The sequence below is a fragment of the Hydrogenophaga sp. PBL-H3 genome (assembly GCF_010104355.1).
Classification (GTDB): domain Bacteria; phylum Pseudomonadota; class Gammaproteobacteria; order Burkholderiales; family Burkholderiaceae_C; genus Hydrogenophaga.
This window is the reverse complement of record NZ_CP044972.1, coordinates 444,787-555,060: the sequence shown is the minus strand read 5'-3', so window position 1 is coordinate 555,060 and position 110,274 is coordinate 444,787. Positions and strand designations below refer to the sequence as shown.

The following is a 110,274-nucleotide window of genomic DNA, read 5'->3' as shown; positions in this document are numbered from 1 at the left end:
GTCGCGCCGCCGGCAGGCCTCGATCTCGTGGATCACCGGTTCGTCGCGCAGCAGGGTCCACGGCGAGCTGTGGCGCGCCAGTCGCTCGTACAACCCGGCTGGCGCGATGCACACGTCCGACGGGTCTTCGCCGTAGGCGTTGTAGTTGATGGCCAGGCCAAGGCGGCGCAGCAGCGCGCGGTGCAACGGGTCGAGCCCCGACGCCTCACCCAGGCGGTCGGCCACGGCGGTGAGTTCGTCGCCGTAGGCACCCACCAGGGCCCAGGCGCGGAAGCGCCCGCCCAGGTACCGGTCCACCAGCAGGCTGGTGCACACCTCATGGCTGAAATCGAGGTGGGCATCAAGGCGATGGTGGGCCGGCACCGGACCGCTCCAGTGGTGATCGAACCAGCGCACCTGCGCGCCGCCCTCCAACAGCCGGTCCAGCGCTGCCCGGTTGCGCTGCATCGACAGGTCGCACACCAGCACCTCACTGTCCGCCACGCACGGCACCTGTTGCAACAGGGCAATGTCGCGCTTGAGCCCGGTGATCAGGCGCGCAGCCGACGGGTCGTGCAGGCGCCACTGCCGCACCGCGCACAGCCCATCGGCATCACCATTGCACACATCGAAGCGCGCCACCGCATGACCCCGGGGCGGTGTCGTGTCGGGTGCTGTCATGGCGGGGATTCAGTCCAACTCGACGGGAATGAAAAGACGATCACCGTCTCGCTCGATCAGCAGCGCCACGGCAGGGGGCTTGCGCGCAATCATGGCGCGCACCTGCTCCACTGACGACACCGGTGTGCCATTGACCGCCAGCAGCACGTCGCCCGCCACCACCCCCGCGCGCGCCGCCAGGCCCGAGCTGTCCACGACCATCAAGCCGCCACTGTCCAGCGACGCCGCTTCGCGCTCCTCGCGAGTGAGCGGTCGCAGGTTCAGACCGAGTTGGCCCGGTGCCGCAGCGGACCTTTGGGTGCTCGGAGCCGTGTCGTCGGAGGCCCGCCCCAGTGTCACGCTCAATGTGCGCTGGGCACGGTTGCGCCACACCGTGAGTTGGACCGTGTCGCCGGGTGACAGCAGCGCCAGCCGGGCGCCGAGTTCGCCTGCGTTGTCGACGCGCTGGCCATTGACGGACGTGATCACGTCACCCGCCATCAGGCCGGCGGAGCGTGCGGCGCTGTCGCGCGCCACACTCACCACCAGGGCGCCATTGGGCACATCAAGGCCGAAGGAGCGGGCCAGCGACTGGTTCAGGTTCTGGATCGACACACCCAGCCGCGCATGCTGGGCCCGCCCGTGCGCGACGATCTGGTCCTTGACGCGCAAGGCCACCTCGATCGGAATGGCGAACGACAGGCCCTGGTAGCCGCCCGACTGTGAATAGATCTGGGCGTTGATGCCCACCACCGAAGCGCTGGCATCGAGCAAGGGCCCACCCGAGTTGCCCGGGTTCACCGCCGCGTCGGTCTGGATGAACGTGACAACGGATTCGCCGGGCAAGGCACGGCCTTTGGCGCTCACGATGCCTTGCGTGGCGGTCTGCTCCAGGCCGTAGGGTGCGCCGATCGCGAGCACCGGGTCACCCACTTGCAGGTCGTCCACGCGCCCCAGCCGCACCACCGGCAACTGGCTGGCTGCCACGCGCAGCACCGCCACATCGGTCAGCGGATCGGTCCCCAGCACCTGGGCCTTGAACTCGCGCCGGTCGCTCAGCCGTACCAGGATCTGCTCGGCGCCCTGGATGACGTGCGCGCTGGTGAGCACCAGGCCGTCGGCCGTGATGATGAAGCCCGAGCCCTGGCCACGAAAAGCCCGCTCACCCGGCGGTGTGCCGCGCGGCAGGTTCTTGAAGAGGGAGGAGAAGGGCTCTTCGTCGGGCCAGGGCAGCCAGTCCTGGGGCGAGACCTTGCGCGAGCCGGTGACCGTGATGCCGACCACGGCCGGCGCAGCCAGCTGAACGATGGCGCGGTAGTTGGGCATGATCGCCCCCGGGATCACGGCGGCCCGCGGGGCCACCGGTGGCGGGGTCTGTGCCGGCGCGACCATGCCCTGCAAGGCGCTCACCACCAGGGCCACCCACCGGGCACGCCACAACGCCTGCGTGTGTGCTCGCCGGTGCATGTCCATCCTGCTCACTCCTCCTGGGCCAGGGCCCGCAGCATCTGCTTGAAGTCGGGCCACGGCATGGCGGGCCAGATTTCGGTGTGGGCCTTGCCGTAGCTGCGCACCAGCAGGGAAGCCCGCGTCATGGTCTCCATGTCGGGCGCCTCGATGATGTCCAGGTAGTCCCAGGGGCCCAGCAGCGCGTGGCTGCTGACCCACTTCAGCGTCGGGCAGTGGTTCAGCACCTGCTGCGACACGTGCCGCTCCAGCGTCTCGAACGACTTGGGCTGGTGCAATGCCTGCGGCGCCAGGCGGGTCAGGAGGATGAAGGTGGGCATGGCGACTTCCCGTTGCGTGACAGCAAGGAGGTCACTCTAGGGGCCCACCGCGAAAGCCGCTTGAGCCTGCTCAATGCGCCATCAACACCGGCAGCGTCATCGAGGCCAGCACCGTGCGCGTGGCACCTCCCAGCACCCACTCGCGGGTCCGCCCGTGTCCATAGCAGCCCATCACGAGCAGGTCCGCGTCCACGTCCGCCGCCATCGACAGCAGGCGTTCACCGACCTCGCTGTCTTCAGGGCCGCCCGCGTGGGTCTTGGTGTGAACACAGTGGGTCTGCAGGTAGTCTTGCAGCGGTTGCAGCGTCGCATCCACGTCTTCGCCGAACCCCACTGCGTGCACCTGCCCTGCCCGCTGCAGCCAGGGCAAGGACGCAGACACTGCGCGGGCCGACGTGCGGGTCTCCTTCCAGGCCACCAGCACCGTGCGACCGACGACACCGATCTCGCCGCTGAAGGGCAGGATCAGGCCGGGCCGACCGCTGTCGAGCAGCACGCTGGAGACAAAGTCGGACGGCAGTTCCGCCGCCGCAGGGTCCTTCGCATCGCGCTGTCCCAGGATCACCAGATCGGCATACAGGGCCTGGCGCGCAAAGCCCCACGGCCCATCGGCCAGCGGGTCGGTCCAATGAAGCCGGCCATGGCCAGCCGCGAGCTGATGGAACAGCTTGTGGATCTTGTCGATCGCCTCCTTGTCCTGCTCCTGCGTGGCGGCCACGGCGGCGCCTGCGCCTTCCATGGCAAACGGGTAGCGCACCAGGGCCGTCAGCAGGCAGGGCTGGCCCGTCACCTGCGCCGAAAAATCCTCGGCCAGTTGGCGCGCGAGCTGGATGCGCTGGGCCGTGCGGGCTGAACTGTCGAGATGCAGCAGGATGGAGCCGGGGGCTTGCATGGTCTGACCTTTGAAAGTAATCGTGCGCGAACGGGACGCTACGCCCACTCGATCCGGACTTCGTTGCGCAGGCTCAATCCCGGGCTGTTCAAGCCGGGTCAAGGTCCCGCCATGTCCCGGATCTCTCCGTCCACGATGCGCGCCATGGTCCTGCACGCGCCCGCCCAGGCCCTGCGGCTGGAAACCCGCCTACTGCCCGAGCCCGGGCCGGGTGAGCTGCGGCTTCGTGTCGAGGCCTGTGCCGTGTGCCGAACCGACCTGCATGTGGTCGACGGCGAGTTGCCCTTGCCGCGGCTGCCGCTGGTGCCGGGACACGAGATCGTCGGTGTGGTGGAAGCGGTGGGGCCGGGCGTGGACGCGAGCCGGCTGGGTGAGCGCATGGGCGTGCCTTGGTTGGCCCACACCTGCGGCCACTGCGCGTTCTGCCGGGTCGGGCGCGAGAACCTGTGCGACCACGCGCTGTTCACCGGACAGGGGCGCGACGGCGGTTTTGCCAGCCATGTGATCGCCGAAGCCGCGTTCTGCCTGCCGCTGGACCTGCCCATGGACGCGCAGCACCTGGCGCCCCTGCTGTGTGCCGGACTGATCGGCTGGCGGGCCTTGTGCATGGCCGGCGATGATGCCCGGGTGCTTGGTCTCTACGGCTTCGGGGCGGCGGCCCACCTGATGGCCCAGGTCGCGCGGCACCAAGGCCGGCAGGTGTACGCCTTCACCCGCCCCGGCGATGCGCAGGCCCAGGGCTTTGCGCGTGAGCTGGGCGTTGCATGGGCGGGCGGTTCCGACGAGGCTCCACCCACACCGCTGGACGCCGCGATCATCTTTGCGCCGGTGGGTGCACTGGTGCCGCTGGCCTTGCGCGCCGTGCGCAAGGGCGGACGTGTGGTGTGCGGGGGCATTCACATGAGCGATATCCCGGCCTTTCCCTACGCATGGCTGTGGGAGGAGCGTCAGCTGGTCTCGGTGGCCAACCTCACTCGTGCCGATGCCTCGGCGTTCCTCGCGTTCGTGGACACCGCGCCCCTGCGGGTGGACACCACCGCCTACGCGCTGGAACAGGCCAACAAAGCGCTGGACGACCTGCGTGCCGGCCGCCTGCAGGGCGCGGCTGTGCTGATGATGTGAGGTAAAGGCTCACCGGGAAGCGAGGCTGGACAGCGGGGAAGACACGGTGTTGCTCGGCAATTCACTGCCCTCGCAGCGGCGCAGGCCGAACAGCGATCCGAAGATGGTGACCAGGGCAACGATCAAAGCTATGAGCAGCCTCATGGCCGCCCCGCGCTGGAGACGGCGCGCGACCACGCGCCGAGGCCAAAGCCGGGAAACCGCGGGGATTCGCTGCTTTTGGCGAAGGAAGGCGCCTGCGTCGTACCGGCCTTCCATTGAGGGCCGCTGCGAAACACGCCCGCCAGACCTGCCAAGTGGACTGCAAAGGAGTCCAACAGGTCATCAATTGAAAGGACGCCACACAGGTGACCCGTGGCATCTTTCACCAACAGGCGCCTCACACCGCGCGCCTGCATTGCCGCCACCGCGTTCTCCAGACTGTCGTCCTCCACCAGGAAGACGAGATCTTTCCGGGCCCAGGTCTCGATCGGCGCTTGAAGGGATGTTGCGGGCTGGGTCAGTACGTCCATCACCAGATCCCGATCCGTCACGATGCCGATCACCTGTGCGCCGTCGGCGGTGGATTGGGTCACCACCAGCGAGCCAACATGGTGGTCACGCATGCGACACGCCGCTTCTGCAACCGAGCTGCCGGCATCAATGGTGACGACCTGTCGGGTACAGACGGTGCCGACTTGCATGTGGAACTCCTGTGACGTGGCCAGGAAAGGCCACTGCCTCTCCGAGGCGTTTCAGTGTGCGCTCCGGGCAAGTGTCCGGATTGAGTGTGCTCAACGTGGTTAACGCGCAAGTCACTAGTCTGCACATGCACCCTCGGCTTCATTCACGCAGCTGCAGTTCAGGTGCAACCCACAAATACTTGTATTAACAGGAGCACAGACATGAAGCAGACTTCAGCCAGCGCGGTTGGCACGAAGGCATTGATCAAGCGGCCTCCGATGGCGGTGATGTCCCTGGGAGATGGACATGCTCGTCCGGACGGCTCTGGCAGTGCGCAGGCCGGCTATTCGCGCGAGGCACGCATTCACGAAGCGGCCTACGCGCTGTACGAGGCCCGCGGCTGCGTGGACGGTCACGACCTGGAAGACTGGCTCGCGGCAGAGGCCTCCGTTGCTCGCGAGGACCAAGGCGTCCGACCCGGCGAACCGCTCTCGGAACACTGAAGCACGTTACGCGTTTCGCTCAGTCGGATTAGTCGAGCCGAAAGACTGCTTGCTTCCGTCTAGCGACGTACACCGCGAAGCACCGAGGGTCGGAAGACGCTGCACAACCGACGTTGCGCAAGAAGCAACTTGAAGAAGTGTTGACTAGCGAGTCGACAAGTTGCCCAACGGTCACAACGTCGCTCAACGATTTCTGTGACGACACAGACCTCGTCACAGACCTCGTCACAAACAAAAAAGCCCTCGTTTCCGAGGGCTTCAGTGACAAGCAAGCGCTTGATTTGGTTGGTTGCGCGGGCAAGATTTGAACTTGCGACCTTTGGGTTATGAGCCCAACGAGCTACCAGGCTGCTCCACCGCGCGTCAAGCCTTAGATTCTATCACGCTTTGTCGGCGTCGGCCGCGGGTGCCGCATCTTCTGCACGGTCCACGAGTTCGACGAGTGCCATCGGAGCGTTGTCGCCCACGCGGTAACCCATCTTCAGGATGCGGGTGTAACCACCGGGTCGTGCGGCGAAGCGCGGGCCCAGTTCGTTGAACAGCTTGACGACCACATCGCGGTCGCGCAAACGGTCAAATGCCAGGCGGCGGTTGGCCACGGTGGCCACCTTGGCCAGGGTGATCATGGGTTCGACCACGCGGCGCAGTTCTTTGGCCTTGGGCACCGTGGTCTTGATGGCTTCGTGCGTGAGCAACGAGTTCATCATGTTGCGAAGCATTGCAAGGCGGTGTTCGCTGGTGCGATTGAGTTTTCTAAGTCCGTGTCCGTGACGCATATTTCATCCTTTCAGTTGTTTTGCCCGCAGCCGTGTCAGGTACTGCGAGTTCGTCCGTGGCCGGCTTCGTGCCGGCTAGCGGAATTTCAGTGCTTGTCCAAACCGGCCGGTGGCCAGTTCTCAAGCTTCATGCCCAAGGTCAAGCCGCGCGAAGCGAGCACTTCCTTGATTTCGTTGAGCGACTTGCGACCCAGGTTGGGGGTCTTGAGCAACTCGTTCTCGGTGCGCTGGATCAGATCACCGATGTAATAGATGTTCTCGGCCTTGAGGCAGTTGGCCGAACGCACGGTGAGCTCGAGCTCATCGACAGGGCGCAACAGGATCGGGTCGAACTGCTGCGAGCTGCGCTGTGCAGGAGCTTCGAAGTTGAGTTCAGCGCCTTCGAGTTGCGCGAACACAGCCAGCTGCTCGACCAGGATCTTGGCCGAGGCGCGAACGGCTTCTTCAGGACCGATGGAACCGTTGGTCTCGATCTCCAGCACCAGCTTGTCCAGATCGGTGCGCTGCTCGACGCGAGCGCTCTCGACCGTGTAGCTCACGCGCTTGACGGGCGAGAACGACGCGTCCAACACGATGCGACCGATGGAGCGGGCCTGATCGTCATTGCGACGCAGGCTGCCCGGCACATAACCACGACCTTTTTCGACCTTGATCTGCATGTCGAGCTTGGCGCCGGCAGACAGCGTGGCGATCACGTGGCCGGGGTTCACGATTTCAACATCGTGCGGGGTCTGGATGTCGGCAGCGGTCACGAGACCTTCACCGTCTTTGCGCAAGCTCAGCGTGACTTCATCGCGGTTGTGGAGCTTGAACACCACGCCCTTGAGGTTCAGGAGCATGTTGACCACGTCTTCCTGAACGCCGTCGATCGACGAATACTCGTGCACCACACCCGCAATGGTGACTTCAGTCGGCGCATGGCCGGTCATGGAAGACAGCAAAACGCGGCGCAGGGCGTTGCCCAACGTATGGCCATAACCACGCTCGAAGGGCTCAAGCGTGACTTTGGCGCGGTTTGCCGAGAGTTGCTCGACGTTGATGGTTTTGGGCTTCAGCAGATTGTTCAGCATTCAAACTTCCTTCAGTACCCTCGGCTCGTTACACCGATAAGGCAGATGGAGCATGGCCCGGCCGCACCCGTGAAGGTGCAAACCGGGAACGAAATTAACGGGAATACAGTTCGACGATCAACGATTCGTTGACATCAGAGGCGAATTCGTCGCGGTCAGGCGATTTCTTGAACACGCCTTCGACCTTCTCGACCGAAACATCCACCCAAGCGGGGAAGCCGATTTGCTTGGCCAACTCCATGGCTTCCAGCACGCGACCCTGCTTCTTCGACTTCTCGCGAACGGCGATCACATCGCCAGCCTTCACAGAGTACGAAGGAATGTTCACCGATTTGCCATTCACAAGGATCGCCTTGTGCGACACGATCTGCCGCGCCTCGGCACGGGTCGAAGCAAAGCCCATGCGGAACACGACGTTGTCAAGCCGCGCCTCCAAAAGGAAAAGCAAGTTGGCGCCGGTGTTGCCACGGCGACGATCGGCTTCGGCGAAGTAGCGGCGGAACTGGCGCTCCAGCACACCATAGGTGCGCTTGACTTTTTGTTTCTCGCGCAACTGCACGCCAAAATCTGAAGTGCGCTGGCCGGAGGTACGGCCGTGCTGGCCTGGCTTGGAGTCGAACTTGGCCTTGTCGCTGATGGAGCGGCGAGCGCTCTTGAGCAACAGGTCAGAGCCTTCACGGCGGGAAAGTTTGGCCTTGGGGCCGAGGTAACGTGCCACGTTGATGTCCTTATGTTTCTACCGCAACCCACATCGAACGATGTCATTGCGGGAGCCACTCCTCGAATGAAGTGGCGGTGGGCTTAGCAAAAAATGCCACCGCAGGTGACTGCGGTGGCGCTCGAAAAAAGCTTTCCATTATACCGCGTACGCGGTACCGCCTCAAATGCGGCGGCGCTTCTGCGGACGGCAGCCGTTGTGTGGAACGGGCGTCACGTCAGAGATGGAGTTGATCCGGATGCCGAGGGCACCCAGGGCTCGCACAGACGATTCGCGACCAGGACCAGGGCCCTTGATCTCGACATCCAGGTTCTTGATGCCTTGCTCAATGGCAGCGCGTCCGGCCACTTCCGATGCCACCTGGGCAGCAAACGGCGTTGACTTGCGCGAGCCCTTGAAGCCCTGACCACCAGACGAAGCCCACGACAAGGCATTGCCCTGGCGATCGGTGATCGTGATGATGGTGTTGTTGAACGAAGCGTGCACGTGAGCGATACCGTCGGCAATGTTCTTGCGGACTTTCTTGCGAACGCGTGCGGACGCGCTGGTGGAGGGTGACTTGGCCATGGGAATCCTTCGAACCGATTACTTCTTCAGCGACTGGGCTGCCTTGCGGGGACCCTTGCGCGTACGCGCATTGGTCTTCGTGCGCTGACCGCGCAGCGGCAGGCCACGGCGGTGACGGAAACCGCGATAGCAACCAATGTCCATCAATCGCTTGATGTTCATGGTGGTCTCGCGGCGAAGGTCGCCTTCGATCGTGAACGTGCCGACCTGATCGCGAACTTTTTCAAGTTCCGCGTCGCTCAGGTCCTTGATCTTCTTCGTGTAGTCGATGCCGCATGCTTCGCAAATCTTGCGAGCGCGGGTGCGACCAATACCGAAGATTGCCGTCAAGCCGATTTCAGCGTGCTTGTGCGGCGGAATGTTGATGCCTGCAATACGAGCCATGATGGTCCTCTAAACTTCAATCAGCCTTGACGCTGCTTATGACGCGGATCGGTGCAAATGACTCGCACAACACCGTGCCGCTTGATGATCTTGCAGTTGCGGCACATTTTTTTGACCGAAGCCGAAACTCTCATAGTCTTCTCCTAGATATTCCAAAAGTATTCAACAACCAACCATTCACTTCGAGCGAAAAACAATTCTCGCTCTGGTGAGGTCGTAGGGCGTGAGCTCTACCTTGACCTTGTCGCCTGGCAGGATACGGATGTAGTGCATCCTCATCTTGCCGCTGATATGTCCCAGGACCACATGACCGTTTTCGAGCTTGACCCTGAAGGTCGCATTGGGAAGGTTCTCAACAACCTCACCTTGCATCTCGATCACGTCGTCCTTGGACATACAAAAACTCAACTGCCGGGTGACGTCTTGAAGTTGGCCTTCTTGAGCAGTGATTCGTACTGCTGAGACATCATGTAGTTCTGAACCTGCGCCATGAAATCCATGGTGACCACCACAATGATCAGCAAAGAGGTGCCGCCGAAATAGAACGGCACGTTGTACTTCAGGATCAGGAACTCGGGCAGCAAACACACCGCAGTGATGTACACGGCACCGGCCAGCGTCAGTCGAAGCAGGATCTTGTCGATGTAGCGTGCTGTCTGGTCGCCGGGGCGAATGCCAGGCACGAACGCCCCACTCTTCTTCAGGTTGTCGGCGGTCTCACGACTGTTGAACACCAACGCCGTGTAGAAGAAGCAGAAAAAGACGATCGCCGCAGCGTACAACGCCACATAAATCGGTTGGCCTGGCGACAACGCAGATGCGATATCACGCAACCAGCGGGTGGAGTCACCCGTGCTCACCCAACTCACTACCGTGGTGGGCAGCAGAATGATCGATGACGCGAAAATCGGTGGAATCACGCCGGCCATGTTCAACTTCAGCGGCAAGTGTGACGACTGACCGCCGTAGACTTTGTTGCCCACCTGACGGCGTGCGTAGTTGACCAGGATCTTGCGTTGACCACGCTCAACGAACACCACGAAGTAGGTCACCAAGACTACGAGCGCGATGATAAAAATAGCGATCAGGATGTTCATGGCACCGGTGCGAACCAGTTCCAGCAGACCGCCCACGGCACTGGGCAAACCAGCGGCAATACCCGCAAAGATCAAGATCGAAATGCCGTTGCCAAGACCGCGCTCGGTAATTTGTTCACCTAGCCACATCAGAAACATAGTGCCGGCAACGAGGCTGACCACAGCCGTCAGGCGAAAACCCATGCCGGGATCGATCACCAAACCCGCAGAGCCTTCCAGCGCCAAGGCAATACCCATGGACTGGAAGATCGCCAGACCCAATGTGCCGTAACGGGTGTACTGGGTAATCTTGCGACGGCCAGCCTCTCCCTCTTTTTTCAGCTGCTCAAACGTGGGCACCACGTAAGTCATGAGCTGCATGATGATCGATGCCGAGATGTACGGCATGATGCCTAACGCGAACACGGTGAAACGCGACAGCGCCCCGCCCGAGAACATGTTGAAGAGGCTGAGAATGCCACCCGCTTGTCCCTTGAACAGCTGCTCAAGTTGCGCGGGGTCGATGCCCGGCACCGGAATGTGCGCACCGATGCGGTACACCACCAGAGCGAGCAGCAAGAAAACCAGTCGACGACGCAGGTCGCCGAACTTGCCGGTTTTCGCGAGGGACGTGGAGCCAGTTGCCACAGGTTGTTTCCGTTGGAGTCCGGTCAGGCGAAGGAGCCGCCGGCGGCTTCGATCGCAGCTTTGGCACCAGCAGTGGCCGCCACATCCTTGAAGGACACGGCGCGCGTGATCTCACCGGTCTTGATGACCTTGACACGCTTGGCCAGATGGGGAACCAGGCCAGCCTGCTTGAGCACGAGCATGTCCACGTCAGCCACATTGAGTGAACTGATGTCGGTCAGAGTCACTTCAGCGTTGAACTGCAGTTGGGCCGATTTGAAGCCGCGCTTGGGCAGACGGCGCTGCAGAGGCATTTGACCGCCTTCGAAACCCACCTTGTGGTAGCCACCCGAACGGGATTTCTGGCCTTTGTGACCGCGGCCGGCAGTCTTGCCCAGACCGGAGCCAATGCCGCGACCCACGCGACGCTTGGCGTGCTTGGCACCTTCAGAGGGCTTGATGGTATTGAGTTGCATGTCCGTGACTCCGATCAGAGTACTTTGACCAGGTAGCTGATCTTGTTGATCATGCCGCGCACGGCAGGCGTGTCCTGCAGCTCGCTGGTGCTGTTGAGTTTGCGCAAACCCAGGCCACGCACGGTGTCGCGGTGGGATTGCTTTGTTCCGATGGGGCTGCGCACCAACTGAACCTTGACGGTGTTTTGAGTGGTCATGATCGCTCCAATCAACCCAGGATGTCTTCGACGGACTTGCCACGCTTGGCAGCCACGTCGGACGGGGTGGTTGAATTCTTCAGTGCGTCCAGCGTGGCACGCACCAGGTTGTAGGGATTGCTCGAGCCGTGGCTCTTGGCCACGACGTCGGTGATGCCGAGCACTTCAAACACGGCGCGCATCGGGCCGCCCGCGATGATGCCGGTACCTTTGGAGGCGGGCAGCATCATCACGTTGGATGCACCATGTTCGCCCTGCACACTGTGGTGCAACGAACCGTTCTTGAGCGACACCTTGATCATGTTGCGACGGGCTTGCTCCATGGCTTTCTGCACGGCCACCGGCACTTCACGCGCCTTGCCCTTGCCCATGCCCACGCGGCCATCGCCGTCGCCGACGACGGTCAGTGCTGCGAAACCGAGGATGCGACCGCCCTTGACCACCTTGGTCACGCGGTTGATCGCGATCATCTTTTCGCGCAAACCGTCTTCGTTCGCTTCGTTCTTGATGTTTGCCGTAAATTTAGCCATTTTGTGGTTTCCGTTTGATCAGAACTGCAGGCCGGCTTCGCGGGCGGCGTCTGCCAGGGCTTTCACCCGACCGTGGTAGGCAAAACCGGAACGGTCAAAAGCCACCTTTTCAATACCGGCGGCCTTGGCCTTCTCGGCAATGCGCTTGCCAATCAGGGCTGCCGCAGCGGCGTTGCCGCCTTTGCCAGCGCCGCCGATCTGGGCACGCACTTCGGCTTCGGCCGTGGATGCCGAGGCCAGCACTTTGGCGCCGTCGTCGGAGATGACGCTGGCGTAGATGTGCAGGTTGGTGCGGTTCACGGTCAGGCGGACAGCGCCCTGCTGCGCAATGCGGATGCGCGTTTGGCGGGCGCGGCGCAGACGTTGCTCTTTTTTGGTCAACATGATCCTGATCCTTATTTCTTCTTGGTTTCCTTGATCACGACCTTTTCATCCGCATAGCGGATGCCCTTGCCCTTGTAGGGCTCGGGGGGGCGCACGGCCCGCACTTCGGAAGCGATCTGACCAACACGCTGACGATCCGAACCCTTGATCAGGATTTCGGTGGGCGTCGGCGTCTCCACCTTGATACCGGCAGGCATGTCCATCACCACCGGGTGGGAGTAACCCACCGTCAGGTTGAGCTTGGAGCCTTGTGCCTGGGCCTTGTAGCCCACACCCAACAGCGTGAGCTTCTTTTCGAAGCCTTTGCTGACACCGTTGACCATGTTGTTCACCAGCTGTCGCATGGTGCCCGACATGGCGTTCGCTTCGCGGGACTCGTTCACGGGAACGAAGGTCAGCGCGCCGCTGTTGCTTTCAACCTTGACCAGCGCGTTTTGCGCCAGTGCCAAGGCACCCAGGGCACCCTTGACGTTGATCAGATCGTCTTTGACGGCGACCTCAACCCCGGCAGGGATGGAGACCGGCAGTTTTCCAATACGTGACATTAATTGCTCCTCAATGCCCGCATCAGGCGACGTAACACAGGACTTCGCCGCCGACACCGGTGGCGCGAGCCTTGCGATCGGTCATCACGCCCTGCGGCGTGGTGACGATGGCCACACCCAGACCGTTCTGGACCTGGGGAATGGCGTTGCGACCGCGGTAAACGCGCAGGCCGGGGCGGCTCACGCGCTCGATGCGCTCGATCACGGGACGGCCAGCGTAGTACTTCAAGGCGATTTCGAGCTCGCTCTTGCCGTCATTGTTCTTGACCTGAAATCCGTCGATGTAACCCTCGTCCTTCAGGACTTGGGCGATTGCGGCTTTGACCTTGGAGGCCGGCATCGACACAGTGGACTTCTCGACCATCTGCGCGTTGCGGATGCGGGTCAACATGTCGGCGATAGGATCACTCATGCTCATTTGTGGTTCTCCTAGGGCTTACCAGCTGGCTTTGGTGATGCCGGGGATTTCTCCGGCAAACGCCATTTCACGGACCTTGGCGCGAGCCAGGCCAAAGTGAGCGAAGGTGCCACGCGGACGACCGGTGATCTCGCAGCGGTTGCGCTGGCGGGTCGGGTTCGAGTTGCGGGGCAGCTTCTGCAGACCCAGGCGGGCCGCATCGCGCTCTTCGTCGGTCTTCTTGACGTCGTTGGCGACGGCTTTGAATTCGTTGTATTTCTTGGCGAACTTGGCGGCGAGTTTTTCGCGCTTGAGTTCACGTTGCAGTAGTGCTTGTTTAGCCACGCGCCACCTCAGTTCTTGAACGGGAAACGGAAACCAGCCAGAAGAGCCTTGCACTCTTCGTCGTTCTTGGCGGTCGTCGTGATGCTGATGTTGAGACCGCGCAAGGCGTCAACCTTGTCGTACTCGATCTCAGGGAAGATGATCTGCTCTTTAACGCCGACGTTGTAGTTGCCGCGACCGTCGAACGAGCGGCCGGAGATACCACGGAAGTCGCGCACACGGGGCAGCGCCACGGTGACGAAGCGGTCCAGGAACTCGTACATCTTGGCGCCGCGCAGGGTCACCATGCAGCCGATGGCCTGCTGTTCGCGGATCTTGAAACCAGCGATGGCCTTGCGGGCCTTGGTCACGACAGGCTTCTGGCCGGCGATCTTGGTCAGGTCGCCCACGGCGTTGTCCATGACTTTCTTGTCGGCAACGGCCTCGCTCACACCCATGTTCAGCGTGATCTTGGTGATGCGGGGCACCTCCATGATCGACTTGTAGCCGAATTTCTCGACCAAGCTGGGCGCGATGGTGTCGCGGAAAATGTCTTGCAAACGTGCCATGGTCATGCCGCCTTGATTTCTTCGCCGCTGGACTTGAAGACGCGCACTTTCTTGCCGTCAGCCAGGAGCTTGATGCCCACGCGATCTGCCTTGCCCGTGGCGCCATTGAAGATGGCGATGTTGGACTGGTGGATGGGCATGGTTTTTTCGATGATGCCGCCGGTCACACCCTTCATGGGGTTTGGCTTGGCGTGCTTCTTGACGATGTTCACGCCCTCGACGACCAGCTTGCTGTCGTCGGCACGGAGCACGACCTTGCCGCGCTTGCCCTTGTCGCGACCTGCGATCACGATGACTTCGTCACCACTGCGAATCTTGTTCATGATGACTCCTCAGAGAACCTCGGGCGCCAGCGACACGATCTTCATGAACTTTTCGGTGCGCAGCTCGCGCGTGACCGGTCCGAAGATGCGGGTGCCGATGGGCTCCAGCTTGGCGTTGAGCAACACTGCTGCGTTGCCGTCGAATTTGATGAGAGCGCCGTCCTGACGACGGATGCCCTTGGCGGTGCGAACCACCACAGCGTTGTAAACCTCGCCTTTTTTGACGCGGCCACGGGGCGCTGCTTCTTTGATGGTGACCTTGATGACGTCGCCCACGCTGGCGTAGCGCCGCTTGGAGCCGCCGAGCACCTTGATGCACATCACGGACTTGGCACCCGTGTTGTCGGCAACATCGAGTCGAGATTGCGTTTGGATCATTTGATTTAAGTCCCAACTTGAATCCCCCCAGCCACCACGGCCGGGAGTGATCAGTCTTGGGCCCGTCGTCTAGAACCGGAGTGGCCAGAAGCCAACTCCAACTCTTTCCGAGTGGGCAGATTGCATCGCTTTTTTAGAGCGAAGCCGCGCAGTATCACATGCTTTTAGCAGGCTGTCAACGTCCTGGGCTGCGAAATGCCTCAAATTCCGCTGGCCACCGGGCGATACCGGGCGCACAAGTCCAGAAATGGGCGAAGCGCCGGGTCCGTGCCCAGCTCTTGCTGCAGGATGGCGGCCACGCCGGGCGCCAGACGGGCGGCTTCGGCGGCGTCCAGGAACAGCATGCGGGAGCGCCGGGCGAGGACGTCCTCCACCGTCTGGGCGTGCTCGAAACGCGCGGCATAACGCACCATGGCCTCGGTCAAGCCCGGCCCCAGAAGCGTGTCCTTGCCCGGACATTCGTTCACCTGGGCCCCGTCGACCCCATACAGATGCAGACCGGGCGCGGCGTACAAGGGTATCGCGGCGCTGGACGCGGCGGGTGCACCCGCCAGCGCATGTGACGCCGTCAGGCCACCTGCCCGCCTGGGCAACAGCTGGCTGGCGAAGCAGCGCTCCAGAACGTCTTCGGCCATCGCGCGGTAAGTGGTCCATTTGCCCCCGGTCACCGTGACCAGGCCATTGGCGTCGACAACGATGGTGTGTTCGCGCGACAAGACCTTGGTGCCGCCCTCGGTCGCCGCCGGCGCGGCCACCAGCGGGCGCAGGCCCACCCAGAGACTCTTGATGTCTTCACGGCGCACCGGCCGGCTCAACGCCTGGCTGCCCTCGCTGAGGATGAATTCCAGTTCTTCGGCGAAGGCGTCGGGCTCGCGCGGCAGGTCTTTGCGCGGCGTGTCGGTGGTGCCCAGCACCAGCTTGCCCAGCCACGGCACGGCAAACAGCACACGCCCGTCGCGCGTCTTGGGCACCAGCAGCGCGTGGCCGCCGGGCATGAAGTCGCGGTCGACCACCACGTGCACACCCTGGCTGGGGCTGACCATGCGAGAGGGTGAGCCCTGGGCCAATGCCGGCTGTGTGTGGTCACGCAACGCGTCGACCCAGACGCCGGTGGCGTTCACCACACATCGGGCCTGCAACTCAAAGGAGGCGCCGCCACGCCGGTCACTCACGTCGATGGTCGAGAGCGGGCCTTCGCCACCCTGCAACTGGCGCACCGCGGTCACTTCGGCGTAGTTCAGGACACGGGCTCCAGCAGCCTCGGCGCTGCGGGCGAGCGCCAACGCCAGGCGCGCATCGTCAAACTGGCCATCCCAATACTTGACGCCGCCGCGAAGCCCGTCGGGATTCACGCCCGGCAGGGCCTGCAGGGTCTGCTCTCGGCTCAGGAACTCGGTGCGACCCAGTCCTGCGGAGCCAGCCAGCTGGTCGTACAGCTTGAGGCCGATGCCGTAAAACGGGGTCTGCCACCAGTGATACGACGGCATGACGAACGGCAGCGGCTGCGCCAGGTGCGGCGCGATGCGCAACACGGTGGCGCGCTCGGCAAGGGCCTCGCGCACCAGGGCCAGGTTGCCCTGGGCGAGGTAACGCACGCCACCGTGCAGCAGCTTGGTGGAGCGAGACGAGGTGCCGCCAGCGAAGTCGTGAGACTCCAGCAGCACGACGGAGAAACCGCGCAGCGCGGCGTCGAGCGCCACCCCGAGGCCGGTGGCGCCGCCACCGACGACCACCAGGTCGTACACACCGTGGCGGGGCAGCGATTCAAGCAGTTCTGCGCGTTTCATGAAGAGGGGAGTGGCCCTCCGCACCACAGGGCACGGAGGGCGGGTTGCTACAAAAACCGATGCATCACATCAGCGCGCCTTGCCATTCTTCCATGCGTTGAGCAACTGGTCGTAGGCGATGGTTTCACCCTTGGGCTTCTCGTTGGCCAGCTTCTTCCAGGGCGCGGCCTTGTCGCTCAGGTACTTGGCGGGGTCGCCTTTGGGGTTGAGCTTGGGCGCGCAACGCTCCATGCCGGCGCGCTCCAGGCGCCCCATGACCTGGTCCATCTGTTCGGCCAGGTTGTCCATGGCCACCTGCGGGGTCTTCTCACCCGTCACGGCCTGGGCCACGTTCTGCCACCAGAGCTGGGCCAGCTTGGGGTAGTCGGGCACGTTGGTGCCGGTGGGCGTCCAGGCCACGCGGGCCGGGCTGCGGTAGAACTCGACCAGACCACCCAGCTTGGGCGCCAGGTCGGTCATGGCCTTGCTCTGAATGTCGCTTTCGCGGATCGGGGTCAGACCGACGATCGTTTTCTTCAACGAGGTGGTCTTGGCGGTCACGAACTGCGCGTAGAGCCAGGCGGCTGCCGTCTTGTTCTCGTCGTGGCCATTGAAGAACGACCACGAGCCCACGTCCTGGTAACCGTTCTGCATGCCCTGCTTCCAGTACGGGCCGTTCGGGCCGGGCGCCATGCGCCACTTGGGCGTGCCGTCGGCATTCACCACCGGCAGGCCGGGTTTGGTCATGTCGGCGGTGAAGGCGGTGTACCAGAAGATCTGCTGCGCGATCTGGCCCTGGGCGGGCACCGGGCCAGCTTCGCCGAAGGTCATGCCGGTGGCTTCCTTGGGCGCGTACTTCTTCATCCAGTCGATGTACTTGGTGAGCGCGTACACGGCGGCCGGCGAGTTGGTGGCGCCGCCGCGCGAGACGCTGGCACCCAGCGGCGTGCAACCGTCGGCGCTGGCGCGGATGCCCCACTCGTCCACCGGCTTGCCATTGGGGATACCGATGTCGGCGGTGCCGGCCATCGAGAGCCAGGCATCGGTGAAGCGCCAGCCCAGCGAGGGGTCCTTCTTGCCGTAGTCCATGTGACCATAGATCGGCTTGCCGTCGATGGTCTTGACGTCTTCGCTGAAGAAGGCGGCGATGTCCTCGTAGGCGCTCCAGTTCAGCGGCACGCCGAGGTCGTAGCCGTACTTGGCCTTGAACTTGTCCTTCAGGTCTTGCCGCGCGAACAGGTCGGCGCGGAACCAGTAGAGGTTGGCGAACTGCTGGTCGGGCAGCTGGTAGAGCTTGCCATCGGGCGCGGTGGTGAAGCTGGTGCCGATGAAGTCCTTGATGTCCAGACCGGGGTTGGTGTACTCCTTGCCCTTGCCGGCCATGTAGTCGGTCAGGTTCATCATCTTGCCGTAGCGGTAGTGGGTGCCGATCAGGTCGGAGTCGCTGATCCAGCCGTCGTAGATCGACTTGCCCGACTGCATCGAGGTCTGCAGCTTCTCGACCACGTCACCCTCTTGAATGAGGTCGTGCTTGACGGTGATGCCGGTGATTTCGGCGAACGCCTTGGCCAGGGTCTTGCTCTCGTATTCGTGCGTGGTAATGGTTTCCGATACCACCGAAATTTCTTTCACACCCTTGGCCTTGAGCTTGGCCGCGGCGTCGATGAACCATTTCATCTCGGCCGCCTGCTGGGCTTTGCTCAGGGTGGAGGGCTGGAACTCGCTGTCGATCCACTTCTTGGCGGCGGCTTCGTCGGCCCAGGCGGGCAAGGAGCCCATGGCGAGCAACGCTGCCAGGGCCAGAGGGGTGTGTCGCAATCTCATGTTGTCTCCTCGATCGGTGTGCTTCCCCGGTGTGTGACAGGTCTCGGCCCCGGGGAAGCAATGGGCCGAATACCGGAGAACATCGAACGATCAGCCCTTGCGCAGCGCCAGCACCAGCCAGGCCATGGATGCAACGAAAGAAATCCAGATGCTGGGCTCCCGCTCCAGCGAGAGCCACTGCATGAACCAGCCCGCCAGGCCGATGAAGGCCAGGTTGATGTAGGCCGCGCCGAGCAGGCCAATGAAGAGGCGGTCGCCGCGCGTGGTGACCATGGGCAGGAAACCCTTGCGCTCGATCGTGGGCGACTTGATTTCCCACACGGTCATGCCGATCAGCATGAGCACGATGCAGGTGAAGAAAACGGCCACAGGCGTGGTCCAGACCATCCACTGAAACATAAAACCCCCAATCAGTTGGGGTCAGAGCACGCTTCGCATGGTCTGACCCACAAAGTTTCAAACACGTCCCATGGCAAAACCTTTGGCGATGTAATGCCGCACGAACCAGATCACGATGGCGCCCGGCACGATGGTGAGCACGCCCGCTGCGGCCAGCGTGGCCCAGTCCATGCCGCTGGCGCTCACGGTGCGCGTCATGGTGGCCACAATGGGTTTGGCGTTCACGCTGGTGAGCGTGCGCGCCAGCAGCAGCTCGACCCAGCTGAACATGAAGCAGAAGAAGGCCGCCACGCCCACGCCGGCCTTGATGAGTGGCAGGAAGATGGTGAAGAAGAAGCGCGGGAAGCTGTAGCCGTCGATGTAGGCCGTCTCGTCGATCTCGCGCGGGATGCCGCTCATGAAGCCTTCCAGGATCCACACCGCCAGTGGCACGTTGAACAGCAGGTGCGCCATGGCCACGGCGATGTGTGTGTCCATCAATCCGAGCGTGGTGTAGAGCTGGAAAAACGGCAGCAGGAACACCGCAGGCGGCGTCATGCGGTTGGTGAGCAACCAGAAGAACACGTGCTTGTCGCCCAGGAAGCGGTAGCGCGAGAAGGCGTAGGCCGCCGGCAGCGCCACGGTGAGCGAGATCACGGTATTGATGCCCACGTAGATCAGGCTGTTGATGTAGCCCGAGTACCAGGACGGGTCGGTGAAGATGGTCTTGTAGTTGGCCCAGGTGAATTCGGTGGGCCACAGCGAGAACGAAGACAGGATTTCCTGGTTGGTCTTGAAGCTCATGTTGACCATCCAGTAGATGGGCAGCAGCGCGAAGACCAGGTAGGCCAACAGGAAAAAGGTGCGCTTCTTGAATCTGCGTTCATTCATGGCCGTGCTCCTTCTCCGACGTGCCCAGGCGCTGCATCCAGTTGTAGAGCACGAAGCAGAACAGCAGGATGATGAGGAAGTAGATGAGTGAGAATGCCGCCGCCGGGCCGAGGTCGAACTGGCCGACCGCCTTGGTGGTGAGGTACTGCGAGAGGAAGGTGGTGGCGTTGCCGGGGCCGCCGCCGGTGAGCACGAAGGGCTCGGTGTAGATCATGAAGCTGTCCATGAAGCGCAGCAGCACCGCGATCATGAGCACGCCGCGCATCTTGGGCAGCTGGATGTAGCGGAACACCGCCCACTTGCTCGCGCCGTCGATGCTGGCCGCCTGGTAGTAGGCGTCGGGGATGCTGCGCAGGCCCGCGAAGGCCAGCAGCGCCACCAGCGGTGTCCAGTGCCACACGTCCATGGCCAGCACCGTCCACCAGGCGTGCGACGAGTTGCCGGTGTAGCTGTACTCCATGCCGGCCTGCTGCAAGTAGTAACCCAGCAACCCGATGTCGGCACGGCCGAAGATTTGCCAGATGGTGCCGACCACGTTCCACGGGATCAGCAACGACAGCGCCACGAGCACCAGCACCGCCGACGACTTCCAGCCCTGCGCCGGCATGGACAGCGCCAGCGCGATGCCCAGCGGGATCTCCACCAGCAGCACCGCCAGCGAAAACTGGATCTGCCGCCACAGGGCGAGGTGCAGTTCCTCGTCGCGCATGACGGCGGCGAACCATTCGGTGCCGACAAAGACACGGCGATCGGGCGAGAGCACGTCCTGCACCGAGTAGTTGACCACCGTCATCAGCGGCAGGATGGCCGAGAAAGCCACGCAGACGATGACCGGCAGCACGAGGAACCAGGCTTTCTGGTTCACGGGTTTCGTTGTATTGCTCATCCGATCAGTGCCTCGTCCTGGTAGAAGCAGGTGTGCTCACCCAGCACCCGCAGGTGCACCGTGTCGCCCGCCACCGGCGCCGCGGCTTCGGGGGCGAGACGGCATTTGAGGCGGTGTTCGCCGGCCTCGCAGGTCACCATCACGTAGGTGCCAATGTCCTGCACACGCGTCACGTGGGCGGGCAGCGTGTTGGGCTCACCCGCCTGACCGAGCGCCAGGTACTCGGGGCGGATGCCGAGTTTCAGCGCCCCCTCGGGCAGGGTCTGGCCCTTGGTCAGCGCGAACGGGTGATCCAGCACCACCAGGCCACCGCGCACGCTGGACGCGGGCAGAAAGTTCATGCCCGGCGAGCCGATGAAGTGACCCACGAAGGTGTGCGCCGGCCGCTCGAACAGCGCCTCGGCCGCGCCCACCTGCACGGCGCGCCCGCGCGTCATCACCACCACCTCGTCGGCGAAGGTCAGCGCCTCCACCTGATCGTGCGTCACGTAGATCAGCGTGAGCTTGAGCTCGTGGTGGATCTGCTTGAGCTTTCGCCGCAGCTGCCATTTGAGGTGCGGGTCGATCACGGTCAGGGGTTCGTCAAACAGCACGGCCGACACATCCGAGCGCACCAGGCCGCGGCCGAGCGAAATCTTCTGCTTCTGGTCGGCGCTCAGGCCCGCGGCGCGCATGTCGAGCTGGTGGCTCATCTCCAGCATCTCGGCAATGCGCCCCACCTGCGCCTTGATTTCGGCCTCGGGCACCTTGCGGTTCTTCAGCGGAAACGCCAGGTTCTGCGCCACCGTCATGGTGTCGTAGATCACCGGGAACTGGAACACCTGCGCGATGTTGCGCTGCTGCGGGCTCTGGCGGGTGACGTCGCGCCCGTCGAACTTCACCGTGCCCTGTGACGGCACCAGCAAGCCCGAGATGATGTTGAGCATGGTGGTCTTGCCACAGCCCGAGGGGCCGAGCAGCGCATAGGCACCGCCGTCGTTGAATGTCATCTTCAGGGGCAGCAACGCGTAGTCTTCATCCTTCGTCGGATGCGCCTTGTACGCGTGCGCCAGGTCGAGTTCGATGCGAGCCATCAGTGAACCCTCGCCGTGCGTGCCGGAGAGCGCACCAGCGGGCCCTCGGCATCAAACACAAACAGGCTGTCGGGCTGCAGGTACAGCGTGATCGGATCGCCCAGCGGACACACATGCACACCAGTGAGCTGGGCCACCAGCTCACCCACCAGCGTGTGCACATGCACGAAGGTGTCGGAGCCCGCGATCTCGGCCAGTTCCACGCGACCGGGCAGGGCCACGTCGCCCGGGCGCGCCACCACGCGCAGGCCGCCGGCGCGCAGGCCCAGCGTGAGGCGCTTCGGTGCGTCAGGCGGCAGCGTCAGGGGCCAGACCTCCCCGCCCTGCACCCGCACGCCGCCGGCCACCGCTTCGGCGGCCAGCAGGTTCATCGGCGGATCGCTGAAAGCCCGCGCCACGCGGATGCTCTTGGGCGCGTGGAACACCTCGGCGGTGGGGCCGTACTGCAACAACTCGCCAGCGTCCATCACCGCGGTGTACCCACCCAGCAGCAGCGCCTCACCCGGCTCGGTGGTGGCGTAGACCACGGTGGAGTCACCGGTGGCAAACAGGTGGGTGAGTTCTTCGCGCAGCTCTTCGCGCAGCTTGTAGTCCAGGTTCACGAGGGGTTCGTCGAACAGCATCAGCGGCGCCTGCTTGGCCAGCGCGCGCGCCAGCGCCACGCGCTGCTGCTGGCCGCCCGATAGTTCGGCCGGCAGTCGGTCCAGAAACATGTCGATGTGCAGGCGGGCGGCGATGTCGCGCACGCGCTGCTCCACATCGCGGTCGCCGCGCAGGCGCATAGGCGAGGCGATGTTTTGTGCCACCGTCATCGAGGGGTAGTTGACGAACTGCTGGTAGACCATGGCCACGTTGCGCTGGCGCACCGACATGCGCGTCACGTCCACACCGTCCACCACCACGCGCCCGGCGCTGGCCACGTCCAGCCCGGCCATCACCCGCATCAGGCTGGTTTTGCCGGCCTGCGTGGCGCCCAGGAGCACCGTGACCGCGCCGGGGGCCAGGCTCAGGCTTTGTGGGTAGAGGTGGACGGCAGGCCCGACGGTCTTGCCCACGTGCTCCAGTGACAGCTGCATTCGAATCCCAGTGTGAAAAACCGCACATCCATGATCGGATGGCATTTCGTTTGCCGGATTCTATTGTTCGTTTATGTTCGTTTTTATTCGGTATTTACCCTGATCGGGGTCAAAAAGAATTCCGTTATGTTCGGGTGGCCCCGTTTTTGCGCGACCACCGATGAACCTGAATCCACGCCACACCGAACTGCTCGACGAAGTGCGCGCCCACGGCCCGCAGACCATCGAGGCCCTGGCCGAACGTTTCGGCGTCACGCTGCAAACGGTGCGCCGCGATGTGCAGCGCCTGGCCGAGGCCGGGTTTCTCTCGCGCTTTCACGGTGGCGTGCGCCTGCCTGGCTCGACCACCGAGAACATTGCCTACCGCCAGCGCCAGGCCATGCAGTCCGACGCCAAGACCCGCATCGCGCGCTCCGTGGCGCGGCGCGTGCCCAACGGCTGTTCGCTGATCATGAACATCGGCACCACCATCGAGGCGGTGGCGCGCGAACTGCAGCACCACCGCGGCCTGCGCGTGATCACCAACAACCTGCACATCGCCTCGCTGATGAGCACCAACCCCGACTGCGAGGTGATCGTCGCTGGCGGCCTGGTGCGCGGGGCCGACCAGGGCATCGTGGGCGAGGCCACGGTGGACTTCATGCGCCAGTTCAAGGTCGACATCGGCCTGATCGGCATCAGCGGCATCGAGGCCGACGGCACGCTGCGCGACTTCGACTACCGCGAGGTCAAGGTCGCGCGCGCCATCGTCGAGCAGTCGCGCGAGGTCTGGCTCGCCGCCGACCACAGCAAGTTCAACCGGCCCGCCATGGTCGAACTCGCGCGGCTGGACGACCTCGACGTGGTGTTCACCGACCTGCCACCACCACCGCCCTTCGCCGACCTGCTCGCCGCGGGCAACGTGGAATGCGTGCTCGCGGGCAGCGACACCCACAACGACGCGGCCATCGCCTGACCCTCACACGAAAGCCGAGATGACCTACCTGCTTGCCCTGGACCAGGGCACCTCCAGTTCGCGCAGCATCGTGTTCGACCACGCCGGCCGCGTCGTGACCATGGCGCAGCGCGAGTTCCGCCAGATCTACCCGCAGCCGGGCTGGGTCGAGCACGACCCGCGCGATCTCTGGCAGACCCAGCTGGAGACGGCGCGTGAGGCGCTGAAACAGGCCGGCCTGAGCGCCGGGCAGATCCAGGCCGTGGGCATCACCAACCAGCGCGAGACCACCGTGGTGTGGAACCGCCGGACCGGCGAGCCGGTCTACAACGCCATCGTCTGGCAAGACCGCCGGGCAGAGGCCACCTGCGCCGAACTGCGCGAACGCGGCCTCGCCGACACCGTGTTGCACAAGACCGGCCTGCGCATCGACGCCTACTTCTCCGGCACCAAGCTCAAGTGGATCCTGGACAACGTGAGCGGCGCGCGCGCGCAGGCCGAACGCGGCGAACTCGCTTTCGGCACGGTGGACAGCTGGCTGATCTGGCAACTCACGGGCGGTGCGCGGCATGTGACCGACGTGAGCAATGCCGCGCGCACCATGCTGTTCAACGTGCACACCCGCCAGTGGGACGACGAACTGCTCGCGCTGCTCGACATACCGAACAGCCTGATGCCCGAGGCCTTGCCGTCGAGCGCGCACTTTGGTCAGATGAAGGCCGAGTGGCTGGGCGCGCCGCTGGAGATCGGCGGTGTGGCGGGCGACCAGCAAAGCGCCCTGTTCGGCCAGGCCTGCTTCACCGCTGGCATGGCCAAGAACACCTATGGCACCGGCTGCTTCATGCTCATGCACACCGGCGAACGTTTCCAGGTCAGCCAGAACGGTCTCATCACCACGGCAGCAGCGCAGCCGCCCGGACCACAGCAGTACGCACTCGAAGGCAGTGTGTTCATTGGCGGCGCGGTGGTGCAGTGGCTGCGCGATGGTCTGCGCGCTATCGATTCCAGCAGCCAGGTCCAGGCGCTCGCCGAGAGCGTGCCCGATGCCGGTGGCGTGGTGCTGGTGCCCGCCTTCACCGGCCTGGGCGCACCCTACTGGCAGCCCGACACACGCGGCAGCATCACTGGCCTCACGCGCGGCACCACCATCGCGCACATCGCGCGCGCCGCTCTGGAGAGCATCGCCTTCCAGAGCGCGGCCCTGCTCGACGCCATGAGCCGCGACGCGGTGGCCGCTGGTGGCGTGCCAGTGAGCGAGCTGCGGGTGGACGGCGGTGCCTGCGTGAACGACCTGCTGATGCAGATCCAGGCCGACCTGCTGGGCATCCCGGTGGTGCGGCCAGCGGTGATCGAAACCACCGCCCTGGGCGCGGCGTATCTCGCTGGCCTGCACACCGGCCTGTACGGCGGGCTGGACGAACTCACGAAACAGTGGCGCGCCGAACGCACCTTCCACCCCACGCTCTCGCGCGAACGCGCGGCCGAAAAAATGGCGCAGTGGGAACACGCCGTGAGGCAAACAGTGGCGGTCTGAAACCCGGGGTGGCGGCGCGCGACAATGGCGCAATGAACACCCCCACCCACCCCACCATCACCTTCATCGGCGGCGGCAACATGGCCAGCGCCATCGTCGGCGGCCTCATCCGGCAGGGCCACCCGGCCAGTGCCCTGCAGATCGTCGAGCCCTGGGACGAACAGCGCGTGAAGCTCGCTCAGCAGTTCCCCGGTGTTTTGTTGCTCGCTGTCGCCAGTTCAGATTTGCGGCCCTCGGACCTCGTGGTCTGGGCCGTGAAACCGCAAACCTTCAAGGAAGCCGCACTCGCCAGCCAGCCTTTCCTTGGCATTGCACTGCACCTGAGCGTGGCCGCCGGCATCACCAGCGAGAGCATGGTCGCCTGGCTGCAGTCGCAACGCATCGTGCGCGCCATGCCCAACACCCCGGCCCTGGTCGGCCTGGGCATGACAGGCCTGTTCGCCCGCGACGGTGCCAGCGCCGCCGACCGCGCGCTGGTGGAGGCCGTGGTGAAGACCACCGGAGAGCTGGTGTGGGTGAGCTCTGAACAGCAGCTGGACGCAGTCACCGCGCTCTCGGGCTCAGGCCCGGCCTACGTGTTCTATTTCCTCGAAGCCATGCGCGACGCAGGCACCCGCATGGGCCTGCCGCCCGAGGTGGCCTACCAGCTCGCGGTGGGCACCTTCATCGGTGCCGCCACGCTGGCCCAGCGTTCGGAAGACCCGCCACAGACGCTGCGCGAGCGCGTGACCTCCAAGGGTGGCACGACATACGCGGCGCTCACGTCGATGGAGGCTGCGGGCGTGAAGACTTCGTTCGAGGCGGCTTTGTTTGCTGCGCAGAAACGCGCGGAGGAGTTGGGGCGGGAGTTCGGCAAGTAAGCTTCACTCGGCTCGCGGACGCGGTGCGCTCTGCTCCGCGGCTGTCCCCGGCGCAAACTAAATGCCCGACAGCACGACGTTCATGGCCGACACCAGGGCGCTGGCCTGCGCGGCCACGTTGTCCACAGGTCGGCGCAAATCTTTGGCGGGCAGGGGAGCGGCATGGTCAGTCGCGTGGCCAGGGCATCGAGCAGATCGCTCTGGATCACGACCACGTAGGGAATGCCCTCGGCCGCGCTGCGGCTGGGATTGGCGTAGACGTCGTACTGCGGCATCGGCTGTTCACCACGGACGCAGATCTTCACCTGGAATGCCGAGCGCATCGAAGCGGGCGTTCTGGGCTTCAATCCAGTCACCGAACTCGGCTTCAAACGCCTTCTTGCGTGCAGCCCGGGTGGTCTTGCCGCTGCTGGCCTGCAGGGCCACGTACTGTTCAGCCGAGAGGATCACGGTGTCGATGAGGCCAGCCTTCTCCACGAACACCGGTTCGCGCTTGGCTTGTGCGCAGAGGCTGCCAAATCGATTCTTGGCTTCAGTTGCGGTGACTCGCATGGCGGGCTCCTTGATGGTTTGGCCATTGCAGAGCCAGGACGTCCGAAACGCCGCGAACTCAAACGAACCCGAGCACAACGCCCAAGAACACCGTGAACCCCAGCCAGTGGTTGAGCCGGAAGGCCTTGAAGCAGCCGTCGCGGCTGCGGTCCTTGATCAAGCTGAAATGCCACCCCACCTGGGCCAGCGCCACCACCAGCATGGCGCCCCAAACCCAGGGGTTCACCACGGTCCACAGCGCCACCGTCCAGACCGCGAGGAACACCACGTAGAACGCAGTGACCGCAGGCACGTCGGCCTTGCCCAGCGTGATGGCCGAGGTCTTCATGCCGATGCGCAGGTCGTCGTCGCGGTCGACCATGGCGTACTCGGTGTCGTAGGCCAGCACCCAGAACAGGTTGCCCACCAGCAGCACCCAGGCCAGCGGCGGCACCTGGGATTGAACGGCGGCAAACGCCATGGGCACGCCGAAGCTGAAGGCCACGCCCAGCACGGCCTGCGGCATGGACACATAGCGCTTGGCGTACGGGTAGGCCAGGGTGATGGCCAGCGCGGCGAACGACATCAGCACCGTGAGGGTGTTGGTGGTGAGCACCAGCGCAAACGCCGCCAGCGCCAGCACCGCACCCACCGCCAATGCCTCGCGGACCGAGACCAGGCCCGAGGTCACCGGGCGCTGCGCCGTGCGCTTCACATGCTTGTCGAACTCGCGGTCGGCCACGTCGTTCACGCAGCAGCCGGCGCTGCGCATGAGGATGGTGCCCAGCACGAACACCGCCAGCAGGTGCCAGCCGGGGAATCCACCCGCCGCCACCCACAAGGCAGACAGCGACGGCCAGAGCAGCAAGAGCCAGCCAGCAGGGCGGTTCCAGCGGATCAGGTTGAGGTAGAGCGCCCAGCGGGAAGGCGCGCCCGGGGCGGGCATCGCAGCACTCACGAGAGCCTCTTGACGCCCGGCAATTCGCAGGCGTAGATGGCGTTGCGCAGCTCGGCGATGGCTTCATAACGCGTGAAGCTGCGCCGCCAGGCCAGCACCACACGCCGCGTGGGCGCCTCGCCCTCGAACGGCAGGTAGCGCACGTAGGACGAATCGCCGAAGTCCTGCCCCGGCGTGGTCGAGCCTTGCAGCGCCGACGAAGGCACCGACAGGCGCGGCACCAGCGTCACGCCCATGCCGGCGGCCACCATGTGCTTGATGGTTTCCAGCGACGAGCCCTCGAAGCTCTTGCGGATGCCCTCCGCGTCGTTGGAGAAACGCGCGAACTCCGGGCAGACCTCCAGCACGTGGTCGCGGAAGCAGTGGCCGGTGCCCAGCAGCAGCATGGTCTCGCGCTTGAGTTCCTCGTTGGTGATGTGGGTCTGCTGCGCCAGCGGGTGGGTGTGTGGCACGGCGGCCAGAAATGGCTCGTCGTACAGCGGTGCAATGGCCAGGTTGGTGTCGGGAAACGGCTCGGCCAGGATGGCGCAGTCGATCTCGCCCAGGCGCAGCTGCTCCAGCAACTTGACCGTGAAGTTCTCCTGCAGCATCAGCGGCATCTGCGGCGTGCGGTCGATCACGTGGCGCACCAGGTCGGGCAGCAGGTAGGGGCCGATGGTGTAGATCACACCCAGCTTGAGCGGCCCGGCCAGCGGGTCCTTGCCACGCTTGGCGATCTCCTTGATGGCCGCAGCCTGCTCCAGCACGGTCTGCGCCTGGCGCACGATCTCTTCGCCCAGCGGCGTCACGCTGATCTCGTTGGCGTTGCGCTCGAAGATCTTGAGCTCCAGCTCCTCTTCGAGTTTCTTGATGGCCACCGACAAGGTGGGCTGTGAAACGAAGCAAGCCTCGGCTGCCTTGCCAAAGTGCTTTTCGCGCGCCACGGCCACGATGTATTTGAGTTCGGTCAGGGTCATAAAGCTATTGTGCCCCCCCTGCGCCGCTTCGCGTCTTCCCCCCTGGGGACCACGCCAGTGGCCCAGCAAAGCCGGTTCCACGGCCTGTGCTTGATGAAGGCACGCGCTCAGATGGACTTCACGCTTTGAGGAATTCCGCTTTGCCACCCAACCAGCGGGCGATGTGTTTTTCGGCCAGCAGTGGGTACTCGGCCAGCATCACCGGTGCGGCAGCGCGGGCCCATTCGAGCAGGTGGGTGTCGGTGGCCAGGTCCGCAAAACGCAGCAGTGGTGCGCCCGACTGGCGCGCACCCAGAAATTCGCCCGGGCCGCGGATCTCCAGGTCGCGCCGCGCGATCTCGAAACCGTCGCTGGTCTCGGCCATGGCTTTCAGGCGTTCGCGCGCGGTCTCGCCGAGGCGCCCGCCGTCGGGCGGTGTGTAGAGCAGCACGCAGGCCGAGGCCGCCGCGCCGCGGCCCACGCGCCCGCGCAACTGGTGCAGCTGCGAGAGGCCGAAGCGCTCGGCGTGTTCGATCACCATCAGCGAAGCGTTGGGCACGTCCACCCCCACCTCGATCACCGTGGTGGAGACCAGCACGCCCATCTGCCCGCCGGTGAACAGCGACATCACCGCCTTCTTCTCGGCCACCGGCATGCGCGAATGCAGCAGACCGACCAGCACGCCAGGCAGCGAAGCCGACAGCTCGGCGTGCGTGGCGGTGGCATTCGACAAGTCCAGTGCCTCGCTCTCTTCAATCAGCGGACACACCCAGTACACCTGCCGGCCTTGCGCGAGCTGGCCGCGGATGCGCTCGATCACCTCGTCGCGGCGGCTGTCGGCCACCACCTTGGTGACGATGGGCGTGCGTCCGGGGGGGAGTTCGTCGATGGTGGAGACGTCGAGGTCGGCGTAGTAGCTCATGGCCAGCGTTCTTGGAATGGGCGTGGCCGTCATCATGAGGAGGTGGGGCTCCTGGGCGGGGGCTTCGACAGGCTCAGCCTGAACGGAAGTTGTTGCTGTTTGCACGGTATCCATCCCCGTTCGGGCTGAGCCTGTCGAAGCCCCCGCCGGCACCTGCATCTTCCCCCGCAGCGCCAGCCGCTGCGCCACGCCAAACCGGTGCTGCTCGTCGATGATCGCCAGCGCGAGGTTCTTGAACACCACCTGGTCCTGAATGACCGCGTGCGTGCCCACCACCAACGCCGCCTCGCCACTCGCAATCAGCGCGAGCATCTCGCCGCGTTGCTTTTTTTTCTGGCTGCCGGTGAGCCAGGCCACGCGTTTGCCCAGCGGCGCGAGCAAGGGCTCCAGCCAGCCGATGAGCTTGGCGAAATGCTGCTCGGCCAGGATTTCGGTGGGTGCCATCAGCGCGCACTGCCAGCCCGCGTCGATGGCAATCGCCGCAGCGAGTGCGGCCACCACCGTCTTGCCAGAGCCCACGTCGCCCTGCAGCAGGCGGTGCATGGGAATCTGCCGCACGAGATCGCGCGCGATCTCTTCACCCACGCGGCGCTGCGCGGTGGTGAGCGCAAACGGCAACACGCCGAGCAGTTGTTCGTGCAGGCCGCCCGGCGCAGCGCGCAGGGCCGGCGCGCTCAGCGCGGCGCGTTCCTGCCGCGCGGTGAATTGAGAGAGCTGCTGCGCCAGCAGCTCCTCGGCCTTCAGGCGCTGCCAGGCCGGGTGGCTGCGGTCTTCGAGCGCGTCGAGCGACACGTCCGGACCCGGATGGTGCAGGTACTGCAAGGCGTTGCGCAAGGTCCAGGCGCCGCGCACCACGGCCTGCAGGCCGCCCAGCAGCGCGGGCGGCAAAGACTCGCCCAGATCGGCACGCCGCAAGCCGCTGGCCACCACCTTGCGCAAATAGGCCTGCGGCAGCTGCGCGCTGGTGGGGTAGACCGGCGTGAGCGCGTCGGGCAGTTCATCGCCCGCCGCGTGAAACGCCGGGTGCACCATGGTCCAGCCCAGAAAGCCGCCGCGCAACTCCCCGCGCACGCGCACCCGCTCGCCCACGGCCAGCGTCTTCTGGTGCGCCGGGTAGAAGGTGAAGAAGCGCAGCGTGCAGGTGTCGGTGCCGTCGTCCAGCGTCACCAGCAGCTGGCGGCGCGGGCGCTGGGTGATCTCGCTGTGGGTGACCGTGCCTTCGATCTGCGCCAGTTGCCCGTCGCGGGCGCCCCGCAGCGTGACGATGCGGGTCTCGTCCTCGTAGCGCAGCGGCAGGTGCAGCGCCAGGTCGATGTCGCGCACCAGCCCGAGCCGGTGCAAGGCCTTCTGCGGGGCAGAGAGTGGCTTGCGGGCGGGGGTGGCGTCGGGCATGGGACAATTCTGCCCGCTTCCCCTCACCCTTCTTTTTCACTTGGCACGGGCTTCGTCCAGCCCTCAAGCAGCATGACCTTTTCTTCTGCGTCTGTCGCGCGCGCCTTCACGGTGGCGGACTTCGATTTCCACCTGCCCACCGAGCTGATCGCCCAGCACCCCGCGCCCGAGCGCAGCGCCTCGCGCCTGCTCGACGGCACCGGTGCCGCGCCGGTGGACCGCATCTTTCGCGACCTGCCCTCCCTGCTCCGGGACGGCGACCTGCTCGTGTTCAACGACACGCAGGTGGTGAAGGCCCGGCTGTTTGGCCAGAAGGCCAGCGGCGGGCAGCTGGAGATGTTGATCGAGCGCGTGCTGCTGCCGCATGAGGCCAGCGACGGCTCGGCGCACGAGGTGGTGGCCCATCTGCGCGTGAGCAAGAAACCGCAGGTCGGCGGGCGGCTGCACATGGGCGGCGGCCTGGGCCGGGGCGGGTTTGATGCCGTCTTCATCGGCCGCTGGCCGGACGAGCAGGGCCAGCTGTTCCGCTTTCGCCTGCACGGCCCGGCCGGCGAAACCCCCTACGAGCTGATGGCGCAACATGGCCATGTGCCGCTGCCGCCCTACATCACCCACACAGACGAGGCCGACGACGAGCGCCGCTACCAGACCGTGTTTGCGCGCGTGCCCGGTGCGGTGGCCGCGCCCACGGCCGCGCTGCACTTTGATGACGCGGTGCTGGCCGCGCTCGATGCGCGCGGCGTGCGGCGCGCCAGCGTCACGCTGCACGTGGGTGCGGGCACCTTCGCGCCCATGAAGGCCGGCCGCATCGAAGACCACGTGATGCACCACGAGCGTTATGCGATCCCGCCAGACACGCTGCGCGCCATCGCCGAGTGCCGCGCGCGCGGCGGGCGCGTGGTGGCCGTGGGCACCACCACCGTGCGCACGCTGGAGAGCTGGGCGCATTCGGGCGAGACCGAGGGCGACACCAACATCTTCATCACACCGGGCTTTGCGTTCCAGGTGGTCGATGCGATGGTGACCAACTTCCACCTGCCCCAGTCCACGCTGATGATGCTGGTCAGCGCCTTCGCGGGCTTCGATCACATCAAGGCGCTGTACGCGCACGCGATCGAACAGCGCTACCGCTTCTTCAGCTATGGCGACGCCATGCTGCTGCAACGCTCACCGGCTCAAGGTGTCTGAATGCGGCTGATGTACTCCAGCAGCACCAGGATGCGGGCGCGCACGAGACCGGCCGAGTCGTAATGGCCGCGCGCCTCACGCATCTGCTGTGCCTGGTCGATCTGGTACTCGCGGCCCCACACCGGCATGTCGCGCGAACCGTGGCTGGGCACACCCGCGCCATCGATCACGGCGTAAAGCCGGTTGATCGGCAGCACACCCTGGTTTTTCTTTGCCAGCTGGGTCAGGTCGGGCGGGCTCTTGCGCAGCAACTCGCCCAGTGGCCCGTTGCCCTTGCCATCGGTGCCATGGCAGCTGGCGCAGTTGTCCGCAAACTCCTGCTTGCCCGGATCGAACACAGCGGGCTGGGCCGACGCGGCACCCCAGCTGCAGGCGATGACGAGAGCGAGAAGTCCTCTCTGGAGGATTTTCATTTTCATGGTGTGACTCCTGTGGTGGATGGCGAGGTTCGCGGCCAGCAGCGAGGTGCTCCGTGCCAACCGTGATTCATCCTAGGTCGCACCCGGATCGCACCGATTGAGGTTGCTCAATGGCGCGCGACCCCCTTCGTACAATCCCGCCTTCCCAGGAACACCCCCATGCTGCAATTCGAACTGCTGACCACCGACCCCACGAGCCACGCGCGCCGCGCCCGCCTCACGCTCAACCACGGCGTGGTGCAGACCCCCATCTTCATGCCGGTGGGCACCTACGGCACGGTCAAGGGCGTCATGCCGCAAAGCCTGCACGACATGGGCGCGCAGATCATCCTGGGCAACACCTTCCACCTCTGGATGCGCCCGGGCCGCGAGGTGATGAACAGCTTTGGCGGCCTGCACGCCTTCGAGCAATGGCACAAGCCCATCCTCACCGACTCGGGTGGTTTCCAGGTGTGGAGCCTGGGCGCCATGCGCAAGATCACCGAAGAAGGCGTGACCTTCGCCAGCCCCGTCAACGGCGACAAGCTCTTCATGTCGCCCGAGGTCAGCATGGACATCCAGACCGGGCTGAACAGCGACATCGTGATGCAGCTCGACGAGTGCACGCCATATGAAACCAACGGTCACCTGACCACCGAGGCCGAGGCGCGCAAGAGCATGGAGATGAGTCTGCGCTGGGCCAAACGCTCGCAAGACGAGTTCGCCCGGCTGGAGAACCCGAACGCGCTGTTCGGCATCGTGCAGGGCGGCATGTTCGAGCATCTGCGCCAGGAATCGCTGGACGCGCTGGTCGACATGAACTTCCCCGGCTACGCCATCGGCGGCGTGAGCGTGGGTGAGCCCAAAGAGCAGATGCTGCAGATCATGGCGCACACGCCGCACCGCCTGCCGGCGCACAAGCCGCGCTACCTCATGGGCGTGGGCACGCCCGAAGACCTGGTGCAGGGCGTGGCCGATGGCGTGGACATGTTCGACTGCGTCATGCCCACGCGCAACGCGCGCAACGGCACGCTGTTCACGCGTTTTGGCGACCTGAAGATCCGCAACGCGCGCCACAAGACCGACCACCAGCCGCTGGACACCACCTGCACCTGCCACGCCTGCGCAGGCAAGAGCGGCGTGAGCTGGGACCAGGGCGGGCGCGAGGGCTTCAGCCGCGCCTACCTGCACCACCTGGACCGCTGCGGCGAGATGCTCGGCCCCATGCTGGCCACCATCCACAACCTGCATTACTACCTGAACCTCATGCGCGAGGTGCGCGAGGCGCTGGACGCGGGCAGTTTCGGCGCGTTCCGGGCGCGGTTCAAAGAGGACAGGGCGCGCGGCGTCTGACGCAGCGTTCAGTCGGGTTCCGAGCGAACCAGCCTGGCGACCACCTCGCAGAAGGCCTCGACCGCATCGGTCTTGAACACCACCTCACGCACACCCGCGGCTTTGGCCTCGGCCTGCAGTTCGTCGGTGATGTAGCCCGAGGCCACGGCCACCGGCAGGCGGGGATTGATGTCCAGCACCGCCTTGGCCACCTCCAGTCCCGACATGCCGGGCATGTTGAAGTCGGTCAGCAGCAACTGGAAACCCGTGGGCGATGCCTTCACCGCGTCGATGGCCTGGGCCTGGGACGTGACCGCCGTGACGCGGTAGCCGCGTCGCTCCAGCAAGCGTCGCACCAGAAACACCAAGGTGTCGTCGTCGTCGAGGTAGAGGATGTGGGGCGGCACCGCAGAAGGTTCGTCGGCCATGGCTTGGTCGGGTGTGGAGCTTGAAACGGGTGGGGGTACGGGCGAAACGAAACCCATTGTGACGGGTTCGCGCGAAACCAGGGCAGGGGTTTCCTCGCCATCCCAGGCGGGATCGATGGGGGCGGCGGGGAAAAACAGGGTGAACATGGTGCCTGCGCCGGGTTCGGTGTCGACCTCGATCGCACCGCCATGAACCTGCACGATGCCCAGCACCACCGGCAGCCCCAGGCCCGTTCCCCGCCCCACCGCCTTGGTGGTGAAAAAGGGCTCGAAGATCCGGCTGCGCACGGCCTCGACCATGCCGCAGCCGTTGTCGCTGACGCGCAGGCGCACGGCGCCCACATCGAGCTGGGCGCAGGTCTGGGCAAGCTCCGGAGGCAACAACGACGAGGTGTTCGCCAGGCTGTCGATGCGGCATTCGATGCGCCCGGGCCCGCCGTCCAGCGCGTGGATGGCGTTGGTGCACAGGTTGACGATCACCTGCCCGATCTGGGTGGCGTCGGCCTCGATGGACAAGGTGTTGGGCGCGCACGACTGCACCAGTTCCACCTGGGGCGGCAGGGCGCCACGCAGCAGGGTGCAGGACTCGGCCAGGATGGTGCACACGTTGACCCGCGTGCGCTCCACCGGCTGCTGGCGACTGAACGCCAGGATCTGGCGCACCAGTTCGCGCCCGCGGCGCGCGGCGGTGCTGATCTCGTGCAGGCTCTCGCGCGAGGCGGCCTGGGGCGGCAGGTCCTGCCGCGCCAGATCGGCGTTGCCCAGGATGGCCGCCAGGATGTTGTTGAAGTCGTGCGCCACGCCACCGGCCAGGGTGCCCAGCGCCTCCATTTTCTGGGACTGCGCGAGCTGCGCCTGCAGGTGCTTCTGCTGGGACTGCGCGTTCTTGAGCGAGGTGATGTCGATGAAGGTCAGCACCACGTGGCGCAAGCCGCCTTGCGTGTTGTTCTCGGGGTAGGCATTGCACAGACCCCAGTGCACGCCCTCGCCGTCCCCCTGCGGCATGCCGATCACCACGCTGCGCACCGGCTGACCGGTGGCGAGCACGCGCTCGAAGGGCATTTCGTGCCGGCGCATGGGCTGGCCGTCCTCGCGCAGCATCCGCCAGCCGTCCACCGAGGGCTCGGGCAAGGCGGGGTTGGCCCCCCCCTCGCCCCACCCCAGAAAGCGCCGGGCGGCGGTGTTGATGCTGGACAAGGTGTGGTCGGGCCGGAACACCATCACACCTGCGCTGAGGTTGTCGATCAGGGCGCGCGAATCGGCTTCGCGCAGCTGCAGGCCCAGGCGAGCCTTGTCGCCGTCCAGGCGCAGGCGGTAAGACACCAGTGCGCCGTACAGGACCACCCGCAGCATCTTGCTGAGCAGGAAGAAGAAGATGAAAGGCGGTGTCACGGTCTCCTGCGACAGGTTGAGCACCTGCAAGGCGACGGCAAAGGCCACCATGCCGCAGAACTCGATCGCCGTGAGCACCTTGAGCGCCTGCATTTCGGGCACACGACCCTGCGGATCAGCGCGTCGGATGTCGACGAAAGACCCCACCGTCATCGCGATCACCGCTCCGTTGAACAGGGCCTGGCGCACGGGGGGCAGATCCCACTCGATCAGGAAGAGAAGCGTGATGCAGAAGAACAGGAGTGCGCCCACCACGATGGGCACGCGTGGCGTTGGGCGGCTCGTGTAGCTGCGAAAGCCCAGCCACGCAAACAGGGCGCTGAGCGCGAGTGCGGTGTTGCCGGTGGGGAAGGTCAGGGCATCCGGCAAGCTGCCACGCGACCACAGCATCACCGAGCCCAGGATGCCCAGCACGGCGGACAGCGACCACCAGCCTGGCCCTCCGATGGCGGGGTAGCGGCGCATCTGCGCCCAGAAGGCCAGCGCGATCAGGACGTCAACGCCCACCCGCAGGGCCAGCAGGGTCGGCAGGTCAAACAGCATGGAAAGGGAACATGGCCAACATATCGAATCATTGAAGCACAGCCGGCCTGCGCCATCGGGCCGAAAAGCGCCACAAAGGCAGGGGTGTTCCATTCAACGCGCCCGGGCGGCGAGCACTCGACGATCAGGTTAGACGCCTCTGCGACTCCCCGGGCACTGCGCAGTCGCTGCGGGGACAAAGTGACACCGTGGCGCGGACCCAGAATGCCGCTCATGGGAACGCTCTACCTTGTGCGCCACGGCCAGGCCTCGTTTGGTGCGGACGACTACGACCAGCTCAGCGAGATGGGTCAACGCCAGAGCCGCCGGCTGGGCGAGCACTGGGCCGAACGCGGCGTGGTGTTCGACGCCGTCATCACCGGCACCCTCAAGCGCCACGCCCAGACCTGGGCCGGCATTGCCGAGGGTGCGAAGCTGCACCACGAGCCGCTGGCCTGGCCTGGACTCAACGAGTACGACAGCGAGGCCGTGATCCGCGCGATCCACCCGCACCCGCTGGAGAAGCCGCGCTCGGCCGAAGAAGCGCCCGAACTCTACCGACACCACTTCCGCCTGCTGCGTGATGGACTGACCCAATGGATGGCCGGCACCGTGAGCCCACAGGGCATGCCGAGCTACACCGAGTTCGTGCACGGCGTCACCAGCGCGCTGGACCATGTGAGGGCGAAGCACCACGGGGAAAATGTGCTGCTGGTCTCCAGCGGCGGGCCGATCTCCACCGCGGTGGGCCATGTGCTGGGCCTGAGCCCGGAGGCCACCATTGAGCTGAACCTGCGCATCCGCAACAGCGCGGTGACCGAGTTCCAGTTCAACCCCAAACGGCACACGCTGCTGACCTACAACACGCTGCCGCACCTGGACCACCCCGCCTTCAAGCGTTGGGTGACTTACGCTTGAGCCGGTTTTTCACAACTTTGCGTTGAACGCCGTGATGTCAGACAGCGTGTCGGCAGGCAGCTGATCGATCTCGCTCAACAGACGCGCCAGCGCACGGCCAGCGGCATCAAGCACCACGCGGCCCTTCTCGGCCGAGGCTGCAGCCGCATTGCCCACCGCGCCACACGCGTTGTAGTCCTGCATTTGCCAGCCCAGCTTGGCGCTCTTGCCGTTGCCCAGAATCGCAAAGCGCGCGGCGCGGTCTTGCGAGGTGGAGTGGAAGTCGGCAGCGTGTTCCATGCGCACCCGCTCGGGGCTCAGCGCCAGCATCACCGAGGTTTCAATCTCGCCCGCATGAATGCCGAAGCGGTGTTCTTGCGCACTGAACATCGCATTCACATCGGCCCCGCTGGCGTCCAGCAGCGGCAGGTTGAACCAGTTCACGCTGTAGACCAGCATGCCCAGCCGCGCCCGCAGGTCGCGCGCCACCAGGTCCATCAGGCCCACCTGCCCACCGTGGGCGTTGAACAGCACCAGTTTCTTCACACCGCTGGCGGCCACGCTCTCGCCGATCTCGGTCCACAGGCGCAGCACGGTCTCGGCCCGGTGCGTGAGCGTGCCGGCAAAGCGCGTGTGCTCGGGCGAGAACCCCACCGCCTGCGTGGGCAGAAAGAACGCGGGCAGGTCCGCCGCGATGTGGGGCATGCTCGCGGCCACCACGCCGTTGGCGATGTCGGTGTCCACCGACAGCGGCAGGTGCGGGCCGTGTTGTTCGGTGGCGGCCACGGGCAGCACGGCGATGGCGCGGACCCGGTCCAGCGAGTCGAAGTCGGCGGTGGTGAGGTCGGACCAGAAGCGGGTGGAGCGTGTCATGTGCCGATCTTACGGTCGGCGTACATCCAGTGACGCGACCAGGGCAAGCCGCTGGCGTTCTGCCCGGCCACGCGGCACAGCACCTGGTAGATCGCCACCTCGTCGTGCTCGAACGCCCAGGCACAGCCCGCGAGGTAGATGCGCCAGATGCGCCAGCGTTTTTCGTCCACCAGCGGCTTGATCTGTGCCGTGTGCGCCTCGAAGGCGTCGCTCCAGAGCTGCGTGGTGCGCATGTAGTGGCGGCGCAGGTTTTCCACGTCGAAGGCTTCGAGCCCGCCCTCCTGCAAGGTGCGCAAGACCGTGCTGATGTGCGGCACTTCGCCCTGCGGGAACACGTAGCGGTCGATGAAATGGCCGCCGCCGTGGCGCGTTTCGCCGTCATACGCGTCGGTGCTGGTGATGCCGTGGTTCATGGCCCAGCCGTCGGGCTTGAGCAGCGCGCGGATGTGCGTGAAGTAAGCCATCAGATGGTCCAGCCCCACGTGTTCGAACATGCCCACGCTGGTGATCCGGTCGAACGGGCCGTCGCTCACGTCACGGTAGTCCTGCAGGCGGATCTCGATGCGGTCTTGCAGCCCCGCAGCCCGCACGCGTTCGCGCGCCAGATCGAACTGGTTTTGTGACAGCGTCACGCCCACGCACTGCGCGCCAAAACGCTGGGCCGCGCGCAACACCAGCGCGCCCCAGCCACAGCCAATGTCGAGCAGGCGCTGGCCCGGCCGCAGGCGGATCTTGGTCAGGATGTGGTCGATCTTCTTCGTCTGCGCCTCGTCCAGCGTTTCATCGCCCCGCTCGAAGTAGCCGCACGAATACACCATGCCTTCGCCCAGCCACCGGGCGTAGAAGTCGTTGGACACGTCGTAGTGGTACTGGATGGCTTCGCTGTCGCTCTCGCGCGTGTGGCCGAAGCGCCGGCGCAGGCGACCGAGCAGGCCACCCTCGGGTTGGGCGTTGGCCGCCAGCCCGTGCGCCACGGCCAGGATGTCGGGCACCGAGCCCTCCACATCGATCAGCCCCTCCACATAGGCCTGGCCCAGCGTGTCCAGCCCGGGGTCGATCAACAGCGGCAGGGCCGAAGCGTCGCGCACGTGGATCTCCACCTGCGGCTGCTCGAAGTCTCCCAGCGCCAGCGAAGAGGCGCCGCGCTCGCCCCAGCTCAGGCGAACCGGCAGGTTCACCCGGGTTTTCATGCGTTGCGCCCAGGGCAACAGGGCGCGCTCCACGATCGATCCCATGCACACCTCCATGCGGGGCAGACCTGTTCCCTGAACCCGGTTGTACCCAATCGAGGCGGGACTGTGAAGGGAGCGCCGCCCGCCCAGGCGCTGCAAGACAGAAAAACAGCGGTGACTTACATTCAAAAGCCACCGCCCTCGACCGCCGAAGGAACTTGGGCGGGCCGAGCCGCTCACACCTTGCGCCACCCCATTCCACGCCCGATCCCGATGCCCTCTCCCACCGAATTCAGAGCTTTCGCCGTCCTTCGCCTGCTGGGCGCGTGGCTGCTTGCCGCCGCTGTGCCCCTGGGCGTGGCCGCGCAGGGCCTGCTGGGCGGAACCCCGGCCAGCGTGACCGTGGTGCAGAGCGACCAGGCGCGCGCCGAGATCGTGGCTCATGCGCCCGACGGCGCCGGGCCGGGCCAGAAGATCTGGGTCGGCCTGCAGCTCACCCACGCACCCGAATGGCACACCTACTGGAAGAACGCTGGCGACTCCGGCCTGCCCACCGAGCTGCGCTGGACCCTGCCGCCCGGTGTGACGGCTGGCGACATCGCCTGGCCCACGCCGCGCAAGTTCCCCATCGGCACCCTGGCCAACTACGGCTTTGACGGCACCGTGGTGCTGCCGGTGCCCCTGACCGTGAGCCCCGACTTCAAGGGCGACTCGATCGACGTGAAGCTTTACGCGGCCTGGCTGGTCTGCCGCAAGGAGTGCATTCCGGAAGAGGGCAACTTCACACTGAGCATTCCGGTGCAGGGCTCCACCGGCAGCTTTGGTGCTGCCTTCGAGGCCAGCTTGCGGGCCGCGCCCAAAGACCAGCCCGTGGCCGACAGCCGCCTGCAGCCCGACGAGGGATTTCTCAAGGTGTCGCTGGCCAACCTGCCCGCTGCCTGGCGTGGAAAGGCGCTGGAGTTCTACCCCGAGACCACCGGCCTGATCGAGCCCGGCGCACCCTGGACCCAGGCCTGGGACGGTGCGCGCTGGACCGCGCGTGTGCCGCTCTCGCCGCACCGCAGCGAAAGCCCTGCGCAGCTCGCGCTGGTGGTGGCCGAGGCCAACCCGCCCGGCCACGGGCCCGGCTCGCCCGGTGCGCGGCTCGATGTGCCGGTGCAAGGCGCCTGGCCAGCGGTGGCGCCCTTGCCGGCCGCCGTGCCCGATGCATTGCAGGCCGCCCTGGACGCCAACACCGCGCGCGCCGCCGCACCGGCGAACAACGCGACTTCGCTTTCCCTGGGCGCAGCCCTGCTGGGCGCACTGCTTGGCGGCCTGATCCTCAACCTCATGCCCTGCGTGTTCCCGGTGCTGGCCATCAAGGTCATGGCGTTTGCCAAACACGCCAACGACCGCGCGGCCCACCGCGCCAACGGCCTGGCCTACAGCGCTGGCGTGGTGCTGTCGTTTGCTGCGCTCGGCGGTTTGCTGCTGGGCCTGCGCGCCGCGGGCGAGCAGCTCGGCTGGGGCTTCCAGCTGCAGAGTCCGGCCGTGGTGGCGGGGCTGGCCGTGCTGTTCACACTGATCGGCCTGAACCTGGCCGGCCTGTTCGAGTTTGGCAGCGTGCTGCCCAGCCGCCTGGCCAGCCTGCAGGCCAGGAACCCGACGGTGGATGCCTTCCTCACCGGCGTGCTGGCCACGGCCATCGCTTCGCCCTGCACCGCGCCGTTCATGGGCGCCTCGCTAGGCTTGGCAATCGGCCTGCCGGCTGCGCAGGCGCTGGCCGTGTTTGCGGTGCTGGGCCTGGGCATGGCCCTGCCGTACCTGGCCGCCAGCTGGATCCCGGCCGTGGCGCGCGCCCTGCCCCGCCCCGGCGCGTGGATGGACACCTTCCGCCGCGGCATGGCCTTCCCGATGTTCGCCACCGTGGTCTGGCTCCTGTGGGTGCTCGGCCAGCAAAGCGGCATCGACGGCGCGGCCGGCTTGCTCATGCTGCTGGTCGTGCTGGCCTTGCTGGTCTGGTCGCTCGGCCTGCGCGGGAGAAGCCGCACGGCCCTGGCGGGCCTGTCGCTCGCCGGCCTGGCCTGGCTGGGCTGGGCGGTGGGCCCCCATGTGACGCGCCTGCAGGAAACCACACCCGGCCAGGCGGTGGCCACCGCCGTGCAGGGCGTGAGCTGGCAGGCCTGGAGCCCCGAAACGCAGGCCAGCCTGGTGGCCGAAGGCCGCCCGGTGTTTGTGGATTTCACCGCCGCCTGGTGCGTGACCTGCCAGTACAACAAGCGCACCACGCTGGCCGATGCGGCCGTGCTGGGTGACATTGCCGGCAAGAACGTGGCGCTGCTGCGCGCCGACTGGACGCGCCGCGACCCGGCCGTGACCGCCGCGCTGACCACGCTGGGCCGCAACGGCGTGCCGGTGTACGCGATCTACAAGACCGGACAGGCACCGCAGGTGCTGTCCGAAGTGTTGAGTGTGGAGGAGGTCCGCGCGGCGCTGTCCAGGCTTTGAGCCTGCGCGGTCGTCGCTTTGTTCGTTGTGGATCCGCTGTCAGGAGTCATCACCATGCAACGCCGCCCCATCATCGCCCTGGCCACCCTCTCACCCTTCGCCAGCCTGCTGCTGCCCGGCACCGCCCAGGCTGCCAGCGTGGGCCAGCCCGCGCCCGACTTCACCCTGATGGACACGGCGGGCAAACCCGTGAAGCTGTCGCAGTTCAAGGGCAAGCCGGTGGTGCTGGAATGGAACAACCCGGGCTGCCCGTTCGTGAAGAAACACTACCAGGGCAACATGCAGGCCTTGCAAAAAGAGGTCACGGCCCAGGGCGCCATCTGGCTGGCGATCAACTCCACGCGCGACGACAGCGTCGACCACATGGCGCCCGCCCAGCTCGGCCGCTGGATGACCGAACAGAGAGCCAGTCCCACCGCCGCCCTGCTGGACGAAGACGGCAAGGTCGGTCAGGCGTATGCGGCGCGCGTGACGCCCCACATGTTCATCGTCAACGCGCAGGGCGTGCTGGTGTACGCCGGCGGCATCGACAGCATCGCCTCGGCCCGTGCGGACGACATCCCCAAGGCCACCAACTACGTGCGCCAGGCCATGGCGGAAATCCAGGCGGGCAAGCCGGTGAGCGTGGCGAACAGCCGGGCTTACGGTTGCTCGGTCAAGTACCAGCCCGCCTGAACGGATTCCCGCTGCGCAAGGGCCTTGTCACCCACGTTCAGCGCACCGCGGTGCAGCCCGGATAATGACCTGCATCGCAGACAACCCGCCGGACGCCCCATGCCCTTTGCTCCCCTGAAGAACGACACCTTCCTGCGCGCCTGCCTGCGCCAGTCCACCGACCACACGCCGGTGTGGCTCATGCGCCAGGCGGGTCGCTATCTGCCCGAGTACTGCGCCACGCGCGCCAAGGCCGGCAGCTTCATGGGACTGGCCACCAACGTGGACTACGCCACCGAGGTGACCCTGCAGCCGCTGGAGCGTTACGCGCTGGACGCCTCCATCCTGTTCAGCGACATCCTCACCGTGCCCGACGCCATGGGCCTGGGCCTGTCGTTCGCGCTGGGCGAAGGCCCGAAGTTTGCGAAGACCGTGCGCACCGAAGCCGACGTGGCCGCGCTGGCCGTGCCCGACATGGACAAGCTGCGCTACGTGTTCGACGCGGTCACCTCCATCCGCAAGGCCTTGAATGGCCGTGTGCCCCTGATCGGCTTCTCGGGCAGCCCCTGGACGCTGGCCTGCTACATGGTCGAGGGCGGCGGCTCGGACGACTACCGCGCGGTCAAGACGCTCATGTACAGCCGCCCGGACCTGATGCACCGCATCCTGGCCATCAACGCCGACTCGGTGGCCGCCTACCTCAACGCCCAGATCGACGCCGGCGCGCAGGCCGTGATGGTGTTCGACAGCTGGGGCGGTGTGCTGGCCGACGGCAACTTCCAGGACTTCAGCCTGGCTTACACCAGGCGCGTGCTGGCCCAGCTCAAACGCGAACACGAGGGCGTGGTGATCCCGCGCATCGTCTTCACCAAGGGCGGCGGCCTGTGGCTGGACGACATGAAAACGCTGGACTGCAATGCCCTCGGCCTGGACTGGACCGTGAATCTGGCCAAGGCCCGCGCCCAGGTGGGCGAAGGGCCGGACGGCAAGGCCCTGCAAGGCAACATCGACCCCAACGTGCTGTTCGCACAGCCCGCGCAGATCGACGCCGAAGTGGCGCGCGTGCTGGAGAGTTTCGGCAAACCCCACCAGGGCCCGGGCACGGGCGCCACCCACATCTTCAACCTGGGCCACGGCATCAGCCAGTTCACGCCGCCGGAGCATGTGTCGGCCCTGGTGAACGCGGTGCACACCCACTCGAAGCGCCTGCGCGCTGCCGGTTGAGCCCTTCGGGAGCGGAAGAAGCGCTCCCGTTTTTGGAGCTTGCACCGCAGTTTGGGCGCGGGCTGCGGCAAGCGCCCCAGGCGTTTCAGTAAGACGAAAGGCGTCATGAAACCGTCATGACCCTGGGGTAGCGCCCGCCGCTAACACAAAAAATGCCGAAAAACACACTTGACAGGCGTCACTTATGCACAAAATTTGTGCTGCGGTGCGCCATGATGTCCGAACACCCCTGCAAGCCATGCCTCCCACGGGATTCCGCCACAAGTTGTTGATTCATATAGGTTTTGTAATCTGCTTTTTTTGCAGGCAGTTTAAGCAAAGCCTTGATTTTCAAGGGCTGCGGCACCGGAAACCGAATCTATCAACAAAGTTATCCACAGAAAATCTGGATATGTCCCGATGCTGAGCCAAATCAACGACTTACGCCGCTTTCCGACAGTTCGACTGAGGAAGACCCGCTAACCATGGCTTTCTGGCCCAGCGTCGTGGTGGCCACCCCCGCCCACAGCGGGGTGGGTGCCCACCTGACCTACCGAAGTGAGTTGTCGCTCGCGTCTGGCACGCTGGTGCGGGTACCGCTGGGCGCGCGCGAGGTGCTGGGTGTGGTGTGGGACTGCCCGGCCGTACCCCCCGAAGGCCTGACCGAAGCGAAAACCAAACCGGTGACCGGCGTGCTCGACGGCCTGCCGCCGCTCAACGATCGCTGGCGCCAGCTGGTCAAATTTGCCGCTCAGTATTACCAACGCAGTCTGGGCGAGGTGGCCCTGGCCGCGCTGCCGCCGCAACTGCGCGACCTCAGCAACGTGCAACTGGCGCGCCGACTCAAGCGGCGCCGAGCAGCCGGCGTGGACGGGCCGGTGCCGGCGGCTGATGTGGCGGCTGGTGATGTGGCGGTTGGCCACGACCTCAGCGACGAACAAAGCCAGGCGCTGGATGCGCTGGCCGATGCGAAGGCTCCGGTGCTGCTGTTCGGCGCCACCGGCAGCGGCAAGACCGAGGTGTACCTGCAGGCCACACAACGCGCGCTGCAAGCCCATGCCGACGCGCAGGTGCTGGTGATGGTGCCGGAGATCAACCTCACGCCGCAGCTGGAGACCCGTTTTCGCGAGCGTTTCGAGCCCCTGTGTGGCGCGGGTGCGGTGGTCTGCCTGCACAGCGGCATGACGCCAGCCCAGCGCCTCTCCAGCTGGCTCTCGGCCCACACCGGGCAGGCGCGCATCGTGCTGGGCACGCGCATGGCCGTGCTGGCCAGCCTGCCCGGACTGCGCCTGATCGTGGTCGACGAGGAGCACGACCCCAGCTACAAGAGCCAGGAAGGCGCTCGTTACTCGGCGCGCGATCTGGCGGTGTACCGGGGCAAGGTGGAGAGCGATGCCATGGCGGCGGGCGAGCGTTGCCAAGTGGTGCTGGGCTCGGCCACGCCCTCGCTGGAGAGCTGGCACGCGGCCGACCAGGGCCGCTACCTGCGGCTGGCCATGCCGGCGCGCATCGGGGGCGGTGCGCTGCCGCGCCTGCGCCTGGTGGACATGAACCACCAGCCCAAGGGCGCGGTGCTTGCCCCCCCCTTGATTGCCGCCATGACCGAGCGCATCGGGCGCGGCGAGCAGTGCCTGGTGCTGCTGAACCGGCGCGGCTACGCCCCGGTTCTGGCCTGCCACGACTGTGGCTGGAAGAGCGCCTGCCCGCATTGCAGCGCCTACCGCGTGTTCCACAAGCTCGACCGCACGCTGCGCTGCCACCACTGCGGCTTCACCGAGCGCGTGCCACGCGCCTGCCCCGACTGCGGCAACCTTGACATCGCGCCCGTGGGCCGCGGCACCGAGCAGGTGGAAGAACAGCTCGCGGCCCTGCTGGCCGATGCGCGCCGCCCCGACGGCGGGCCGGCGCGCGTGGCGCGCATGGACGCCGACTCGACCCGCCTCAAGGGCAGCCTGGAGGTGCAGCTGGCCACGATGCACAGCGGTGAGGTCGATGTGCTGGTGGGCACGCAGATGATCGCCAAGGGCCACGACTTCCGCCGCATCACGCTGGTGGCCAGCATCAATGCCGACTCGGGGCTGTTCGCCAGCGACTACCGCGCGCCCGAGCGGCTGTTTGCGTTGCTCATGCAGGCGGCCGGGCGCGCCGGGCGCGACGCAGCCCAGAGCGCTGCCAGCGAAATGTGGGTGCAGACCTGGTACCCTCAGCACCCGTTGTTTGCCTCGCTCAAACAGCACGATTTCCCGGCGTTTGCACTCACGCAACTGGCCGAGCGCCTGAGCGCAGGCATGCCGCCCTATGGCCACCAGGCGTTGCTGCGCGCCGACGCCCGCACCCAGCAGGCGGCGCAGGCTTACCTGAACGCGGCGGCGCAGGCGGCGGTGGGTTTGCCGCACTTCGATGACGTGACCCTGTACCCCGCGGTACCACTCACCATCCAGCGCGTGGCCAACGTGGAGCGCGCACAGCTGTTGGTGGAAGCCGCCTCGCGCAGCGCGCTGCAGCGCTTTTTGTCGGCATGGCAGCCGGTGCTGCTGGAGAGCCGCAGCCGGCCCGAGGCGCGTGGCCTGATCCGCTTTGCGGTGGACGTGGACCCGCTGGCGATCTGAGCACTGGCGGGAGCCGCTGCCATGGGGCCGGGCGTGCGGTCAGGTCATCAAGGTCACTGCGGCTGAAAACGTGAAGAAGGCCGCGGCGGTCGACACCAGGATGATGCGGGCGATGCGCCCGTTGTCCGCGCCGAAACGCTCGGCCAGCAGAGAGACGTTGCTCGCGCTGGGCAAGGCCGCCACCAGCACCATCACCGTGAGGGCCATGGACGAGAGCGGTGCGCCGAGCCGGATCGCCACCGAGCCCACCGCCAGCACCAGCAGCGGGTGCAACAGCAGCTTCATCAGCACCACCGGCACATAGTCCGACAGCGGCATCGGGTGGTTCGACCGCATCTGCGCACGCGCCAGCACCGCGCCGATGGTGAACAACGCCACCGGGGAGGCTGCATCGGCCAGCAACCACACGGTCTGCTCCACCGGTTTGGGCAAGGAGACCGCGTACGCGGAAGCCACCGCACCCAGGATGATGGACCAGGGCATGGGATTGGCCAGCACGCCGCGCAACGCCTTCTTGCCCGCGTCCAGCATGGCACGCCCACCCTGGCCTTCGGCTTCGTCCAGTCTTGAAAGCGCGATGCACAGCGAACTGGTGACCACCATGTCGACCAGGATCGTGAGGATCGCCGTGCCCGCCACTTGCGGGCCCAGCAGCGCGGCCAGCAAGGGCACGCCCATGAAACCGGTGTTGGGGAACGCCGCCACCAGGGCACCGATCGAGGCGTCGTTCCAGCGAATGCGTGCGTTCAGGCTCATGACCACCGCGAACGCCACCATCACCAGGCCGCACAGCAGGTACACCCCCATCACCGACGCATCGAGCAGTTCGGTGATCGGCGTGGTGGAGCCGAAGCGGTAGAGCAAACAGGGCAAGGCAAAAAACAGCACGAAACCGTTGAGCCCGGGAATCGCCTCCAGCGGCAGCATGTTGCGCCTGGCAGCCACAAAGCCCGCCAGCACAAGCGCAAAAAACGGGAAGGTGACGAGCAGGATGTTGAGCACGGGGTGATTGTCTCAGGCGCGGCAACCACCCGCCGCGCCTACCCCCTGCCGGTATGATCCAACGCTCTGTTTTCGATGCGCTCACCGTCCCCTTTTTTCCCATGTCCAACGGCTTGAACCTGGCCCAGCTTGAAGCCGTGAACCACCTGGGGGGGCCTTGCCTGGTGCTCGCGGGCGCCGGCTCGGGCAAGACGCGCGTGATCACCCACAAGATCGGCCGGCTCATCCAGGCCGGCCTGGCGGCCGACCGCATCGCCGCCATCACCTTCACCAACAAGGCCGCCGCCGAGATGCGCGAACGCGCCAAGCAACTGGTGGGGCGCGACGCGAAGAAGGTGCTGATCTGCACCTTCCACGCGCTGGGCGTGCGCCTGCTGCGCGAAGACGGCGCGGCACTCGGCCTGAAGAAACAGTTCTCCATCCTCGACACCGACGACATCACCAGCCTGCTCAAGGACTGCGGCGGCACGACCGACGCCGCCACCGCGCGCGGCTGGCAGTGGGCCATCAGCGCCTTGAAGAGCGCGGGCCTGAATTCGGCCCAGGCGCTGGCGCAAGCCAGGGACGAGAACGAGCGCGTGACCGCGACCATCATGGGCCGCTATGAGGAGCGACTGACCGCCTACCAGAGCGTGGACTTCGACGACCTGATCTCGCTGCCCCTCAAACTGCTGACCGAGCACGAAGAGGTGCGCGCGCGCTGGCAGAAGAAGATGGGGCATGTGCTGGTGGACGAATACCAGGACACCAACGCCACACAATACGAGCTGCTGAAACTGCTGGTGGGCGAGCGCGCACGCTTCACCGCCGTGGGTGACGACGACCAGTCGATCTACGGCTGGCGCGGCGCCACGCTGGACAACCTCAAGCGCCTGCCCCAGGACTACCCCGAGCTCAAGGTCATCAAGCTGGAGCAGAACTACCGCTCGACCAGCGCGATCCTGCGCGCGGCCAACAACGTGATCGGGCCCAACCCCAAGCTGTTTCCCAAGACGCTGTGGAGCGACCTCGGCGAAGGTGAACCGGTGCGCGTGGTGGACGCCGACAACGAAGACCACGAGGCCGAACGCGCCGTGGCCCGCATCCAGAGCCTGCGCTCTAACTCGCAGCACAAGGAGTTTCGCGACTTCGCCATCCTCTACCGCGCCAACCACATGGCGCGCTCGTTCGAGCAGTCGCTGCGCCGCGCGCAGATTCCCTACAAGGTCTCGGGCGGGCAGAGCTTCTTTGACAAGGCTGAGATCCGCGACCTCTGTGCCTGGTTGCGCCTGCTGGTCAACAACGACGACGACCCGGCGTTTCTGCGCTCTGCCACCACGCCCAAGCGCGGCATCGGCCACACCACACTGCAAGCGCTGGGCAGCTTCGCCACGCAGTACAAGATCAGCCTGTTCGAGGCGCTGTTCTCGAACTCGCTCAGCAGCGCCCTGCCCGCGCGCGCCGTGGCCACGCTGCATGAATTCGGTCGCAGCGTGAATGAGCTGGAGTACCGCGCCAAACACACCGTGGGCCATGAAGCCGCGCGCGCCTTTCTCACCGAATGGCTCAAGGACATCGCGTACGAGAAACACCTGTACGACAGCGAAGACAACGAAAAGGTGGCGGCCGCGCGCTGGACCAACGTGATGGACTTCTGCGACTGGGTCGCCGGGCGCTGCGGCGGCCAGATCGAGGATGAGGCCGGCGTGCAGGTGGAGGCGGAGCGCAAGAGCCTCATGGAGGTGGTGCAGACCATCGCCCTGCTCTCCACCTTGAGTGAACGCGAGAAAGACCAGAACGTGGTGACGCTCTCCACCCTGCACGCATCGAAAGGCCTGGAGTGGCCCCACGTGATGCTGGTCGGCGTGAACGAAGGCCTGCTGCCGTTCAAGATGGACGAGGAGCCCGGCCAGAGCGACGCCGCCGCCGAGAACATGGCGCAGCGCCTGCAGGAAGAGCGCCGGCTGATGTACGTGGGCATCACGCGCGCGCAGCGCACGCTCGCCGTGAGCTGGCTCAAACGGCGCAAGAAGGGCCGCGAAAGCATCCCCGGCCAGGCCAGCCGTTTCATCAAGGAGATGGCGCTCGACCAGAACACCGTGAAAGAAGACCCGCGCGAGAAACTGCGTGCGCTGCGCGCCGAGTTCGCCCAGCGCGCCACCGACCAGGCCGCGCAAAAGGCCACCGACATCGCCCCATGAACATGCTTCCATCGCGCTGGCTGTCAGCGGCTCTGATCACCTTCGTCGTCATGGCGCCGGCAGCCGCCCAGGCCCCTGCGGTGGGCTGCACACCGCCCGCCGACATGGCGCCCGCCCAGCTCTATGGCCTGTGGCAGCTTGTGCTGTGGCCACAGACCAGCGGCAGCGAAGCCACGCCCACCTCCACCGGCGCGCTCCTGTTCGAGCGCCACCCCGAGTACCCGGGCAGCGTGCGTGGCAACCTCAAGCGCTCCACCGCTGGCAACGACCGCCAGGCCCTGGTCTCCGGCGACGTGACCAGCGGCGAATTCAACCTCGACGAATCCGCCGATGGCGTGACCATGGACGCGGTGTGGGAAGGCAACGTGACCGCCAGCGGCTGCGGCCAGGAATTGCGCGGCATTCGCCGACCCGCCGAAGGCCGCCTGGCGGGCGAGCCGGTGATGAACTTCGTGCTCAAGAAGGCCCCGGGCTGGCGCTGAGCCCAGGCGGCGCGTTCAGCGCGTGGCCTGGTCCAGTTGCTCGGCGCGCTGCTGCTGCGTCTGGTCCATGGAGTGTTGCAGTTGCTGCTGCACCTGCTGCTGCACCGCGCGGCCTTGTTCGATCTCCTGCTGCTTGATCGCACCCGCCGTCGCGGCGGCACCCACGGTCTCCACGCCACAGGCGGTGAGCGTCAACAACGCCAGCACCGGCAACGCGATCCGAAATGCCTTGCAAAACTTCACAGCCCGCTCCTTCGGTGATGGCGGGCATGGTGTGCCCGAACGCCACATTCTGTCGCAGCCCATGCGGCGCGTGAGCGCCCTCAGGCCGCTTCGGTCGCCAGCGCCGACTGCTGGTCGAACCACGCACACAACAGCGTGGTCAGGTGCTCGGGCACATCGTTGTCGAAACTCATCAGCGCGTCGGTGGGCTGCGCGGTCGCGGCGGATTGCAGCACATCCACCAGACATGCCCGCTGCGCATCGCTGACCCGGCTTTCCAGGCGGGCGCCGAGAACCACAAGACACGCGTCCTGCAGCCGCTGCGACCCCAGCACCTGCCAGGCGTAGTCGATCTCGTAGCGCTCCACCGCCTCCTTCAGACTTTCACCATCGAGCCGCGCTTCTTCGGCCACATGGCGCAGGGTTCGGGTGCTGAGCACCTGCATGAACCGGGCGAACAGTTCGTCGCGTCCGGCGATCGGGTGGGTGGCGTTCATGGGAGTCCAGTCGGCAAAGGGGGCAAGCCCCGGGGTCGAGTCCGTGCGGTCGACCCGAAAACGAAAAAGCCCATCGCGGTGGATGGGCTTTTGCGAGAAGTTTGGTGGCCTGGGACGGAATCGAACCATCGACACGCGGATTTTCAATCCGCTGCTCTACCAACTGAGCTACCGGGCCTTCGAGAGAAGCGAGATTGTAGCAGCTTCCGGGACGGCAAATTCGAGCCGCGCGGGACTCAGAGTGCGTTGCGTTTGCTGCGGGCCAGGTCGACGCCAAGCTGCTTGAGTTTGCGGTAGAGGTGGGTGCGCTCCAGGCCGGTCTTCTCGGCCACGCGGGTCATGGAGCCGGCCTCTTTGGCCAGGTGGTATTCGAAGTAGGCCTTCTCGAACTCGTCACGGGTTTCGCGCAGCGGGCCTTCGAGATTGAAGGACTGCGACGACTGAGGTCCCATGTCCATCAAGGGTTCGGGCAGTGTGCTGCCGGTCATGGCGGCTTCAACCGTGAGTTCCATCGACAGGCCAGCGGTCAGGCGAATGGGTGCTGCGGTGGCACTGGTCTTGGGCGGTGTCTTGTTCAGGCCGTGGTCCACGGCCTTGAGCAGCTTGGCCAGGGTGATGGGTTTTTCCAGGAATGCGGTCGCGCCGATGCGCGTGGCTTCCACAGCGGTATCGATGGTGGCGTGGCCACTCATCATGATCACCGGCATCGACAACAGGCCCGTGCTGGCCCACTCCTTGAGCAAGGTCACACCGTCGGTGTCGGGCATCCAGATGTCAAGCAACACGAGGTCGGGGCGCAACTGGGCGCGCACGGCGCGGGCCTGGGCCGCGTTCTCGGCCAGTTCGACCGTGTGGCCTTCGTCGTTCAGGATTTCGGAAAGCAAGTCCCGGATGCCCAGTTCATCGTCTACAACCAGAATTGTTGCCATGGCGCGGTGTGTTTCCCTCGGTACTTGTTGTCAATTGGCAACTGCGAATGATAACGACACTTGTGCGCCGATCACCTTGCCTTCGGTCACGCGGTTGCTCAGGTCCACACGGCCGCCGTGCTCGTCCATGATCTTCTTCACCACGGCCAGCCCCAGGCCGGTCCCCTTGACCTTGGTGGTGACGTAAGGCTCGAAGGCACGCTTGAGAATGTGTTCGGCAAAACCGGGGCCCTGGTCGAGCACGGACAGGCGCACCCACTGGCCGGAGTCGGAGCGGCGGGTGCGCAGCAGCACCTGGGCATCGGGCACGCCGGCCATGGCGTCCTGGGCGTTTTGCACCAGGTTGTGCAGGATCTGGCGCACCTGCTGCGGGTCGGCCTGAGCCATGGGCAGATCGTCTGCAGCTTCCAGGCGCACGGGCACGGCGGCGTTGTCGTAGAGCGAAAGGATGTCGCGCGCCAATGCGTTCAGATCGACGGGCTGCAACTGCGCGGCGGGCAGGCGGGCGTAGTCACGAAACTCGTTGACCAGGCGCTTCATGGCGTCGACCTGGTCCACGATGGTGCGCACCGATTTGTTGAGGATGGCCTGCTCTGCGGGCTGCACCTTGCCGTCGAGTTTCATGGCCAGGCGCTCGGCCGAGAGCTGGATCGGCGTGAGCGGGTTCTTGATTTCATGCGCCAGGCGCCGCGCCACTTCGCCCCAGGCCTTGGCGCGCTGGGCCGAGACCATTTCGGACACGTCGTCAAACACGAGCAGGCGCTCGTTGTTGGGCAGGAGCGCGCCGCGCGCGATCAGGGTGATGCCTTCGTCGAACGGTGTGGTGCCATTGGCGCTGAGTTCGAACGACTGCTGCCAGTACCCGCCTTCGTGCGGCGTCTGGTCGGACAGGAACCGCTCAAACTGCTGCAGCACGCCGGTGGAAAAGGCCTCCAGACCGGGCACTTCGGCCAAGGGCTCGCCCATGTGAACGGCCAGGGGCGTACGCAGGATGCGAGCCGCGCCGGGGTTGACGCTTTGCAGGCGGCCTTGCCTGTCGAGCACCACCACGCCGGCGGTGAGGTTGTCCAGGATGGTCTGCAGGTTGTCGCGCGCGGCGTCCACCTGCTCCATGCTTTGCTGCACAGCGGCCCGCGCGTCCGCCAGGTCCTGCGTCATGAGGGCGAAGGTGCGGGTGAGTCCGGCGAGCTCGTCGCGTGAGGTGAGCGATTTTTTGGGCGAGAGATCGCCCGTGGCCACCTCGCGCATGCCTTCGGCCAGCACCAGCAGCGGACGGATGAGCTGGTTGCCCAGCAGCACCGCGAGCAGCACCGCGCCGAACACCGCCAGGAACAAGGCAAGGGTGAGCGTGCCGATGTACATGCGCCGCAACCCCTCGCGGGCCAGTGCGCGCTCCTGGTATTCGCGGTTGGCCACTTGCACGGCCAGTGCGTCGGCCACCAGCGCGGCTGGCAAGGGTGCCACCACCTGCAGGTAGCGCGGTTCGGTGTTGAAGCCAAAGCTGGGCGGACTGACCAGCGCCAGCACCTTGATGCGCGCCTGTCCGGCGGCGATCACCGCTTCCATCTCTCCGTCTGCGCCTTCGTCCAGTCCCTCGATCTGCGCCACGACCCGCGAACTCCGCACGCTGCGCAACTGGGCAGCACTGGGGCGCTCGGGGCTGAGTTCGAAGCGCGACAGTCCGGAGCTGCCCAGCGCCTGACCCGAGGCGCTCCAGAGAATGAGATCGGCCACGCCGAGTTGCTCGCGCAAGCGCTCCAGCGCGAGCACCGCCGACGAGTTGGGCGCGCGCCCCAAGCCTTCGGCGGCCACCCGGGTCTTGCTGCTGAGGTCGGCGGTGAGCGTGTCCAGCGTGGTGCGTCCGAGGTTGAGGCCCGCGGCCAGCGCGGACTCCACGCGCACGTCGAACCAGCTCTCAATGGAGCGCGAGACGAACTGGTATGAGACGGTGTAGATCAACAAGCCGGGTAGCACGCCGACCAGGCCGATAATGGCGGCCAGCTTGATCAGCAGGCGGCTGCCGAACTTGCCTCGCCTGAAGCGCATGGCCAGGCGCACGCCCAGCCATAAGATGACCAGGAGCAGGAAACCCGCCACGGCAACGTTGATGGCCACCAGCCAGCCGAAGTTCTGCTCATAGAGCGCACGGTTGCGTGTGGCGAGGGTGAGCAGGAACAGCAGCACCATACCCACGCCGGTCATGAACACCAGGCCGGCACCGATGGCCCAACGCACGGCCCCTGGCCGCTTGCGGGGTGTGGGAGTGGTGTGGACTGGGTTCACGGTGGTTGGGGGCGGGCGCGATGGCGCACGGGGGACGTCAGCGGACCGGGGTCGTTGTTTCCGCTTCGGCCCTGGCGCTGGCCGGAACTTCCACGCTGTCGATACCCGGAGCGGCGGGCACCTGCGGTCGATCGGGCTCGGCCCGATGGGGGACGTTGATCCTGTCGCGGACTTCGATGTTCCATTCGCGCTGGTTGCCCACACCGATCTGGAACGGTCGTGGCAACAGGGAAAGATCCAGGCGAAATGCAAACTCGACGTAGTGGTTCTCGTCGGCGGGCAGGCGCGCTGCGTCGATGATTTTCCAGCGCGTGACGCGGGCCACGCCGGCCAGGGCATCGGCCAGTGTGTCGTAGTTCTGGTGCAGGGCGTACTGCAACCCCGCCCCACCGGCGCTGGCGCCGGCGTCGTTGGCCAGGCTCACACGCCAGCGGCGCGTGAGGGGCTGGTAGGCCAGGCGCAAGGTGCGGGTGACGCTGGCGATGCGCCGATCAGCCCAGTACCAGCGCTCGCGGTAGACGTCGGCCTGCCAGACAAAGTACAGCGGCACCGCCTTGAGCAGCACCTCCTCCACCACCTGCTCGGGGGACAACTCCATGCGCCCCGAGAGGTACAACGCCTCGGGTGTGCGCTGCAGGTTGAGCTGGAACACCTGCGGCTTCTGGGCCTGGGCCGGACCCATCATGCCCAAAGCCAGTACCCAAAGGCTGACAAGCCGGGACGCCCAGGAAGCCAGTCGCCAACGGGTCATGCCACCGCTCCACCGCGTCTGGCGCGGCGGCGGATCAAGGCGTCGCCTTGTCGATGCATGTGTAAAAAAATCCGTCATATCCACCCAACGGATTGTCGTTGAACTGCCCCTGCGGGGCGGCTGAACCGGGCAGCAAATGGCCTGGAGAGGGGCGATGCACCGCGTTGGTGTGGCGCTCAAGGAACGCTTGCACCTGATCGGCACCCTCCGCGCGGAACACGGAGCAGGTGGCGTACACCAAGCGCCCGCCCGGTTTGAGCAATGGCCAGAGCGCTTCCAGCAAACCGCGCTGCACGGCCACCAGCTGGTTGACGTCGCTGGCGCGGCGCAGCCAGCGCACGTCGGGGTGGCGGCGAACGATGCCCGAGGCGGTGCAGGGGGCGTCGAGCAGGATGGCGTCGAACGGCTGGCCGTCCCACCAGGCGGCGGGCTTGGCCGCATCAGCGCAGCGCACCTCGGCCTTCAGCCCCAGGCGCTTCAGGGTGTCGTCGACCCGTTCGCAGCGGCGCGCATCTACGTCCAGCGCCAGCAGGTTCACGTCGGCGCACTCCAGCAAATGGGCGGTCTTGCCACCGGGTGCGGCGCAGGCGTCGAGCACGCGGTCGGCCGGACTCCAGTGGCGCTCGCCGAGCAGCAGCGTCGCAGCCATCTGGGCCGCAGCGTCCTGCACCGAACAATGGCCTTGCGCAAAGCCGGGCAGGCGCTCCACCGGTTGCGGTGCGTCGAGCACCAGCCCATCGTCACCCACCGGGGTGGAGGCCACGCCGATCGCCAGCAACGCCTGCTGGTAGGCCGCCCGCCCGACCTGGCGGCGGTTGATGCGCAGCGTCATGGGTCCGGGCTGGTTGTTGGCCTCCAGGATGGCTTGCCAATGATCGGGATGGTCGCGCTGCAGCCGCTCGATCCACCACAGCGGGTGGTTCCAGCGCGCCACCGGCTGGCGCATCGCCGCAGCCATCAACACCGGGCGCTCGCGCAGAAAGCGGCGCAAACACGCGTTGATGAACGCCGCCTGGCGGGTGGTGCCGCGGTCTTGCCGCGCCGCGTCCACGGCCTGGTTGACCACTGTGTGGGCTGCGTAATGCAGGCCACTGGACGACCCGGCTTCGGCGTCTTCCAGCATCAGACTCAAGGCACTGCACAGCAGGGCCTGCACCGCAGCGTCGGGCTTGCGCTGCACCAGCTGCTCAACCAGCTCGCGCGCCGTGCCCAGATGGCGCAACACATGGAAAGTGAGTGCCTGAACACCTGGGCGCAGCTCGGACGCCACCTGCGGCAACACATCGCTGAGCGAGTGCCCTTGCTCCACGGCGCGCACACAACGCGCGGTGTGGCGCAACTGGGTGGCCAGGCTGGGGCCCAGCGGTGCGCCGGATGGGCGCGGGGCAGATGGGGAAGGGGCGGCCGAGGCGGTCAATCGGATTCCGGGCAAAGGTGTGTGGGACCCGCGAGGGTACCAGCACGGCCCGACGACGACGCCACCTCAGACCAGCGTCCAACCCGGGGCGTCGGGGGCAGCTGCGCCCGGGGCGGCACTGGGCTCGGCTTCGCGCTGCAGAGGCAGCGGGCCCAGGTTGCGGCCGTAGATGCGGCGAATCCTCTCGGTGAGTGGCGGATGCGAGTCGAACCAGCCGGCCACCTTGCCCGACTCGTTGGCCACCAGCAGCATGTGCTGCGCCATCGAGCCCACGGCGCGCGTCTCCACGCCCTCGTTCTGCTGGGTCAGGATCTTTCGCAACACACCGCCCAGGCCGTCGCGGCTGCGCGTCCACTGCACCGCGCGCGCATCGGCCAGGTGCTCACGCTGGCGGGAAACGGCCGCCTGCAAGGCGTGTCCCGCCACCCAGCCCAGCCAGCCGGCTCCCATGATGGCCAGGCCGATGAGCGCAGCCGCCATGCGCCGGTCTCGGGTGTCGGGCTCGAACAGCGCCTGCCCCATGCGAAAGAGCATTTCCAACCCGAACACCATGCCGACCAGCCGCATGTTCAGCCGCGTGTCGCCCTCGCCGATGTGGCTGAACTCGTGAGCGACCAAACCCTGCAGTTCGTCGCGCGTGAGGTGCTCCAGCGCGCCCTGGGTGACCGCGACCACCGCATCGTCCTCGTCCCAGCCGGCGGCAAAAGCATTGATACCCTGGTCCCGGGCCACCACCATGGCCTGTGGCTTCGACACGTTGGAGGCGATCGCCATCTCGTCGACGATGTTGCAGAAACGTTGTTCATCGAAGTTGCCCGAGGGCTGGGCCAGCCGCGCACCCAATTGCTCGGCCAGCCGCACACCGCCTCCCGCGCTCAGTCGCGAGGTCTCCACCCACCAACCACCCAGCACGAAGAGCAGCGTGACAGCGGTGTTGACCGCGAAGAAATGGCGCGGGTAGGTCAGCGCGCCCGGCATCCAGAAACCCCAGGTCAGGCCCCAGGCCAGTGCCAGCGCGGCGTTGACCGCCACCACCAGCAGCACCACAGTCAGGCCAAAGGCCAGCAACAGGCGCGTGGTCTCGCCCCGGGCTTGGCGCTGGAACTCAAAGAAGCGCATGGCTGGACCGCGCTCAGGATGGAGGGTCAGATCTCGATGCGCAGGGCTTGGCGCTCCGCCTCGCTGGCGGTGGACTCCAGCATGGCTTGGGGCAGAAAGCCAAACAGGCGCGCCACGATCAGCGCGGGGAACTGTGCGGCAGCGTCGTTGAATTCCAGCACGTTGTCGTTGTAGGCCTGGCGCGCAAACCCGATGCGGTTCTCGGTGCTGGCGAGTTCTTCGCTCAGATCGCGCATGGTCTGGTCGGCCTTGAGATCGGGGTAGGCCTCGGCCACGGCGAACAGCCGGCCCAGCGCGCCACCGAGCAACTGCTCGGCACCCGCGAGGGCGCCCAGCGCGCCCGCGTTGAGTGGGCTGGAGGCCGCCGCCTGTTCAACCGTGCGGGCCTGGTTGCGCGCGGCGATCACGGCCTCCAGCGTCTGCGACTCGTGGGCCAGGTACTTGCGCGCCACTTCCACCAGGTTGGGAATCAGGTCGTAGCGCCGTTTGAGCTGCACGTCGATCTGGCCAAACGCGTTGGCGATGCCGTTCTTCAGCCGCACCAGGCGGTTGTAGGCACCCACGCCCCAGAAGAACACCGCCAGACCCAGACCCAGCAACACCCCCAGCGAAACGGACATCTTCAGCACTCCTTGTTGGCGACCCCGCCCCCCGGCAGGCCGAGCCAATATACCTGCGGCCACCATCCACGCGCAGGACGGCACCATGAAAAAGGCCCCCAGCCGGATGGCTGGGGGCCTTTTGTAAGCCAGCGGGGGGAGGACCTTACTCCGCGGACTCGTTGGTGCTCGATGCGTCGGCCTGCTCGGCCTGATCGGCTGCCAGCGACACGGCGTCGGCCTCGGCGATGGCACGGCGCTCTTCGTCGTCCATCTTCTCCTTGACCTTGCGCGCCTCGTGGTAGGCCATGCCGGTACCGGCCGGGATCAGACGACCCACGATCACGTTTTCCTTCAGACCACGCAGCTCGTCGCGCTTGCCCATGATGGCCGCCTCGGTCAGCACCCGGGTGGTTTCCTGGAAGGAAGCCGCCGAGATGAACGAGTCGGTCGACAGCGACGCCTTGGTGATACCCAGCAGGATGTTGCTGAACACCGCCGGCAGCTTGCCTTCGGCGCGCAGCGCGTCGTTGGTGTTGAGGATCTCCGAACGCTCGACCTGCTCACCGGCGATGTAGCTCGAATCACCCACGCTGTCCACGACCACGCGGCGCAGCATCTGGCGAACGATCACCTCGATGTGCTTGTCGTTGATCTTCACGCCCTGCAGGCGGTAGACGTCCTGCACCTCGTCGACGATGTAGCGGGCCAGCTCTTCCATGCCCAGCAGGCGCAGGATGTCTTGTGGATCGGCCGGGCCGTCCACCACGCTCTCGCCCTTGTTGACCACCTGGCCTTCGTGCACCAGGATGTTCTTCTCCTTGGGGATGAGGTCGTCCCACACCTTGCCTTCGGGGTCGGTGATCTGCAGGCGAACCTTGCCCTTGGTCTCCTTGCCGAACGACACGGTGCCGGTCATCTCGGCCAGCATGCCCTTGTCTTTCGGGCTGCGGGCTTCGAACAGCTCGGCCACACGCGGCAGACCGCCGGTGATGTCGCGCGTCTTCTGACCTTCCACAGGAATACGGGCCAGCACTTCGCCAGGGCCCACGTCCATGCCGTCGCGCACCTGGATCAGCGAGCCGATCTGGAAGCCGATGGTCACCGAGTGGTCGGTGCCCGGGATCTTCACTTCGTTGCCCTGCCCGTCGATCAGCTTGACCTGTGGACGCACCACCTTGGCCACGCCGCGGCGTTTCGGATCGATCACCACCAGGGTCGACAAGCCGGTGACGTCGTCCACCTGCTTGGCCACGGTGAGGCCTTCCTCGACGTTCTCGAAACGCACCTGACCGGCGAATTCCGTGATGATCGGGCGGGTGAGCGGGTCCCAGTTCGCCAGGATGGCGCCGGCCTTGATGCTCTGGTCGGCCTTGATCGACAGAATCGCACCGTACGGCACCTTGTGGCGCTCGCGCTCGCGACCGTGTTCGTCGTGGATGATGATTTCGCCGGAACGCGAGATCACCACCAGTTCGCCCTTGGTGTTGGTCACGTAGCGCATCGTGGCGTTGAAGCCGATCACACCACTGGACTTGGCTTCCACGCTGGAGGCCACGGCCGCACGCGACGCCGCACCACCGATGTGGAAGGTGCGCATGGTCAGCTGCGTGCCGGGTTCACCGATGGACTGCGCGGCGATCACGCCGACCGCTTCACCGATGTTCACCAGACCACCACGGCCCAGATCGCGGCCGTAGCACTTGGCGCAGATGCCGAAGCGGGTTTCACAGGTCAGTGCGGTGCGCACTTTCACCTCGTCGACCGCAGCGGCTTCCAGCATGTCGAGCATGTCTTCGTCGAGCATCTCGCCGGCGGGCACCAGCAGTTCGCGCGTTTCGGGGTGCGTCACTTCCTCGGCCGTGGTGCGGCCCAGGATGCGGTCGCGCAACGATTCGATGACTTCACCGCCTTCAACGATGGCGCGCATCAGCGTGCCGTTGGTGGTGCCGCAGTCCTGGGTGTTGACCACCAAGTCCTGCGTGACGTCCACCAGGCGGCGCGTGAGGTAGCCCGAGTTGGCCGTTTTCAGTGCCGTGTCGGCCAGGCCTTTACGAGCGCCGTGGGTCGAGATGAAGTACTGCAACACGTTGAGGCCTTCACGGAAGTTCGCCGTGATGGGGGTCTCGATGATGGAGCCGTCAGGCTTGGCCATCAGGCCGCGCATGCCGGCGAGCTGGCGGATCTGCGCAGCAGAACCGCGAGCACCCGAGTCGGCCATCATGTAGATGGAGTTGAACGACTCCTGGTCCACTTCCTTGCCGTGGCGATCCGTGGTCCGCTGCTTGGCCAGCTGGGCCATCATGACCTTGGAGATCTCGTCGCCGGCCTTGCCCCAGATGTCCACCACCTTGTTGTAGCGCTCACCCGCGGTCACCAGACCAGAGGCGTACTGCTGGGCGATTTCCTTCACCTCGTTTTCGGCACGGTCGATGATGGCCGGCTTCTCCTTGGGCACCAGCATGTCGTCCACAGCGATCGAGATACCGGCGCGCGTGGCCAGACGGAAGCCGTTTTGCAGCAGCTTGTCGGCGAACACCACGGTTTCCTTCAGGCCGCACTTGCGGAACGAGGTGTTGATCAGGCGCGAGATTTCCTTCTTCTTCAGCGGCTTGTTCAGCACGTCGAAAGGCAGGCCACGCGGCAGGATCTCGGAGAGCAGCGCACGACCCACGGTGGTGTCCACCAGCGAGGTCGACGGCGTCCATTCGCCCGTGGCCTTGTCCAGCGTCTGCTGGGTCAGGCGCACGCTGATCTTGGCGGTGATTTCCACCACGCCGTTGTCCAGGGCGCGTTGCAGCTCGGACAGATCGGCAAAGATCATGCCCTCGCCCTTGGCGTTGATGCGATCGCGGGTGGCGTAGTACAGACCCAGCACCACGTCTTGCGACGGGACGATGGAAGGCTCGCCGTTGGCCGGGAACAGGATGTTGTTCGAGGCCAGCATCAGGGTGCGCGCTTCGATCTGCGCCTCCACCGACAGCGGCACGTGAACGGCCATCTGGTCACCGTCGAAGTCGGCGTTGAACGCAGCGCAGACCAAGGGGTGCAGCTGGATCGCCTTGCCTTCGATCAGGATGGGCTCAAACGCCTGGATGCCCAGGCGGTGCAGCGTCGGTGCGCGGTTGAGCATCACCGGGTGCTCTTTGATCACCTCTTCCAGGATGTCCCACACCACTGGCGTGCCGGCTTCCACTTCCTTCTTGGCGGCCTTGATGGTGGTCGCGATGCCCATGGCTTCCAGGCGCGAGAAGATGAAGGGCTTGAACAGCTCCAGGGCCATCAGCTTGGGCAGGCCGCACTGGTGCAGCTTGAGCGTTGGGCCGACCACGATGACCGAACGGCCCGAGTAGTCGACGCGCTTGCCCAGCAAGTTCTGGCGGAAACGGCCGCTCTTGCCCTTGATCATGTCGGCCAGCGACTTGAGCGCGCGCTTGTTGGCGCCCGTCATGGCTTTGCCACGGCGGCCGTTGTCCAGCAGCGAGTCCACCGCTTCCTGCAGCATGCGCTTCTCGTTGCGCGCGATGATCTCGGGCGCCTTCAGCTCCAACAGGCGGCGCAGACGCGAGTTGCGGTTGATGACGCGGCGGTACAGGTCGTTCAGGTCGGAGGTGGCGAAACGGCCACCGTCCAACGGCACCAGCGGACGCAGGTCCGGCGGCAGCACGGGCAGCACATCGAGCACCATCCACTCGGGCTTGATGCCCGACTTCTTGAAGGCCTCGAGCACCTTCAGGCGCTTGGCGTTCTTCTTGATCTTGAGCTCGGAGCCGGTCAGGTCGTTGCGCAGCTTTTCGATCTCGATGTCGAGGTCGATGGCTTGCAGCAGTTCCTTGATGCCTTCGGCGCCCATCTTGGCCACGAATTCGTCGCCGAATTCCTTGCGCTTGGCGTCAAAGTCGTCCTCGGACATGATGCCGAACTTCTTCAGCGGGGTCATGCCGGGGTCGGTCACCACGTAGGCTTCGAAATACAGCACGCGTTCGATGTCGCGAAGCGTCATGTCCAGGATCAGGCCCAGGCGCGATGGCAGCGATTTCAGGAACCAGATGTGGGCACAAGGTGCGGCCAGATCGATGTGACCCATGCGCTCGCGGCGCACCTTGGTCTGCGTGACTTCAACGCCGCACTTCTCGCAGATGACACCACGGTGCTTCAAACGCTTGTACTTGCCGCACAGGCATTCATAGTCCTTGATGGGGCCGAAGATCTTGGCGCAGAACAGGCCGTCGCGTTCGGGCTTGAACGTGCGGTAGTTGATGGTCTCGGGCTTTTTGACTTCACCGAAGGACCACGAGCGGATTTTTTCCGGCGAGGCCAGACCGATGCGGATCGCATCGAAGTGTTCGTCGGGCGTGAACTGTTTGAACAGGTCGAGCAAAGATTTCATGTGACTCTTTCCTTTTCGGTGAATTAGGAACGTTCCAGTTCGATATCGATACCGAGCGAACGGATTTCCTTGACCAGCACGTTGAACGACTCGGGCATGCCGGCGTCGATCGTGTGCTCGCCCTTGACGATGCTCTCGTAGACCTTGGTGCGACCCTGCACGTCGTCCGACTTGACGGTGAGCATTTCCTGCAGGATGTACGAAGCTCCGTAGGCTTCCAGTGCCCACACTTCCATTTCGCCGAAACGCTGGCCACCGAACTGCGCCTTGCCGCCCAGCGGCTGCTGAGTGACGAGCGAGTAAGGGCCGGTCGAGCGGGCATGCATCTTGTCGTCGACCAGGTGGTGCAGCTTCAGGAAGTGCATGTAGCCCACGGTGGTCTTGCGCTCGAAAGCGTCACCCGTGCGGCCGTCGTACAGTTGCGCCTGGGTGCGGGTGGCCGTCAGGCCCTTGATCTCGGCGATGTCGTCGGGATACGCCAGCTTGAGCATGGTGCGGATCTCGTCTTCCGAGGCACCGTCGAAGACCGGGGTGGCAAACGGCACACCGGTGGTGAGGTTCTCGGCCATCTCGACCACTTCGGCATCGCTCATGTCGCCGAGCGACTCTTTCTTGCCGGCCTGGTTGTAGATGGTGTCGAGGAAACCACGCAGCTCGGACACCTTGGCTTCGGCTTGCAGCATGTCGCCGATGCGCTGACCCAGACCCTTGGCGGCCCAGCCCAGGTGCACTTCAAGCACCTGACCCACGTTCATGCGCGAAGGCACGCCCAGCGGGTTGAGCACGATGTCGGCGGGTGTGCCGTCGGCCATGTAAGGCATGTCTTCCACTGGCACGATCTTGGAAACCACACCCTTGTTGCCGTGGCGGCCGGCCATCTTGTCACCCGGTTGCAGGCGGCGCTTGACGGCCAGGTAGACCTTGACCATCTTGAGCACGCCCGCGGGCAGCTCGTCGCCCTGCGTGAGCTTCTTGCGCTTTTCTTCGAACGCGAGGTCGAAGCTGTGGCGCGTCTGCTCCATGGAGTTCTTGATCGATTCCAGTTGGGCCGCCACGGTCTCATCGGCCGGGCGGATGTCGAACCAGTGGTACTTCTCGACGTCGTCCAGGTAGGCCTTGTCGATGGTCGTGCCCTTGGACAGCTTCTTCGGGCCACCGTTGGCCAGCTTGCCGATCAGCAGCTTCTCGATACGGTCAAACGCATCGGCTTCCACGATGCGCAGCTGGTCGTTCAGGTCCAGGCGGAAACGCTTGAGCTCGTCGTCGATGATCTGCTGGGCGCGCTTGTCGCGCGTGATGCCTTCGCGGGTGAAGACCTGCACGTCGATCACGGTGCCTTGTGAACCCTGGTCCACGCGCAGCGAGGTGTCCTTCACGTCGGACGCCTTCTCACCGAAGATGGCGCGCAGCAGCTTCTCTTCAGGCGTGAGCGTGGTCTCGCCCTTGGGCGTGACCTTGCCGACCAGCACGTCGCCGGGCAGCACTTCGGCGCCCACGTAAATGATGCCGGAGTCGTCCAGGCGGTTGAGCTGCTGCTCGGCCAGGTTGGGGATGTCGCGGGTGATTTCTTCCGCGCCCAGCTTGGTGTCGCGCGCCATCACCACCAGTTCCTCGATGTGGATCGAGGTGTAGCGGTCTTCGGACACAACCTTCTCGGAGATCAGGATCGAATCTTCGAAGTTGTAGCCGTTCCAGGGCATGAAGGCGATCAGCATGTTCTGGCCGATCGAGATCTCGCCCAGGTCGGTCGAAGCGCCGTCGGCGATCACGTCGCCCTTGGCCAGCATGTCGCCCTTCTTCACGATGGGACGCTGGTGGATGTTGGTGTTCTGGTTGGAACGCTGGTACTTGATGAGGTTGTAGATGTCCACACCCACTTCACCGGCCACCGCTTCGGCGTCGTTCACGCGCACCACGATGCGGGTCGCATCCACGTAGTCGACCTTGCCACCCCGGTTGGCGGTCACCACGGTGCCGGAGTCGACCGCGGCCACGCGCTCGATACCCGTACCCACCAGTGGCTTTTCAGGACGCAGCACAGGCACGGCCTGGCGCGACATGTTGGCGCCCATCAGCGCGCGGTTGGCATCGTCGTGCTCCAGGAACGGCACCAGCGAAGCCGCCACCGAGACGATCTGCGCCGGCGACACGTCCATGTACTGGATGGTGTCGGAGGGGGTCAGGATCGATTCGCCCTTTTCACGGGCGGAGATCAGGTCACCGGTCAGGCGGCCTTCGCCGTCGAGCGTGGCGTTGGCCTGCGCGATGACGTACTTGCCTTCTTCGATCGCCGAGAGGTAATCGATCTGGTTCGTGACCTTGCCTTCGATCACGCGGCGGTACGGCGTCTCGATGAAGCCGTACTCATTCAGGCGGGCATACAAAGCCAGCGAGTTGATCAGGCCGATGTTGGGACCTTCAGGCGTCTCGATAGGGCAAACGCGACCGTAGTGGGTCACGTGCACGTCGCGCACCTCGAAGCCGGCGCGCTCGCGGGTCAGACCGCCCGGGCCCAGGGCCGACACGCGGCGCTTGTGGGTGATCTCGGCCAACGGGTTGGTCTGGTCCATGAACTGCGACAGCTGCGACGCACCGAAGAACTCCTTCAAAGCCGCGGAAATCGGCTTGGAGTTGATCAGGTCGTGCGGCATCAGCGGCTCTTGCTCGGCCTGGCCCAGACGCTCTTTCACGGCTTTCTCGATACGCGCCAGACCGGTGCGGTACTGGTTCTCGGCGAGTTCGCCGACGCAGCGCACACGGCGGTTGCCCAGGTGGTCGATGTCATCGACTTCGCCGCGACCGTTGCGCAGGTCCACGAGAATCTTGACCACGGCCAGGATGTCTTCGTTGGACAGCACCATCGGGCCGGTGGATTCGTCACGGCCCACGCGGGCGTTGAACTTCATGCGGCCCACGCGCGACAGGTCGTACGTATCGGGGTTGTAGAACAGGCGGTGGAACAGGGCCTGCACGGCGTCTTCGGTCGGCGGCTCGCCGGGGCGCATCATGCGGTAGATGGCCACGCGCGCGGCGAACTCGTCGGCGGTCTCGTCGATGCGCAGGGTCTGCGAGATGTACGCGCCCTGGTCAAGTTCGTTGGTGTAGAGGCACTGCAGGTCTTGCACGCCAGCGGTGCGCAGTTTCTTCAGCAGCACTTCGGTCAACTCTTCGTTGGCCTTGGCGATGATCTCGCCGGTGTCCTCGTCCACGATGTTGCGCGCCACCACACGGCCGATCATGAAGTCTTCGGGCACGCTGATGTGCGTGGTACCCGACTGCTCCAGCTCGCGGGTGTGGCGCACGGTGATGCGCTTGTCCTTGGCCACGACGACCTTGCCGGCCTTGTCGGTGATGTCGAAACGGGCGACTTCACCGCGCAGGCGCTCGGGCACGAAGGCCATCTGCGCGCCGCTGTCCATCACGCGGAAGTGGTCGTTGACGAAGAAGTTGGCCAGGATCGTTTCCGGCGTCAGGCCGATGGCCTTGAGCAGGATGGTGACCGGCATCTTGCGACGGCGGTCGACACGGAAGAACAACACGTCCTTGGGGTCGAATTCAAAGTCGAGCCAGGAGCCGCGGTAGGGAATGATGCGAGCGGAAAACAGCAGCTTGCCCGAGCTGTGCGTCTTGCCCTTGTCGTGTTCGAAGAACACACCGGGCGAGCGGTGCAGCTGCGACACGATGACACGCTCGGTGCCGTTGATGATGAAGGAGCCCTTCTCGGTCATCAGGGGCACTTCGCCCATGTAGACCTCCTGCTCTTTCACTTCCTTGATCACCTTGGACTGCGCCGTCGAGGACTCGCGGTCATAGATGATCAGCTGCACGCGGGCGCGCACAGCCGAGGCGAAGGTCAGACCACGGGTCTGGCATTCACGCACGTCAAAAGCGGGCTTGGCCAGGTTGTACTCAACGAACTTCATCTCCACAAAACCGTTGTGGGAGACGATGGGGAAAGCGGCTTCAAACGCCGCCTGCAGGCCCTCGTTGGTGCGCTTTTTCGGCGCGTTGTCGGCTTGCAGGAACGCCGTGTAGGCGTCTTTCTGCATCTGCAGCAGGTAAGGAATCGCGAGAACGTTTTCGCGGGTACCAAAGCTCTTGCGGATGCGTTTGCGTTCGGTGTATGAGTATTTCGATGCTGGGGCCATGAGATCTCCGGGCTTGAGGTCTGCGGCGACTGTCTTGCCTACCAGGAGGACGGATTCCTGGTGACTTGCTTGGTGGCTGGCCTCTACCAACCATTGGCGGACGGCCTGTGCATTGCACACAGGCCCGAACCAAGTCGTCTTCTGCAGTCGGGGTCAGAAGACACTCATAAGCAGGGTCGGCGACCGGGCTTGTGGGTGTGCTCTGAAAGCACAGAAGGCTGGAGGCCCTTTCGAGCACTCCAGCCTTGGGGAACGAGCGAATTACTTCAGCTCGGCCTTGGCGCCGGCTTCCACCAGCTTCTTCATGGCGGCTTCGGCGTCGGCCTTGGCAATGCCTTCTTTCACGTTCTTCGGTGCGCCGTCGACCAGATCTTTGGCTTCTTTCAGGCCCAGACCGGTGATTTCGCGAACGGCCTTGATGACCGAGACCTTGTTGGCGCCGGCTTCGAGCAGCACAACGTTGAATTCGGTCTTCTCTTCAGCCACGGCAGCAGCACCGCCACCACCGGCTGCGGGGGCGGCCATGGCGGCTGCGCTCACGCCAAACTTCTCTTCGATGGCTTTCACCAGGTCGTTGAGTTCCATGACCGTCATGCTGTCCAGCGCGGTCAAAAATGCGTCTTTATCGAATGCCATTTTGATTTCCTAACAATTGGTTGAACGAACGGTGCACGCCACTCAGGCGGCAGCCGCTTCCTCGGCTGCCACAGGGGCAGCGCCTTCGCCTTTTTTCGCCGCCAGCGCGCCCAGCACAACGGCCGTACGCGACATGGGCGACATCAGCAAGCCACACAGCTGGGCCAGCAGCACTTCTTTCGAAGGAATGCTTGCGAGCTGCTTCACGCCATTGACGTCCAGGACTTTGCCGCCGTACACACCGGCGCGGATGACCAACTTGTCGTTGGTTTTCGCGAACTCGGCCACCACTTTTGCGGCGGCCACGGCGTCGACGGAGAAGCCATAGATCAGCGGACCGGTCATCTGGTCGGCGGCCACTTCAAATGCGCTACCAGCCACCGCACGGCGGGCCAGGGTGTTTTTCAACACGCTCAGGCTCACACCGTTGCTGCGGGCTGTGACGCGCAGTTTGTCCATGTTCGCGACCGTGATGCCACGGTATTCCGCCATCACGAGCGTTTGAGCTTTTGCGGCGAGGCTGGTCACTTCGGAAATGACCGCTTCTTTCTCACTGCGATTCAGACTCAAGGTCTACTCCTTAAATGTGCCTTCGGTCCAACGACCTGAGACACGCCTCATTGCAGCGATCAACTGTTTCGGAACGAATTCCATCTGCAGCGGGATCGCCATCTGCGTTGGCTTGTCACAATTAAGTCGGACCGCATTCCGAAGAACTTGATTCGACACCAACGGTCTTGGATGGCCCCGAGGGTCGGTCATCACAACCAGCCCCTGGGCCCACCACACCCGGGCGACCTGCATCGCCCGAATTCTTTCTCGCGATTACGCCGAGATGGATTGCATGTCCACACGAACGCCGACACCCATGGTCGACGACACCGCCACCTTGCGCAGGTACACACCCTTGCTGGTGGCGGGCTTGGCCTTGGTGAGCGCATCGAGCAGCGCCACCAGGTTGCCCTGGAGCTTGTCGGCTTCGAACGAACGGCGACCGATCGTGCCGTGCACGATACCGGCCTTGTCAACGCGGAACTGGACCTGACCCGCTTTGGCGTTGCGCACAGCCTGGGCCACATCGGGCGTCACGGTGCCGACCTTCGGGTTGGGCATCAGACCGCGTGGACCCAGGATCTGACCCAGGGTACCCACGACGCGCATGGCGTCTGGCGAGGCGATCACCACGTCGAAGTTCATGTTGCCGGCCTTGATGTCGGCAGCCAGGTCGTCCATGCCGACGATGTCGGCGCCAGCGGCCTTGGCTTCTTCGGCCTTGGCGCCCTGTGCGAACACGGCCACGCGCTTGGTCTTGCCGGTGCCGTTGGGCATCACGACGGCGCCACGCACCACCTGGTCGGACTTCTTGGCGTCCACGCCGAGCTGGATCGCCACGTCGATGGATTCGTCAAACTTGGCGTTCGCGCATTCCTTGATGATGGCGATGGCTTCGGTCAGTGCGTACAGCTTGTTGCTGTCGACCTTGCCTTCAAAGGCTTTCTGTTTTTTGGTCAGCTTGGCCATTTACACGCCCTCCACAATCACGCCCATCGAGCGGGCCGAACCGGCGATGGTGCGCACGGCGGCATCCACATCGGCGGCGGTCATGTCTTTCATCTTGGTCTTGGCGATCTCTTCGAGCTGTGCGCGCGTGATCTTGCCGACCTTGTTCTTGTTGGGCACCGAAGAGCCCTTGTCGAGCTTGATCGCCTTCTTGATCAAGGTGGTCGCCGGAGGCGTCTTGATGATGAAGGTGAAGCTCTTGTCCGCGTACGCCGTGATCACCACGGGCAGCGGCAGACCTGGCTCAACGCCCTGGGTCTGGGCGTTGAACGCCTTGCAGAACTCCATGATGTTCAGGCCGCGCTGACCCAGTGCCGGGCCGATCGGAGGGGAAGGGTTGGCCTTGCCAGCTGGGACTTGCAGCTTGACGAAGCCGACGATTTTTTTCGCCATTTTTTAGCTCCTGCGAGTGCAGACGGTTGCCACAGTGGACAACCTCCTCGCGGTTGAGGACCCGGAAAATTTCAACAGCGCTGGCGTCGGGCCGACCCGCCAGCACCTGGAAACGTCAGGTTTTTTCGACCTGGCTGAACTCGAGTTCGACCGGTGTGGCGCGACCGAAGATGGTCACCGACACGCGCATCTTGTTCTTCTCGTAGTTGACTTCTTCGACCGTGCCGTTGAAGTCGGTGAAGGGCCCCTCCTTCACACGCACGTACTCGCCCACGACGAACTCCACCTTGTGGCGGGGCTTGTCTGTGCCTTCCTGCATCTGGTTGACGATCTTCTGAACGTCTTCCTCGGAGATCGGTGCCGGGCGGTTTTTGGCTCCACCCACAAAGCCGGTGACCTTGTTGGTGTGCTTCACAAGATGCCAGGTGTCGTCGTCCATCACCATCTCCACCAGCACGTAGCCGGGGAAGAACTTGCGCTCGGTGGTGCGACGCTGGCCATTCTTCATCTCGACCACCTCTTCGGTGGGCACGAGGATGCGGCCGAACTTGTCTTGCATGCCGGCGCGGTTGATGCGCTCGACGATGTTGCGCTCCGCGGCTTTTTCCATGCCCGAGTAGGCGTGGACCACGTACCAGCGCATGCCTTCAGCGGCCACGCCGTCGGTCACGGGACTGTTTTGCTCGGTCATTATTTTCTCCAGCCCAGGATCAGGTCGTAGAACAGCCATTCGACCGTCTTGTCGGTGAGCCACAAAAAGAGCGACATCACCAGCACGAAGGCGAACACATAAGCCGTCATCTGGATCGCCTCCTTGCGGGCAGGCCAGACGACCTTCTTCACTTCGCGCCAGGAGTCACGGCCAAAAGCAACCAGTTGCCTGCCGGACTCGGACACACCAAACACCACCACCGCCGCCACCACTCCAACGATCAAGGCCGCCCACTGGGCCAGTGCGCCGCGGGAAGACAGCAGGTAGAACGCGACAAACGAACCCAACAACAGCACGATGGCGGCCGCCAGCTTGGCCTTGTCGGCGCCAGTGTGGACAGTTTGTACTTCGGAGGTGGCCATGAAAATCCAGACAAAACTTTTCAAAAAACGTGCTCAAAATCCCGAAAGCTTGAGACACGCAAGCCCACCAGAGGCCTTGACGACTTCGGTGGGCTTGTAACCACTCAACAGAACCGGATCACTCTCCGGAAACATCCTGTCGGGTGGCAGGGGCAGTAGGAATCGAACCTACAACCTTCGGTTTTGGAGACCGACGCTCTGCCAATTGAGCTATACCCCTACTGGCGATACCCCTGAGGGCGTTTAAGCAATGATTTTCGCAACGACGCCGGCACCGACGGTGCGGCCACCTTCGCGGATGGCGAAGCGCAGGCCTTCTTCCATGGCGATGGGGTTGATCAGCTTCACCGTGATCGACACGTTGTCACCCGGCATGACCATTTCCTTGCCTTCGGGCAGCTCGATCGAGCCAGTCACGTCGGTCGTGCGGAAGTAAAACTGCGGGCGGTAGTTGTTGAAGAACGGCGTGTGACGGCCACCTTCGTCTTTGGACAGCACGTAGATCTCGCCGGTGAAGTGCGTGTGCGGCTTGATCGAACCGGGCTTGCACAGCACTTGGCCGCGCTGCACGTCTTCGCGCTTGGTGCCGCGCAGCAAGATACCGACGTTGTCGCCCGCCTGGCCCTGGTCCAGCAGCTTGCGGAACATCTCCACGCCGGTGCAGGTGGTCTTCTGGGTGTCGGAGATGCCGACGATCTCGATTTCTTCGCCGACCTTGATGATGCCGCGCTCGATACGGCCGGTCACCACGGTGCCGCGACCCGAGATGGAGAACACGTCTTCCACGGGCATCAGGAACGCGCCATCAACGGCACGCTCTGGCAGCGGAATGTAGGTGTCCAGTGCTTCGGCCAGCTTCATGATGGCCTCTTCACCCAGCGGGCCCTTGTCGCCTTCCAGGGCGAGCTTGGCCGAGCCGTGGATGATGGGGGTGGCGTCACCGGGGAAGTCGTACTTGTCCAGGAGCTCGCGCACTTCCATCTCGACCAGCTCGAGCAGCTCGGCGTCGTCGACCATGTCGCACTTGTTCAGGAACACGATGATGTAAGGCACGCCGACCTGGCGCGCCAGCAGGATGTGCTCGCGGGTCTGGGGCATCGGGCCGTCAGCGGCCGAGCACACCAGCACGGCGCCGTCCATCTGGGCAGCACCGGTGATCATGTTCTTCACGTAGTCGGCGTGGCCGGGGCAGTCAACGTGGGCGTAGTGGCGGTTGGCCGTCTCGTATTCCACGTGTGCGGTGTTGATCGTGATGCCGCGAGCCTTCTCTTCGGGCGCCGCATCGATCTGGTCGTAGGCCTTGGCTGCACCGCCAAACTTGGCCGCCAGCACGGTCGTGATCGCCGCCGTCAGCGTGGTCTTGCCGTGGTCAACGTGACCAATCGTGCCCACGTTCACGTGCGGCTTGGTCCGCTCAAATTTCTCTTTTGCCATTTTTCAGCTCCAAATCAAAACTGCCGAAACAACCAAAAAAGACCTGCGAATACAGATCTGCAAATAACTGGTGCCCTTGGCGGGAATCGGACCCGCGACCTCTCCCTTACCAAGGGAGTGCTCTACCACTGAGCCACAAGGGCCAAGGAAGCCGGCAAGCCGACCATCCTGGAACATTCAAAACAACCGTCGACAGGACATGGAGCGGGAGACGGGAATCGAACCCGCGTCATCAGCTTGGAAGGCTGGGGTTCTACCATTGAACTACTCCCGCCAATTCATTCACCCCATCCGCCCGGGCGGCCCCATCAAGAAGCCTGCCCGCCGGACGCAAAGTCCCATCGCTTACATGTCACACATCGATCACTGGTGGAGGAGGCTGGATTCGAACCAGCGTACGCGTAAGCGGGCAGATTTACAGTCTGCTGCCTTTAACCACTCGGCCACCCCTCCATAGCGCAGCCCGCGATTATGCCACGGTTTTCGGCTAACGTGCCAGGCACCTTGCAAGCCGGCTGCTCACCAGGCGATGGCGGGGCCGCCTTGCCGAACCAGCCAGGCGTTGGCTTGGCTGAAATGCCCACATCCGATGAACGGCAAGGGGCCACGACGGGCCGACAGCGGCGACGGGTGGTTGGCATACAGCAGCAGGTGTCGATGTGGATCGATCAGGGCCGCTTTTTTCTGGGCGTGTGCGCCCCAAAGCAGGAATACCTTGGGGGAGCCAGAAACGCTGCAGCGCTCGATGAGACGGTCGGTGAGCGACTCCCAGCCTCGCTTGGCGTGGCTGGCGGGCTGGCCGTCTTCCACCGTCAGGCAGGTGTTGAGCAGCAACACGCCCTGGCGCGCCCAGCGCACCAGCGAGCCGTCGCCCGGCGGCGGCAACCCCAGGTCGCGCTGAAGCTCTTGAAAGATGTTGCGCAGGCTGGGCGGAGGTTTCACGCCGGGCGCCACAGAAAACGCCAATCCCTCGGCCTGCCCGGGTCCGTGGTACGGGTCCTGGCCCAACAGGACCACCCGCACATCGTCTGGCGCGGTGAGTTGCAGCGCCCGCAAAGGCTCGGGGGGGTAGACGGTGGCGCCTTGAGCGTGGCGCGCATCCAGAAAGGATCGCAACGCCGAGCCGTCGGACGAGGACCAGAACGCGGCCGTCAGGTCGGCCCAAGCCTGCGTTTCCTGCACCACGAGACGATCAGGCAAACAATTCGGCCAGCGCCAGGCCGGGCTCGGGCGCCCGCATGAAGGCCTCGCCCACCAGGAAGGCGTGCACGCCAGCGGCGCGCATGGTCTGCACGTCCTCGCGACCCAGGATGCCGGATTCGGTGATCAGCAGGCGATCGGCTGGCACGTCAGCCATGAGGTCGAGCGTGGTCTGCAACGTGACTTCGAAGGTGCGCAGGTTGCGGTTGTTGATGCCGACCAGCGGGGTCCTGAGTTTGAGCGCGCGGTGCAGCTCGCCCCGGTCGTGCACCTCCACCAGCACCGCCATGTTCAGGCCCAGCGCCAAGGCTTCAAGATCGGCCATCTGCGCGTCGTCCAGGCAGGCGGCGATCAGCAGGATCGCGTCGGCACCCATCGCTCGGGCCTCGTAGACCTGGTAGGGATCGACCATGAAGTCCTTGCGGAGCACGGGCAGGTCGCAGCTGGCGCGGGCTTGCTTCAGGTAGTCGGTGCTGCCATGGAAAAACTGTTTGTCGGTCAGCACCGACAGGCAGGCCGCGCTCACAACGCCATCGCCCTCGGCGTAGCTCTGGGCAATGTCGGCCGGGATGAAATCTTCGCGCAGCACGCCCTTGCTCGGGCTGGCCTTCTTGACCTCGGCAATCACCGCAGCCTGGCCGGCGGCAATCTTGCGGCGTAGCGCGCCTTCGAAATCGCGCGTGAGCACGCGGCTCTCAGCGTCGAAGCGCACCACGTCGAGCGGCTTCTTGCGTTGGGCGGCGGCGATTTCTTCGTGCTTCACGGTCACGATCTTCTGCAGGATGTCGCTCATGGGGTGTTCCGGGTCAGGCCGCGAAGGCCTTGAGTTGTTCGAGTTTGGCCAGGGCCGCGCCCGAGGCCAGCGTGCGCCGGGCGAGTGCGATGCCCGCGCCCATGTCAGTCACCACATTGGCCGCGTACAGCGCCACGCCGGCGTTGAGCGCCACGATCTCGCTGGCGGCCTTGAAGGTCGGGTCGTCGCGGCCCTCCAGCACGCCCATCAGCATCTGGCGCGAGGCCTCGGGTGTTTCCACGCGCAGCGCGCGGCTGCTGGCCATGGTCATGCCGAAATCTTCGGGGTGGATCTCGTATTCGGTGATCTCGCCGTTCTTGAGTTCACCCACCAGCGTGGCCGCGCCGAGCGAGACCTCGTCCATGCCGTCGCGGCCGTACACCACCACCGCGTGTTCGGCGCCCAGGCGCTGCAACGCGCGCACCTGGATACCCACCAGGTCGGGGTGGAACACGCCCATGAGGATGTTGGGCGCGGAGGCCGGGTTGGTCAGCGGACCCAGGATGTTGAAGATGGTCTTGATGCCGAGCTCACGCCGCACCGGGGCCACGTTCTTCATGGCGGGGTGGTGGTTGGGCGCGAACATGAAGCCAACGCCGACCTGCTCGATGCAGCGCGCGATGGCCTCGGGGGAGAGGTTGATGTTGATGCCCAGGCTCTCCAGCACGTCGGCGCTGCCGCTCTTGCTGGAGACACTGCGCCCGCCATGCTTGCTCACGCGCGCGCCGGCCGCGGCGGCGACAAACATGCTGCAGGTGGAGATGTTGAAGGTGTGCGAGCCGTCGCCACCGGTGCCCACGATGTCGACCAGGTGCGTCTTGTCGGCCACATGCACCTTGGTGGAGAACTCGCGCATCACCTGCGCGGCGGCGGTGATCTCGCCAATCGTTTCCTTCTTCACGCGCAGGCCGGTGATGAAGGCCGCCATCATCACGGGCGACATCTCGCCGCTCATGATCAGGCGCATGAGGTGCAGCATCTCGTCGTGAAAGATCTCGCGGTGTTCGATGGTGCGCTGCAGCGCCTCTTGTGGCGTGATCTTGTGGCTGTTCGGCATGCGTGTCTCCAAGGCTTCTTGTTTACTGAGCGGGATTGTCGGCCAAGGCCAGGCGCAGGCCAAAACCCACGAAGAGCACGCCCGCAGCGCGGTCCATCCAGTGCATGGCGCGCTGCACTGTCTGCACCCGGCGCGCAGCCCAGGCGGCGAGCCAGGCGTAGCCGAAGTTGATCGGCAACGAGTTGAGGTTGAAGATCAACCCCAGCAGCAAAAACGCCAGCGCCTTGTTCGGCGCCTCGGGCGCGATGAACTGCGGCACGAAGGCGAGGAAAAAAATCGCCACCTTGGGGTTGAGCACATTGGTGAGAAAACCGCGGCGGTACACACCCCACAGGTTCACCTCGATCGCACCCGCGCTCAGGTCCAGCGGCGTGGCTTTGGACATCAGCAAACGAATACCCATCCACAGCAGGTAGGCCGCGCCGATCCACTTGAGCACGGTGAACGCAGTGGCGGACGTGACCAGCAGCGCGCTCACGCCGATGGCGGCGGCGAACACATGCACGAAACAGCCGCTGACGATGCCCAGCGCAGCCACGATGCCGGCGCGCACGCCGCTCTTGAGCGCGTTCGTGACGATGTAGAGCACGTCCGGGCCGGGCGTGAGGTTGAGCAGCCAACCGGCCGCGATGAAGAGCAGGAGTTGCGGCAGATCGGGCATGGCCGTGCGCCTGCGTTCAGTAAACGGCCGAGCCGGCTGGCCGGGCGCTGGCGGCCGTGGCGCCCTGCGCAAAAAACGCGCGGGTGCTGGCGATCGCGCGGTCGATGCCGGCCGCGTCCACGTCGAGGTGGGTCACGAAGCGCAGGCCGATCAATCCGGTGGCGAGCACGCCGTCGCGCGCAAGGTGCGCGAGCAGATCGGGGCCGCGCCCGTTCGCCACGTCGACGAACACGATGTTGGTCTGCGCCGAGCGCACACTCAGCCCGTCGATACCGGCCAGCCCTTTTGCCAGGCGTTGCGCGAGCGCGTGGTCGTCGGCCAGGCGGTGGATGTGGTGGTCCAGCGCGTGGTGCGCAGCCGCTGCGAGCAGGCCCGACTGGCGCAAGCCGCCGCCGAGCATCTTGCGCCAGCGCAGCGCGCGGCGGATCAGGTCTTTCGAGCCGCACAGCGCGGAGCCCACGGGCGCGCCCAGGCCCTTGCTGAAACACACCGAAACGCTGTCGAAGCGGTCCACGATGTCGCGCACGGCGGCGCAGGGATCACCACCTGCCGCCACCGCCGCGTTGAACACACGCGCGCCGTCCAAGTGCACCGCCAAACCGTGTTCACGCGCCAGCGCGGTCGCCTGGTCGAGGTACTCCGCCGGCATGGGGTGACCGTTCCAGGTGTTCTCCAGGCACAGCAGGCGCGTGCGCGCGAAGTGCGGGTCATCCGGCTTGATGGCGGCGGCGATGTCGGCCAGAAGCATCTGACCAGTGGCGTTCTGCGCCAGCGGCTGCGGCTGGATGCTGCCCAGCACGGCCGCGCCACCGCCTTCGTAGCGGTAGGTGTGGGCGTTCTGGCCCACGATGTACTCGTCGCCGCGCTCGCAGTGCGCCAGCATGGCGCAGAGGTTGCTCTGCGTGCCACTGGGCATGAAGAGCGCGGCTTCCTTGCCAGTGATGGCGGCAACGCGCTCCTGCAGCGCCTGCACCGATGGGTCGTCGCCGAAGACGTCGTCCCCCAGAGGCGCGGCCATCATGGCCTCGCGCATGGCGGCGGTGGGTTGTGTGACCGTGTCGCTTCGCAAATCAACCGTTGTCATGCCTGCTCCAGAAAGTTCTTGAGCATCGCGTGCCCGTGTTCGGTGAGGATGCTCTCGGGGTGGAACTGCACGCCTTCAATGGCGAGCGTCCTGTGCTTCACACCCATGATCTCGCCGTCGTCGGTCCAGGCGGTCACTTCGAGCTCGGGCGGGCAGTCGCTGCGGCGGATGGCCAGCGAGTGGTAGCGGTTCACGGTGAACTTCTGCGGCAGCCCCGCAAACACGCCTTGCTGCGTGGTGGTGATCACACTGGTCTTGCCGTGCATGAGTTCCTGCGCGCGCACCACCGTGCCACCCAGCGCTGCACCGATGGCCTGGTGGCCCAGGCAAACACCCAGGATGGGCAGCTTGCCGGCGAAGTGCTGGATGGCCGCGACCGAGATGCCGGCTTCGGCGGGGGAGCACGGACCCGGGGAAATCACCAGGCGGTCGATCTTTCCAGCCGCCAGTCGTTGATCGATTTCGTCGACCGTGATCTCGTCGTTGCGCACCACGGTCACCTCGGCCCCCAACTCACCAAGGTACTGCACGATGTTGAAGGTGAACGAGTCGTAGTTGTCCACCATAAGCACTTGAATTGGCGCGTTCATTCCAGACCCTCCTCAACCAGTTCGGCCGCGCGCAGCAGCGCACGCGCCTTGTGCTCGGTTTCCCTCCATTCCATCTCGGGCACCGAGTCGGCCACCACGCCAGCCGCGGCCTGCACGTAGAGTGTCTGGTCCTTGATGATCCCGGTGCGGATGGCGATCGCCACGTCCATGTCGCCCGCGTAGCTCAAGTAGCCGCAGGCACCGCCGTAGATGCCGCGTTTGGTCGGCTCCAGCTGGTCGATCAGCTCCATGGCGTGCACCTTGGGCGCGCCGGTCAGCGTGCCGGCCGGGAACGTGGCTTTCAGCACGTCCATGCTGGTCATGCCGTCCACCAGCATGCCTTCGACGTTGCTCACGATGTGCATCACGTGGCTGTAGCGCTCCACCGCGAACGCTTCGGTGACCTTGACGGTGCCGATCTTCGCGATGCGGCCGATGTCGTTGCGCGCCAGGTCGATCAGCATCACGTGTTCGGCGCGCTCCTTCGGGTCGGTGATCAGCTCGGTTTCGGTCGCCTTGTCCTGCTCGGGCGTGGCGCCGCGCGGGCGGGTGCCGGCCAGCGGGCGGATCGTCACCTTGGTGCCCTCGGCCGTGTTCTCCTGCCGCACCAGGATCTCGGGCGAGGCCCCCACCACGTGGAAATCCCCGAAGTGGTAGTAGTACATGTAGGGCGATGGATTGAGCGAGCGCAGCGCGCGGTAGAGGCTCAGCGGCGACTCGGTGTAGCGCTTCTTGATGCGCTGGCCCACCTGCACCTGCATGAAGTCGCCGGCGGCGATCAGCTCCTTGGCGCGGTCCACGGCCTTGAGGTAGTCGGCCTTGGCGAAGTCGCGCTCGGCCGGGTAGCCCTGGCTGGGTTTGACCACCGGCGCGCTCACCGAGTACTTCAGCGCCTCGCGCAACTCACGCAGGCGCTTCTTGCCGTTGGCATAGGCCTCGGGCTGTGCAGGGTCGGCGTAGACGATCAAATACAGCTTGCCCGACAGGTTGTCGATGACGGCGAGTTCTTCGCACTGCAGCAGCAGGATGTCGGGGCAGCCCAGGGTATCGGGTGGGCAACTCTTTTCGAGCTTCTTTTCGATGTGACGCACCGCGTCGTAACCGAAGTAGCCGGCCAGGCCGCCACAGAAACGCGGCAGACCCGGGCGCAGCGCGACTTTGAAACGCTGCTGGTAGGCCGCAATGAAATCGAGTGGGTTCCCGTGGTTCGTCTCCACCACCACGCCGTCCCGCACCACCTCCGTTTTGGCCTCGGCGCCGAAGCCGGTCGCACGCAGCAGCGTGCGCGCGGGCAGGCCGATGAAGCTGTAGCGCCCGAAGCGCTCGCCGCCCACCACCGATTCGAGGAGGAAGCTGTGCTTGCCGTCGCCGCGCCCATGCGCGAGCTTGAGGTAGAGCGAGAGCGGGGTTTCGAGATCCGCGAAAGCCTCGGCCATCAGCGGGATGCGGTTGTAGCCCTGCTGGGCCAGGCTCTTGAATTCCAGTTCGGTGATCATGTTCGTTCTTTCCGTCGGCCACACCCGGAGTCATTGACACATCGGGTGGAGCGCTGGGTTCCATGCCATCCGGTCAGGGGCGCTGCCGGGCTTGGGTGGGGTGAGACAGCGGCGGGCGCGGGGCCCGGTGGTCGCTGTGCCAACCCCGGGGAGAGTGCACGTTTACGCTGGCTTGCGCCAGGGCCAGGCTCCCCGGCCGTTGCGGCTCGGCAGAACACCTGAGGGGGTTGTGCATGGGTTGAACATGGTGGCGCGAGTGTAGCAAAGGCTTGTGGTGCGGCGTGGTCCGCTCGATGGCATCCGGGCCGACATGCTTTGGTTTTACGGCCAAACCCTCTGAAGGCGGTTTCGCACCGATGGGACAATCGAAAAATAGAACGACTGTTCTTTTTTCGACCTGGAGCACCATGAACCGCAACTTTCTTCCCTCATCGATCCTGGGCGCGACAGCCCTGTGCACCGCCCTGCTCCTGCCCGCCCTGGCCCAAGCGGCCACCGTGGACATCGGAGGCGTGAAGCTGGAGGACCGCTTGACGGTGGCAGGCCAGCCCCTGCTGCTCAACGGCGCGGGCATCCGCTACAAGGCGGTGTTCAAGGTCTACACCGCCGGGCTCTACCTGGGCCAGAAGGCCGACACCCCCGAGGAGGTGCTGGCCGCCACCGGCCCCAGGCGCATGACCATCACCATGCTGCGCGACATCGATTCGGCCGAGCTGGGCAAACTGTTCTCGCGCGGCATGGAAGACAACATGGACCGCGCCGCCTTTTCCAAGCTCATTCCCGGCGTGATGCGCATGAGCCAGATCTTCAGCGATCACAAAAAGCTCAAGGAGGGTGAGACCTTCCTGATCGACTGGATTCCCGGCACCGGCACGGTGCTCACCATCAAAGGGGCTGTGGAAGGCGAGCCGTTCAAGGAGCCCGAGTTTTTCAATGCACTGATGCGCATCTGGCTGGGCCCCAAGCCGGCGGACTGGATGCTGAAAGACGCGCTGCTGGGCAAGAAGAAATAGGCCCCCACGCTCCCCCGCTGCGCGTGGTCCGCTGCCCCCCCCCGAGGGGGCTGATCCGCCTTGGAGCGGCCCGGCGGCGGATCGTCAGCTCAGTTCGGCCAGCGAGCCGATCAAGCGGTCGTGCGGCGCCTGCGAAATCGGGTCGCCGTGGTTGTAGCCATAGGTCACCAGCACCACCGGGCAGCCTGCCGCACGCGCGGCGATGCCGTCGTTCTGCGAGTCGCCCACCATCAGCGTGCGGGCCGGTGGCATACCCAAAGCCTCGCAGGTCTTGATCAGCGGCAGCGGGTCGGGCTTGGTGCGCTCGAAACTGTCGCCACCGAACACGTGGGCAAAGAAGCCCAGCAGTCCCTTGGCCTGCAGCAGCGGCACGGCAAAGGCATGGGGCTTGTTGGTCAGGCAGGCCAGCGGCAGGCCACGCTCGCGCAGCGCCGTGAGGCCTTCAAACACGCCTGGGTACACCGCGCTGTGCGCGCCGTTGATGGCGAGGTAATGCGCCTGGTAGCGCGTCCAGGCATCGCCCTGCAATGCCGCTGCCTCATCGGCCTGCAGCCCGCCGTGCAGCAGCGCCGAACGGATCAGGTGCGCCGAGCCCTTGCCCACCATGCGCTCGATGTCGGCGCGGGTGACGGCCGGGCGGTCCAGGTCCTTCAGGGTTTCGTTCAGGGCGACGTCGAAGTCGCCCAGTGTGTCGACCATGGTTCCATCCAGGTCAACGATGACAGCTCGAATGCCAGCGATCACGCCAGCGCCGCACGCATCTGGTCGATCACCGCCTTGTAGTCCGGCTTGCCAAAGATTGCGCTGCCAGCCACGAAGGTGTCGGCGCCGGCGTCGGCCACGCGGCGGATGTTGTCGGGTTTGATGCCGCCGTCCACTTCCAGGCGGATGTTCTTGCCACTGGCTTCGATGCGGCGGCGCGCGTCCTCGATCTTGCGCAGCGCCGAGTCGATGAAGCTCTGGCCGCCAAAACCCGGGTTCACGCTCATGATCAGGATCAGGTCGATGTCGTCGATCAACCAGTCCAGCACATCCAGCGGCTGGCCCGGGTTGAAGGTGAGGCCTGCCTTGGCGCCCTTGGCCTTGATGGCCTGCACGCTGCGGTGCACGTGGGCGCTCGCATCGGGGTGAAAGCTCACCAGATCGGCACCGGCGTCGATGAAGGCACCGGCCAGCGCGTCCACCGGCTGGATCATCAGGTGCACGTCGATCGGCACCGGGGTGCCATCGGGCTTCTTCGCGTGGGGCTTGAGTGCCTGGCAGACCATGGGCCCGAAGGTCAGGTTGGGCACGTAGTGGTTGTCCATCACGTCGAAATGGATCCAGTCGGCGCCGGCGGCGATGACGTTTTTCACCTCTTCCCCCAGACGGGCAAAGTCGGCGGACAGGATGGACGGGGCGATGAATGCGGCGCTGGGGTTGTGGGACATGGGCAACCTGTGATCGGGTGGTAAGGGGGACGACCGGGTGCATTTTGGCAGGCCGCGCGGGGTCATGCAGGCCCGGGGTAACATGCCGGCCATGCCCAAATACCTGTTCACCTGCGAGGTCGAGCCCCAGTACCTCAGCGAACAGTCTTCGCCCGAGGAAGACCAATACGCCTTCGCCTACACGATCACCATCACCAACACCGGTGAAGCGACCGCGCAGCTGATCGCGCGGCACTGGATCATCGACGACGAGCAGGGTCATACCGAACAGGTCAAGGGCTTGGGCGTGGTGGGGCACCAGCCACTGCTCAGGCCCGGGGAATCGTTTCAGTACACCAGCGGCACCCGTCTGAAAACGCCCACGGGAAGCATGCGGGGCAGTTTCTTCTGCGTGGCCGAAGACGGTGAACGCTTCGAGGCCGAGGTGCCCGAGTTCATGCTGCGGGCTGCGGGCGCGGGTGACGCCCCCTCGCGGGTTCTGCACTGAAGCGCAGCCCCTCGGTTTCAGCCGGCGCCCTCTCCCCCGCTGAGCGCATGCAGGCCACCTCCCTCATCGAACGCCTGAACGCCGATGCGCCCATGGCGCAGCGCCACCTGTGGCTGGTCGAGGCCATGCGCTGGGTGCGCGGCGACGAGGAAAACGTGCAGGCCAGCGTGGCGCGCGTGAGCGAGTTCCTCGACAGCGTGCAGGCGAACCCCGAGCTGCAACTGCGCTGGCGGCGGTGGTGGCAGCGCTTCGTGGAAACGGTGGACATCACCCCGCTGCTGGCCGACCACGGCTTTGCGCCGCGCACCGCCTTCCTGAGCGAGTTCGGCAACCGCCTGCGCAAGAAGGCCTTGCCCCACACGCCCGAGACCACCGACCTGGCCGAGCTGTTCGATCTGCTGCTGCCCACGCGCTTTGACGTGCGCTGGCTCAAGGCACTGGACAGCGCCACCCTGCTGCGCCTGCGCAAGCTGCTGATCGGCACGGGCGAAGCACCCGGCGCCGACACCGACGCCAGCACCGATGACTACTGGCAGGTGGCCCTGATGGACGCCATGATTTCCTGCGTGAGCCAGGTCAGCGCGACCGGCTTTGCCTCCGAGATCCGGGTGCGCATGTCGCCCGAGGCCCAGGAGCAAAAACCGTTTCACCAGCTGCCCAGCGACCTGGAATCGCTGCGCCGAGCGGTGCGGGTGCACGGCGCGCAAAGCCCCGAGGCACTGGAGGCCGCCACCCGGCTGCGCAACCAGCTCGACGCCTGCCGCCACGCCGCGTATACGGTGTATTCGCACCTGGAGGAGCACGGCGTGTCGGTGGGCATCGTGTTCCGCCTGCGCCAGTTGCGCGAGCGGGTGGTGCGGGTGAAGGAGCTGCTTGACTGCCTGCAGTCCGATCAGCCCGAGCGTGCCACGGTGGCGCTGCTGGCCGACCTGGCCCAGGTCGGGCTGGACAACCGCAGCATCCGCGCACTGGTGGCCGCCAGCTCGCAGCTCACTGCGGCCAAGGTGGCCGAGCGCAACGCCGAGAGCGGCGAGCACTACATCACCCGCAACGCCGCGGAATACAAGGACATGCTGGGCAAGGCCGCGGGCGGCGGCGCGGTGATCGGCCTGACCACCTGGGTGAAGTTCGCGCTGTACGGCCTGGGCCTCTCGGCTTTCTGGAGCGGCTTTGCGGCGGGCATGAACTACGCGGCCTCGTTCGTGCTCATCATGTTGCTGCACCTCACGGTGGCCACCAAACAGCCCGCTGTCACCGCGCCGGCCATGGTGGCCAAGCTCAAGGACATCAAGGAGCTGGGCGCGGTCAAACGTTTTGTGGACGAGGTGGCCAACCTGTTCCGCTCGCAGGTGGCGGCCATCGTGGGCAACATCGGCTTGGTGATCCCGGTGGTGCTGCTGATCAGCGCGGTGCTGAAGTTCACCACCGGCAGCGCCATGATCGACGTCGACAAAGCGCGTCACACCCTGCAAGACATCAGCCTGCTTGGCCCCACGCTGCTGTTTGCCGCGTTCACCGGCGTGCTGCTGTTTGCCTCCAGCATCGTGGCGGGCTGGGTTGAGAACTGGTTCGTGTTTCACAAGCTGCACTCGGCCATGGAGCACAACCCGCGCTTCACCAGCCTGCTGGGCCGCGAGCGCGCCGCGCGCTGGGCCAATTTCGCCCGCGCCAACATCTCGGGCCTGGCGGCCAACATTTCGCTGGGCTTCATGCTCGGCCTCACACCGGCTTTCCTCCAGTTCTTCGGCGTAGGGCTGGACGTGCGCCATGTCACCCTGTCGGCTGGTCAGGTGGCCGCTGCGGCGTTTGCGCTGGGCCTGGGCGTGTTGCGGGAGCCCTCTTTCTGGTGGGCCGTGGCCGGCATTGCGGCGATCGGTCCGCTCAACCTGGGCGTGAGCTTCTATCTGGCGTTCCGCCTGGCCCTGCAGGCGCAGAACATCAGCGAGGTCAACCGTCAGCTGATCCGCACCGCGATCAAGCGCCGGATCCGCGTGGCACCGCTGACGTTCCTGATCCCGCCACGCGTCAAACCCGGTACCGGCGACGGCACCGCTGCGCCCCATGGGTGAGTTCGAGCTGATCCGGCGCCACTTCCAGCGCGAAGGCCAGGTGGCCCGATCGCCTGTGATGCTGGGCATTGGCGATGACTGCGCACTGCTTCAGCCCCGGCCCGGCCATCTGCTGGCGGTCTCCACCGACATGCTGGTCGAAGGCAGGCACTTCTTCAAAGGTGTCGACCCCGAAGCGCTGGGGCACAAGGCCCTGGCGGTGAACCTGAGCGACCTGGCCGCCATGGGTGCCCACCCGCTGGGCTTCACCCTGGCGCTGGCCCTGCCCGAGGCGCACGAGGCCTGGCTCTCCGCCTTTGCGCGTGGCCTGTTCGCACTGGCCGACCGGCATGCCTGCCCGCTGGTGGGTGGCGACACCACACGCGGCCCGCTCAACATCTGCATCACGGTGATGGGCGAAGTGCGGCCCGGCCCGGCGATGCAGCGCAGCCAGGCACAGGTGGGCGACGACCTCTACCTCACCGGGCGCACCGGCGAGGCGCGGCTGGCGCTGGAGCTGATGCGCGAGGCGGCCTGGGCCACATCGGCCTGTGGCCCGCAAGCGCTGGCGCATCACCCCGAGCTGCGCCAGCGGCTGGAACGCCCCACACCGCGCCTGGCGCTGGGCACGTTGCTGGCGGTGCTGGGCAGCGCGGTGCACGCGGCCATCGACGTGAGCGACGGGCTGGCCGGCGACCTTGGGCACATCCTGCGGGCCAGCGGCGTGGGTGCCGAGATCGCCCTGCCCGCCCTGCCGGTGGCACCGGCATTGCAACGGCTGGCGCTGGCCGAGCGTCTGGACTGCATCCTCAACGGCGGTGACGATTACGAGCTGCTGTTCACCGCCGCGCCGATCGCACGCGCTGCGGTGGAAGCGGCCGCGCTGGCCAGCCACACCCCGGTGCAGCGCATTGGCCGCATCAGTGCGGCTCCGGGCTTGCGCGTGCTCGACGCCTCGGGCCACCCGGTGGCGGTGTCAGCGCGCGGCTTCGACCATTTCGCCTGAGCCGCCCGGCGCACCCGCGCCCAGCAACGCGCCCACGATCTGCGCCACGCGCTTCTGCTCCAGCCGCCCGGCGTCCACCCACACCACGCGCCCCGCAGGCGCGCCCGCCAGGTCGGCCTGCGCGGTCTGGCGGTCGGTGCTGCCGTCGAACAGCAGCACCACGCGCTGCAGGTGCGGTGCGGTGGCGAGCACGCCGAGCTCGTGGCGGCAGCCCTGGTTGCGCGCCTGAAATCCACGCAGGTCCATCAGCACCACATCGGCCTGCGCCACCAGCGCGGCCAGCGCCTGTTGCCAGGTGCTGTCGAAGCAGTAGCACTCGTTCACGCGGTAGCGGCCGTCGGGGTCGGGCGCGAGGTCGAAGTCGCGCAGGCGCTCGGCCACCTGCGCTTCGTTGGCCACGAAGCGCTCGGCCAGGCGGCCGTTGAGAAAGGTAAACACGTCGTCCGGGTCGATCGTGCGGCTGAGCAGGTCGGTGCCGGCGATCAGCACCGTGTTGCCGGAGAGGCGCCAGCGCTCGACCACGCGGTCAAACAAGGTCTGCACGCCCACGTCTTGCTGGAATACGCGCAACACCAGCAGCGTGGGCGGCACTCCCCGGGGCGCCAGCCAGCCGCGCAGTGCCCAGGCCGCCAGCGGAATCCACAGCCACGGCAGGAACTGGGTCAGCGCGATCAGCCCCACACCCTGCAAGGCGGGCAGCGCCGACGCCCCCAGCACCACCAGCCAGTAGGCCGCGAGCAGGTACCAGAGATCGGAGAAGCGCTTGTCCCGGTAGGCCCGGGCCAGCCAACGCGCGATGGCCCAGGCCGGCCAGGCCAGCAACAGCCAGGGGGCCAGCGCCATCAGCACGATGGCCGGCCAGGCGCCCACCGCACCCACCAGCGCGATCAACCAGCCCGGCGGGTCCTGCACGCCACTCACCATGAGCTGCAGGGCCAGCACCGACGAGCCCGCGAGCAGCATGAAGATGGGCAGCAGATACGGCGCCACCGCTCGGATGCGCCCGCTCGCCCCGATCACCAGCGTCACAGCCACCGGCAAGAGCACCAGACCCCCCAGCCAGCCCAGCGAGGTGGCCAGCGGCTGTGGCGAGATGGAGCGCCACAGGGTGAGCACCAGCATGACCAGCAAATACAGGCCGATGGCGCCCAGCGTGCGCAACCACGACCAGCGCCGCACCAGCCCCCAGGTCAGCGCCATCGGCCAGGCGTAGACCACACCGAGGGTGAGCGCCCGGCCGACGCTGAGCAGCTCGCTGCCGTAAACGAAGAGCAGCGCCAGCACCGACTGGGTCAGGCCGATCAGCAAGCTGAGCGCACTCACCGCAAAGAGGTAGCGCCAACTCGCGCGCTGGTTGGCGGCGAGGTCCAGCGTGGCGGTGGTTTTGGCCTGCGCGGGCAACCGGGTGTGGGCAACAGGCTGCGACGGATCGGGCGGCGGCGAGCGCCGCATGAGCGCCAGCATGCGGCGGCGGTACAGGCCCGAGACCACCCAGGAAGCGGCGCCCGTGAGCATCACGCCCAGCACCATGGCGGTGAGGATGGCACCCGTGTTCATCTCCATGCTGGCTCCCTTCTTCGTGCACGCCAGTATCGCGCCGGCCCCGCGGTGAAACAAGGCCGCGCCGCCGATAATCCGCCCCATGCCTGAGACCGCCTACGCCCCACTGGCCCGCCCGACCTGGGCCTTCCTGTTGTCCCACCCGGCGCACTTCATCGCGCTGGGTGCTGGTGCCGGCCTGAGCCGCCTGGCGCCGGGCACCGTGGGCACGCTGTGGGCGTGGGCGGCTTTCCTGCTGCTGCAACCGGTGATGTCGACCCCAGCCTGGGCACTGCTGATCGGCGCGGGCACGCTGGTGGGCTGGTGGGCCTGCACCGTGACCGCACACCACATGGGGGTGGCCGACTCGGGCCACATCGTGTGGGACGAGGTGGTGGCCTTCTGGCTGGTGCTCTGGCTGATCGCACCCGCGGGCTTCGGCGCTCAGCTGGTGGCGTTTGCGCTGTTCCGCTTTTTCGATGCCGTGAAGTTCGGCCCCATGGCCTGGGCCGACCAGCGCTTCAAGGGCTTCGGTCCGCGCGGGGGCTTCGGCATCCTGCTTGACGACTTCGCCGCCGCGGCTTGCACGCTGCTGGTGATCGCCATCTGGAGGTTCTGACCATGAACGCAGCCGAACTGGTGGAGGCGCTCGCGCGCAAACTCAAGGAGCGCGGCCTGATGATGGCCACCGCAGAGAGCTGCACCGGCGGCCTGATCGCGGGTGCTTGCACCGAGCTGAGTGGCTCCAGCGACTGGTTCGAGCGCGGTTTCGTCACCTACTCCAACGCCGCCAAGGCCGAGTTGCTGGGTGTGCCCGCCGAACTGATCGCGCAACACGGCGCCGTGAGCGAGCCGGTGGCTCGCGCCATGGCCGCGGGCGCTCTCGCCCATTCCCCGGCCCAGCTGGCGGTGGCCGTCACGGGTGTGGCCGGCCCCACCGGCGGCAGCGCCGAGAAGCCCGTGGGCACGGTGTGGTTTGGCTGGGCCACGCCGGCGGGCACCTTCACCGAACACCAGCGCTTTGCCGGCGACCGCGCCGCCGTGCGCGCGGCCACGGTGCGGCACGCCCTGGCCGGCCTGCTGCAACGCCTGCCCTGAGAGCGGCGCATGGAACCGTTCAAGAACCTGATCAACGCCACCACCGTGGCCCACGCCGGCCTGCACCTGCAACGCGCGTGGAGCGGCTTTGACCGCCCGCGTTTCGAAGCGCTCGCCAACCACGGCCTGGATGCGCTCGAACTCAAGGCGCGCATGCTGCAACTGGCCACGGCAATGCACGCCACGCTGCCCGCCGATTTCAACGCCGCCTGCACCGTGCTGGAAACCAGCCTGGCACCCCCGCTGCCGCTGGACGCAACCGGCGAGCCCGTTGGCCTGTCCACGGCCGAGGCCGCCACCGGCCTGAGCGGCTGGGTGATCTGGTCGATGGGCGAATTTGTGGCGCGGCAGGGCCAGCACGACGTGTCTCGCTCGCTCGCCTGTCTGCACGCCCTCACCCAGCGCTCCACCGCCGAGTTCGCGATCCGGCCCTTCATCCAGCAGCGGCCCGAGGCCGTGTGGCCGGTGCTCGCGCGCTGGGCGAACGATCCGAGCGCGCACGTGCGCCGGCTGGTCAGCGAAGGCAGCCGGCCCCGCCTGCCCTGGGGCCTGCGGCTGCAGGCGCTGGTGGCCGACCCGGCGCCCGCGCTGCCGCTGCTGCGCAGCCTGCAGGACGACCCCAGCAGCTATGTGCGCCGCAGTGTGGCCAACCACCTCAACGACATCGCCAAGGACCACCCCGACCTGGTGGCGAGCTGGGTGCACGACCACCTGATCGACGCACCCGACCCGCGCAGCGCGCTGCTGCGCCACGCGAGCCGCAGCCTCATCAAGGCAGGCCACGCACCCACGCTGGCGGCCTGGGGCCTGGCGAGCGGGCTCAAGGGGGAGGCAACGCTGGCGCTGTCCGCGAAGCGCGCGGCGGTCGGTGGCGAGATCGGCCTGCGCGCCGTGCTGCGCTCCAGCGCGCGCAAGCCGCAGCTGCTGGTGGTGGACTACGCGGTGCACCACGTGCGCGCCAACGGCAGCACCTCACCCAAGGTGTTCAAGGGCTGGAAGCTCACGCTCGAGCCGGGCGAAGAGCGCACGCTGGAGAAGCGCCACAGCCTCAAGCCGGTGACCACGCGCACGCTCTACCCCGGCACGCACCGCATCCAGGTGCTGGTGAACGGCGTGGCGCTGGCCGAAGCGGCGTTCGATCTCCTGCCCTGAGCACCCACACGCCTACACTCGTGCGGCAGGAGACACGCACATGACCCCCGACTGGTTTGCCGGATTCGAGCTTCAACAGATCCCGACCCGGGGCGCGCATGCCGCCGTGCGCGTGGGCGGCCGGCTCGATGGCCCTGCCCTGGTCCTGCTGCACGGTTTCCCGCAGACACACACCATGTGGCACCGCGTGGCGCGCGAGCTGGCGCCTCACTTCCGGCTGGTGCTGCCCGACCTGCGCGGTTATGGCGATTCGTCGCACGCGCCCGGTGATAGTGACCACAGCACCTACAGCAAACGCGCGATGGCACAGGACGTGATCGACGTGGTGGACGCGCTGGGCATCGACCGCTTCTTTCTCTGCGGCCACGACCGGGGCGGGCGCGTGGCGCACCGACTGGCGGTGGACCACCCGGCGCGCGTGCGCAAGCTATGCGTGATCGACATCGCGCCCACGCTCGACATGTACGCCCGCACCGACATGGCCTTTGCGCGCGCCTACTACCACTGGTTCCACCTGATCCAGCCCGCGCCGCTGCCCGAACTGATGATCGGCGGCAACGCACTGGCCTACCTGCACGCCAAGCTGGGCGGCTGGGGTTCGGTGCAGGGCGGCGCGCGCCTGCCCCACATCGAGCCGCAGGCGTTGGCCGAGTACGAGCGCTGCTTTTGCCGCACCGAGGCCATCCACAGCGCGTGTGAGGACTACCGCGCGAGCGCCGGCATCGACCTCGATCACGACCGCGAGAGCCGCGAGCGTGGACAGCGCATCGCCTGCGACACACTCGTGCTGTGGGGCGCGCGAGGTGTGGTGCAGAAGTTCTTTGACCCGCTGGCGCTGTGGCAGGCGCAATGTTCGGGCACCGTGAGCGGCCACGCCATGCCGGCGGGCCATTTCATCCCCGAAGAACTGCCCGAGGCCACCGCAGCGGCCCTGCGCGGCTTCATGACCACCACCGACTGAAAGACGCCCATGCTCACCGTCCACCACCTCAACAACTCGCGCTCGCAGCGCGTGCTCTGGCTGCTCGAAGAGCTGGGCGTGCCGTACCAGATCGAGCGCTACCAGCGCGACCCCAAGACGATGCTGGCGCCGCCCGCGCTCAAGAAGGTTCATCCGCTGGGCAAGTCGCCGGTGGTCACGGACGGGCAGGCCACGCTGGCCGAGTCGGGCGCGATCATGGAGTACCTGGTGGAGCGCTACGGCGAAGGCAAGTTCTCACCCGAACCCGGCACGCCTTCGCATCTGCGCTACCGCTACTGGCTGCACTACGCCGAGGGCTCGCTGATGCCGCCGCTGCTGATGAAGCTGGTGTTCGACGAGGTGGAGAAAGCCCCGCTGCTGGTGCGCCCGATCGCCAAGGCGATCTCGGCCACGGTGCACAAGCGCTTCATCACCCCCAACCTCAAGCAGCACCTGGACTTTCTGGAAGGCGAACTCGCCAGCTCCAACTGGTTCGCCGGGCGCTCGTTCAGCGCGGCCGATGTGCAGATGAGTTTTCCGGTGGAAGCCGCTGCGGCCCGAGCGGGGCTGAACGAAAGCCGGCCCAAGCTCATGGACTGGCTGCGCCGCATCCATGCGCGCCCGGCTTATCAGCGGGCGCTGGTGCAGGGTGGACCGTTTGAGTTGAAGTGAGCCGCCTGCGCAGCAGGCGAGGGCTTCGACAGGCTCAGCCCGAACGGATATGAGCTCAGGCCGAACTGACAGGGGCTCAGAAGGCGCTGTCTGAATGCCCTATGCGCCGTGGCATTTTTTGTATTTTTTTCCACTGCCGCACGGGCAAGGGTCATTCCGCCCCGGCGTCTCGGCCTTGCGGATCGGCTCCACACGCGGCCCCAGGCTGCGGCCGATCTGGGCCAGGTCGTACACCGCCCAGATCGCCGCGCCGAACGCATTGAGGCGCTCGTCGCTCACGCTCGGCGGGCCGTCTTCGGCGTGCATGTTCACCGTCGGCTTGCCCGTGTCGTCTTCGGTCAGGGCCACCAGGTGGTCGAGCGCTTCGTCGATCCAGATGGCGGTGTCCTTGTCGCGTGGCGGCTCCCAGTCCTCGGGCCAGTTTTCCACCACGAACATGAAGCCCAGCGCCCACACCTGCGCGTAGGCCGGCAGCTCCTGGTCTTTGAACTCGGCGCGTTCGGCATCGGGCAGAGCGGCCACCGCACCACGCACGTCCATCAACTCGGGGTGGTAGCTGCGCTCGTCTTCCAGCGTGTCCACCGGTGAGGCCAGCGAGATCGACACCTCGGCGCTGCGGCGCGTCCACAACGCCATGAACTGCTCGTACTGCGCGGTGTTGGCGAAGTGTGTGCCGTCTTCCTGCGGTGCGGTGGGCAGGGGGCCGGTGCCCAGCAGCATGGGCAACCACTCGGCCGGCTCCACCGGGCGGCGCGTGCACAGCAGGGCGGCCATGGCACCTTCGCAGAACTCCCACTGCGGCACGTCTTCGCCGCGCGTGCGCAGGTCGTCCAGGATCGCGTCAAGGGTGTCGTAGTCTTCGTTGTCCAGCGCGCCGGCTGGGGTCTGGTCGGTGTTCACGGGGGTGTTCATGGGGTCAAATGGCCTGCGCAGGCCCGGGTTTTATGATGGGTTGAAGTGTATTCCGCACCCTCTGCCGAAAGCCCGCATGCTCGACCGCCTCAACGCCCTCTACCCCGTGCGCTACACCGCGCTTGGCCTGTGTGTGGTGATCGCGCTGCTGAGCCTGTTCACCTGGATCGCGTTCGGCATCGGCGGCTTCTGGTTTCTGGTGTTCACCGGCCTGTCGGTGCTCGGTGTGTTCGACCTGCGGCAGACCAAAAGCTCGGTGCTGCGCAACTACCCCGTCATCGGTCACCTGCGCTTCATGCTGGAGAAGATCCGCCCCGAAATCCGCCAGTATTTTCTGGAGAGCGACGTTGAGGCCACGCCGTTCTCGCGCAGCCAGCGCAGCCTGGCCTACGCGCGCGCCAAGGGCGAAACCGACAAGCGCCCGTTTGGCACGCAGATCGATCAGAGCGCCACCGGTCACGAGTGGCTCAACCACTCCTTGGCGCCCAGCCTGATCGCCTCGCACGACTTCCGCCTCACCATCGGCGGGCCGGACTGCACCCAGCCATACGAGGCCAGCGTGTTCAACATTTCGGCCATGAGTTTTGGTGCGCTCTCGGCCAACGCGATCCAGGCACTGAACGCCGGCGCGAAACGCGGCGGCTTCGCGCACGACACCGGCGAGGGCTCGATCTCGGCTTACCACCGGCTGCACGGGGGCGACCTGATCTGGGAAGTCGGCTCAGGCTACTTCGGCTGCCGCGACGAGAACGGCCACTTCAGCCCCGACCGCTTCAAAGCCAACGCGATGGACCCGCAGGTGAAGATGGTCGAGATCAAGCTCAGCCAGGGCGCCAAGCCGGGGCACGGCGGGGTGCTGCCGGGGCCGAAGGTCACGCCCGAGATCGCCGCAGCGCGCGGCGTGATCGTGGGGCAGGACTGCGTCTCACCCGCCGCGCACAGCGCGTTTTCCACCCCCATCGAGCTCATGCATTTCATCGTGCGGCTGCGCGAACTCTCGGGCGGCAAGCCGGTCGGCTTCAAGCTGTGCATCGGCCATCCGTGGGAATGGTTCGCCATCGTCAAGGCCATGCTGGCCACCGGCATCACGCCCGACTTCATCGTGGTCGACGGCGCCGAGGGCGGCACCGGTGCGGCACCGCTCGAATTCACCGACCACGTGGGCGCACCGCTGCAGGAAGGCCTGCGCCTGGTGCACAACACGCTGGTGGGCGTGAACCTGCGCGACCGCATCAAAGTGGGCTGTGCGGGCAAGGTGATCAGCGCCTTCGACATCGTGCGCGCCATGGCCATCGGCGCCGACTGGTGCAACAGCGCGCGCGGCTTCATGTTCGCGCTCGGCTGCATCCAGGCCCAGAGCTGCCACACCGGCCAGTGCCCCACGGGCGTGACCACGCAAGACCCGGTGCGCCAACAGGCGCTGGTGGTGCCCGACAAGGCCGAGCGCGTGCACCAGTTTCACGAGCGCACGCTCATGGCGCTGCAAGAACTCATCCAGGCCGCTGGCCTGCAACACCCCGGCGAGATCACCGCCCACCACCTGGTGCGCCGTGTGAACCAGAACGAAGTGCGCCTGCTCGCCAACCTGCTGCCCGAAACACTGCCCGGTGCCCTGCTGCACGACCTGAGCGGCCAGCACGCGGTGTTCACCACCTACTGGCCGCAGGCGCACGCGGACCGGTTCGGGCTGGCCTGAGGCTCAGGCCGCCCGGGCTCGCAACCGCGACACGATCGCGATCGCCAGCCACCACAACACGCCCCAGATTGTTGCCACCAGCATCCAGCCCAGGAGGCTGGGCCCGGGCCACCCACCCGAGGCGGCGCGCTCGAAGACCGGCAGGCCCAGGGCCTGCATCGGCCACAGCGGCAGGTACACCGTGCCGGCAACCGCGGGCGCAAGCGACTCGGGGAGCCTGTCGCCGAGCCAGACCAGCGCCGCATGGACACCAATGACGCCGAGGAATGCAAACCACCGCTGGGAGGACATGGGAACTCTCTGGCGCCGCGCGGGCTGCCTTGAAATGGTTCAGACCACCGACACCATCGCCGCGCTTGGGGCGGTGCACGGGATGGTGAGGCCTCTCGGACTCATGCCTCGACCTTCGCGCCTTTGTCCAACAGCAGTTCGCGCAGCACCGAGCGGTGGCAGCGCGCTTCTTGCTCGCAATAACACCCCACCGAAAAATCCTCCTGGTGCGAGAGCCTGGCGAGCAGCTCGAGGGCATGCCCGTTGTCGGGCGTGGCCATTTCGGCGCGGTACTTGCGCGTGAAGGCCTGCCACTGCGCGGGCGTGTCAGCGGCCTGGCCGAGCTTCATGGTCTCCACGCTGGGCGCGAGATTGGGGAACCACACGTCGTACCAGTTGCCCGAGGCGAACGCGGCCTTGGGCACGCCGCGCGGCGGCCTTCGCACGGTGCCGATGCGGGTGCCTTCGCCCGCCACCCTGTCGCTGCCCAGCCGAACCACGCGAATGGCCATGCTGCTCTCCTCGTGTTGTGGCAACCCACCCGTTGTTGATCAGATCCGCGAACCGTCTTCCAGAAAACGTTCCTCGCGCTCGAACACCCCCAGTGCGCCGTAGTGCCTGCGGCGCAGCAACACGCCGCGCTCGCCGTGTTCGTCTTCTCGCACAAGCACGCCCGCTTCGCTGAAGTATTTCTGCCAGCCTTGCAGGCGGCCATTGCGCTCGATGTTGACGGCCGCGGGCAGGCCGCTGTCCCAGAAGCTCTCGGTGGTGCGCTCCTGGAGACGGCCCTCACGGCGGACGCGCTGGCGTGCCTTCTGACGGCCGTTCAGGTACCACTGCTGGATGCGCTGCTCGTAACCGTCGGCCCAGGCGGTCTCCTGCGTGAGCTGGCCGCTCTCGGCCCACTCGCGCGACACGCCTTCGCGGCCTTCGGCGCTGTTGGGATCGCGTTCGATGAAGTCGGTCTCCGAGCGCACCTGTCCCGAGGGGTAGAACACACGCTTGATGCGCCGGCCGTCCTTGAGTTCTTCGTTGCGCACGAGCCGGCCTTCGCGGTCCAGCACGCTCTGGCGCTGCATCTGGCCTTGCAAATAGCTCACAGTGCCCGCTGGCTTTCCCGCTTCCCGGTAGAGCGTGACGTCGCTGGCGCGTCCGGTGTGGCCACACGGCTCACGGTCTTGCGGCACCAGCGTGACGGCGGCGCATCGCAACTCGGTCAGGCTGCCGTCGGCCAGGTAGCCGATGGTGAGCACGGTGCGCCGGCCGGCCGCGAAATGCAGCGCTTGCAGGTGACCGGCCTCGGCAAAGGCCTTCTGCACGCCCACGGCGCTGCCGTCCTCAAGGTTTTCCTCCTTGCGCAGCGTGCCCCTGGCATCGAAGGTTCGCGCCACGCCGTCGCGGTTGCCGCGTTCGTTGACGCTGTATTCGCGCCGCTCGCCGTCGGCCAGCACCATGAGCACCGGGCCCACGGCCTTGCCATCGCGCAGCGTCTGGTCCAGGCGGCGCACCTGGCCGCTGTCGTCGGTGCAGCGCATCAGGCCGCTCTTGCCGGCGGTGGTGCTGCCGTTGTCGCGGCTCACGCTGCCGCCGTTGAGTTCGCAGTTCTGCACCGCCCAGGCGTTCGCGCAAAACACGGCAACGAAGGCCAGCAACGGCCAACGCGCTTCAATCGACATGGCTCAGATTCCACTCACGACACACATGCACACCGACACGCGCCAGCCGTTTGGCCATGCAGAGCACCGCGTCGTCCTTGCTGACCAGTGTGGCGCGGTGTTCGGCGGCGAGGTCGACGAACTTCTGGTCGTCGGCGTCCTTGCAGGTGTAGGCCGCCTTGGGCGACTCAGGCACCAGGCGAGTGCAGCGGTCGAAGGCGTCGAGCACGTCTTGCGCCGGCCGGGCCTGGGCTTGCAGGCGGCGAGCGATCTGCGGGTAGTCGAGCACCCGCACGAGCTCTTCGCGCATGGCAGCGGTGACCAGCCAATCGCGCGGCATGCGCTCCACCGCCTGACGAAGTGGCGCCGTGACGGGATCCTGAAACACGAAAATATCGAGCACGATGTTGGTGTCGAGCACCAGCACGTCGGTGGTGTCGGGCACCTCGGCCATGCTCAGTCCTCGGCGTCGGGCTCGGGCCGTGGCTTGCGTGCCGTCAGGTCGAAGCGGAACAACCGGCATTCGATCGGCCCGTTCCACAGCGGCACGCGGCGCGACTCCTTGAAGCGCATCTTGCCGGGCAGCTTGAGGTCGGGCGTGAGCAGCCAGGCGGTCCAGCCGGCGTAGTGGCTTTTCCAGTGGGCGGCGAGCTGGTTGAAGAAGTCGCTGCCGTCGCCGCCATCGGCCATCTGCGCACTCTCGCGGCCCAGCCGCGAGACCTCCGATTCCCCGCGGCCCAGGCCCGGCGCGGGTGGTGCGGCCTTGCCAACGGTGAACGTGCGCGGCTCGCGCGGCGCCATGCGCTGGGCGCGGGCACTGGCGCGGTCTTCCGAGCTTTGCCCCGCCACACCAGCGGCGGCGATGCGCTCGCCGTAGGGCGGGTTGAGCAGCATCACGCCGGGTTTGTTGCTGGGCGGCATGCGCTGCAGTGCATCACCACCGCGCAGCTCGATGGCGTGGGCCACGCCCGCGCGCTCGGCGTTGCGCTGCGCGAAGTCGACCATGCGGAACGACACGTCGCTGCCGAAGACGATGGGTGGATGCCCTTCGGGCCAGTCGCGTTGCTGGCGCTCTGCATCGTCCAGGATGGGTTGCCACACATGCGGCTGGAACGGCAACAGCTTCTCGAACGCGAAGCGGCGCAGAAAACCCGGCGCGATGTTGAGCGCGATCTGCGCGGCCTCGATCACCACCGTGCCGCTGCCGCAGCAGGGGTCGTACAGCGGCACGATGTCGTCCAGCGGCTGGTCGGCGCAGGCGTCCCAGCCGGTGGCGGCGATCATGGCCGCGGCCAGGGTTTCCTTCAGCGGGGCGTCGCCCTTGTCCTCGCGCCAGCCGCGCTTGAACAGCGGCTCACCCGAGGTGTCGATGTACAGGCTCACCGTCTCGGTGGTCAGGTGCACGTAGATGCGCACGTCGGGCCAGGTGGTGTTGACGCTGGGGCGCTCGCCGCGCTTCTCGCGGAAGCGGTCGCAGATCGCGTCTTTCACCTTGAGTGCGGCGAAGTTCAGCGAAGTCAGCGGGCTGTGCTGCGCGGTGATCTCGACCTTGATGGTCTGAGCCGGCGTGAACCAGATCTCCCATGCCACCTCGCTGGCGGCGTGGTACAGGTCTTGTTCAGAGCGGTAGCCACCGTGCCAGAGCTGCACCAGCACGCGCTGCGTGAGGCGGCTGTGCAGGTTCAGGCGCATGGCGTCGCGCCACGAAGCGTTGAGCGCCACACCGCCGCGCGCCTTGTGCGGTGCGTCCACGCCGGTGATGCGCTTCACTTCAGCGGCGAGCATGTCCTCAACGCCGGCGGCGCAGGGCAGGAAAACTTGTAACTGGTTCAAAGCGATTTTCTGAGGTTCGCGGGCGCGATTCGCAGCGCCTCGCGGTACTTCGCCACGGTGCGGCGCGCGCATTCGATGCCCTGTTCGCGCAGCAGATCGGAGAGCTGGTTGTCCGACAGCGGCTTGGCGGCTTCTTCGGCGGCGATGAACTGCTTGAGCAGCGCGCGCACGGCCGTGCTCGACGCGTTGCCACCGGTCTCGGTCCCCAGCGACGAGCCGAAGAAGTACTTGAGCTCGTAGGTGCCGAAGGGCGTGGCCATGTACTTGGCGGTGGTCACGCGGCTGATGGTGGATTCGTGCAGGCCGAGCTCGTCGGCGATCTCACGCAGCACCAGCGGGCGCATGGCGAGTTCGCCGTGCATGAAGAAATTGCGCTGGCGTTCCACGATGGCGCTGGACACGCGCAGGATGGTGTCGAAGCGCTGCTGGATGTTCTTGATGAACCAACGCGCCTCCTGCAGGCGCTGCTGCATGGCGGCGTGGCCGGCCTCGCCGCCGTTGTCGCGTCCACCGCGGTTCTGGCGCATGGCGCTGGCGTACACATCGTGCACGCGCAGGCGGGGCATCACCTCGGGGTTGAGCAGCACCTTGAAGCCGCGGCCAGCGCGCGTGACCAGCACGTCGGGCACGACCACGTTGCGCTCCAGGTCCAGGAAGCGGCGACCCGGCTTGGGTTCCAGCCGCGCAATGAGGCCGAGTGCGGCGCGCACGGTTTCATCGTCCAGGCCGCACAGGTTGCACAGGCGCTTCACATCGCGCTTGGCCACCAACTCCATGGACTGCCCGCAGATGGCCAGGGCCGCGCGCGCCTCGGGCGTGTTGCGCAGTTCCAGGATCTGCAGGCGCAGGCATTCGGCCAGGCTGCGCGCGCCCACACCGGAAGGCTCCATGTGCTGCAGCAGTTGCAGGGCCATGGTCAGGCGCTGCTCCAGCGCCTCGCGTTCTTCCAGACCTTCGTTGGGGTCGTCGGTTTGCACACGTCCCGACAGGGCCTGCCAGGCCGCAGCCAGCTCGGCCAGGCTGTCTTCGATGTAGCCGTCGTCGCTGAGCGATTCGATCAGGAAGTACAGCGCGGCGCGGTCTTCGTCCGAGAGACGCAGGCAGCGCGCCTGGTCATGCAGGTGGTCCTGCAGGCTGATGTGGGCTCGGGCCAGATCGGCAGCGCTCGCGGTGTCGTCGTCGCCCGACGAATTGTTGTTGCGCGCGGGCGCGTCGCCACCCCACTCGCTGTCGTCGGGCGCCATCTCCACCGTGCCGTCGCCCTCCCAGCTCTCTTCCACCGGCGTGGCGCCGTCGAGCTTGCCTTCGATGGCATCGCCTTCGCTGCTGTCGCTGCTCGTGCTGCTGCTCGATTCGGTGCTGGAGAGCATCGGTCCGGGCGCTTCGGGCAGGGCGGCCTCGGCGATCTGCTCGCCCACGCTCACCGGCGCGTCGGTCTGCTCCAGGCCAAACGCTTCGCGCTCGGCCAGGTCTTCGGAGCGTTCGAGGAACGGATTCTCGTCGAGCATTTGCTCGACCTCCTGCGCCATCTCCAGCGTGGAGAGTTGCAGCAGGCGGATGGATTGCTGCAACTGGGGCGTGAGCGCCAGGTGCTGCGAAACCCTGAGTGACAGGCCTTGTTTCATGAAAACGCCAGTGAGCAAACGGCGAGACGATTCGCCGCCGGGCCGCCCCAAGGCGAATCAGCCCCCTCGGGGGGCAGCGAAGTACACGAAGTGACGAGCGTGGGGGTCATCACATCCTGAAATGTTCGCCGAGGTACACGCGGCGCACGTCGGCGTTTTCAACGATCTCGGCCGGCGTGCCGCTGGTGAGCACGTGGCCGTCGTTGATGATGTAGGCGCGGTCGCAGATACCCAAGGTCTCGCGCACGTTGTGGTCGGTGATGAGCACGCCGATGCCGCGCGACTTGAGGAAACCGATGATGCGCTGGATCTCGATCACGGCGATCGGGTCGATGCCGGCGAAGGGCTCGTCGAGCAGGATGAAGCGCGGATTGGTGGCGAGCGCCCGGGCGATCTCGACCCGGCGGCGCTCACCGCCCGACAGGGCAGGCGCGGGCGAGTCGCGCAGGTGGTCCACGTGCAGGTCCTTGAGCAACTCGTCGAGGCGGGCCTCGATGGCGGCCTTGCTCAGCGCCTTGCCGGCCTCGTCCTGCTGCAGTTCCAGCACGGCGCGCACGTTGTCGGCCACGTTGAGCTTGCGAAAGATCGATGCCTCCTGCGGCAGGTAGCCCAGGCCCAGGCGCGCGCGGCGGTGGATGGGCAGGTCCTGGATGGCCTGACCATCGAGCAGGATCGTTCCGGCGTCCGAACGCAGCAGGCCCACCAGCATGTAGAACGAGGTGGTCTTGCCCGCGCCGTTGGGCCCCAGAAGGCCGACGACCTCACCCTTGAAGACCGCGAGCGACACGTCCTTGACCACCTTGCGGCTGCCATAGGCCTTTTGCAGTCCCTGGGCCTCCAGCCGACTGAGATCGGGGGCGGTCGTCGGGCGCTTGCCCGGGCTCAGCGCCTGCGCCGAAGGCATCGCCGTCACTGCTGGCCCTCGCCAAGCTGGTTGCTGGGCCGCAGATTGGCTGGCGGCGCCGGTTTGGGAGCGGGAGTGCCATCCTTGGGCACGGGTGTGAGCATGGCGCGCACGCGGCCGGTGGGGTTGTTGGGGGTGCGGCTGGCCACGCCGCCGTCCACCGTGAAGACGTCGGTGGTGTTGTTGTAGACGATCACGCTGCCGGTGGTTTCGTCGTTGAGCTGGGTGCCCTTGAAGCGCTTGAGCACCGCATCGCCCACGAACCGGACGGAGTCGGCCTGGCTGTCGTATTCGATGCGCTGGGCCGTGCCTTCAATGAATTCGTCCACGCCGTCGCGCTTCTGGCGGAAAAACCCCGGGCTGCCGTTGACGATGCCGAACTGATGGCCCTGGGCATCCTGGCGCACCTCGACCTTGGCGCCCCGGATGACGATGGTGCCCTTGGTGATCACCACGTTGCCCGTGAAGATGCTGGTCTGGCGCGCGTCGTCGTAGCGCAGGGCATCGGCCTCGGCATTGAGTGGCAGGGTGCGGTCGGCTTTTTCGGCTTGTGCTGCGCTGGTCAGCAACAGACCCACCACCAGGCAGGCGCCCGGCCAGTACGACCGGCGGAAGAAGAGGTTGGGCAAGGTGGAGTGCATGGAGTTTTAGGGCACGAAACTTGCATTCATTGTAACGACGGGATGAAGGCTGCAAGGGCCCGAGAACTGCTTTACCCACTCTTTTCTCGCATCCTCTCAGGAATGCCGGGCGCCGGTCGCGCCACGAGCGTTCGCGCCAAAGACAAAGCCCGCCGAAGCGGGCTTTGTCCCTTGAAAGACGCGACTCAGGCCTTGCGGGCCGCTTCGACGATCAGTGCATCGGCCACCACCAGGGTGCGGGGGCCCTGACCATTCACATAAAAGCGCCCGGCCACGCCCAGCGACGGCGTGCCTTCGACGTTGTAGGCCTCCTGCAGCTGGGTGGCCTTGGCCGCCAGTCCCACCGCCGCACCGTTGTAGAACTCGTTGAAACGGGCCATGTCCACCCCGCCCTGCTTGTCGATCCAGGCGGTGATGGCGGGCTGGGTGGTGAGCGGCTGGCGGTCGACGTGGATCGCCTGAAACACCTTGCCGTGCAGCCGGTCCACCAGCTTCATGGCTTCGAGCGTGAAGTACAGGCGCTGCATGGGCACAAAAGCGGCGCTGAAGGCCACCGGCACGCGCCGCACGTTCACGTTGGCCGGTTTCTTTTTGGCCCACTCGTCGAAAGCGGGTTCGAAATTGAAGCAATGGATGCAGCTGTAGGCAAAGAACTCGACCACCTCGACCTGGCTGGCCGGACTCTCCACGGGCGCCGGGCGGCCCAGGCGGATGAAATCGGTGCCTTCCTTGGGCGCCACGCGCTGGGCCAGCGCGGGCGTGAGCGTCAGGCCGCCGGTGGCGGCCAGGGCGGTGGTGCCAGCGGCCAGCAAGGACCGGGAAAAATCGCGACGTTGCATGAAATCAAACTCCTTGATAAGGCTTGCTTGGGGCGGGCATGGCGTTGAAAGTTCCCGGCTGGCCTGCGCAGTGGTTCAGCGTTGCACGCGCACCAGCGCCGCTTCGACACCGTTGGCCTGCAGCTGCTCCTGGGTGAGGTCGGCCATGGCCTTCTGGTTGAACGGGCCCACGCGCACGCGGTACACGGTTCGGCCCGACTGTTCGCGCTCGGTCACATCGGCATTGATGCCCAGCATGGCGAGCTTGGCGCGCTGGGCTTCAGCATCTTCGGGCGAGCGAAACGCGCCGGCCTGCACGAAGTAGGTGAATGGGTCAGCGCCGGGCGCCGGTGCAGCCGCCGCGGTGGCGGGCGCGGCCGCCGGTGGCGTGCCCAGCTTGGACTGGACCAGCTCGCCCAGCGGATCGGTCGCTGGCTTGCTCCCGGCGGCCGGCACCGGGGGCAGGCCCTTGCCGTCGGCCGGCGGCACCACGATGGCGCCAGCAGCCCCGGGTGCGACCGCCGCCGCTGGCGGGGCCGCAGGAGCCGGGGTCGGCGCCGTGGCGGCATCGCCATTGAGCACCTTGTTGGGGTTCCAGCCTTTGTTGCGCTCGGCTTCCAGCGCGTCCTGTCCAGCGTTGCGCGACACATTGCGGTCGACAAACGGGATCGGCACGCGCGTGACGTAGACCGCCACCGCGAGCGCAATGCCCAGCCCCACCAGCAGACCCACCACAAGGCCGATCAGGGTGCCGCCGAGCGAACTGCGGGATTGCACAGGTTTCTTTTTCATTGCGTGTCTTGCCATCACATTTTCTGCGGGGCACTCACGCCCAGCACAGCCAAACCATTGTGCAGCACCTGTGCGGTGGCCGCGACCAGGGCCAGGCGCGCGTTCTTCACCGCCAGGTCGTCCACCAGGATGCGCTCGGCGTCGTAGTAGCTGTGGTAACTGGCGGCGAGCTCGCGCAGGTAGAAGGTCACGTCGTGCGGTGCGAAGTCGCGCGCGGCGTCGCTGAGCATGGCGGGGTACTTGGCCAGCAGCAGCATGAGGGTCTGGGCGGGCGCACTGTCCAGCGCGGAGAGGTCGGCGTCTTTCAAGGTGTTCACATCACCACCCCAGCTGACCAGCACCGAGCAGATGCGCGCGTGCGCGTACTGCACGTAATAGACCGGGTTGTCGTTGTTCTTCTGCACCGCGAGGTCCACGTCGAAGGTGTATTCGGTGTCGGGCTTGCGGCTGAGCAGAAAGAAGCGCACCGCGTCCTTGCTGGTCCATTCGATCAGGTCGCGCAGTGTCACGTAGCTGCCGGCGCGCTTGCTGATCTTGACCTCCTCGCCACCCCTGACCACCCGCACCATGGTGTGCAGCACGTAGTCGGGGTAGCCCTGGGGGATGCCCACGTTGGCCGCCTGCAGGCCGGCGCGCACCCGGGCAATGGTGCCGTGGTGGTCGGTGCCCTGGATGTTGATCACCTTGGTGAAGCCGCGCTCCCACTTGGCGATGTGGTACGCCACGTCGGGCACGAAGTAGGTGAACGAGCCGTCGGACTTGCGCATCACGCGGTCCTTGTCGTCGCCGTAGTCGGTGCTCCTGAGCCACAGCGCGCCGTCCTGCTCGTAGGTCTTGCCGGCCTCGATCAGTTTCTGCACCGTGGATTCGACGCGCCCGCTGGTGTACAGGCTGGACTCCAGGTAGTAGTGGTCGAACTTGACCGCAAAGGCCTGCAAGTCCAGGTCCTGTTCATGGCGCAGGTAGGCCACCGCAAACTGGCGCATGCCATCGAGGTCGTCGATGTCGCCGCTGGCGGTGAACGCGCGGTCGTCGGCTGTGACGGTTTTCTTTGCCAGGAAGTCGGCCGCGATGTCGGCGATGTAGGCGCCGTTGTAGGCGTTATCAGGCCACTGCGGATCACCAGGCTTGAAGCCTTGCGCGCGCAGGTGGGTGGAGGTGCCCAGCGTGGCGATCTGCACACCCGCGTCGTTGTAATAGAACTCGCGGTGCACGCTCCAGCCCTGGGTCTGGAACAGGCTGCAGATGGCGTCGCCCAGCGCGGCCTGGCGGCCGTGGCCCACGTGCAGCGGGCCGGTGGGGTTGGCCGACACGAACTCCACCATCAGCTTCTGGCCGTTGGGCTCGGCCATGCCGAAGCGCGCGCCCGAGGCGAGCACCTCGCGCACGATCTGCTGCTTGGCCGATGGTTTGAGGCGGATGTTGATGAAGCCGGGACCGGCGATGTCGATGTCGGACACCCACAGCGCGTATTCGGGACGGGCCAGCAGCGCCGCACGCAAGGTGTCGGCCAGCTGGCGCGGGTTGAGCTTGAGCGGTTTGGCCAGCTGCATGGCCGCGGTGCTGGCGAAATCGCCGTGTGCGGCCACTTTGGGCGACTCGAACGCGGCCTTGGCGCCCGCACCGGGGGAAAGGTTCTCGAGCGTGCTGGCCAGGCCAGCCAGCAATTCCTGTTTGATCTTGAGCATAGGGTCGCGATTTTAGGCGGGGGGCGGCGCCGGACGCAGATGCGTGGCCGCGGCAGCCTTCACCGCCGCCGTGAGCCGCTGGGCCGAGAGCGACTCGTGCGCCCAGTGCTGCCAATAAAGCACCACGTCCACCGTCGCGTCGGGCAGTATTTCCTGCAGGCCGGGGCGATGTGCCAGGTGTTGCTCGGGCACCATGCCCCAGCCCAGGCCGAGTTCGATGGCGGTCTCGAAGGCTTCCACGGCGGGTGCGAAATGGCGCGGGTAGTTGGGCTGGCGCAGACCGAAGTGCTGTTCCAGAAACGCGTCCTGCAGCGCGTCCTTGCGGTTGAAGATCACGGCCGGCTGCGCCAGCAGCTTGTGGATGGACACCGCGCCGCGCGGCGTGCGGCAGCGCTGCGCCACGGCCGGCGCGGCCACGCAGCGGTAGCGCATCACGCCCAGCGGCTCGGCCACGCAGCCGCGCATGGCGGTGGCCAGCGTGGTCACGCAACCCATCACGTCACCACTTTTCAGAGCGTCGTGCGTGTGGTCCTGGTCGTCGATCAGGATGTCGAGCAGCAGGTGGTGGCGTTGCAGCAGGGCGGCCACGCCGGGCAAAAACCAGCTGGCCACCGAGTCGGCGTTGATGGCAACGCCCAGGCTTTGCCACCGCACGCCGCCCCTGGGCTGCGCACCGCCCTGCAAACCATCGAGCAGATCGGCCTCCATCAGCCGCACCTGCTTCACATGGCCCAGCAGCGCCTGGCCAGCCGGGGTGGCGCGCACCTGTTTGCCGCGCACCAGCAGGCGCTGGCCCAGCGTGTCTTCAAGCGACTTGATGCGCAGCGACACCGCCGCCAGCGTGAGAGACAGGGCCTTGGCGGCGGGGCCGAAACCGCCGTGTTCGATCACGGCGTTGAGGGCCTCCAGTTGTCGGGCGTCCAGCATGGCACTTGAGGAAAACTCAACCCGAAGGGGTTTGGTCAGGTTCAGTTTAAGCCGGGAACGTGCTCCGGGTTCGCTGGCAGGCCGGTCAGCGGCAGGCCGCTGTGGTCCTTGAGACCCACCCCCGTGAGACCCAGGCGGCGGCTCTCGCCCAGCAGCCAGGCCAGGCGGCGCGCGGCGGTGTCCAGGTCCTGTCCGGCGGGGCGCACGTTGGAAATGCAGTTGCGCTGCGCGTCGCTGCAGCCCACGCGCGGTGCGCGCGTGAGATAAATGCCCACGCTGTCGGGTGAACTCAGCCCCGGGCGCTCACCCACCACCATGGCCACCGCTGCGGCGCCCAGGCGTTCGCCCACCTCGTCGGCCACGGCCACGCGCGCCTGGCGCACGACCACCAGCGGGCCGAGTCGCACCGCCGGATCGAGCGCGCGGCGGATCGCGCCCAGCAGCGCCGCGCCGTGTTGCTGGATGCCCAGGGCCGAGAGGCCGTCGCCCAGCACCAGCACCAGATCGGGGCTTTCGGCGTCGGCCGATACCAGCCGCGTCACGCTCTGTGCGTCCAGCCGTCGCCCAAGGTCGGGCCGCAGCAGGTACTCATGGCGGTCGCGCGCCTGGCTGTGCAGCAGCAACGGCGCGGGCCAACCCTGCTGTTGCAGCTCGGCGCTCAGCCTGTCGGTGTCCAGCGGCAGGTGGATGGCGTCTCGCGCCTGCGCGTGGGCCAGCGCGAAATCGAGCAGCTCGCGCGTGGGCAGGCTCACGCCGGTGCGCCCGAGCGCAATGCGCGCCGTGGTGTGCTGGCGCAGGTGCGCCCACAGATCGCGGCTGGGTGTCATGCGGCCTGCGGCAGCGTCCACAGCGAACGGGGCAGGGCCGGCTGGCGCGGCGTGCTCAGCAGTTGCCCCTGCGCGCCGGTCAGGCCCATGCTCTGCAGCCAGGCCTCGAACTCGGGTGCGCGCTTCAGGCCCAGCATCTCGCGCAGCACCAGCGCGTCATGAAACGAGGTGCTCTGGTAGTTCAGCATGATGTCGTCGGCGCCGGGCACGCCGATCAAAAAGTTGAGCCCCGCAGTGGCCAGCAACACCATGAGGTTGTCCATGTCGTCGCTGTCGGCTTCGGCGTGGTTGGTGTAGCAGATGTCGCAGCCCATGGGCAGACCGAGCAGCTTGCCGCAGAAGTGGTCTTCAAGCCCGGCGCGGGTGATCTGTTTGCCGTCAAACAAATACTCGGGACCGATGAAGCCGACCACGGTGTTGACCAGCAGCGGCCGGTAGCGCCGCGCCACCGCGTAGGCGCGCGCCTCACAGGTTTGCTGGTCCACGCCATGGTGCGCGTTGGCCGACAGCGCACTGCCCTGGCCGGTCTCGAAATACATCACGTTGTGGCCCACCGTGCCGCGCCCCAGCGCCTGCGCCATGGCGTGGGCTTCGTCGAGCAGCGCGAGGTCGATGCCGAACGACGTGTTGGCCGCCTGTGTGCCGGCGATGGACTGGAACACCAGGTCCACCGGCGCGCCCAGGGCCATGGCCTGCATGCTGTTGGTCACGTGGGTGAGCACGCAGGTCTGCGTGGGAATGTCGCCGCGCGCCAGCACGTCGGCCAGCACATGGTTCAGGCGCACCAGGTCGGGCACGCTGTCGGACACCGGGTTGATGCCGACCACGGCGTCGCCCGCGCCGTGCATCAGGCCGTCGATCATGCTGGCCACGATGCCCGCAGGGTCGTCGGTCGGGTGGTTGGGCTGCAGGCGCACCGAGAGGTGGCCGCGCAGGCCTTGCGTGTTGCGAAAGCGCGTGACCACCTCGCAGCGTTTGGCCACCAGCATCAGGTCCTGGTTGCGCATGAGCTTGCTCACCGCAGCCACCATCTCGGGTGTGAGGCCGGGGGCCAGCGCACGCAGCACCTCGGGGGTGGCCTGGGCCGAGAGCAGCCAGTCGCGAAAGCCGCCCACGGTGAGCGAGGCCACGGGCGCGAAGGCCAGCGCGTCGTGGCTGTCGATGATGAGCCGTGTGACTTCGTCGTCTTCGTAGGGAATGAGCGCTTCGCTGAGGAAGTCGGACAAGGGCACGTCGGCCAGCACCCAGCGCGCGGCCACCCGCTCCTGCTCGGTGGCGGCGGCCACGCCGGCCAGGCAGTCGCCCGAGCGCAATGACGTGGCCTTGGCCATCACCTCGCGCAGGCTGCCGAAGCGGTGGCTGCGTCCTCCCAGCGTGGCGCTCAGGTTCATTCCGCCGTGCCCAGCATGGCGTCCAGCGGCGCTGCGTCACGCTGTCCGCTGGTGAGGAAGAAGTACAGGTAGGCCAGTGCCATCAACACCAGGAAGAGCACGGTGATCATGGCGTTGAAGTACACCACCGCCGCCAGGCAGATCACGCCGCAAAACAGCGCAATGGCGGGGAACACCGGGTAGAGCGGCGCGCGGTAGGGGCGGTCCAGCTGGGGTTCGCTCATGCGCAGTTTGAACAGCGAGGCCATGGACACGATGTACATCACCAGCGCGCCGAGCACGGCCATGGTGACGATGTTGGCGGTCAGTGGCAGGCCGCCGAAGGTGACCCACTGATCGCTGAACACCGCGATGACCCCCACCACGCCGCCACCCACCAGCGCACGCACCGGCGTCTTGAAACGCGGATGCACCACGGCAAAGTAAGCCGGCAGATAACCGGCACGGGCCAGCGCAAACATCTGGCGAGAGTACCCCAGGATGATCCCGTGGAAGGAGGCGACCAACCCGAACAGACCGATCCAGATCAGCATGTGCAGCCAGCCGCTGGACTCGCCCACCACCATCTTCATGGCCTGGGGCAGCGGGTCGTTGATGTTGGACAGCTTGCTCCAGTCGCCCACGCCACCGGCCATCACCATCACCAGAAACGCCAGTGCCACCAGCGTGAGGATGCCGGTGATGTAGGCAATGGGAATGGTGCGGCGCGGCTCCTTGGCTTCTTCGGCCGCCATGGCAGCGCCTTCAATGGCGAGGAAGAACCAGATGGCGAACGGGATGGACGCGAAGATGCCGGCCCAGGTACCCATGGTGAAGGTGTCGGACCCGGCCCAGCCGTTGGCGGTGAAGTTGGCCAGCGACCAGCCCGGCGCCACCACGCCGGCGAACACCAGCAGCTCGGCCACGGCCAGCAGGGTCACCACCAGCTCGAACATCGCAGCGATGCCCACGCCCAGCGCATTGAGGGTGATGAAGATCACATAGGCACCCAGCGCGGCCACCTTGGGGTCTAGCGAGGGGAACTGCAGCCCCAGGTAGGCGCCGATGGCCAGCGAGATCGCCGGTGGTGCGAACACGAATTCCACCAGCGTGGCGTAGCCCGCGATGAAGCCACCGGTGGGCCCGAAGGCGCGCCGCGCGTAGGCAAACGGCCCACCCGCGTGGGGAATGGAGGTGGAGAGTTCGGTGAAGCTGAAGATGAAGGTGGTGTACATCAGCGCCACGAACATCGTGGCCATCAGAAAGCCCAGCGTGCCCGCGCTGGCCCAGCCGTAGCTCCAGCCGAAGTACTCGCCCGAGATCACCAGGCCCACGGCGATGCCCCAGAGGGAAAAGGCGCCCAGCACGGGCTTGAGTTCCCGCGATACCAGCTTGGGTGTTGTTGACATGTTGTTGCTCGCATCAAGTGTGGATGACGCCCGAAACGGCTCGGGCAGCCCCCGGCATCTTGTGCAATGCGCTGCGCGCGGTGGTATCCCGATTGGGCAAGCGACGCTGGAAATGCGGTTTTTTTTCCGATTCGGGATAGCGCAGACCGGGTTTTCCTGCGGATCGCCCGGTGGCATGGAACTTGATACTTGCTTCCGACTGGAACCACGTTCGAAGGAGCACGCCATGTTGGTGCAGTCCGACACAGCCACTGCCTGCTTCCGCGTCAAACGCACGCAGGACGTGGACATCCACGCCCGCAACCTGGCGTCGTGGGAACAACACTACGAGCAGACTTCGCCCGGCACCTTCAGCGGCGAGGTGCGCGAACTGGTCGACAACGGCCTGCAGGTGTTCGAGGAGGTGGCCAGTTGTGCCACCAGCCAGCGCTGCAGGCCCTGGCGCGGCGGCATGTGGATCGGCCTGGCCGTGCCGGAATCCGACGGCGGCCTGCGCTTCATGGGCCGTCCCTCCCACGGCCTGCAACTCATGCTGGCCGGAGGCGACGAGCCGTTTGATCTGCAGGTGCCGGCCGGCCACGGCCTGTACGGCATGGTGCTGGACGAGGCCCAGCTGGCCCGCCACGTGCACGCGCTGCACCAGCAGCCATGGCCCGAGCATCGGGCTGGTGTGCCGCGCGTGCAGACCCTCACCACCCTGCAGCGCTACCGGCTCGCCGGCATGGTGCGGGAGGTGCTGCGCTGCCTGCAGGAGCAGCCCGAGGCCCTGCACCACGAAGCCAGCCGCCGCTCGCTGCGCGAGGCCCTGCTGAACGTGCTGTGCGACGTGGTGGTGCCGCAGACCCTGAGCGAGGCGGTGAGTCCGCGCCAGCTGCGCCGCCAGGAACTGGTGCGCCGGGTGCGCGAGCTGGCGCTGGAGCACCCGGACCAGCCCCCGAGCGTGGCCGAGCTGTGCACCCGCCTGCATGTGACGCGGCGCACCTTGCAAAACGGGTTTCAGGAAGCCCTGGGCACCAGCCCCGCCACCTACCTGCGCACCGTGCGGCTCAACGCGGTGCGCCGCGCCCTGCGCGAGGGCGATGCGCTGGCCACCATCGCCGACACCGCCGCTCGCTGGGGTTTCTGGCACATGGGCCACTTCTCGCAGGACTACAAGGCGCTGTTCGGCGAGACGCCTTCGCAGACCCGCCAGCACGCTTGAACCCTCCTTAACACTCAAGCGAAACTTGATCAAACATAGACATTATTGATTTGGTTTAACTCTTGCAGTCCAGAGGGCACACTCGCGGCACTGTCCAGAGAAATACCATGTCCGTCTTCGCCCCCGCCCTCTTCTCCCCCACCTTCACCGCCGGCATGGTGCTGAGCATGTCGCTGATCATGGCGATCGGCCCGCAAAACGCACACGTGTTGCGCATGGGCCTGCAACGCCAGCACCTCTGGCTCACCGTGCTCACCTGCGCGCTGGCCGACATCGTGCTCATCGGCCTGGGCGTGCTGGGCCTGGCGCAACTCGGGGGCCTGTCCGACAAGCTGCTGGGCGCGCTGGTCGGCGCCGGCGTGCTGTTCCTCGGCGTCTATGGCTGGCAGGCGTTCCAGCGCTTCCTGCATCCGCGCGTGTTGGCGCTGGAGGGCGCTGACGCGGGCTCCAGCACCGTGGTCGCCGAGCCGGTCTCGCGCCGCCAGGCCGTGCTGTCCGCCATGGCCTTCTCCTTCCTCAACCCACACGCCTGGCTCGACACCGCGGTGCTCATCGGCACCGCCTCGCTGGCCTATGGCCAGGGCAGCAAGGTCTTCGGCATGGGCGCGGCAGCCGGCTCGGTGGTGTGGTTCCTGGCGCTGGGTGCGGCCGCCTTCTGGCTCGGGCGCCGCCTCAACTCCCTGCACGTGTGGCGTGCGCTGGACGGCCTGGTTGCGTTGATGATGTGGGGCACGGCGGGCTGGTTGCTGACCAGCCTGTTCTGACCTCAGGAGGTTTCGCGATGCAACGCCAACTGCGCGGCGCCGACGCGCCCGTGACCCTGTTCGGCCCCGACTTTCCGTTCGCCTTCGACGACTGGATCGCCCACCCACAGGGCCTGGGTGAACTGCCGCGCGAGCGCCTGGGTCAGGAGGTGGCCATCGTCGGCGCCGGCATGGCCGGCATGGTGGCGGCCTACGAGCTCATGAAGCTGGGCCTCAAGCCCGTGCTGTACGAGGCTTCGCAGATGGGCGGACGGCTGCGCTCGCAGGCGTTCGAGGGTGGGCAGGGCGTGGTGGCCGAGCTGGGCGGCATGCGCTTTCCGGCGTCGAGCACCGCCTTCTTCCACTACGTGCGCCGCCTGGGCCTGAAGACCCGCCCGTTTCCCAACCCGCTCACGCCCGCCGCAGGCTGCACCGTGGTCGACCTCGAAGGCCAGACGCACTGGGCGCGCAACCTCGCCGATCTGCCGCCGTTGTTCAGCGAAGTGGCCGACGCCTGGGCGCAAGCGCTCGAAGAAGGCGCGGGCTTCACCGCCCTGCAGCAGGCGCTGCGCGAGCGCGACATCCCGCGCCTCAAGGCCCTGTGGGACCGGCTCGTGCCGCTGTGGGACGACCGCACCTTCTACGACTTCGTCGCCACCTCGAAGGCGTTCGCGAAACTCTCGTTCCAGCACCGCGAGGTGTTCGGCCAGGTCGGTTTCGGCACCGGCGGCTGGGACTCGGACTTCCCCAACTCCATGCTGGAGATATTGCGCGTGGTGCTCACCGGCTGCGACGAGAACCAGCACCTCATCGAAGGCGGCGTGCAGCAGGTGCCGCTGGGCCTGTGGCAACACGCCCCCGCCGCGCACGAGCTGCGCCACTGGCCCGCCGGCACCACGCTGGCCAGCCTGCACTCTGGTGCGCCGCGTGCCGGCGTCACGGCCATCGCGCGCGCCGCCAGCAACGAGCTCGCCGTCACCGACACCTGGGGCAACACGCACACCTACCCCGCCGTGCTCACCACCTGCCAGAGCTGGCTGCTGACCACGCAGATCGCGGTGGAGGAGTCGCTGTTTTCGCAGAAGCACTGGATGGCGCTGGACCGCACGCGTTACATGCAGTCGTCCAAAACCTTCGTGATGGTGGACCGCCCGTTCTGGAACGATCTCAAGGCCAACGGCTGGCCGACCATGGGCATGACGCTCACCGACCGGCTCACGCGCGGCACCTACCTGTTCGACAACGGGCCGGACCAGCCCGGCGTGATCTGCCTGAGCTACGCCTGGATGGGCGACGCGCTCAAGATGCTGCCGCACGACACGAAGAAGCGTGTGCAGCTCGCGTTGTCCGCACTGGAAAAGATCTACCCCGACGTGGACATCGCCAGCCACATCATCGGCGACCCGATCAGCGTCTCGTGGGAAGCCGACCCGCATTTCCTCGGCGCCTTCAAGGGTGCGCTGCCCGGCCACTACCGCTACAACCACCGCATGTACAG

111 protein-coding genes and 6 tRNA genes (2 of these 117 cut by a window edge) are annotated in these 110,274 nt (G+C 66.1%); 27 read left to right on the top strand and 90 right to left on the bottom strand.

The features are described 5' to 3' along the window. From F9Z44_RS02695 to F9Z44_RS02680, 4 genes are all read right to left on the bottom strand, one after another. Positions 1-660, bottom strand: partial view of a hypothetical protein gene (locus F9Z44_RS02695; protein ID WP_159603341.1) — the 5' portion only. The gene continues 345 nt to the left of window position 1, outside the view; 660 of the gene's 1,005 nt are visible here — the first part of the coding sequence; it begins with the start codon at positions 658-660; its stop codon lies off the left edge, out of view. Positions 661-669: 9 nt separating this feature from the next. Further along, positions 670-2,106 carry a Do family serine endopeptidase gene (locus F9Z44_RS02690; RefSeq protein ID WP_236574233.1) on the bottom strand — a complete coding sequence of 479 codons (1,437 nt, stop codon included), beginning with the start codon at positions 2,104-2,106 and terminating at the stop codon, positions 670-672. An 11-nt stretch (positions 2,107-2,117) separates the two neighbouring features. Next, positions 2,118-2,426: a GYD domain-containing protein gene (locus F9Z44_RS02685; RefSeq protein ID WP_159603337.1), complete on the bottom strand. Its 309-nt coding sequence runs from the start codon at positions 2,424-2,426 to the stop codon at positions 2,118-2,120. 70 nt (positions 2,427-2,496) lie between these two features. Further along, positions 2,497-3,318 (bottom strand): universal stress protein, encoded by an 822-nt coding sequence (locus F9Z44_RS02680; RefSeq protein ID WP_159603335.1) that lies wholly within the window; start codon positions 3,316-3,318, stop codon positions 2,497-2,499. A 135-nt stretch (positions 3,319-3,453) separates the two neighbouring features. Between F9Z44_RS02680 and F9Z44_RS02675 the strand changes: the two genes are divergently transcribed. Then, entirely contained in the window at positions 3,454-4,440 is a 987-nt protein-coding gene (locus F9Z44_RS02675; RefSeq protein WP_159608552.1) for a zinc-dependent alcohol dehydrogenase family protein, read from the top strand. A gap of 9 nt (positions 4,441-4,449) precedes the next feature. On the opposite strand, the gene F9Z44_RS23110 is transcribed toward F9Z44_RS02675, so the two are convergent. Next, complete coding sequence (locus F9Z44_RS23110) at positions 4,450-4,584, bottom strand: hypothetical protein (RefSeq protein ID WP_268894201.1); 135 nt, start codon at positions 4,582-4,584, stop codon at positions 4,450-4,452. Continuing rightward, positions 4,581-5,123 carry a CBS domain-containing protein gene (locus F9Z44_RS02670; protein ID WP_159603333.1) on the bottom strand — a complete coding sequence of 181 codons (543 nt, stop codon included), beginning with the start codon at positions 5,121-5,123 and terminating at the stop codon, positions 4,581-4,583. Before F9Z44_RS02670 ends, F9Z44_RS23110 begins: the two co-directional genes overlap by 4 nt. Positions 5,124-5,324: 201 nt before the next feature. On the opposite strand from F9Z44_RS02670, the gene F9Z44_RS02665 reads away from it, so the two are divergent. After that, positions 5,325-5,606, top strand: a complete 282-nt coding sequence (locus F9Z44_RS02665; protein ID WP_159603331.1) for a DUF2934 domain-containing protein — start codon at positions 5,325-5,327, stop codon at positions 5,604-5,606. A 286-nt stretch (positions 5,607-5,892) separates the two neighbouring features. On the opposite strand, the gene F9Z44_RS02660 is transcribed toward F9Z44_RS02665, so the two are convergent. The 26 genes from F9Z44_RS02660 to F9Z44_RS02535 form a co-directional block, all read right to left on the bottom strand. Further along, positions 5,893-5,969 (bottom strand) — tRNA-Met (locus F9Z44_RS02660). Positions 5,970-5,986: 17 nt separating this feature from the next. Next, positions 5,987-6,382 (bottom strand): 50S ribosomal protein L17, encoded by a 396-nt coding sequence (gene rplQ, locus F9Z44_RS02655; RefSeq protein WP_159603329.1) that lies wholly within the window; start codon positions 6,380-6,382, stop codon positions 5,987-5,989. Positions 6,383-6,468: 86 nt separating this feature from the next. Next, complete coding sequence (locus F9Z44_RS02650) at positions 6,469-7,452, bottom strand: DNA-directed RNA polymerase subunit alpha (protein ID WP_159603327.1); 984 nt, start codon at positions 7,450-7,452, stop codon at positions 6,469-6,471. Positions 7,453-7,546: 94 nt separating this feature from the next. Next, positions 7,547-8,170, bottom strand: coding sequence for a 30S ribosomal protein S4 (gene rpsD, locus F9Z44_RS02645; RefSeq protein ID WP_056269099.1), 624 nt, complete (start codon positions 8,168-8,170; stop codon positions 7,547-7,549). A gap of 162 nt (positions 8,171-8,332) precedes the next feature. Further along, entirely contained in the window at positions 8,333-8,737 is a 405-nt protein-coding gene (rpsK, locus tag F9Z44_RS02640) for a 30S ribosomal protein S11 (RefSeq protein WP_056268973.1), read from the bottom strand. Positions 8,738-8,755: 18 nt separating this feature from the next. Beyond that, on the bottom strand, positions 8,756-9,121 hold the full coding sequence (gene rpsM / locus F9Z44_RS02635) for a 30S ribosomal protein S13 (protein ID WP_056268975.1): 366 nt from the start codon (positions 9,119-9,121) through the stop codon (positions 8,756-8,758). A gap of 20 nt (positions 9,122-9,141) precedes the next feature. Further along, positions 9,142-9,255 (bottom strand): 50S ribosomal protein L36, encoded by a 114-nt coding sequence (gene rpmJ, locus F9Z44_RS02630; RefSeq protein WP_009514917.1) that lies wholly within the window; start codon positions 9,253-9,255, stop codon positions 9,142-9,144. A 43-nt stretch (positions 9,256-9,298) separates the two neighbouring features. Beyond that, positions 9,299-9,517, bottom strand: coding sequence for a translation initiation factor IF-1 (gene infA, locus F9Z44_RS02625; RefSeq protein ID WP_029461331.1), 219 nt, complete (start codon positions 9,515-9,517; stop codon positions 9,299-9,301). A gap of 8 nt (positions 9,518-9,525) precedes the next feature. Then, positions 9,526-10,845: a preprotein translocase subunit SecY gene (secY, locus tag F9Z44_RS02620; RefSeq protein ID WP_159603324.1), complete on the bottom strand. Its 1,320-nt coding sequence runs from the start codon at positions 10,843-10,845 to the stop codon at positions 9,526-9,528. Between the two features lie 23 nt (positions 10,846-10,868). Further along, complete coding sequence (gene rplO, locus F9Z44_RS02615; RefSeq protein WP_159603322.1) at positions 10,869-11,300, bottom strand: 50S ribosomal protein L15; 432 nt, start codon at positions 11,298-11,300, stop codon at positions 10,869-10,871. 14 nt (positions 11,301-11,314) lie between these two features. After that, positions 11,315-11,497 carry a 50S ribosomal protein L30 gene (rpmD, locus tag F9Z44_RS02610; RefSeq protein WP_056268982.1) on the bottom strand — a complete coding sequence of 61 codons (183 nt, stop codon included), beginning with the start codon at positions 11,495-11,497 and terminating at the stop codon, positions 11,315-11,317. A gap of 11 nt (positions 11,498-11,508) precedes the next feature. After that, a complete protein-coding gene (gene rpsE, locus F9Z44_RS02605; RefSeq protein ID WP_159603321.1) occupies positions 11,509-12,027 on the bottom strand; it encodes a 30S ribosomal protein S5 in 519 nt (172 codons plus the stop codon). 18 nt (positions 12,028-12,045) lie between these two features. Beyond that, positions 12,046-12,411, bottom strand: a complete 366-nt coding sequence (rplR, locus tag F9Z44_RS02600; RefSeq protein ID WP_159603320.1) for a 50S ribosomal protein L18 — start codon at positions 12,409-12,411, stop codon at positions 12,046-12,048. Between the two features lie 11 nt (positions 12,412-12,422). Next, complete coding sequence (gene rplF, locus F9Z44_RS02595; RefSeq protein ID WP_159603319.1) at positions 12,423-12,956, bottom strand: 50S ribosomal protein L6; 534 nt, start codon at positions 12,954-12,956, stop codon at positions 12,423-12,425. A gap of 22 nt (positions 12,957-12,978) precedes the next feature. Beyond that, positions 12,979-13,374, bottom strand: coding sequence for a 30S ribosomal protein S8 (gene rpsH / locus F9Z44_RS02590; RefSeq protein ID WP_056268992.1), 396 nt, complete (start codon positions 13,372-13,374; stop codon positions 12,979-12,981). Between the two features lie 18 nt (positions 13,375-13,392). Next, positions 13,393-13,698: a 30S ribosomal protein S14 gene (rpsN, locus tag F9Z44_RS02585; protein WP_159603318.1), complete on the bottom strand. Its 306-nt coding sequence runs from the start codon at positions 13,696-13,698 to the stop codon at positions 13,393-13,395. A gap of 8 nt (positions 13,699-13,706) precedes the next feature. Next, positions 13,707-14,246: a 50S ribosomal protein L5 gene (gene rplE, locus F9Z44_RS02580; RefSeq protein WP_159603317.1), complete on the bottom strand. Its 540-nt coding sequence runs from the start codon at positions 14,244-14,246 to the stop codon at positions 13,707-13,709. Positions 14,247-14,248: 2 nt separating this feature from the next. Then, positions 14,249-14,569, bottom strand: a complete 321-nt coding sequence (gene rplX, locus F9Z44_RS02575; RefSeq protein ID WP_069045173.1) for a 50S ribosomal protein L24 — start codon at positions 14,567-14,569, stop codon at positions 14,249-14,251. A gap of 9 nt (positions 14,570-14,578) precedes the next feature. Then, positions 14,579-14,947: a 50S ribosomal protein L14 gene (rplN, locus tag F9Z44_RS02570; RefSeq protein ID WP_056268999.1), complete on the bottom strand. Its 369-nt coding sequence runs from the start codon at positions 14,945-14,947 to the stop codon at positions 14,579-14,581. A 200-nt stretch (positions 14,948-15,147) separates the two neighbouring features. Continuing rightward, positions 15,148-16,734 carry a glycerol-3-phosphate dehydrogenase/oxidase gene (locus F9Z44_RS02565; RefSeq protein WP_201449997.1) on the bottom strand — a complete coding sequence of 529 codons (1,587 nt, stop codon included), beginning with the start codon at positions 16,732-16,734 and terminating at the stop codon, positions 15,148-15,150. A 69-nt stretch (positions 16,735-16,803) separates the two neighbouring features. Beyond that, positions 16,804-18,537, bottom strand: coding sequence for an ABC transporter substrate-binding protein (locus tag F9Z44_RS02560; protein ID WP_159603315.1), 1,734 nt, complete (start codon positions 18,535-18,537; stop codon positions 16,804-16,806). A gap of 90 nt (positions 18,538-18,627) precedes the next feature. Next, positions 18,628-18,936: a DUF2160 domain-containing protein gene (locus F9Z44_RS02555; RefSeq protein WP_159603314.1), complete on the bottom strand. Its 309-nt coding sequence runs from the start codon at positions 18,934-18,936 to the stop codon at positions 18,628-18,630. A 57-nt stretch (positions 18,937-18,993) separates the two neighbouring features. Further along, positions 18,994-19,806 carry a carbohydrate ABC transporter permease gene (locus F9Z44_RS02550; RefSeq protein ID WP_159603313.1) on the bottom strand — a complete coding sequence of 271 codons (813 nt, stop codon included), beginning with the start codon at positions 19,804-19,806 and terminating at the stop codon, positions 18,994-18,996. After that, positions 19,799-20,692, bottom strand: a complete 894-nt coding sequence (locus F9Z44_RS02545) for a carbohydrate ABC transporter permease (RefSeq protein ID WP_159603312.1) — start codon at positions 20,690-20,692, stop codon at positions 19,799-19,801. Before F9Z44_RS02545 ends, F9Z44_RS02550 begins: the two co-directional genes overlap by 8 nt. Beyond that, complete coding sequence (locus F9Z44_RS02540) at positions 20,689-21,765, bottom strand: ABC transporter ATP-binding protein (RefSeq protein ID WP_159603311.1); 1,077 nt, start codon at positions 21,763-21,765, stop codon at positions 20,689-20,691. The genes F9Z44_RS02545 and F9Z44_RS02540 overlap by 4 nt, the downstream gene beginning before the upstream one ends. Beyond that, positions 21,765-22,841 (bottom strand): ABC transporter ATP-binding protein, encoded by a 1,077-nt coding sequence (locus F9Z44_RS02535; protein ID WP_159603310.1) that lies wholly within the window; start codon positions 22,839-22,841, stop codon positions 21,765-21,767. The genes F9Z44_RS02540 and F9Z44_RS02535 overlap by 1 nt, the downstream gene beginning before the upstream one ends. 160 nt (positions 22,842-23,001) lie before the next feature. Between F9Z44_RS02535 and F9Z44_RS02530 the strand changes: the two genes are divergently transcribed. From F9Z44_RS02530 to proC, 3 genes are read left to right on the top strand one after another with little or no spacing between them, the layout of a single operon-like run. Beyond that, positions 23,002-23,796: a DeoR/GlpR family DNA-binding transcription regulator gene (locus F9Z44_RS02530; protein ID WP_159603309.1), complete on the top strand. Its 795-nt coding sequence runs from the start codon at positions 23,002-23,004 to the stop codon at positions 23,794-23,796. A 19-nt stretch (positions 23,797-23,815) separates the two neighbouring features. After that, complete coding sequence (gene glpK, locus F9Z44_RS02525) at positions 23,816-25,309, top strand: glycerol kinase GlpK (protein WP_159603308.1); 1,494 nt, start codon at positions 23,816-23,818, stop codon at positions 25,307-25,309. A 32-nt stretch (positions 25,310-25,341) separates the two neighbouring features. Continuing rightward, entirely contained in the window at positions 25,342-26,169 is an 828-nt protein-coding gene (gene proC, locus F9Z44_RS02520; protein WP_159603307.1) for a pyrroline-5-carboxylate reductase, read from the top strand. An 80-nt stretch (positions 26,170-26,249) separates the two neighbouring features. On the opposite strand, the gene F9Z44_RS02515 is transcribed toward proC, so the two are convergent. The 5 genes from F9Z44_RS02515 to recG all read right to left on the bottom strand — a co-directional run bounded on the left by F9Z44_RS02515 (position 26,250) and on the right by recG (position 30,907). Beyond that, the gene (locus F9Z44_RS02515; RefSeq protein WP_236574231.1) at positions 26,250-26,444 is read right to left on the bottom strand and encodes a CcdB family protein; all 195 of its coding nucleotides are present in this window, start codon (positions 26,442-26,444) and stop codon (positions 26,250-26,252) included. Between the two features lie 7 nt (positions 26,445-26,451). After that, positions 26,452-26,721 (bottom strand): type II toxin-antitoxin system Phd/YefM family antitoxin, encoded by a 270-nt coding sequence (locus F9Z44_RS02510; RefSeq protein ID WP_159603306.1) that lies wholly within the window; start codon positions 26,719-26,721, stop codon positions 26,452-26,454. A gap of 58 nt (positions 26,722-26,779) precedes the next feature. Beyond that, positions 26,780-27,646: a 4-hydroxybenzoate octaprenyltransferase gene (gene ubiA / locus F9Z44_RS02505; protein ID WP_159608551.1), complete on the bottom strand. Its 867-nt coding sequence runs from the start codon at positions 27,644-27,646 to the stop codon at positions 26,780-26,782. An 8-nt stretch (positions 27,647-27,654) separates the two neighbouring features. Next, positions 27,655-28,614, bottom strand: coding sequence for a hydrogen peroxide-inducible genes activator (locus F9Z44_RS02500; RefSeq protein ID WP_159603304.1), 960 nt, complete (start codon positions 28,612-28,614; stop codon positions 27,655-27,657). A 118-nt stretch (positions 28,615-28,732) separates the two neighbouring features. Further along, entirely contained in the window at positions 28,733-30,907 is a 2,175-nt protein-coding gene (gene recG / locus F9Z44_RS02495; protein ID WP_159603302.1) for an ATP-dependent DNA helicase RecG, read from the bottom strand. A 72-nt stretch (positions 30,908-30,979) separates the two neighbouring features. Between recG and queA the strand changes: the two genes are divergently transcribed. Further along, a complete protein-coding gene (gene queA, locus F9Z44_RS02490) occupies positions 30,980-32,095 on the top strand; it encodes a tRNA preQ1(34) S-adenosylmethionine ribosyltransferase-isomerase QueA (protein ID WP_159603300.1) in 1,116 nt (371 codons plus the stop codon). On the opposite strand, the gene F9Z44_RS02485 is transcribed toward queA, so the two are convergent. Beyond that, positions 32,083-32,514 carry a c-type cytochrome gene (locus tag F9Z44_RS02485; protein ID WP_159603298.1) on the bottom strand — a complete coding sequence of 144 codons (432 nt, stop codon included), beginning with the start codon at positions 32,512-32,514 and terminating at the stop codon, positions 32,083-32,085. The two genes, queA and F9Z44_RS02485, sit on opposite strands and share 13 nt — an antisense overlap. A gap of 159 nt (positions 32,515-32,673) precedes the next feature. On the opposite strand from F9Z44_RS02485, the gene tgt reads away from it, so the two are divergent. Then, a complete protein-coding gene (gene tgt / locus F9Z44_RS02480; protein ID WP_159603296.1) occupies positions 32,674-33,846 on the top strand; it encodes a tRNA guanosine(34) transglycosylase Tgt in 1,173 nt (390 codons plus the stop codon). 8 nt (positions 33,847-33,854) lie between these two features. Here the strand turns inward: tgt and F9Z44_RS02475 are convergent, their stop codons facing one another. Further along, positions 33,855-36,188, bottom strand: coding sequence for a hybrid sensor histidine kinase/response regulator (locus F9Z44_RS02475; protein ID WP_159603294.1), 2,334 nt, complete (start codon positions 36,186-36,188; stop codon positions 33,855-33,857). A gap of 213 nt (positions 36,189-36,401) precedes the next feature. Between F9Z44_RS02475 and F9Z44_RS02470 the strand changes: the two genes are divergently transcribed. Next, positions 36,402-37,085: a histidine phosphatase family protein gene (locus F9Z44_RS02470; RefSeq protein ID WP_159608550.1), complete on the top strand. Its 684-nt coding sequence runs from the start codon at positions 36,402-36,404 to the stop codon at positions 37,083-37,085. Positions 37,086-37,094: 9 nt separating this feature from the next. On the opposite strand, the gene F9Z44_RS02465 is transcribed toward F9Z44_RS02470, so the two are convergent. Beyond that, entirely contained in the window at positions 37,095-37,937 is an 843-nt protein-coding gene (locus F9Z44_RS02465) for a creatininase family protein (protein ID WP_159603292.1), read from the bottom strand. Next, complete coding sequence (locus F9Z44_RS02460; RefSeq protein WP_159603290.1) at positions 37,934-39,172, bottom strand: SAM-dependent methyltransferase; 1,239 nt, start codon at positions 39,170-39,172, stop codon at positions 37,934-37,936. The genes F9Z44_RS02465 and F9Z44_RS02460 overlap by 4 nt, the downstream gene beginning before the upstream one ends. Before the next feature lie 210 nt (positions 39,173-39,382). Between F9Z44_RS02460 and F9Z44_RS02455 the strand changes: the two genes are divergently transcribed. The 4 genes from F9Z44_RS02455 (at position 39,383) to priA (ending at position 46,062) form a co-directional block, all read left to right on the top strand. Then, positions 39,383-41,596 (top strand): protein-disulfide reductase DsbD family protein, encoded by a 2,214-nt coding sequence (locus F9Z44_RS02455; protein WP_159603288.1) that lies wholly within the window; start codon positions 39,383-39,385, stop codon positions 41,594-41,596. Between the two features lie 54 nt (positions 41,597-41,650). Beyond that, entirely contained in the window at positions 41,651-42,271 is a 621-nt protein-coding gene (locus tag F9Z44_RS02450) for a thioredoxin family protein (protein ID WP_159603286.1), read from the top strand. A 99-nt stretch (positions 42,272-42,370) separates the two neighbouring features. Beyond that, complete coding sequence (hemE, locus tag F9Z44_RS02445) at positions 42,371-43,474, top strand: uroporphyrinogen decarboxylase (protein WP_159603284.1); 1,104 nt, start codon at positions 42,371-42,373, stop codon at positions 43,472-43,474. A 464-nt stretch (positions 43,475-43,938) separates the two neighbouring features. Next, positions 43,939-46,062: a replication restart helicase PriA gene (gene priA, locus F9Z44_RS02440; RefSeq protein WP_159603282.1), complete on the top strand. Its 2,124-nt coding sequence runs from the start codon at positions 43,939-43,941 to the stop codon at positions 46,060-46,062. 39 nt (positions 46,063-46,101) lie between these two features. Here the strand turns inward: priA and F9Z44_RS02435 are convergent, their stop codons facing one another. Continuing rightward, the gene (locus F9Z44_RS02435) at positions 46,102-47,064 is read right to left on the bottom strand and encodes an AEC family transporter (protein ID WP_159603280.1); all 963 of its coding nucleotides are present in this window, start codon (positions 47,062-47,064) and stop codon (positions 46,102-46,104) included. 101 nt (positions 47,065-47,165) lie between these two features. Here F9Z44_RS02435 and F9Z44_RS02430 point away from each other — a divergent pair, with 101 nt between their 5' ends. Together F9Z44_RS02430 and F9Z44_RS02425 are read left to right on the top strand one after the other, a co-directional pair. Beyond that, positions 47,166-49,244, top strand: a complete 2,079-nt coding sequence (locus F9Z44_RS02430) for an ATP-dependent helicase (protein WP_159603278.1) — start codon at positions 47,166-47,168, stop codon at positions 49,242-49,244. Beyond that, a complete protein-coding gene (locus tag F9Z44_RS02425; protein ID WP_159603276.1) occupies positions 49,241-49,726 on the top strand; it encodes a hypothetical protein in 486 nt (161 codons plus the stop codon). Before F9Z44_RS02430 ends, F9Z44_RS02425 begins: the two co-directional genes overlap by 4 nt. Before the next feature lie 15 nt (positions 49,727-49,741). Here F9Z44_RS02425 and F9Z44_RS02420 read toward each other — a convergent pair whose 3' ends face one another. From F9Z44_RS02420 to trpE, 29 genes are all read right to left on the bottom strand, one after another. Further along, a complete protein-coding gene (locus F9Z44_RS02420; RefSeq protein ID WP_159603274.1) occupies positions 49,742-49,969 on the bottom strand; it encodes a hypothetical protein in 228 nt (75 codons plus the stop codon). Between the two features lie 80 nt (positions 49,970-50,049). Continuing rightward, on the bottom strand, positions 50,050-50,445 hold the full coding sequence (locus F9Z44_RS02415) for a hypothetical protein (protein ID WP_159603272.1): 396 nt from the start codon (positions 50,443-50,445) through the stop codon (positions 50,050-50,052). Between the two features lie 102 nt (positions 50,446-50,547). Further along, positions 50,548-50,623, bottom strand: a tRNA-Phe gene (locus tag F9Z44_RS02410). 58 nt (positions 50,624-50,681) lie between these two features. Next, positions 50,682-51,374 (bottom strand): response regulator, encoded by a 693-nt coding sequence (locus F9Z44_RS02405; protein WP_159603270.1) that lies wholly within the window; start codon positions 51,372-51,374, stop codon positions 50,682-50,684. Between the two features lie 30 nt (positions 51,375-51,404). Further along, the gene (locus F9Z44_RS02400) at positions 51,405-53,657 is read right to left on the bottom strand and encodes a sensor histidine kinase (RefSeq protein WP_236574230.1); all 2,253 of its coding nucleotides are present in this window, start codon (positions 53,655-53,657) and stop codon (positions 51,405-51,407) included. A gap of 37 nt (positions 53,658-53,694) precedes the next feature. Next, positions 53,695-54,408, bottom strand: coding sequence for a DUF4390 domain-containing protein (locus F9Z44_RS02395; RefSeq protein ID WP_159603268.1), 714 nt, complete (start codon positions 54,406-54,408; stop codon positions 53,695-53,697). A 34-nt stretch (positions 54,409-54,442) separates the two neighbouring features. After that, the gene (gene rsmB, locus F9Z44_RS02390) at positions 54,443-55,825 is read right to left on the bottom strand and encodes a 16S rRNA (cytosine(967)-C(5))-methyltransferase RsmB (RefSeq protein WP_442907235.1); all 1,383 of its coding nucleotides are present in this window, start codon (positions 55,823-55,825) and stop codon (positions 54,443-54,445) included. A gap of 66 nt (positions 55,826-55,891) precedes the next feature. Then, positions 55,892-56,944, bottom strand: a complete 1,053-nt coding sequence (locus F9Z44_RS02385; protein WP_159603266.1) for a M48 family metalloprotease — start codon at positions 56,942-56,944, stop codon at positions 55,892-55,894. A 26-nt stretch (positions 56,945-56,970) separates the two neighbouring features. Beyond that, positions 56,971-57,564 carry a LemA family protein gene (locus tag F9Z44_RS02380; RefSeq protein ID WP_159603264.1) on the bottom strand — a complete coding sequence of 198 codons (594 nt, stop codon included), beginning with the start codon at positions 57,562-57,564 and terminating at the stop codon, positions 56,971-56,973. 145 nt (positions 57,565-57,709) lie between these two features. Continuing rightward, positions 57,710-61,933, bottom strand: coding sequence for a DNA-directed RNA polymerase subunit beta' (gene rpoC, locus F9Z44_RS02375; RefSeq protein ID WP_159603262.1), 4,224 nt, complete (start codon positions 61,931-61,933; stop codon positions 57,710-57,712). Positions 61,934-61,956: 23 nt separating this feature from the next. Further along, entirely contained in the window at positions 61,957-66,081 is a 4,125-nt protein-coding gene (gene rpoB / locus F9Z44_RS02370; RefSeq protein WP_159603260.1) for a DNA-directed RNA polymerase subunit beta, read from the bottom strand. 261 nt (positions 66,082-66,342) lie between these two features. After that, entirely contained in the window at positions 66,343-66,717 is a 375-nt protein-coding gene (gene rplL, locus F9Z44_RS02365; protein WP_159603258.1) for a 50S ribosomal protein L7/L12, read from the bottom strand. 42 nt (positions 66,718-66,759) lie between these two features. Beyond that, entirely contained in the window at positions 66,760-67,287 is a 528-nt protein-coding gene (gene rplJ, locus F9Z44_RS02360; RefSeq protein WP_069048047.1) for a 50S ribosomal protein L10, read from the bottom strand. 255 nt (positions 67,288-67,542) lie between these two features. Then, positions 67,543-68,238, bottom strand: a complete 696-nt coding sequence (rplA, locus tag F9Z44_RS02355; RefSeq protein WP_056267428.1) for a 50S ribosomal protein L1 — start codon at positions 68,236-68,238, stop codon at positions 67,543-67,545. Beyond that, positions 68,239-68,670 carry a 50S ribosomal protein L11 gene (gene rplK, locus F9Z44_RS02350; RefSeq protein ID WP_056267423.1) on the bottom strand — a complete coding sequence of 144 codons (432 nt, stop codon included), beginning with the start codon at positions 68,668-68,670 and terminating at the stop codon, positions 68,239-68,241. 115 nt (positions 68,671-68,785) lie between these two features. After that, complete coding sequence (gene nusG, locus F9Z44_RS02345) at positions 68,786-69,361, bottom strand: transcription termination/antitermination protein NusG (protein ID WP_056267420.1); 576 nt, start codon at positions 69,359-69,361, stop codon at positions 68,786-68,788. Beyond that, positions 69,361-69,744 (bottom strand): preprotein translocase subunit SecE, encoded by a 384-nt coding sequence (gene secE, locus F9Z44_RS02340; RefSeq protein ID WP_159603256.1) that lies wholly within the window; start codon positions 69,742-69,744, stop codon positions 69,361-69,363. The genes nusG and secE overlap by 1 nt, the downstream gene beginning before the upstream one ends. 144 nt (positions 69,745-69,888) lie before the next feature. Then, positions 69,889-69,964 (bottom strand) — tRNA-Trp (locus F9Z44_RS02335). A gap of 23 nt (positions 69,965-69,987) precedes the next feature. Then, the gene (tuf, locus tag F9Z44_RS02330) at positions 69,988-71,178 is read right to left on the bottom strand and encodes an elongation factor Tu (protein WP_159603254.1); all 1,191 of its coding nucleotides are present in this window, start codon (positions 71,176-71,178) and stop codon (positions 69,988-69,990) included. A gap of 68 nt (positions 71,179-71,246) precedes the next feature. Beyond that, positions 71,247-71,321: transfer RNA gene (locus F9Z44_RS02325), tRNA-Thr, on the bottom strand. 57 nt (positions 71,322-71,378) lie between these two features. Next, positions 71,379-71,452, bottom strand: a tRNA-Gly gene (locus F9Z44_RS02320). A 93-nt stretch (positions 71,453-71,545) separates the two neighbouring features. Beyond that, a tRNA-Tyr gene (locus F9Z44_RS02315) sits at positions 71,546-71,631 on the bottom strand. Between the two features lie 66 nt (positions 71,632-71,697). Beyond that, positions 71,698-72,378 (bottom strand): uracil-DNA glycosylase, encoded by a 681-nt coding sequence (locus tag F9Z44_RS02310; RefSeq protein ID WP_159603252.1) that lies wholly within the window; start codon positions 72,376-72,378, stop codon positions 71,698-71,700. After that, positions 72,371-73,171, bottom strand: a complete 801-nt coding sequence (trpC, locus tag F9Z44_RS02305; protein ID WP_159603250.1) for an indole-3-glycerol phosphate synthase TrpC — start codon at positions 73,169-73,171, stop codon at positions 72,371-72,373. Before trpC ends, F9Z44_RS02310 begins: the two co-directional genes overlap by 8 nt. Positions 73,172-73,184: 13 nt before the next feature. Continuing rightward, positions 73,185-74,228 (bottom strand): anthranilate phosphoribosyltransferase, encoded by a 1,044-nt coding sequence (gene trpD / locus F9Z44_RS02300; RefSeq protein ID WP_159603248.1) that lies wholly within the window; start codon positions 74,226-74,228, stop codon positions 73,185-73,187. 22 nt (positions 74,229-74,250) lie between these two features. Further along, entirely contained in the window at positions 74,251-74,889 is a 639-nt protein-coding gene (locus tag F9Z44_RS02295; protein ID WP_159603246.1) for a LysE family translocator, read from the bottom strand. Positions 74,890-74,905: 16 nt separating this feature from the next. Then, entirely contained in the window at positions 74,906-75,973 is a 1,068-nt protein-coding gene (ltaE, locus tag F9Z44_RS02290) for a low-specificity L-threonine aldolase (protein WP_159603244.1), read from the bottom strand. Further along, complete coding sequence (locus tag F9Z44_RS02285; RefSeq protein WP_159608547.1) at positions 75,970-76,551, bottom strand: anthranilate synthase component II; 582 nt, start codon at positions 76,549-76,551, stop codon at positions 75,970-75,972. Before F9Z44_RS02285 ends, ltaE begins: the two co-directional genes overlap by 4 nt. Before the next feature lie 8 nt (positions 76,552-76,559). Next, the gene (gene trpE / locus F9Z44_RS02280; RefSeq protein ID WP_159603242.1) at positions 76,560-78,059 is read right to left on the bottom strand and encodes an anthranilate synthase component I; all 1,500 of its coding nucleotides are present in this window, start codon (positions 78,057-78,059) and stop codon (positions 76,560-76,562) included. Positions 78,060-78,466: 407 nt separating this feature from the next. Between trpE and F9Z44_RS02275 the strand changes: the two genes are divergently transcribed. Continuing rightward, complete coding sequence (locus F9Z44_RS02275) at positions 78,467-79,072, top strand: chalcone isomerase family protein (protein ID WP_159603240.1); 606 nt, start codon at positions 78,467-78,469, stop codon at positions 79,070-79,072. A gap of 84 nt (positions 79,073-79,156) precedes the next feature. Here the strand turns inward: F9Z44_RS02275 and F9Z44_RS02270 are convergent, their stop codons facing one another. Together F9Z44_RS02270 and rpe are read right to left on the bottom strand one after the other, a co-directional pair. Then, positions 79,157-79,771, bottom strand: coding sequence for an HAD-IA family hydrolase (locus F9Z44_RS02270; RefSeq protein ID WP_236574229.1), 615 nt, complete (start codon positions 79,769-79,771; stop codon positions 79,157-79,159). Positions 79,772-79,812: 41 nt separating this feature from the next. After that, complete coding sequence (rpe, locus tag F9Z44_RS02265; RefSeq protein ID WP_159603236.1) at positions 79,813-80,502, bottom strand: ribulose-phosphate 3-epimerase; 690 nt, start codon at positions 80,500-80,502, stop codon at positions 79,813-79,815. A 91-nt stretch (positions 80,503-80,593) separates the two neighbouring features. Here rpe and apaG point away from each other — a divergent pair, with 91 nt between their 5' ends. From apaG to thiL, 3 genes are read left to right on the top strand one after another with little or no spacing between them, the layout of a single operon-like run. Further along, a complete protein-coding gene (gene apaG, locus F9Z44_RS02260) occupies positions 80,594-80,989 on the top strand; it encodes a Co2+/Mg2+ efflux protein ApaG (RefSeq protein WP_159603234.1) in 396 nt (131 codons plus the stop codon). A gap of 47 nt (positions 80,990-81,036) precedes the next feature. After that, positions 81,037-83,058, top strand: coding sequence for a site-specific recombinase (locus F9Z44_RS02255; RefSeq protein WP_159603232.1), 2,022 nt, complete (start codon positions 81,037-81,039; stop codon positions 83,056-83,058). After that, positions 83,051-84,043, top strand: a complete 993-nt coding sequence (gene thiL, locus F9Z44_RS02250; RefSeq protein WP_159603230.1) for a thiamine-phosphate kinase — start codon at positions 83,051-83,053, stop codon at positions 84,041-84,043. The genes F9Z44_RS02255 and thiL overlap by 8 nt, the downstream gene beginning before the upstream one ends. Here the strand turns inward: thiL and F9Z44_RS02245 are convergent. Then, positions 84,014-85,606: a hypothetical protein gene (locus tag F9Z44_RS02245; RefSeq protein WP_159603228.1), complete on the bottom strand. Its 1,593-nt coding sequence runs from the start codon at positions 85,604-85,606 to the stop codon at positions 84,014-84,016. The two genes, thiL and F9Z44_RS02245, sit on opposite strands and share 30 nt — an antisense overlap. A gap of 79 nt (positions 85,607-85,685) precedes the next feature. On the opposite strand from F9Z44_RS02245, the gene F9Z44_RS02240 reads away from it, so the two are divergent. Genes F9Z44_RS02240 through F9Z44_RS02220 form a run of 5 tightly spaced genes read left to right on the top strand, consistent with a single transcriptional unit; the run spans position 85,686 to position 89,465 of the window. After that, positions 85,686-86,201 (top strand): phosphatidylglycerophosphatase A family protein, encoded by a 516-nt coding sequence (locus tag F9Z44_RS02240; RefSeq protein WP_159603226.1) that lies wholly within the window; start codon positions 85,686-85,688, stop codon positions 86,199-86,201. A gap of 2 nt (positions 86,202-86,203) precedes the next feature. Next, the gene (locus F9Z44_RS02235) at positions 86,204-86,680 is read left to right on the top strand and encodes a CinA family protein (protein ID WP_159603224.1); all 477 of its coding nucleotides are present in this window, start codon (positions 86,204-86,206) and stop codon (positions 86,678-86,680) included. 9 nt (positions 86,681-86,689) lie between these two features. Further along, positions 86,690-87,832, top strand: coding sequence for a DNA alkylation repair protein (locus F9Z44_RS02230; RefSeq protein WP_159603222.1), 1,143 nt, complete (start codon positions 86,690-86,692; stop codon positions 87,830-87,832). 40 nt (positions 87,833-87,872) lie between these two features. Further along, positions 87,873-88,793, top strand: coding sequence for an alpha/beta fold hydrolase (locus F9Z44_RS02225; RefSeq protein ID WP_159603220.1), 921 nt, complete (start codon positions 87,873-87,875; stop codon positions 88,791-88,793). A gap of 9 nt (positions 88,794-88,802) precedes the next feature. Then, positions 88,803-89,465 (top strand): glutathione S-transferase family protein, encoded by a 663-nt coding sequence (locus F9Z44_RS02220; protein ID WP_159603218.1) that lies wholly within the window; start codon positions 88,803-88,805, stop codon positions 89,463-89,465. 99 nt (positions 89,466-89,564) lie between these two features. Here F9Z44_RS02220 and F9Z44_RS02215 read toward each other — a convergent pair whose 3' ends face one another. Next, positions 89,565-90,377 carry a YecA/YgfB family protein gene (locus F9Z44_RS02215; protein WP_159603216.1) on the bottom strand — a complete coding sequence of 271 codons (813 nt, stop codon included), beginning with the start codon at positions 90,375-90,377 and terminating at the stop codon, positions 89,565-89,567. A 76-nt stretch (positions 90,378-90,453) separates the two neighbouring features. On the opposite strand from F9Z44_RS02215, the gene F9Z44_RS02210 reads away from it, so the two are divergent. Further along, complete coding sequence (locus tag F9Z44_RS02210) at positions 90,454-92,073, top strand: FMN-binding glutamate synthase family protein (protein WP_159603214.1); 1,620 nt, start codon at positions 90,454-90,456, stop codon at positions 92,071-92,073. Between the two features lie 3 nt (positions 92,074-92,076). Here the strand turns inward: F9Z44_RS02210 and F9Z44_RS02205 are convergent, their stop codons facing one another. From F9Z44_RS02205 to eat, 15 genes are all read right to left on the bottom strand, one after another. Next, positions 92,077-92,364 (bottom strand): hypothetical protein, encoded by a 288-nt coding sequence (locus F9Z44_RS02205; RefSeq protein ID WP_159603212.1) that lies wholly within the window; start codon positions 92,362-92,364, stop codon positions 92,077-92,079. Positions 92,365-92,465: 101 nt separating this feature from the next. After that, the gene (locus F9Z44_RS02200; RefSeq protein WP_159603210.1) at positions 92,466-92,855 is read right to left on the bottom strand and encodes a DUF488 domain-containing protein; all 390 of its coding nucleotides are present in this window, start codon (positions 92,853-92,855) and stop codon (positions 92,466-92,468) included. A 39-nt stretch (positions 92,856-92,894) separates the two neighbouring features. Continuing rightward, on the bottom strand, positions 92,895-94,019 hold the full coding sequence (locus tag F9Z44_RS02195; protein WP_159603208.1) for a toxin-antitoxin system YwqK family antitoxin: 1,125 nt from the start codon (positions 94,017-94,019) through the stop codon (positions 92,895-92,897). Then, complete coding sequence (locus F9Z44_RS02190; RefSeq protein ID WP_159603206.1) at positions 94,009-94,452, bottom strand: putative toxin-antitoxin system toxin component, PIN family; 444 nt, start codon at positions 94,450-94,452, stop codon at positions 94,009-94,011. The genes F9Z44_RS02195 and F9Z44_RS02190 overlap by 11 nt, the downstream gene beginning before the upstream one ends. A gap of 2 nt (positions 94,453-94,454) precedes the next feature. Beyond that, the gene (locus tag F9Z44_RS02185) at positions 94,455-95,831 is read right to left on the bottom strand and encodes a THUMP domain-containing class I SAM-dependent RNA methyltransferase (protein WP_159603204.1); all 1,377 of its coding nucleotides are present in this window, start codon (positions 95,829-95,831) and stop codon (positions 94,455-94,457) included. Beyond that, a complete protein-coding gene (gene rpoN, locus F9Z44_RS02180) occupies positions 95,828-97,456 on the bottom strand; it encodes an RNA polymerase factor sigma-54 (protein ID WP_159603195.1) in 1,629 nt (542 codons plus the stop codon). The genes F9Z44_RS02185 and rpoN overlap by 4 nt, the downstream gene beginning before the upstream one ends. A gap of 109 nt (positions 97,457-97,565) precedes the next feature. Next, positions 97,566-98,360: an LPS export ABC transporter ATP-binding protein gene (gene lptB / locus F9Z44_RS02175; RefSeq protein WP_159603193.1), complete on the bottom strand. Its 795-nt coding sequence runs from the start codon at positions 98,358-98,360 to the stop codon at positions 97,566-97,568. Positions 98,361-98,365: 5 nt separating this feature from the next. Beyond that, a complete protein-coding gene (gene lptA, locus F9Z44_RS02170; protein ID WP_159603191.1) occupies positions 98,366-99,001 on the bottom strand; it encodes a lipopolysaccharide transport periplasmic protein LptA in 636 nt (211 codons plus the stop codon). A gap of 185 nt (positions 99,002-99,186) precedes the next feature. Continuing rightward, positions 99,187-99,840 carry a thiol:disulfide interchange protein DsbA/DsbL gene (locus F9Z44_RS02165; protein WP_159603189.1) on the bottom strand — a complete coding sequence of 218 codons (654 nt, stop codon included), beginning with the start codon at positions 99,838-99,840 and terminating at the stop codon, positions 99,187-99,189. A gap of 75 nt (positions 99,841-99,915) precedes the next feature. Continuing rightward, the gene (locus tag F9Z44_RS02160) at positions 99,916-100,611 is read right to left on the bottom strand and encodes an SPOR domain-containing protein (RefSeq protein WP_159603187.1); all 696 of its coding nucleotides are present in this window, start codon (positions 100,609-100,611) and stop codon (positions 99,916-99,918) included. A gap of 14 nt (positions 100,612-100,625) precedes the next feature. Further along, entirely contained in the window at positions 100,626-102,299 is a 1,674-nt protein-coding gene (argS, locus tag F9Z44_RS02155) for an arginine--tRNA ligase (protein WP_159603185.1), read from the bottom strand. A gap of 12 nt (positions 102,300-102,311) precedes the next feature. Next, complete coding sequence (locus tag F9Z44_RS02150; RefSeq protein WP_159603183.1) at positions 102,312-103,226, bottom strand: HTH-type transcriptional regulator ArgP; 915 nt, start codon at positions 103,224-103,226, stop codon at positions 102,312-102,314. A gap of 41 nt (positions 103,227-103,267) precedes the next feature. Next, positions 103,268-104,053 carry an ethanolamine ammonia-lyase subunit EutC gene (eutC, locus tag F9Z44_RS02145; protein WP_159603181.1) on the bottom strand — a complete coding sequence of 262 codons (786 nt, stop codon included), beginning with the start codon at positions 104,051-104,053 and terminating at the stop codon, positions 103,268-103,270. Beyond that, positions 104,050-105,444, bottom strand: a complete 1,395-nt coding sequence (locus tag F9Z44_RS02140) for an ethanolamine ammonia-lyase subunit EutB (RefSeq protein WP_159603179.1) — start codon at positions 105,442-105,444, stop codon at positions 104,050-104,052. Before F9Z44_RS02140 ends, eutC begins: the two co-directional genes overlap by 4 nt. Next, complete coding sequence (eat, locus tag F9Z44_RS02135; RefSeq protein ID WP_159603177.1) at positions 105,441-106,832, bottom strand: ethanolamine permease; 1,392 nt, start codon at positions 106,830-106,832, stop codon at positions 105,441-105,443. Before eat ends, F9Z44_RS02140 begins: the two co-directional genes overlap by 4 nt. Before the next feature lie 226 nt (positions 106,833-107,058). Between eat and F9Z44_RS02130 the strand changes: the two genes are divergently transcribed. The 3 genes from F9Z44_RS02130 to F9Z44_RS02120 form a co-directional block, all read left to right on the top strand. Continuing rightward, positions 107,059-108,033 (top strand): helix-turn-helix domain-containing protein, encoded by a 975-nt coding sequence (locus tag F9Z44_RS02130; protein WP_159603175.1) that lies wholly within the window; start codon positions 107,059-107,061, stop codon positions 108,031-108,033. A 107-nt stretch (positions 108,034-108,140) separates the two neighbouring features. Beyond that, positions 108,141-108,797, top strand: a complete 657-nt coding sequence (locus F9Z44_RS02125) for a LysE/ArgO family amino acid transporter (protein WP_159603173.1) — start codon at positions 108,141-108,143, stop codon at positions 108,795-108,797. A 17-nt stretch (positions 108,798-108,814) separates the two neighbouring features. After that, positions 108,815-110,274: the 5' portion of a flavin monoamine oxidase family protein gene (locus tag F9Z44_RS02120; protein WP_159603171.1), read on the top strand. The gene runs 217 nt beyond the window's last position; the window shows 1,460 of its 1,677 coding nt (coding positions 1-1,460); the start codon lies at positions 108,815-108,817; its stop codon lies off the right edge, out of view.

Excerpts from the sequence above, each read along its gene's own strand:
- F9Z44_RS02690 (WP_236574233.1), bottom strand. The coding sequence starts at position 2,106 with ATGCACCGGCGAGCACACACGCAGGCGTTGTGGCGTGCCCGGTGGGTG.
- F9Z44_RS02685 (WP_159603337.1), bottom strand. The coding sequence starts at position 2,426 with ATGCCCACCTTCATCCTCCTGACCCGCCTGGCGCCGCAGGCATTGCAC.
- F9Z44_RS02680 (WP_159603335.1), bottom strand. The coding sequence starts at position 3,318 with ATGCAAGCCCCCGGCTCCATCCTGCTGCATCTCGACAGTTCAGCCCGC.
- F9Z44_RS02675 (WP_159608552.1), top strand. The coding sequence starts at position 3,454 with ATGCGCGCCATGGTCCTGCACGCGCCCGCCCAGGCCCTGCGGCTGGAA.
- F9Z44_RS23110 (WP_268894201.1), bottom strand. The coding sequence starts at position 4,584 with ATGAGGCTGCTCATAGCTTTGATCGTTGCCCTGGTCACCATCTTCGGA.
- F9Z44_RS02670 (WP_159603333.1), bottom strand. The coding sequence starts at position 5,123 with ATGCAAGTCGGCACCGTCTGTACCCGACAGGTCGTCACCATTGATGCC.
- F9Z44_RS02665 (WP_159603331.1), top strand. The coding sequence starts at position 5,325 with ATGAAGCAGACTTCAGCCAGCGCGGTTGGCACGAAGGCATTGATCAAG.
- rplQ (WP_159603329.1), bottom strand. The coding sequence starts at position 6,382 with ATGCGTCACGGACACGGACTTAGAAAACTCAATCGCACCAGCGAACAC.
- F9Z44_RS02650 (WP_159603327.1), bottom strand. The coding sequence starts at position 7,452 with ATGCTGAACAATCTGCTGAAGCCCAAAACCATCAACGTCGAGCAACTC.
- rpsK (WP_056268973.1), bottom strand. The coding sequence starts at position 8,737 with ATGGCCAAGTCACCCTCCACCAGCGCGTCCGCACGCGTTCGCAAGAAA.
- rpsM (WP_056268975.1), bottom strand. The coding sequence starts at position 9,121 with ATGGCTCGTATTGCAGGCATCAACATTCCGCCGCACAAGCACGCTGAA.
- rpmJ (WP_009514917.1), bottom strand. The coding sequence starts at position 9,255 with ATGAGAGTTTCGGCTTCGGTCAAAAAAATGTGCCGCAACTGCAAGATC.
- infA (WP_029461331.1), bottom strand. The coding sequence starts at position 9,517 with ATGTCCAAGGACGACGTGATCGAGATGCAAGGTGAGGTTGTTGAGAAC.
- rplO (WP_159603322.1), bottom strand. The coding sequence starts at position 11,300 with ATGCAACTCAATACCATCAAGCCCTCTGAAGGTGCCAAGCACGCCAAG.
- rpmD (WP_056268982.1), bottom strand. The coding sequence starts at position 11,497 with ATGACCACTCAAAACACCGTCAAGGTTCAGTTGGTGCGCAGCCCCATC.
- rpsE (WP_159603321.1), bottom strand. The coding sequence starts at position 12,027 with ATGGCTAAATTTACGGCAAACATCAAGAACGAAGCGAACGAAGACGGT.
- rplR (WP_159603320.1), bottom strand. The coding sequence starts at position 12,411 with ATGTTGACCAAAAAAGAGCAACGTCTGCGCCGCGCCCGCCAAACGCGC.
- rplF (WP_159603319.1), bottom strand. The coding sequence starts at position 12,956 with ATGTCACGTATTGGAAAACTGCCGGTCTCCATCCCTGCCGGGGTTGAG.
- rpsH (WP_056268992.1), bottom strand. The coding sequence starts at position 13,374 with ATGAGCATGAGTGATCCTATCGCCGACATGTTGACCCGCATCCGCAAC.
- rplE (WP_159603317.1), bottom strand. The coding sequence starts at position 14,246 with ATGGCACGTTTGCAAGACATTTTCCGCGACACCATCGCGCCCAGCTTG.
- rplX (WP_069045173.1), bottom strand. The coding sequence starts at position 14,569 with ATGAACAAGATTCGCAGTGGTGACGAAGTCATCGTGATCGCAGGTCGC.
- rplN (WP_056268999.1), bottom strand. The coding sequence starts at position 14,947 with ATGATCCAAACGCAATCTCGACTCGATGTTGCCGACAACACGGGTGCC.
- F9Z44_RS02565 (WP_201449997.1), bottom strand. The coding sequence starts at position 16,734 with ATGAAACGCGCAGAACTGCTTGAATCGCTGCCCCGCCACGGTGTGTAC.
- F9Z44_RS02560 (WP_159603315.1), bottom strand. The coding sequence starts at position 18,537 with ATGAGATTGCGACACACCCCTCTGGCCCTGGCAGCGTTGCTCGCCATG.
- F9Z44_RS02555 (WP_159603314.1), bottom strand. The coding sequence starts at position 18,936 with ATGTTTCAGTGGATGGTCTGGACCACGCCTGTGGCCGTTTTCTTCACC.
- F9Z44_RS02550 (WP_159603313.1), bottom strand. The coding sequence starts at position 19,806 with ATGAATGAACGCAGATTCAAGAAGCGCACCTTTTTCCTGTTGGCCTAC.
- F9Z44_RS02545 (WP_159603312.1), bottom strand. The coding sequence starts at position 20,692 with ATGAGCAATACAACGAAACCCGTGAACCAGAAAGCCTGGTTCCTCGTG.
- F9Z44_RS02540 (WP_159603311.1), bottom strand. The coding sequence starts at position 21,765 with ATGGCTCGCATCGAACTCGACCTGGCGCACGCGTACAAGGCGCATCCG.
- F9Z44_RS02535 (WP_159603310.1), bottom strand. The coding sequence starts at position 22,841 with ATGCAGCTGTCACTGGAGCACGTGGGCAAGACCGTCGGGCCTGCCGTC.
- F9Z44_RS02530 (WP_159603309.1), top strand. The coding sequence starts at position 23,002 with ATGAACCTGAATCCACGCCACACCGAACTGCTCGACGAAGTGCGCGCC.
- glpK (WP_159603308.1), top strand. The coding sequence starts at position 23,816 with ATGACCTACCTGCTTGCCCTGGACCAGGGCACCTCCAGTTCGCGCAGC.
- proC (WP_159603307.1), top strand. The coding sequence starts at position 25,342 with ATGAACACCCCCACCCACCCCACCATCACCTTCATCGGCGGCGGCAAC.
- F9Z44_RS02515 (WP_236574231.1), bottom strand. The coding sequence starts at position 26,444 with ATGCCGCAGTACGACGTCTACGCCAATCCCAGCCGCAGCGCGGCCGAG.
- F9Z44_RS02510 (WP_159603306.1), bottom strand. The coding sequence starts at position 26,721 with ATGCGAGTCACCGCAACTGAAGCCAAGAATCGATTTGGCAGCCTCTGC.
- ubiA (WP_159608551.1), bottom strand. The coding sequence starts at position 27,646 with ATGCCCGCCCCGGGCGCGCCTTCCCGCTGGGCGCTCTACCTCAACCTG.
- F9Z44_RS02500 (WP_159603304.1), bottom strand. The coding sequence starts at position 28,614 with ATGACCCTGACCGAACTCAAATACATCGTGGCCGTGGCGCGCGAAAAG.
- recG (WP_159603302.1), bottom strand. The coding sequence starts at position 30,907 with ATGCCCGACGCCACCCCCGCCCGCAAGCCACTCTCTGCCCCGCAGAAG.
- queA (WP_159603300.1), top strand. The coding sequence starts at position 30,980 with ATGACCTTTTCTTCTGCGTCTGTCGCGCGCGCCTTCACGGTGGCGGAC.
- F9Z44_RS02485 (WP_159603298.1), bottom strand. The coding sequence starts at position 32,514 with ATGAAAATGAAAATCCTCCAGAGAGGACTTCTCGCTCTCGTCATCGCC.
- tgt (WP_159603296.1), top strand. The coding sequence starts at position 32,674 with ATGCTGCAATTCGAACTGCTGACCACCGACCCCACGAGCCACGCGCGC.
- F9Z44_RS02475 (WP_159603294.1), bottom strand. The coding sequence starts at position 36,188 with ATGCTGTTTGACCTGCCGACCCTGCTGGCCCTGCGGGTGGGCGTTGAC.
- F9Z44_RS02470 (WP_159608550.1), top strand. The coding sequence starts at position 36,402 with ATGGGAACGCTCTACCTTGTGCGCCACGGCCAGGCCTCGTTTGGTGCG.
- F9Z44_RS02465 (WP_159603292.1), bottom strand. The coding sequence starts at position 37,937 with ATGACACGCTCCACCCGCTTCTGGTCCGACCTCACCACCGCCGACTTC.
- F9Z44_RS02460 (WP_159603290.1), bottom strand. The coding sequence starts at position 39,172 with ATGGGATCGATCGTGGAGCGCGCCCTGTTGCCCTGGGCGCAACGCATG.
- F9Z44_RS02455 (WP_159603288.1), top strand. The coding sequence starts at position 39,383 with ATGCCCTCTCCCACCGAATTCAGAGCTTTCGCCGTCCTTCGCCTGCTG.
- F9Z44_RS02450 (WP_159603286.1), top strand. The coding sequence starts at position 41,651 with ATGCAACGCCGCCCCATCATCGCCCTGGCCACCCTCTCACCCTTCGCC.
- hemE (WP_159603284.1), top strand. The coding sequence starts at position 42,371 with ATGCCCTTTGCTCCCCTGAAGAACGACACCTTCCTGCGCGCCTGCCTG.
- priA (WP_159603282.1), top strand. The coding sequence starts at position 43,939 with ATGGCTTTCTGGCCCAGCGTCGTGGTGGCCACCCCCGCCCACAGCGGG.
- F9Z44_RS02430 (WP_159603278.1), top strand. The coding sequence starts at position 47,166 with ATGTCCAACGGCTTGAACCTGGCCCAGCTTGAAGCCGTGAACCACCTG.
- F9Z44_RS02425 (WP_159603276.1), top strand. The coding sequence starts at position 49,241 with ATGAACATGCTTCCATCGCGCTGGCTGTCAGCGGCTCTGATCACCTTC.
- F9Z44_RS02415 (WP_159603272.1), bottom strand. The coding sequence starts at position 50,445 with ATGAACGCCACCCACCCGATCGCCGGACGCGACGAACTGTTCGCCCGG.
- F9Z44_RS02405 (WP_159603270.1), bottom strand. The coding sequence starts at position 51,374 with ATGGCAACAATTCTGGTTGTAGACGATGAACTGGGCATCCGGGACTTG.
- F9Z44_RS02395 (WP_159603268.1), bottom strand. The coding sequence starts at position 54,408 with ATGACCCGTTGGCGACTGGCTTCCTGGGCGTCCCGGCTTGTCAGCCTT.
- F9Z44_RS02385 (WP_159603266.1), bottom strand. The coding sequence starts at position 56,944 with ATGCGCTTCTTTGAGTTCCAGCGCCAAGCCCGGGGCGAGACCACGCGC.
- F9Z44_RS02380 (WP_159603264.1), bottom strand. The coding sequence starts at position 57,564 with ATGTCCGTTTCGCTGGGGGTGTTGCTGGGTCTGGGTCTGGCGGTGTTC.
- rpoC (WP_159603262.1), bottom strand. The coding sequence starts at position 61,933 with ATGAAATCTTTGCTCGACCTGTTCAAACAGTTCACGCCCGACGAACAC.
- rpoB (WP_159603260.1), bottom strand. The coding sequence starts at position 66,081 with ATGGCCCCAGCATCGAAATACTCATACACCGAACGCAAACGCATCCGC.
- rplL (WP_159603258.1), bottom strand. The coding sequence starts at position 66,717 with ATGGCATTCGATAAAGACGCATTTTTGACCGCGCTGGACAGCATGACG.
- rplA (WP_056267428.1), bottom strand. The coding sequence starts at position 68,238 with ATGGCCAAGCTGACCAAAAAACAGAAAGCCTTTGAAGGCAAGGTCGAC.
- rplK (WP_056267423.1), bottom strand. The coding sequence starts at position 68,670 with ATGGCGAAAAAAATCGTCGGCTTCGTCAAGCTGCAAGTCCCAGCTGGC.
- nusG (WP_056267420.1), bottom strand. The coding sequence starts at position 69,361 with ATGACCGAGCAAAACAGTCCCGTGACCGACGGCGTGGCCGCTGAAGGC.
- secE (WP_159603256.1), bottom strand. The coding sequence starts at position 69,744 with ATGGCCACCTCCGAAGTACAAACTGTCCACACTGGCGCCGACAAGGCC.
- tuf (WP_159603254.1), bottom strand. The coding sequence starts at position 71,178 with ATGGCAAAAGAGAAATTTGAGCGGACCAAGCCGCACGTGAACGTGGGC.
- trpC (WP_159603250.1), bottom strand. The coding sequence starts at position 73,171 with ATGAGCGACATCCTGCAGAAGATCGTGACCGTGAAGCACGAAGAAATC.
- trpD (WP_159603248.1), bottom strand. The coding sequence starts at position 74,228 with ATGCCGAACAGCCACAAGATCACGCCACAAGAGGCGCTGCAGCGCACC.
- F9Z44_RS02295 (WP_159603246.1), bottom strand. The coding sequence starts at position 74,889 with ATGCCCGATCTGCCGCAACTCCTGCTCTTCATCGCGGCCGGTTGGCTG.
- ltaE (WP_159603244.1), bottom strand. The coding sequence starts at position 75,973 with ATGACAACGGTTGATTTGCGAAGCGACACGGTCACACAACCCACCGCC.
- trpE (WP_159603242.1), bottom strand. The coding sequence starts at position 78,059 with ATGATCACCGAACTGGAATTCAAGAGCCTGGCCCAGCAGGGCTACAAC.
- F9Z44_RS02275 (WP_159603240.1), top strand. The coding sequence starts at position 78,467 with ATGAACCGCAACTTTCTTCCCTCATCGATCCTGGGCGCGACAGCCCTG.
- F9Z44_RS02270 (WP_236574229.1), bottom strand. The coding sequence starts at position 79,771 with ATGGTCGACACACTGGGCGACTTCGACGTCGCCCTGAACGAAACCCTG.
- rpe (WP_159603236.1), bottom strand. The coding sequence starts at position 80,502 with ATGTCCCACAACCCCAGCGCCGCATTCATCGCCCCGTCCATCCTGTCC.
- apaG (WP_159603234.1), top strand. The coding sequence starts at position 80,594 with ATGCCCAAATACCTGTTCACCTGCGAGGTCGAGCCCCAGTACCTCAGC.
- F9Z44_RS02255 (WP_159603232.1), top strand. The coding sequence starts at position 81,037 with ATGCAGGCCACCTCCCTCATCGAACGCCTGAACGCCGATGCGCCCATG.
- thiL (WP_159603230.1), top strand. The coding sequence starts at position 83,051 with ATGGGTGAGTTCGAGCTGATCCGGCGCCACTTCCAGCGCGAAGGCCAG.
- F9Z44_RS02245 (WP_159603228.1), bottom strand. The coding sequence starts at position 85,606 with ATGGAGATGAACACGGGTGCCATCCTCACCGCCATGGTGCTGGGCGTG.
- F9Z44_RS02240 (WP_159603226.1), top strand. The coding sequence starts at position 85,686 with ATGCCTGAGACCGCCTACGCCCCACTGGCCCGCCCGACCTGGGCCTTC.
- F9Z44_RS02235 (WP_159603224.1), top strand. The coding sequence starts at position 86,204 with ATGAACGCAGCCGAACTGGTGGAGGCGCTCGCGCGCAAACTCAAGGAG.
- F9Z44_RS02230 (WP_159603222.1), top strand. The coding sequence starts at position 86,690 with ATGGAACCGTTCAAGAACCTGATCAACGCCACCACCGTGGCCCACGCC.
- F9Z44_RS02225 (WP_159603220.1), top strand. The coding sequence starts at position 87,873 with ATGACCCCCGACTGGTTTGCCGGATTCGAGCTTCAACAGATCCCGACC.
- F9Z44_RS02220 (WP_159603218.1), top strand. The coding sequence starts at position 88,803 with ATGCTCACCGTCCACCACCTCAACAACTCGCGCTCGCAGCGCGTGCTC.
- F9Z44_RS02215 (WP_159603216.1), bottom strand. The coding sequence starts at position 90,377 with ATGAACACCCCCGTGAACACCGACCAGACCCCAGCCGGCGCGCTGGAC.
- F9Z44_RS02210 (WP_159603214.1), top strand. The coding sequence starts at position 90,454 with ATGCTCGACCGCCTCAACGCCCTCTACCCCGTGCGCTACACCGCGCTT.
- F9Z44_RS02205 (WP_159603212.1), bottom strand. The coding sequence starts at position 92,364 with ATGTCCTCCCAGCGGTGGTTTGCATTCCTCGGCGTCATTGGTGTCCAT.
- F9Z44_RS02200 (WP_159603210.1), bottom strand. The coding sequence starts at position 92,855 with ATGGCCATTCGCGTGGTTCGGCTGGGCAGCGACAGGGTGGCGGGCGAA.
- F9Z44_RS02195 (WP_159603208.1), bottom strand. The coding sequence starts at position 94,019 with ATGTCGATTGAAGCGCGTTGGCCGTTGCTGGCCTTCGTTGCCGTGTTT.
- F9Z44_RS02190 (WP_159603206.1), bottom strand. The coding sequence starts at position 94,452 with ATGGCCGAGGTGCCCGACACCACCGACGTGCTGGTGCTCGACACCAAC.
- rpoN (WP_159603195.1), bottom strand. The coding sequence starts at position 97,456 with ATGAAACAAGGCCTGTCACTCAGGGTTTCGCAGCACCTGGCGCTCACG.
- lptB (WP_159603193.1), bottom strand. The coding sequence starts at position 98,360 with ATGCCTTCGGCGCAGGCGCTGAGCCCGGGCAAGCGCCCGACGACCGCC.
- lptA (WP_159603191.1), bottom strand. The coding sequence starts at position 99,001 with ATGCACTCCACCTTGCCCAACCTCTTCTTCCGCCGGTCGTACTGGCCG.
- F9Z44_RS02165 (WP_159603189.1), bottom strand. The coding sequence starts at position 99,840 with ATGCAACGTCGCGATTTTTCCCGGTCCTTGCTGGCCGCTGGCACCACC.
- F9Z44_RS02160 (WP_159603187.1), bottom strand. The coding sequence starts at position 100,611 with ATGAAAAAGAAACCTGTGCAATCCCGCAGTTCGCTCGGCGGCACCCTG.
- argS (WP_159603185.1), bottom strand. The coding sequence starts at position 102,299 with ATGCTCAAGATCAAACAGGAATTGCTGGCTGGCCTGGCCAGCACGCTC.
- F9Z44_RS02150 (WP_159603183.1), bottom strand. The coding sequence starts at position 103,226 with ATGCTGGACGCCCGACAACTGGAGGCCCTCAACGCCGTGATCGAACAC.
- eutC (WP_159603181.1), bottom strand. The coding sequence starts at position 104,053 with ATGACACCCAGCCGCGATCTGTGGGCGCACCTGCGCCAGCACACCACG.
- F9Z44_RS02140 (WP_159603179.1), bottom strand. The coding sequence starts at position 105,444 with ATGAACCTGAGCGCCACGCTGGGAGGACGCAGCCACCGCTTCGGCAGC.
- eat (WP_159603177.1), bottom strand. The coding sequence starts at position 106,832 with ATGTCAACAACACCCAAGCTGGTATCGCGGGAACTCAAGCCCGTGCTG.
- F9Z44_RS02130 (WP_159603175.1), top strand. The coding sequence starts at position 107,059 with ATGTTGGTGCAGTCCGACACAGCCACTGCCTGCTTCCGCGTCAAACGC.
- F9Z44_RS02125 (WP_159603173.1), top strand. The coding sequence starts at position 108,141 with ATGTCCGTCTTCGCCCCCGCCCTCTTCTCCCCCACCTTCACCGCCGGC.